General features: G+C 63.5%; 105 protein-coding genes, 2 tRNA genes and 1 pseudogene (1 of these 108 running past the window's edge). 30 read left to right on the top strand and 78 right to left on the bottom strand.

What is annotated here, in order from left to right; all coding sequences use genetic code 11:
• Positions 1-106 (bottom strand): YraN family protein (locus ATN38_RS23805; protein ID WP_256931518.1); only part of this gene is annotated, 106 nt, incomplete at its 3' end.
• A gap of 266 nt (positions 107-372) precedes the next feature.
• On the opposite strand from ATN38_RS23805, the gene ATN38_RS23810 reads away from it, so the two are divergent.
• Positions 373-1,107 (top strand): hypothetical protein, encoded by a 735-nt coding sequence (locus ATN38_RS23810; protein ID WP_007734864.1) that lies wholly within the window; start codon positions 373-375, stop codon positions 1,105-1,107.
• 114 nt (positions 1,108-1,221) lie between these two features.
• Here the strand turns inward: ATN38_RS23810 and ATN38_RS23815 are convergent, their stop codons facing one another.
• Positions 1,222-2,028 carry an AraC family transcriptional regulator gene (locus ATN38_RS23815; protein ID WP_007734863.1) on the bottom strand — a complete coding sequence of 269 codons (807 nt, stop codon included), beginning with the start codon at positions 2,026-2,028 and terminating at the stop codon, positions 1,222-1,224.
• A 144-nt stretch (positions 2,029-2,172) separates the two neighbouring features.
• Between ATN38_RS23815 and ATN38_RS23820 the strand changes: the two genes are divergently transcribed.
• The 3 genes from ATN38_RS23820 (at position 2,173) to ATN38_RS23830 (ending at position 4,759) form a co-directional block, all read left to right on the top strand.
• Positions 2,173-3,180, top strand: a complete 1,008-nt coding sequence (locus ATN38_RS23820) for an iron-siderophore ABC transporter substrate-binding protein (RefSeq protein WP_256932129.1) — start codon at positions 2,173-2,175, stop codon at positions 3,178-3,180.
• Positions 3,181-3,261: 81 nt separating this feature from the next.
• On the top strand, positions 3,262-3,480 hold the full coding sequence (locus ATN38_RS23825) for a hypothetical protein (RefSeq protein WP_003942716.1): 219 nt from the start codon (positions 3,262-3,264) through the stop codon (positions 3,478-3,480).
• A 97-nt stretch (positions 3,481-3,577) separates the two neighbouring features.
• A complete protein-coding gene (locus ATN38_RS23830) occupies positions 3,578-4,759 on the top strand; it encodes an RtcB family protein (RefSeq protein ID WP_007734861.1) in 1,182 nt (393 codons plus the stop codon).
• An 84-nt stretch (positions 4,760-4,843) separates the two neighbouring features.
• Here the strand turns inward: ATN38_RS23830 and ATN38_RS23835 are convergent, their stop codons facing one another.
• From ATN38_RS23835 to ATN38_RS23860, 6 genes are all read right to left on the bottom strand, one after another.
• Positions 4,844-5,149 (bottom strand): DUF2469 domain-containing protein, encoded by a 306-nt coding sequence (locus tag ATN38_RS23835; RefSeq protein ID WP_003942715.1) that lies wholly within the window; start codon positions 5,147-5,149, stop codon positions 4,844-4,846.
• A 37-nt stretch (positions 5,150-5,186) separates the two neighbouring features.
• Positions 5,187-5,867, bottom strand: a complete 681-nt coding sequence (locus ATN38_RS23840) for a ribonuclease HII (RefSeq protein WP_218748784.1) — start codon at positions 5,865-5,867, stop codon at positions 5,187-5,189.
• 50 nt (positions 5,868-5,917) lie between these two features.
• Positions 5,918-6,721, bottom strand: coding sequence for a signal peptidase I (gene lepB, locus ATN38_RS23845; protein WP_172403453.1), 804 nt, complete (start codon positions 6,719-6,721; stop codon positions 5,918-5,920).
• 55 nt (positions 6,722-6,776) lie between these two features.
• Positions 6,777-7,118 carry a 50S ribosomal protein L19 gene (rplS, locus tag ATN38_RS23850; protein WP_003942791.1) on the bottom strand — a complete coding sequence of 114 codons (342 nt, stop codon included), beginning with the start codon at positions 7,116-7,118 and terminating at the stop codon, positions 6,777-6,779.
• Positions 7,119-7,207: 89 nt separating this feature from the next.
• Entirely contained in the window at positions 7,208-8,095 is an 888-nt protein-coding gene (locus ATN38_RS23855; protein ID WP_003942742.1) for a hypothetical protein, read from the bottom strand.
• A 104-nt stretch (positions 8,096-8,199) separates the two neighbouring features.
• Positions 8,200-10,539 (bottom strand): Tex family protein, encoded by a 2,340-nt coding sequence (locus ATN38_RS23860; protein WP_003942690.1) that lies wholly within the window; start codon positions 10,537-10,539, stop codon positions 8,200-8,202.
• A gap of 75 nt (positions 10,540-10,614) precedes the next feature.
• Between ATN38_RS23860 and ATN38_RS23865 the strand changes: the two genes are divergently transcribed.
• On the top strand, positions 10,615-11,601 hold the full coding sequence (locus tag ATN38_RS23865; protein WP_007729299.1) for a serine hydrolase: 987 nt from the start codon (positions 10,615-10,617) through the stop codon (positions 11,599-11,601).
• A gap of 27 nt (positions 11,602-11,628) precedes the next feature.
• Here ATN38_RS23865 and rffA read toward each other — a convergent pair whose 3' ends face one another.
• The gene (rffA, locus tag ATN38_RS23870; protein ID WP_003942806.1) at positions 11,629-12,771 is read right to left on the bottom strand and encodes a dTDP-4-amino-4,6-dideoxygalactose transaminase; all 1,143 of its coding nucleotides are present in this window, start codon (positions 12,769-12,771) and stop codon (positions 11,629-11,631) included.
• Positions 12,761-13,747: a glycosyltransferase gene (locus ATN38_RS23875; protein ID WP_003942691.1), complete on the bottom strand. Its 987-nt coding sequence runs from the start codon at positions 13,745-13,747 to the stop codon at positions 12,761-12,763. The genes rffA and ATN38_RS23875 overlap by 11 nt, the downstream gene beginning before the upstream one ends.
• Positions 13,748-13,919: 172 nt before the next feature.
• On the opposite strand from ATN38_RS23875, the gene ATN38_RS23880 reads away from it, so the two are divergent.
• Positions 13,920-16,118 carry a hypothetical protein gene (locus tag ATN38_RS23880; RefSeq protein ID WP_218748789.1) on the top strand — a complete coding sequence of 733 codons (2,199 nt, stop codon included), beginning with the start codon at positions 13,920-13,922 and terminating at the stop codon, positions 16,116-16,118.
• Positions 16,115-16,561: a GtrA family protein gene (locus ATN38_RS23885; RefSeq protein WP_003942705.1), complete on the top strand. Its 447-nt coding sequence runs from the start codon at positions 16,115-16,117 to the stop codon at positions 16,559-16,561. Before ATN38_RS23880 ends, ATN38_RS23885 begins: the two co-directional genes overlap by 4 nt.
• 4 nt (positions 16,562-16,565) lie before the next feature.
• Here ATN38_RS23885 and ATN38_RS23890 read toward each other — a convergent pair whose 3' ends face one another.
• Positions 16,566-17,144: a TetR/AcrR family transcriptional regulator gene (locus tag ATN38_RS23890; RefSeq protein ID WP_218748791.1), complete on the bottom strand. Its 579-nt coding sequence runs from the start codon at positions 17,142-17,144 to the stop codon at positions 16,566-16,568.
• 68 nt (positions 17,145-17,212) lie between these two features.
• Between ATN38_RS23890 and ATN38_RS23895 the strand changes: the two genes are divergently transcribed.
• Complete coding sequence (locus ATN38_RS23895) at positions 17,213-17,788, top strand: dihydrofolate reductase family protein (protein WP_065455565.1); 576 nt, start codon at positions 17,213-17,215, stop codon at positions 17,786-17,788.
• On the opposite strand, the gene trmD is transcribed toward ATN38_RS23895, so the two are convergent.
• The 24 genes from trmD to ATN38_RS24015 form a co-directional block, all read right to left on the bottom strand.
• Positions 17,785-18,489, bottom strand: a complete 705-nt coding sequence (trmD, locus tag ATN38_RS23900) for a tRNA (guanosine(37)-N1)-methyltransferase TrmD (protein ID WP_003942745.1) — start codon at positions 18,487-18,489, stop codon at positions 17,785-17,787. The genes ATN38_RS23895 and trmD overlap by 4 nt on opposite strands.
• A 9-nt stretch (positions 18,490-18,498) precedes the next feature.
• Entirely contained in the window at positions 18,499-19,071 is a 573-nt protein-coding gene (gene rimM / locus ATN38_RS23905) for a ribosome maturation factor RimM (RefSeq protein ID WP_218748799.1), read from the bottom strand.
• Positions 19,072-19,085: 14 nt separating this feature from the next.
• Positions 19,086-19,328 carry an RNA-binding protein gene (locus ATN38_RS23910; protein WP_003939023.1) on the bottom strand — a complete coding sequence of 81 codons (243 nt, stop codon included), beginning with the start codon at positions 19,326-19,328 and terminating at the stop codon, positions 19,086-19,088.
• Positions 19,325-19,795, bottom strand: a complete 471-nt coding sequence (gene rpsP / locus ATN38_RS23915; protein ID WP_003942818.1) for a 30S ribosomal protein S16 — start codon at positions 19,793-19,795, stop codon at positions 19,325-19,327. The genes ATN38_RS23910 and rpsP overlap by 4 nt, the downstream gene beginning before the upstream one ends.
• Positions 19,796-20,004: 209 nt before the next feature.
• Positions 20,005-21,087, bottom strand: a complete 1,083-nt coding sequence (locus ATN38_RS23920; protein WP_218748801.1) for an amidohydrolase family protein — start codon at positions 21,085-21,087, stop codon at positions 20,005-20,007.
• A 3-nt stretch (positions 21,088-21,090) separates the two neighbouring features.
• Positions 21,091-22,668, bottom strand: coding sequence for a signal recognition particle protein (ffh, locus tag ATN38_RS23925; RefSeq protein ID WP_003942713.1), 1,578 nt, complete (start codon positions 22,666-22,668; stop codon positions 21,091-21,093).
• A 115-nt stretch (positions 22,669-22,783) separates the two neighbouring features.
• Positions 22,784-25,291 carry a [protein-PII] uridylyltransferase gene (locus tag ATN38_RS23930; RefSeq protein ID WP_054187792.1) on the bottom strand — a complete coding sequence of 836 codons (2,508 nt, stop codon included), beginning with the start codon at positions 25,289-25,291 and terminating at the stop codon, positions 22,784-22,786.
• Entirely contained in the window at positions 25,281-25,619 is a 339-nt protein-coding gene (locus ATN38_RS23935) for a P-II family nitrogen regulator (protein WP_003942772.1), read from the bottom strand. Before ATN38_RS23935 ends, ATN38_RS23930 begins: the two co-directional genes overlap by 11 nt.
• Before the next feature lie 56 nt (positions 25,620-25,675).
• On the bottom strand, positions 25,676-26,935 hold the full coding sequence (locus ATN38_RS23940) for an ammonium transporter (protein ID WP_042450902.1): 1,260 nt from the start codon (positions 26,933-26,935) through the stop codon (positions 25,676-25,678).
• Positions 26,936-27,182: 247 nt separating this feature from the next.
• Entirely contained in the window at positions 27,183-28,610 is a 1,428-nt protein-coding gene (ftsY, locus tag ATN38_RS23945; protein ID WP_058226331.1) for a signal recognition particle-docking protein FtsY, read from the bottom strand.
• Positions 28,611-28,652: 42 nt separating this feature from the next.
• Positions 28,653-32,240 carry a chromosome segregation protein SMC gene (gene smc / locus ATN38_RS23950; protein ID WP_218748803.1) on the bottom strand — a complete coding sequence of 1,196 codons (3,588 nt, stop codon included), beginning with the start codon at positions 32,238-32,240 and terminating at the stop codon, positions 28,653-28,655.
• 26 nt (positions 32,241-32,266) lie between these two features.
• Entirely contained in the window at positions 32,267-32,551 is a 285-nt protein-coding gene (locus ATN38_RS23955) for an acylphosphatase (protein WP_007729313.1), read from the bottom strand.
• A 5-nt stretch (positions 32,552-32,556) separates the two neighbouring features.
• Entirely contained in the window at positions 32,557-33,480 is a 924-nt protein-coding gene (locus ATN38_RS23960; RefSeq protein ID WP_218748805.1) for an SMP-30/gluconolactonase/LRE family protein, read from the bottom strand.
• Positions 33,480-33,932, bottom strand: a complete 453-nt coding sequence (locus tag ATN38_RS23965; protein ID WP_003942740.1) for an OsmC family protein — start codon at positions 33,930-33,932, stop codon at positions 33,480-33,482. The genes ATN38_RS23960 and ATN38_RS23965 overlap by 1 nt, the downstream gene beginning before the upstream one ends.
• 42 nt (positions 33,933-33,974) lie before the next feature.
• Positions 33,975-34,844 carry a bifunctional DNA-formamidopyrimidine glycosylase/DNA-(apurinic or apyrimidinic site) lyase gene (gene mutM / locus ATN38_RS23970; protein WP_003942752.1) on the bottom strand — a complete coding sequence of 290 codons (870 nt, stop codon included), beginning with the start codon at positions 34,842-34,844 and terminating at the stop codon, positions 33,975-33,977.
• An 8-nt stretch (positions 34,845-34,852) separates the two neighbouring features.
• Entirely contained in the window at positions 34,853-35,626 is a 774-nt protein-coding gene (gene rnc / locus ATN38_RS23975) for a ribonuclease III (RefSeq protein ID WP_003942759.1), read from the bottom strand.
• Between the two features lie 19 nt (positions 35,627-35,645).
• Positions 35,646-35,828, bottom strand: a complete 183-nt coding sequence (gene rpmF, locus ATN38_RS23980) for a 50S ribosomal protein L32 (RefSeq protein WP_007729318.1) — start codon at positions 35,826-35,828, stop codon at positions 35,646-35,648.
• 2 nt (positions 35,829-35,830) lie between these two features.
• Positions 35,831-36,391, bottom strand: a complete 561-nt coding sequence (locus tag ATN38_RS23985; RefSeq protein WP_007729319.1) for a DUF177 domain-containing protein — start codon at positions 36,389-36,391, stop codon at positions 35,831-35,833.
• Positions 36,392-36,580: 189 nt separating this feature from the next.
• Positions 36,581-37,342: a DivIVA domain-containing protein gene (locus ATN38_RS23990; RefSeq protein WP_003942696.1), complete on the bottom strand. Its 762-nt coding sequence runs from the start codon at positions 37,340-37,342 to the stop codon at positions 36,581-36,583.
• A 131-nt stretch (positions 37,343-37,473) separates the two neighbouring features.
• Entirely contained in the window at positions 37,474-37,968 is a 495-nt protein-coding gene (gene coaD / locus ATN38_RS23995; protein ID WP_003942776.1) for a pantetheine-phosphate adenylyltransferase, read from the bottom strand.
• Positions 37,965-38,531, bottom strand: coding sequence for a 16S rRNA (guanine(966)-N(2))-methyltransferase RsmD (rsmD, locus tag ATN38_RS24000; protein WP_003942746.1), 567 nt, complete (start codon positions 38,529-38,531; stop codon positions 37,965-37,967). Before rsmD ends, coaD begins: the two co-directional genes overlap by 4 nt.
• Positions 38,528-41,932 carry a pyruvate carboxylase gene (locus ATN38_RS24005; protein ID WP_003942675.1) on the bottom strand — a complete coding sequence of 1,135 codons (3,405 nt, stop codon included), beginning with the start codon at positions 41,930-41,932 and terminating at the stop codon, positions 38,528-38,530. The genes rsmD and ATN38_RS24005 overlap by 4 nt, the downstream gene beginning before the upstream one ends.
• Before the next feature lie 120 nt (positions 41,933-42,052).
• Positions 42,053-44,314: an ATP-dependent DNA helicase RecG gene (gene recG / locus ATN38_RS24010; RefSeq protein WP_065352920.1), complete on the bottom strand. Its 2,262-nt coding sequence runs from the start codon at positions 44,312-44,314 to the stop codon at positions 42,053-42,055.
• A gap of 73 nt (positions 44,315-44,387) precedes the next feature.
• Entirely contained in the window at positions 44,388-46,097 is a 1,710-nt protein-coding gene (locus tag ATN38_RS24015; RefSeq protein WP_054187765.1) for a DAK2 domain-containing protein, read from the bottom strand.
• 333 nt (positions 46,098-46,430) lie between these two features.
• Here ATN38_RS24015 and rpmB point away from each other — a divergent pair, with 333 nt between their 5' ends.
• Together rpmB and ATN38_RS24025 are read left to right on the top strand one after the other, a co-directional pair.
• A complete protein-coding gene (gene rpmB, locus ATN38_RS24020) occupies positions 46,431-46,622 on the top strand; it encodes a 50S ribosomal protein L28 (RefSeq protein ID WP_003942669.1) in 192 nt (63 codons plus the stop codon).
• A gap of 131 nt (positions 46,623-46,753) precedes the next feature.
• Entirely contained in the window at positions 46,754-47,548 is a 795-nt protein-coding gene (locus ATN38_RS24025; RefSeq protein WP_218748807.1) for an enoyl-CoA hydratase-related protein, read from the top strand.
• Between the two features lie 66 nt (positions 47,549-47,614).
• On the opposite strand, the gene ATN38_RS24030 is transcribed toward ATN38_RS24025, so the two are convergent.
• The 3 genes from ATN38_RS24030 to ATN38_RS24040 are packed head-to-tail and all read right to left on the bottom strand — an operon-like array spanning position 47,615 to position 49,866.
• Positions 47,615-48,286: a uracil-DNA glycosylase gene (locus ATN38_RS24030; RefSeq protein ID WP_020907272.1), complete on the bottom strand. Its 672-nt coding sequence runs from the start codon at positions 48,284-48,286 to the stop codon at positions 47,615-47,617.
• Positions 48,286-48,807: a gamma carbonic anhydrase family protein gene (locus tag ATN38_RS24035; protein WP_003942761.1), complete on the bottom strand. Its 522-nt coding sequence runs from the start codon at positions 48,805-48,807 to the stop codon at positions 48,286-48,288. Before ATN38_RS24035 ends, ATN38_RS24030 begins: the two co-directional genes overlap by 1 nt.
• A 9-nt stretch (positions 48,808-48,816) precedes the next feature.
• Entirely contained in the window at positions 48,817-49,866 is a 1,050-nt protein-coding gene (locus tag ATN38_RS24040; protein WP_218748809.1) for a thiamine-phosphate kinase, read from the bottom strand.
• Positions 49,867-49,943: 77 nt separating this feature from the next.
• Between ATN38_RS24040 and ATN38_RS24045 the strand changes: the two genes are divergently transcribed.
• Positions 49,944-50,636 carry a DUF3515 domain-containing protein gene (locus ATN38_RS24045; RefSeq protein WP_003942765.1) on the top strand — a complete coding sequence of 231 codons (693 nt, stop codon included), beginning with the start codon at positions 49,944-49,946 and terminating at the stop codon, positions 50,634-50,636.
• Here the strand turns inward: ATN38_RS24045 and ATN38_RS24050 are convergent, their stop codons facing one another.
• From ATN38_RS24050 to ATN38_RS24060, 3 genes are all read right to left on the bottom strand, one after another.
• Positions 50,637-51,743 carry a D-alanine--D-alanine ligase family protein gene (locus ATN38_RS24050; protein WP_218748811.1) on the bottom strand — a complete coding sequence of 369 codons (1,107 nt, stop codon included), beginning with the start codon at positions 51,741-51,743 and terminating at the stop codon, positions 50,637-50,639.
• Between the two features lie 71 nt (positions 51,744-51,814).
• On the bottom strand, positions 51,815-52,966 hold the full coding sequence (locus ATN38_RS24055; RefSeq protein WP_218748813.1) for a cystathionine gamma-lyase: 1,152 nt from the start codon (positions 52,964-52,966) through the stop codon (positions 51,815-51,817).
• Entirely contained in the window at positions 52,963-53,961 is a 999-nt protein-coding gene (locus tag ATN38_RS24060) for an NAD(P)H-dependent glycerol-3-phosphate dehydrogenase (RefSeq protein ID WP_030535420.1), read from the bottom strand. Before ATN38_RS24060 ends, ATN38_RS24055 begins: the two co-directional genes overlap by 4 nt.
• Before the next feature lie 126 nt (positions 53,962-54,087).
• On the opposite strand from ATN38_RS24060, the gene cofC reads away from it, so the two are divergent.
• Genes cofC through ATN38_RS24075 form a run of 3 tightly spaced genes read left to right on the top strand, consistent with a single transcriptional unit; the run spans position 54,088 to position 58,076 of the window.
• Positions 54,088-54,837 (top strand): 2-phospho-L-lactate guanylyltransferase, encoded by a 750-nt coding sequence (cofC, locus tag ATN38_RS24065; protein ID WP_080552786.1) that lies wholly within the window; start codon positions 54,088-54,090, stop codon positions 54,835-54,837.
• 51 nt (positions 54,838-54,888) lie between these two features.
• Positions 54,889-57,132, top strand: a complete 2,244-nt coding sequence (locus tag ATN38_RS24070) for an RNA degradosome polyphosphate kinase (RefSeq protein ID WP_003942685.1) — start codon at positions 54,889-54,891, stop codon at positions 57,130-57,132.
• 17 nt (positions 57,133-57,149) lie between these two features.
• A complete protein-coding gene (locus ATN38_RS24075; protein ID WP_007729338.1) occupies positions 57,150-58,076 on the top strand; it encodes a bifunctional NUDIX hydrolase/histidine phosphatase family protein in 927 nt (308 codons plus the stop codon).
• 167 nt (positions 58,077-58,243) lie between these two features.
• On the opposite strand, the gene ATN38_RS24080 is transcribed toward ATN38_RS24075, so the two are convergent.
• The 3 genes from ATN38_RS24080 to leuC all read right to left on the bottom strand — a co-directional run bounded on the left by ATN38_RS24080 (position 58,244) and on the right by leuC (position 61,146).
• The gene (locus tag ATN38_RS24080; RefSeq protein ID WP_047271271.1) at positions 58,244-58,930 is read right to left on the bottom strand and encodes an HU family DNA-binding protein; all 687 of its coding nucleotides are present in this window, start codon (positions 58,928-58,930) and stop codon (positions 58,244-58,246) included.
• Between the two features lie 157 nt (positions 58,931-59,087).
• The gene (leuD, locus tag ATN38_RS24085; RefSeq protein ID WP_003944724.1) at positions 59,088-59,696 is read right to left on the bottom strand and encodes a 3-isopropylmalate dehydratase small subunit; all 609 of its coding nucleotides are present in this window, start codon (positions 59,694-59,696) and stop codon (positions 59,088-59,090) included.
• Positions 59,697-59,724: 28 nt separating this feature from the next.
• Positions 59,725-61,146 (bottom strand): 3-isopropylmalate dehydratase large subunit, encoded by a 1,422-nt coding sequence (leuC, locus tag ATN38_RS24090; RefSeq protein WP_003944727.1) that lies wholly within the window; start codon positions 61,144-61,146, stop codon positions 59,725-59,727.
• A 158-nt stretch (positions 61,147-61,304) separates the two neighbouring features.
• Here leuC and ATN38_RS24095 point away from each other — a divergent pair, with 158 nt between their 5' ends.
• The 3 genes from ATN38_RS24095 (at position 61,305) to ATN38_RS24105 (ending at position 62,846) form a co-directional block, all read left to right on the top strand.
• Positions 61,305-62,006 carry an IclR family transcriptional regulator gene (locus ATN38_RS24095; protein ID WP_007729342.1) on the top strand — a complete coding sequence of 234 codons (702 nt, stop codon included), beginning with the start codon at positions 61,305-61,307 and terminating at the stop codon, positions 62,004-62,006.
• A gap of 55 nt (positions 62,007-62,061) precedes the next feature.
• Positions 62,062-62,565 (top strand): pyridoxamine 5'-phosphate oxidase family protein, encoded by a 504-nt coding sequence (locus tag ATN38_RS24100; protein WP_003944740.1) that lies wholly within the window; start codon positions 62,062-62,064, stop codon positions 62,563-62,565.
• An 83-nt stretch (positions 62,566-62,648) separates the two neighbouring features.
• Entirely contained in the window at positions 62,649-62,846 is a 198-nt protein-coding gene (locus tag ATN38_RS24105; RefSeq protein ID WP_007729345.1) for a DUF5302 domain-containing protein, read from the top strand.
• 140 nt (positions 62,847-62,986) lie between these two features.
• Here the strand turns inward: ATN38_RS24105 and ATN38_RS24110 are convergent.
• The 10 genes from ATN38_RS24110 to ATN38_RS24155 form a co-directional block, all read right to left on the bottom strand.
• Positions 62,987-63,059, bottom strand: a tRNA-Glu gene (locus ATN38_RS24110).
• Positions 63,060-63,155: 96 nt separating this feature from the next.
• Positions 63,156-63,227, bottom strand: a tRNA-Gln gene (locus ATN38_RS24115).
• A 156-nt stretch (positions 63,228-63,383) separates the two neighbouring features.
• Entirely contained in the window at positions 63,384-64,859 is a 1,476-nt protein-coding gene (gene gltX, locus ATN38_RS24120) for a glutamate--tRNA ligase (protein ID WP_030535414.1), read from the bottom strand.
• A 73-nt stretch (positions 64,860-64,932) separates the two neighbouring features.
• Complete coding sequence (locus ATN38_RS24125) at positions 64,933-66,093, bottom strand: alkane 1-monooxygenase (RefSeq protein ID WP_030535413.1); 1,161 nt, start codon at positions 66,091-66,093, stop codon at positions 64,933-64,935.
• Positions 66,094-66,484: 391 nt separating this feature from the next.
• The gene (locus tag ATN38_RS24130; RefSeq protein WP_003944722.1) at positions 66,485-67,258 is read right to left on the bottom strand and encodes a fumarylacetoacetate hydrolase family protein; all 774 of its coding nucleotides are present in this window, start codon (positions 67,256-67,258) and stop codon (positions 66,485-66,487) included.
• An 84-nt stretch (positions 67,259-67,342) separates the two neighbouring features.
• On the bottom strand, positions 67,343-68,356 hold the full coding sequence (locus ATN38_RS24135; protein WP_218748815.1) for a 3-isopropylmalate dehydrogenase: 1,014 nt from the start codon (positions 68,354-68,356) through the stop codon (positions 67,343-67,345).
• Positions 68,357-68,430: 74 nt separating this feature from the next.
• The gene (gene serA, locus ATN38_RS24140) at positions 68,431-70,023 is read right to left on the bottom strand and encodes a phosphoglycerate dehydrogenase (RefSeq protein ID WP_003944758.1); all 1,593 of its coding nucleotides are present in this window, start codon (positions 70,021-70,023) and stop codon (positions 68,431-68,433) included.
• Positions 70,024-70,273: 250 nt separating this feature from the next.
• Positions 70,274-71,275 (bottom strand): ketol-acid reductoisomerase, encoded by a 1,002-nt coding sequence (gene ilvC / locus ATN38_RS24145; RefSeq protein WP_030535412.1) that lies wholly within the window; start codon positions 71,273-71,275, stop codon positions 70,274-70,276.
• Between the two features lie 53 nt (positions 71,276-71,328).
• Entirely contained in the window at positions 71,329-71,832 is a 504-nt protein-coding gene (gene ilvN, locus ATN38_RS24150; protein WP_003944718.1) for an acetolactate synthase small subunit, read from the bottom strand.
• Positions 71,829-73,769, bottom strand: coding sequence for an acetolactate synthase large subunit (locus ATN38_RS24155; RefSeq protein ID WP_030535411.1), 1,941 nt, complete (start codon positions 73,767-73,769; stop codon positions 71,829-71,831). Before ATN38_RS24155 ends, ilvN begins: the two co-directional genes overlap by 4 nt.
• Positions 73,770-74,035: 266 nt before the next feature.
• Between ATN38_RS24155 and ATN38_RS24160 the strand changes: the two genes are divergently transcribed.
• The 3 genes from ATN38_RS24160 to ATN38_RS24170 all read left to right on the top strand — a co-directional run bounded on the left by ATN38_RS24160 (position 74,036) and on the right by ATN38_RS24170 (position 78,774).
• Entirely contained in the window at positions 74,036-74,557 is a 522-nt protein-coding gene (locus tag ATN38_RS24160) for a PH domain-containing protein (RefSeq protein WP_039973093.1), read from the top strand.
• Between the two features lie 72 nt (positions 74,558-74,629).
• The gene (gene ilvD / locus ATN38_RS24165) at positions 74,630-76,471 is read left to right on the top strand and encodes a dihydroxy-acid dehydratase (RefSeq protein ID WP_007729361.1); all 1,842 of its coding nucleotides are present in this window, start codon (positions 74,630-74,632) and stop codon (positions 76,469-76,471) included.
• 767 nt (positions 76,472-77,238) lie between these two features.
• On the top strand, positions 77,239-78,774 hold the full coding sequence (locus ATN38_RS24170; protein ID WP_003944693.1) for an amino acid permease: 1,536 nt from the start codon (positions 77,239-77,241) through the stop codon (positions 78,772-78,774).
• 68 nt (positions 78,775-78,842) lie between these two features.
• Here ATN38_RS24170 and ATN38_RS24175 read toward each other — a convergent pair whose 3' ends face one another.
• On the bottom strand, positions 78,843-79,670 hold the full coding sequence (locus ATN38_RS24175) for a DoxX family protein (RefSeq protein ID WP_003944742.1): 828 nt from the start codon (positions 79,668-79,670) through the stop codon (positions 78,843-78,845).
• Between the two features lie 90 nt (positions 79,671-79,760).
• Between ATN38_RS24175 and ATN38_RS24180 the strand changes: the two genes are divergently transcribed.
• Together ATN38_RS24180 and ATN38_RS24185 are read left to right on the top strand one after the other, a co-directional pair.
• Positions 79,761-80,891 carry a sorbosone dehydrogenase family protein gene (locus ATN38_RS24180; protein WP_003944688.1) on the top strand — a complete coding sequence of 377 codons (1,131 nt, stop codon included), beginning with the start codon at positions 79,761-79,763 and terminating at the stop codon, positions 80,889-80,891.
• Positions 80,892-81,018: 127 nt separating this feature from the next.
• On the top strand, positions 81,019-82,068 hold the full coding sequence (locus ATN38_RS24185; protein ID WP_218748817.1) for an NAD(P)-dependent alcohol dehydrogenase: 1,050 nt from the start codon (positions 81,019-81,021) through the stop codon (positions 82,066-82,068).
• Positions 82,069-82,156: 88 nt separating this feature from the next.
• Here the strand turns inward: ATN38_RS24185 and gatB are convergent, their stop codons facing one another.
• The 4 genes from gatB to ATN38_RS24205 all read right to left on the bottom strand — a co-directional run bounded on the left by gatB (position 82,157) and on the right by ATN38_RS24205 (position 86,787).
• Positions 82,157-83,668, bottom strand: a complete 1,512-nt coding sequence (gene gatB, locus ATN38_RS24190) for an Asp-tRNA(Asn)/Glu-tRNA(Gln) amidotransferase subunit GatB (protein ID WP_007729370.1) — start codon at positions 83,666-83,668, stop codon at positions 82,157-82,159.
• A 25-nt stretch (positions 83,669-83,693) separates the two neighbouring features.
• On the bottom strand, positions 83,694-84,725 hold the full coding sequence (locus ATN38_RS24195; RefSeq protein ID WP_019747919.1) for an ATP-dependent 6-phosphofructokinase: 1,032 nt from the start codon (positions 84,723-84,725) through the stop codon (positions 83,694-83,696).
• A gap of 115 nt (positions 84,726-84,840) precedes the next feature.
• The gene (locus ATN38_RS24200; RefSeq protein WP_007729374.1) at positions 84,841-85,503 is read right to left on the bottom strand and encodes a response regulator transcription factor; all 663 of its coding nucleotides are present in this window, start codon (positions 85,501-85,503) and stop codon (positions 84,841-84,843) included.
• A gap of 9 nt (positions 85,504-85,512) precedes the next feature.
• Complete coding sequence (locus ATN38_RS24205) at positions 85,513-86,787, bottom strand: sensor histidine kinase (protein ID WP_166502152.1); 1,275 nt, start codon at positions 86,785-86,787, stop codon at positions 85,513-85,515.
• 164 nt (positions 86,788-86,951) lie between these two features.
• Between ATN38_RS24205 and ATN38_RS24210 the strand changes: the two genes are divergently transcribed.
• Positions 86,952-87,626, top strand: a complete 675-nt coding sequence (locus tag ATN38_RS24210) for a hypothetical protein (protein WP_083057481.1) — start codon at positions 86,952-86,954, stop codon at positions 87,624-87,626.
• Positions 87,623-89,023: an alpha/beta-hydrolase family protein gene (locus ATN38_RS24215; protein ID WP_211920402.1), complete on the top strand. Its 1,401-nt coding sequence runs from the start codon at positions 87,623-87,625 to the stop codon at positions 89,021-89,023. The genes ATN38_RS24210 and ATN38_RS24215 overlap by 4 nt, the downstream gene beginning before the upstream one ends.
• Before the next feature lie 57 nt (positions 89,024-89,080).
• On the opposite strand, the gene gatA is transcribed toward ATN38_RS24215, so the two are convergent.
• Positions 89,081-90,559: an Asp-tRNA(Asn)/Glu-tRNA(Gln) amidotransferase subunit GatA gene (gene gatA / locus ATN38_RS24220; protein WP_218748819.1), complete on the bottom strand. Its 1,479-nt coding sequence runs from the start codon at positions 90,557-90,559 to the stop codon at positions 89,081-89,083.
• Complete coding sequence (gatC, locus tag ATN38_RS24225) at positions 90,556-90,855, bottom strand: Asp-tRNA(Asn)/Glu-tRNA(Gln) amidotransferase subunit GatC (protein WP_003944747.1); 300 nt, start codon at positions 90,853-90,855, stop codon at positions 90,556-90,558. The genes gatA and gatC overlap by 4 nt, the downstream gene beginning before the upstream one ends.
• Before the next feature lie 280 nt (positions 90,856-91,135).
• On the opposite strand from gatC, the gene ATN38_RS24230 reads away from it, so the two are divergent.
• A complete protein-coding gene (locus ATN38_RS24230; RefSeq protein WP_003944719.1) occupies positions 91,136-91,786 on the top strand; it encodes an amino acid-binding protein in 651 nt (216 codons plus the stop codon).
• A gap of 13 nt (positions 91,787-91,799) precedes the next feature.
• Here ATN38_RS24230 and ATN38_RS24235 read toward each other — a convergent pair whose 3' ends face one another.
• The 9 genes from ATN38_RS24235 to ATN38_RS24275 all read right to left on the bottom strand — a co-directional run bounded on the left by ATN38_RS24235 (position 91,800) and on the right by ATN38_RS24275 (position 101,588).
• A complete protein-coding gene (locus ATN38_RS24235) occupies positions 91,800-92,288 on the bottom strand; it encodes a GNAT family N-acetyltransferase (protein ID WP_003944764.1) in 489 nt (162 codons plus the stop codon).
• Between the two features lie 47 nt (positions 92,289-92,335).
• Positions 92,336-94,417 (bottom strand): NAD-dependent DNA ligase LigA, encoded by a 2,082-nt coding sequence (ligA, locus tag ATN38_RS24240; protein ID WP_007729389.1) that lies wholly within the window; start codon positions 94,415-94,417, stop codon positions 92,336-92,338.
• An 81-nt stretch (positions 94,418-94,498) separates the two neighbouring features.
• On the bottom strand, positions 94,499-95,521 hold the full coding sequence (locus ATN38_RS24245; RefSeq protein WP_073512979.1) for a methionine synthase: 1,023 nt from the start codon (positions 95,519-95,521) through the stop codon (positions 94,499-94,501).
• Positions 95,518-96,630, bottom strand: a complete 1,113-nt coding sequence (gene mnmA, locus ATN38_RS24250; protein WP_042447455.1) for a tRNA 2-thiouridine(34) synthase MnmA — start codon at positions 96,628-96,630, stop codon at positions 95,518-95,520. The genes ATN38_RS24245 and mnmA overlap by 4 nt, the downstream gene beginning before the upstream one ends.
• The gene (locus ATN38_RS24255; RefSeq protein ID WP_019747909.1) at positions 96,630-97,859 is read right to left on the bottom strand and encodes a cysteine desulfurase family protein; all 1,230 of its coding nucleotides are present in this window, start codon (positions 97,857-97,859) and stop codon (positions 96,630-96,632) included. Before ATN38_RS24255 ends, mnmA begins: the two co-directional genes overlap by 1 nt.
• 52 nt (positions 97,860-97,911) lie before the next feature.
• Entirely contained in the window at positions 97,912-98,811 is a 900-nt protein-coding gene (locus ATN38_RS24260) for a 1-acyl-sn-glycerol-3-phosphate acyltransferase (protein WP_054827837.1), read from the bottom strand.
• Positions 98,811-99,647, bottom strand: a complete 837-nt coding sequence (locus tag ATN38_RS24265) for a GNAT family N-acetyltransferase (RefSeq protein WP_003944707.1) — start codon at positions 99,645-99,647, stop codon at positions 98,811-98,813. The genes ATN38_RS24260 and ATN38_RS24265 overlap by 1 nt, the downstream gene beginning before the upstream one ends.
• A 135-nt stretch (positions 99,648-99,782) precedes the next feature.
• On the bottom strand, positions 99,783-100,739 hold the full coding sequence (locus ATN38_RS24270) for an electron transfer flavoprotein subunit alpha/FixB family protein (protein WP_003944698.1): 957 nt from the start codon (positions 100,737-100,739) through the stop codon (positions 99,783-99,785).
• Positions 100,740-100,787: 48 nt separating this feature from the next.
• A complete protein-coding gene (locus ATN38_RS24275; RefSeq protein ID WP_003944754.1) occupies positions 100,788-101,588 on the bottom strand; it encodes an electron transfer flavoprotein subunit beta/FixA family protein in 801 nt (266 codons plus the stop codon).
• A gap of 271 nt (positions 101,589-101,859) precedes the next feature.
• Here ATN38_RS24275 and ATN38_RS24280 point away from each other — a divergent pair, with 271 nt between their 5' ends.
• Genes ATN38_RS24280 through ATN38_RS24290 form a run of 3 tightly spaced genes read left to right on the top strand, consistent with a single transcriptional unit; the run spans position 101,860 to position 105,436 of the window.
• Positions 101,860-102,639, top strand: coding sequence for a bifunctional 2-polyprenyl-6-hydroxyphenol methylase/3-demethylubiquinol 3-O-methyltransferase UbiG (locus ATN38_RS24280; protein WP_042451468.1), 780 nt, complete (start codon positions 101,860-101,862; stop codon positions 102,637-102,639).
• A 29-nt stretch (positions 102,640-102,668) separates the two neighbouring features.
• Positions 102,669-104,195, top strand: a complete 1,527-nt coding sequence (locus ATN38_RS24285; protein ID WP_209911574.1) for a glycoside hydrolase family 57 protein — start codon at positions 102,669-102,671, stop codon at positions 104,193-104,195.
• Positions 104,192-105,436 (top strand): glycosyltransferase family 4 protein, encoded by a 1,245-nt coding sequence (locus ATN38_RS24290; RefSeq protein WP_003944732.1) that lies wholly within the window; start codon positions 104,192-104,194, stop codon positions 105,434-105,436. Before ATN38_RS24285 ends, ATN38_RS24290 begins: the two co-directional genes overlap by 4 nt.
• Before the next feature lie 10 nt (positions 105,437-105,446).
• Here ATN38_RS24290 and ATN38_RS24295 read toward each other — a convergent pair whose 3' ends face one another.
• Together ATN38_RS24295 and ATN38_RS24300 are read right to left on the bottom strand one after the other, a co-directional pair.
• The gene (locus ATN38_RS24295) at positions 105,447-106,082 is read right to left on the bottom strand and encodes a maleylpyruvate isomerase family mycothiol-dependent enzyme (RefSeq protein WP_042451128.1); all 636 of its coding nucleotides are present in this window, start codon (positions 106,080-106,082) and stop codon (positions 105,447-105,449) included.
• A 97-nt stretch (positions 106,083-106,179) separates the two neighbouring features.
• On the bottom strand, positions 106,180-106,944 hold the full coding sequence (locus ATN38_RS24300) for an acyltransferase (RefSeq protein WP_218748823.1): 765 nt from the start codon (positions 106,942-106,944) through the stop codon (positions 106,180-106,182).
• Positions 106,945-107,081: 137 nt separating this feature from the next.
• Here ATN38_RS24300 and ATN38_RS24305 point away from each other — a divergent pair, with 137 nt between their 5' ends.
• The gene (locus tag ATN38_RS24305) at positions 107,082-108,389 is read left to right on the top strand and encodes a PQQ-binding-like beta-propeller repeat protein (RefSeq protein WP_054827839.1); all 1,308 of its coding nucleotides are present in this window, start codon (positions 107,082-107,084) and stop codon (positions 108,387-108,389) included.
• Position 108,390: 1 nt separating this feature from the next.
• Here the strand turns inward: ATN38_RS24305 and ATN38_RS24310 are convergent, their stop codons facing one another.
• From ATN38_RS24310 to ATN38_RS24330, 5 genes are read right to left on the bottom strand one after another with little or no spacing between them, the layout of a single operon-like run.
• Positions 108,391-109,548 carry a class I SAM-dependent methyltransferase gene (locus ATN38_RS24310; RefSeq protein WP_125050662.1) on the bottom strand — a complete coding sequence of 386 codons (1,158 nt, stop codon included), beginning with the start codon at positions 109,546-109,548 and terminating at the stop codon, positions 108,391-108,393.
• A gap of 1 nt (position 109,549) precedes the next feature.
• The gene (locus ATN38_RS24315; RefSeq protein ID WP_003944733.1) at positions 109,550-110,566 is read right to left on the bottom strand and encodes a class I SAM-dependent methyltransferase; all 1,017 of its coding nucleotides are present in this window, start codon (positions 110,564-110,566) and stop codon (positions 109,550-109,552) included.
• Between the two features lie 53 nt (positions 110,567-110,619).
• Positions 110,620-111,399 (bottom strand): enoyl-CoA hydratase/isomerase family protein, encoded by a 780-nt coding sequence (locus tag ATN38_RS24320; protein ID WP_003944701.1) that lies wholly within the window; start codon positions 111,397-111,399, stop codon positions 110,620-110,622.
• Positions 111,400-111,409: 10 nt separating this feature from the next.
• The gene (locus tag ATN38_RS24325) at positions 111,410-112,228 is read right to left on the bottom strand and encodes an NUDIX domain-containing protein (RefSeq protein WP_029255094.1); all 819 of its coding nucleotides are present in this window, start codon (positions 112,226-112,228) and stop codon (positions 111,410-111,412) included.
• A gap of 56 nt (positions 112,229-112,284) precedes the next feature.
• Positions 112,285-113,106, bottom strand: coding sequence for an ABC transporter ATP-binding protein (locus ATN38_RS24330; protein WP_003944728.1), 822 nt, complete (start codon positions 113,104-113,106; stop codon positions 112,285-112,287).
• 51 nt (positions 113,107-113,157) lie between these two features.
• Between ATN38_RS24330 and glgX the strand changes: the two are divergent.
• Positions 113,158-115,200 (top strand): annotated as a pseudogene (gene glgX, locus ATN38_RS24335) (glycogen debranching protein GlgX); the annotation flags it as partial.
• Here the strand turns inward: glgX and ATN38_RS32945 are convergent.
• Positions 115,113-115,343: the final stretch of a YitT family protein gene (locus ATN38_RS32945; RefSeq protein ID WP_256932131.1), read on the bottom strand. 564 nt of this gene lie beyond the right edge of the window; the window shows 231 of its 795 coding nt (coding positions 565-795); its start codon lies off the right edge, out of view; the stop codon is at positions 115,113-115,115. The pseudogene glgX and the gene ATN38_RS32945 overlap by 88 nt on opposite strands.

The raw sequence follows: 115,343 nt of genomic DNA on the forward strand, positions 1-115,343 counted from the left end.
CGTACCGACAACGCCAATTCCGCTCGACAATCTCCAAACCCGCATCGACCAGGAACTCGACAGCCACATCCTCGCCCCGAGCCCCCAACGCCATATTCCTCGCCATCACAGCCCCCACCACTCACACGACCGCGCGCCCGCCCCATACGAAACGCGTCCCAACCACCACCCTCGACCCACCACCACAAAACCAAGCCATCCGAAAACAACCTGTTCACAACTCGGAACCTGTGGAATTCGGCAGCGCGACACACCAACGGCGACCCGAAACCTGACAATTTTCTGAAATCAGCCACATCTTGGACGAAAGTCCAGTAGAACTAGTTACAGTTTTGCTCAAACCGTCACGCACCCCGCTGAATGGAGTTCTACATGGCCCGCCGCTCACTTCGCCACGCAGTAGCAACCACTACATCCCTCGTTCTCATCGCCGCCGGCGTCACTGTTGGACTTGGAGCCTCGGTGGCGCAAGCAGCACCGGCATGCGCGCTCAACCAGTCGGTCACCGACAGTTGGGCCGGTTCCCTCGGGACGCCGTACACCGTCAGCAAGGAGGTTGTCGGCGACGGCAAGGTCGCCCCGGGACAGACGGTCACCTACCTGACAAAGGTTTCCGGTTCGGGAGCACTCGTCAATCAGATCCGCGATTTCCACCCGGCAGGATTCCAGCTGGTCAAGGCTCGCCTGAACGTCAAATGGCTTATCGGCGACCAGAAGTGGGACGACGTCACCAAGACCGTCGTCGTCGGCAACAACTCCGTGGTGGCAAAGGGCGGCGGATGGACCACTGCTGGTGGCGGCATCATCGCATTGGAGACCACCTACAAGGTTCCCGATAACGCAGTTGTCGGCTCTCAGCTCGACAGCGGCGCCGGCACCAACATTGTGCTGGCGGCGGGCGACTGGAACATCAATCCGATGGGCGTGTGCGTCACCATCCGGCAGCCGAACCCCGTCGAGGCGGGCGCCGGAAGCCTCGAGGACATGGGCTTCGGCTCACTCAACTCCGGATCGGGCCAGGTATTCGGTTCCCTCACCGATCCGCAGGGGTCGATGACCAATGTCATCAGCGGTGTCCTGGGCAATGTGCTCGGCAACATGAGCTGACTCAGTTCGAATTAGAAATGGGCCGAGCCACCAGCACATGCTGGTAGCTCGGCCCATTTCTACGTTGCCGAACAAAGCTTTGCCGTCAACCGAGTTCAAGAAATCATCAGCAAATCACCGCGTCAGCTTTCCGCCGTACCGGGCCGGCGTCGTACCGAAGGTTTCCCGAAATGCGGCGATGAACCCGCTACTGGTTCGGTAACCCACCTGCGGGGCAACGTCGTTGACACCCTCACCCCGCGCGAGCATCTCGAGCGACGCATACATTCGGGCGCGAGTCCTCCACTGTCCGAAGGTAATCCCGGTATCGGCGACAAAGGCACGCATCAAAGTCTTGGAACTGACCCCGAGTTCACCCGCCCACTCCCCTAATGTTCGCGAGTCTGCCGGATCGGCAAGGATGCGGGCAGAAACCGAACTCGCCGCAGCATTGCGAGGAACCGCGAGGACGTCGTGCCGTTCGGGCGCGGCAGCAAGAATGTCGTAGAGCAACTCCTGACTCATCAACCGCCGAGCATCGTCGATGGTCCGATCTGCGAGATGGCGCAGCAATTGAGCGGACAGAGCATCGACTTCGAGAACCAGTGGCTGAGTCCACCTGGGCCCGCCAGGGCGTAGATCCGGACGCGCATAGGCCGCGATCATGCATCCCGCCGACAGAAGCGTCATGTCGTGGAGAACGGTGCCCGGCAACCAGACCAAGTGCTCGCTGTGCAGGTGCCACACGTTGCCCCCGGCAGCAATCTGCATCGTCCCTTCACTCATCCAGGCGATCTGATGCTCCGGGTGGCGGTGAGCCCCGTACGCGGTCACGCCCTCGACGACGTTGGTGTAGACCTGAAAATCTTTGAATGTCCGTCCGCGACTATCGGGCAGCGCTAGCAAGGACTTTGGGCGAGTCGAGTACTCGATAGTGGACATTTTGCGTCTTTCTGGGCGTATCCGAGTCCATCCTGAAGGATGGACCGACGATCCTGCAAAGGTTAGCCTCACTTTATTGCTGACGCGACCAGCTCAGCACTTCACGCGGACCTCAGATCACTTCGCCCACCACTTCGAAGGAGCATGCACGTGCCCTCACATAGCACCCGAATCCTCGCCGCCTTATTCACGACGGCCGCGATCATCGGGTTCTCGACCGCCTGTGGAACCTCGCAAGGCGTCGACACCGCATCAGCGACCCAGAGCAACGACGCATTCCCCGTGACGATCGAGCACGCACAGGGTTCGACGACAATCGATGCCGAACCGCAGCGGGTAGTGACACTCGGATACACCGATCACGAACCACTGCTCGCCTTGGGAGTCGAACCCGTAGGCATGGCCGAATGGTGGGGGTCCGGCATGGATGAAAGCTGGCCGTGGACGAAGAATTACTGGAAGGGGAAAACTCCGACCTACATCAACAGCGGCGGAGACTTCAACTTCGAGCAAATCGCCTCCCTCGCACCAGATCTGATCCTCGCGCTGTACGCCGACATCGACACGGAAACCTACAAGAAGCTGACCTCGATTGCGCCGACTGTCGCGCAGAGCAAGGACTACGACGCGTACACAACGCCGTGGACCGACATGACGCTCACCGCCGGGCGCGCCCTCGGCAAAGGACCACAAGCTCAGCAACTGATCACGGATACCGAAAACGCGTTTGCCGCCGCCCGCGCTGCACACCCGGAGTTTGCCGGGCAAACCGCAACGATCGTCAACCTCGACACTCCCGAGGGCTACGTGTTCTCGTCGCACGACCCACGCGGCATTTTCCTCTCGTCACTCGGGTTCACCCTCCCCGCGACCGTCGACGCATTCGTCGGCGACCAGTTCGGCGACTGGATGCCGAACGAGCGATACGACATCCTCGAACCCGTTGATCGTTTGATCGTGATGGCCGATCCGGGGGGAGAGAAGGCCCTCGCCGGCAACACGCTCTACCAGCGACTACCCGCCGTGAAGAGCGGAAATGCGATGGTCGTGCGGTACACCGCAGATCCACCCGTCGGCGCGGCGATGTCCGGCAATACCGTCCTGAGCATTCCGTATGCCATCGACCAACTGACAGCCACGTTGTCGAAGTAAACTACAGGGCGGGTATCGAAAATATGTTCGAAGAGTGTTAGCCTCGGGGTCAGGAAGCACTCACGGACATCGAGGATCACCATGGACGAGGTACCGGACACCGCGTTAGATCTGGCTCGACTGGTCGACGAGCTGACGGTTCTCGACCAGCGACGCGTCGACATCGGCGAGAGTTTGGTTCATCTCGAGTACCTCTACTCCCAGATGGGCGCACGGCAACAAGCAGATGCTGCCCGAAAAGCCTTCCAGGAGAAGTACGTCGGACGAATCTACGAACTCGCAGACGGCCTGCGAACCTGAAAAGGGGTTGCACACAACCACTGACCGAGCGCATGGTCATTCCTGCACGACACACCGGACCGATCGGTTCGGCTGTGAACTATGTGGGAGAATTCTGATGGAGAAGATCACCAAGAGGCTGTGGAACTGGGCATCGATACTCGACGAGAACACTCGCGAGCAAGCGCTGCGTACGTCCCAGATGCCTTTTGTCCGTCCACATCTGGCGCTTATGCCGGATGCGCACCTCGGTGCGGGAGCGACGGTGGGTTCGGTCATTCCGACGGAAGGCGCAATCATGCCCGCCGCCGTCGGAGTCGATATCGGCTGCGGAATGATCGCGGTCAAAACCCAGTTCAGCGCACGCGACCTTCAAGGCCGCGACCTGACCGTACTTCGCCACAGCATCGAACGCTCCGTCCCGCTCTCGGCAGGTGTCTACAACAAGACGCTGAGCGACACGGCGAAAATCCGCATCGCAGAACTCGAGGCGATGGCGGGCGATCGCCTGTCCTTCTACGACAAGTTCAAGAACGACTGGAGGTTTCAGCTCGGAACGCTGGGCTCTGGTAACCACTTCATCGAGGTGACGCTCGACGAGAGCGACGGCGTCTGGCTGTTCCTGCACTCGGGAAGCCGCGGTATCGGAAACAAGCTCGCGCAGCATCACATCAAGATCGCCAAGGACTTGTGCGAGCGGTGGTACATCAACCTTCCCGATCCGGATCTTGCCTACCTGGTCGAGAAGACGCCCGAATTCGACTCGTACATCACCGATCTCAACTGGGCTCAGCACTTCGCTCTGCTCAACCGCGAAGAGATGATGGACCGCGTCGTGAAGGACTTCGCGCACTTCATGGGAGACGGCAAACCCGCGATCATCGACGAAGTCGAGCGGATCAACTGCCACCACAACTTCACCCAGAAGGAGTTCCACATGGGCAGGGGTGTGTGGCTGAGCCGTAAGGGTGCGATCAAGGCAGACGAGGGCACGCCCGGGCTCATCCCCGGTTCGATGGGGACGGCGAGTTACGTCGTCGTCGGGAAGGGAAACGTACCGTCGTTCAAGTCCAGCCCCCACGGCGCGGGTCGGGTGTACGGACGTAACCAGGCACGCAAGACCTTCACCATCGAAGATCTCGACAAGGCAATGGTCGGCATCGAATACAAGCGTTCCGCGGCGTTCCTCGACGAGATCCCGGGTGCGTACAAGGACATCGACGTCGTGATGGACGACGCGAAGGACTTGGTCGAGATTCGACACACGCTGCGTCAGATTGTGAACGTCAAGGGCAACTGACCCCGCACAACTCCGCGAAATACGAAGTGCCCCGCCGATATCGGCGGGGCACTTCGTTGTCGAGATCAGTCCGGCAAGCGCAGATCAGTCAGGAAGGCGCAGATCCGGCTTGTCCAGCTCTTCGATGTTGACGTCCTTGAAGGTCACGACGCGTACGTATTTCACGAATCGCGCCGGGCGGTACATGTCCCACACCCAGGCGTCGGACATCCGCAGCTCGAAGTAGATCTCCCCGTCTGAATTGTGGGGCAGCAACTCGACCGTGTTGGCCAGGTAGAAACGTCGTTCGGTCTCCACGACGTAGGAGAACTGTCCGACGATGTCCCGGTATTCACGGTAGAGCGACAGCTCCATCTCGGTTTCGTACTTCTCGAGATCCTCGGCACTCATCGGTTTAGCCAGTCCTCCCAGTTCGTCTGAACGTCCATCATCCCGTACGGCCCGCGCGTTGTTCCAACCGGACTCCCGCAGCCACCACGTTGGCATAGGTCACGCGGTGCTCAGGGCACGGCCCCAGCTCGTCGAGTGCGTCCATGTGCAGTGGCGTGCTGTATCCCTTGTGAATCGCGAAGCCGTATCCCGGATGAGTGTCGTCCATCTCGGTCATCACACGATCTCGGGTCACCTTCGCGAGAACGCTCGCCGCGGCGATGCATGCAGCGGCGCCGTCACCGCCGATGACCGGTAGCGACGGAGCCGTCAGACCCGGAACCCGGAATCCGTCGGTGAGAACGTAGCCCGGTTCGAGGTCGAGGCCCGCAACTGCTCGTCGCATCCCCTCGATGTTGGCGACGTGGATGCCGATCTGATCGACTTCCGCAGCGGGAACAGAGATGACACTCCACGCCAACGCCAAGCGCTTGATCGCCGGGAAAAGCTCCTCGCGCGCACGTTCGGTCAGCTTCTTCGAATCGTCGAGCCGCGCGAGGGCTGCTTGCGGTTTCGGCGCCAGGACACACGCTGCAATGACAAGTGGACCAGCGCACGCTCCGCGCCCGGCCTCGTCGACGCCGGCCACCGGACCGAGTCCGGTTCGCGCCAACGCAGACTCCATCGTCCGCAGACCTGCCGATCTGCGAATGACAACGCGAGGGGGCCAACTACTCACTGTCTCTGCCTACTCGGAACTACGCGAATCCATGTGTGCGGTCCGACAACTCAGTTGCCCTGAATATCAGGCGCATCGATGCCGCCCATTCGCGACGGGGGAAGAACGATGAAACGAGCTTGACCGATGATGTTGTCGATCGGGACGGTTCCCTGGAACTCGTCGTCGACGTGGTAGCGCGAGTCAGCGGAATTGCTGCGGTTGTCACCCATGACCCACACGTGGCCCTCGGGAACGGTGATCGGTCCGAAGCAGCGGCCCGACTTCAATTCGGTGTCACACGTTTGCGTTCCCGGAGTGAACGGGAAATCCATCTTGATGTACGGCTCGTCGAGCGGCTTGCCGTCGACCAGGACTCGGCCCTGCTCGTCGCAGCATTCGACGGTCTGGCCGCCGGTAGCGATCACTCGCTTGACCAAGTCGTTCTCGTCCGGCGGAACGAGGCCGACCCACGAACCGACCTCTTGAATGCCGCGGACGACAACGTTGTCGGACCGATTGGACACATATTTCGTGTTCCACGAATCGGGTCCCTTGAAGACGACGACGTCGCCGGGTTCCGGATCGCCGAAGCGGTATCCGATCTTCTCCACCACGATGCGGTCACCGGTACATCCCGCACAGCCGTGCAGTGTCGGTTCCATCGACTCGGATGGGATGAGAAAAACTCTGAAGACAAATGCCTGAAGGACGATGCTGAGTACCAGCGCTACGCCGATCAGAACAGGGAGTTCTCGCAGAAACGATCGCTGTTTCTTCTGCGGCCGATGTGAGGTCGGTTCCGCGGAACCGCTTGATCCCTCGTGATTCTCGGGTCCGGACGACAATGCCTGCTCCTTCGAAGAATCTGCCACAGAAACCAGATTAGCCCGACACCGCGCGTACGCGGTGCCGGGCTCATCGGAAAGATCAGCGCTTTTCCTTGATCTTCGCCTTCTTGCCACGAAGCTCACGGAGGTAGTACAGCTTGGCGCGACGGACGTCACCGCGGGTCAGAACCTCGATGGAGGCCAGCGTGGGGCTGTGAACCGGGAAGGTGCGCTCGACGCCGACGCCGAAGGAGACCTTACGGACGGTGAAGGTCTCGCGAACGCCGCCGCCCTGGCGACGAATAACGACGCCCTTGAAGACCTGCACGCGCTCCTTGGAGCCTTCGATAACCTTGACGTTCACGTTGAGCGTGTCGCCGGGACGGAACTCGGGGATGTCGTCGCGGAGCGACTTTTTGTCCAGGAAGTCCAGGGTGTTCATATGTCATCCTTGTATTTCGCAGGAGCAGAGGAACCGAGCGGCACGCGTTTCGGTCTCCCGAAACGGCGCTCGTCTGGTTCGTGCCCAGATCAAGTGCTGCTGCCTGGTCCAGGCAACCCGTCCATTGTGCCAGACGCGGATACCAGCGGGGAAATCGGTGGCGGCGGAGCTGCGTGGATGGTGTGGTCCAGTTCCTGCTCGGCCGCGGTCATCGCATGTTCGACGCTCGGCGATCCGGCTATCAGATCCTGGACGTAGATCTTGGCCCGGATGACGGGCCGACGCCATTTCCGTTCGCGTTCGAGCGCGCGGTTCATCCGTTTCGGCTTGCGCGTGTACCGCCAGCGAGCCCACGGTGCACCCGGCCGGCTCAGGCGGACCGCTCCGATTACCAGCAACGGGAAAACGAACAGACCGACGAGCCCCGTCCAGATCTTCCCCTTGAGAATCACGATGGCTGCCAAGGCGAAGTTGATCAACGCGACGAAAACGAAGACCAACTTGATCCACGGATCGCGTTCTTCACGGAATCCGGCGACGTCGAGAAGTTCGAGCGGGCGGAAACCCAGCAGCACCAGGCCGGTCACGGCGATCGCGACGAAGACCGCATCCACCGAGGTCCGACCTTGTTCGGACCAGTACACATCCTTCAGATAGAAGATCAGTGCGAACTCGTCGAGCACCAACGCAGCACCCATACCGAAGATCGCCGCCAGGACGGCACCGGTGGTCTGCGAACCATCGACGTAGACCGCGATCAACGCACCACCGGAGATCATCATGGCGATCACACCGAACACGACGTGATGCACATGCTGGCCTCCGGGCGCGATGTTGCCCGGCCACCATTTCACTTGCGCGCGAATCATCCGGACGCTGAGGCGGATGAAAAGGAAGGCGGACAGGAACCCGAGCAGGAAGAACAGCAACGGCAATCGGCCATGGGCGATGATCTCGCGCTCGAGCCACTCCCGCATCACTGTCCTCCCTTCACCGAATTCATGATCCGACCCTGATCGGATTCATACCGCCAACCGACTCGATTGTGACGATACGGACTTCGAAAACCCGGCGGACGGATTTACTTGCCGAAGCCCGCCTTGCGCAGAGCGTCGGCCATCGACCCGGCAGCAGGCGCGCGGTTGTCCGGTCGCTGCTCGCGTCCGCCCTGGCGTCCGCCATTTCCTCGTTGCTGACCCTGCCCCTGACGCTGGCCCTGCGGCTGGCCCTGCCGCTGAGGTTGCCCACCTCGCTGGCCTTCGGACTTGCGGGGCGCTCCCACCTCGTCGTCGAGACGAAGCGTCAGCCCGATGCGTTGGCGTGCCTCGTCCACTTCGAGGACCTTCACCTTGACGACGTCACCTGACTTGACGACCTCGCGTGGGTCCTTGACGAAGTTGTGCGACATCGCCGAGACGTGAACCAGACCGTCCTGATGAACTCCGATGTCGACGAAGGCACCGAAGGCTGCGACGTTGGTGACCACGCCTTCGAGGGTCATGCCGGGCTTGAGATGCGCGACCTTCTCGATACCTGCGGCAAAAGTCGCGGTCTTGAATTCGGGTCGTGGATCTCGTCCCGGCTTCTCCAACTCGGAGATGATGTCGGTGACGGTCGGTAGACCAAATCGCTCGTCGACGTAGTCGGACGCCTTGACCGATCGAAGTGCCTGCGAGTTTCCGATCACGGTGCGCACGTCCCCGCCTGCACTCGCGACGATCTTGCGAACCACCGGATATGCCTCCGGGTGGACGCTCGACGCGTCGAGAGGGTCGTCGCCGTCGGTGATCCGCAGGAAGCCTGCGCACTGCTCGAATGCCTTGGGTCCCAGTCGGGAGACATCCTTGAGACCCTTGCGGGATTTGAACGGACCGTTCTGGTCCCGATGCGCGACGATGCTCTCTGCAAGGGATCCTGCAATTCCGGACACCCGAGCAAGCAGCGGCACGGACGCGGTGTTGACGTCGACGCCGACCGAGTTGACGGCATCCTCGACGACGGCGTCGAGGGAACGCGAGAGCAGCGATTCGGTGATGTCGTGCTGGTACTGACCGACGCCGATGGACTTGGGATCGATCTTGACCAACTCCGCCAACGGATCCTGCAAGCGACGCGCAATGGACACCGCACCGCGAATCGAGACGTCGAGGTCGGGAAGTTCCTGCGACGCGTAGGCCGAAGCCGAGTACACCGATGCGCCTGCCTCGGAGACGACGATCTTGGTCAGGTTGGGCGCGCCGGTCTTCTTGATCAGTTCGGTAGCGAGCGTGTCGGTCTCGCGTGAGGCCGTGCCGTTGCCGATGGCGATCAGTTCGACGCCGTGTTCGGCGACCAGTCCGGCAAGCGTCGCGAGAGCCGCGTCCCACTTGTTCTGCGGCTGGTGCGGGTAAATCGTCTCGTAGGCAACAACTTTGCCGGTTCCGTCGACGACGGCAACCTTCGTTCCGGTGCGGAATCCGGGGTCGAGTCCCATGGTGGGTCGGGCGCCGGCGGGAGCTGCGAGGAGTAGATCCTTGAGGTTGGTGGCGAAGACGTCGACGGCGTCCTTTTCGGCCGACTGCCGCAGACGCATCCGAGTGTCGATACCGAGCGTGACGGCGAACTTCGTCTTCCACGCCCACTTGACGGTGTCGAGAAGCCACCCGTCGGCGGCCCGACCACGGTCGGCGATCTCGAACCGCGACGCGATGCGGCCTTCGTAGACCGTGCGCTCCCCCGGCGCGAGTTCTTCGGTGTCTGCCGCCATGTTGAGCGACAGCACTTCTTCCTTCTCGCCGCGCAGGACGGCGAGGATGCGGTGCGAGGGCAATTTGGAGAACGGTTCCGAGAACTCGAAGTAGTCAGCAAACTTCGAGCCATCGGTTTCCTTGCCCTTGCGGACCGAGGAGACGACCTGGCCGCGATTCCACATCAGCTCACGCAATTCACCGACCAGATCGGCGTCCTCGGCGAAGCGCTCGACGAGGATCGACCGGGCACCGTCGAGTTGCTCGTCCGAATACTGCGCGGGATCGGTGGTGGGATCTCCGATGAGAGCATCGGCGACGGGCTCGTGGCCGGCCTCGCGGGCGATCTGCGCCTTGGTGCGCCGCTTCGGCTTGAAGGGGAGGTAGATGTCCTCCAGCCGCGCTTTCGTCTCGGCCAGCATGATCTGACCGCGCAGTTGATCGTCGAGTTTGCCCTGAGAGTCGATCTCCGTGAGCACGGCGTCACGACGGTCGTCGAGCTCGCGGAGATACCGCAGCCGCTCGTCCAGGAGTCGCAGCTGGGCGTCGTCGAGCGTGCCGGTGACTTCCTTGCGGTACCGGGCGATGAAGGGCACCGTGGCTCCGCCGTCGAGAAGGTCGACTGCTGCTGCAACCTGGCCTTCGCGGACGTCGAGTTCCTCGGCAATGCGCTGGTTCACGGTCTTGAGAATCACGAGATCCGACCCTACCGCTATCCTGAGACAAGAAGATCGGCAACAGTGCCGTGTCAGGGCTACCGGGGGAAACAAATGAGTACGCGGTACGTCCGGATTGCCGCAATGGTGGCCGCAGTTACTTTTGCGGCTTCGTGCAGCGGTGGGCAGAACCCGGATGATCCGATGCAGACCCCCGCCTTTCCCGACACCAATGTTCCGGTAGCCGAGACCCTCGACGGCCGTCTGGGACAGGCTCAGGTGGCTGCGCTCGGGCGTGGTGCGGACGTCTCCATCGCCATCCTCGACCGCTCCTCGGACAAGTACCTCGACGTCGCCGGTGACCAGCAGATCGAAACAGCCTCGGTGGCAAAACTTTTCATCGCCGAGGATCTACTTCATCAGGATGCGCGCGGTGAGCGACCCATCACGGACGACGATCGCACCCTCATGGCGGCGATGCTCGAATCCTCCGACGACACCGCAGCCAACCTCCTGTGGGACGAGGTCGGCGGCCAAGAGGTGATCACCCGCGTCGCCGAGCGTTACGCACTGACCGCGACGACGCCGCCCTGGGACGGAATGTGGTGGAACACCGAGACCACGACACGTGACCTGGTCACCTTCTACAGCGGTGTCCTCGACGACTCCGATCAACTCGGACCTGAACGGGTCGAGCAGTTCGTCGAGTACCTGCGGCAATCCACTCCCGAAGGAACCGACGGTTACGACCAGAGATTCGGCCTGCCCGAGGCCTTGTTCGGCGAGCCCGTCATAGGAGTCAAACAGGGCTGGATGTGCTGTGTCGAGGACAAGTGGATCCATCTGTCCACCGGCATCGTCGGTGACGACAACCGATACATCATCGCGATCGGTTCGCGAGAAGACGTCCAGTACACGGACGAGGACAGCTTCTATCCCGACACCTCGTTCACCGATGCCGTCGACGACGAAAGTGCATTGCACGCTCGCGACACGGTCACCGGCGTCACGCAGATTCTCTTCCCGAGCGGAAGCATCGACGACTGGGCAGCGGCATCCACGACCGCGGATTCGGCGATGCCCGAAGCTTCCGGGCCCTGATTCGATCCAACGCGGTCGTGTTCGTCCTCAAGCCTGCTTGTACTCGAGCACCGAACCGATGACACGGTCCTGTTGTTCGAACGTGAGCATGGGCCACAGCGGCAGTCGAAGGATCGACGCGGAGAACTCGGCACTACGCACGCACGGCTGCGGTGTTCGTCCGTAGCGCACACCGGCCGCACTCGTATCGAGCGGAACGTAGTGGAACGGCGCCACGATTCCGTCACCGGCAAGGTGCCGAATCAAGCCGTCACGGCTCTCTTCGGTCGGCATCTTGAGATAGAACAGGTGCGCAGTGTGCTCGCGATCATCGGGCACCGCCATGGGCACGACACCGTTCGCGGCCGCCCACTCGCCCAGACTCACGCTGTAGGCATCCCAGACGCGATGCCTGGCCGCCTGAATCGCGTCGAACTCGGAGAGTTGTGCGTCGAGGACGGCGGCATTGAGTTCACTGGGCAGATAACTCGACCCGATGTCCTGCCACGAATACTTGTCGACCTGCCCGCGCAGGAAACGCGCACGGTCGGTCCCCTTCTCACGGATGATTTCGGCGCGAGTCATCAACTGATCGTCGGAGAGCAACAGCGCGCCGCCCTCACCGCAGTGAACGTTCTTGGTGTCGTGAAAACTCTGCGTTCCGATAGTTCCGATGGTGCCGAGCGAGCGCCCGCGCCACTTTCCGCCGAGTCCGTGAGCGTTGTCTTCGATCAACGCAACGCCGTGGAGTTCCGCGAGGTCGAGGAGAGGTTCCATGTCCGCGGCGACTCCGCCGTAATGCATGACCAGTACAGCTTTGGTGCGTTCGGTGATCGCCGCCGCGACGCACGCCGGGTCGATGTTGCCGGTACTCGGATCGATGTCGACGAAAACAACAGTGGCCCCGCGCAACGCGACGGCGGTCGCCGCCGAACTGAACGCGAAGCTCGGAACTATTACCTCGTCGCCCGGGCCCAATTCGAGCAGCAGCGCACCCAATTCGAGTGCATGCGTGCACGAGGTGGTCAGCAGAGCATGCGTGGATCCGGTGATCGCCTTGAGCGCTGCAGTCGCGGACTTGGTGAAACGTCCGTCACCGTGAATGTGGTCGGACTCCAGAACCGTTGCCAGATTCGACAATTCGTTCGATGCCCGATAGGGGCGGGAGAAGATGATGCGATCAGTGCTCACGACTACGCCGATCGATCGAGGTTCCGGGCCGCGGGGAGTCGACAGTCAGATACAGCGGCTTTCCGACAAGGACGTGCAGTGCCACACCGAGATATTCGGCAATGAGCCCGAGCGAGAACAGAATCGCACCCGAACAGACCAGCAGCGCCATGATGATCGACGCCCATCCTTCGGGATCATTGTTGTCGCCGGTCATGGCCCCGATGAAGATCACCGCGGCCATGATCACGCCGGCCGACGCCAGGGTGACTCCGAGCAGGCTGACCAGCCGCAGACCGCGTGTTCCGCTACACAACACCATCTTCCAGAACAACGAGAACAAACGGCGGTAGTTGTACCCGGATTCTTCGCGGCCTTCGGCTCGAAGTGTCACCGGCGCCGTGGCCGTGTTACCGACAACCCACGTCAGCGCAACGTCCAGATACACGCCGTTGGCCGCGACGCCGGCCAACTGTCGGCCGATGTCACCGCGGATCAGGCGATAACTTTCGAATCTCGTCGAATCAGGGAACGCGAATACCGTCGCCAAGACGATCTTTGCGCCGCGCGAGGTCAGGTTCCGCAAGAATCCGTGCGGGCGTGTGTTCGTGGGTTTGGAATACACGAGATCGGATCGCTCCGTCAGCGCGGTGTCGAGGAAAGCCCCGATGTGCACCGGGTCGTGCTGGCCGTCCTCGTCCATCGTCACGATCCACTGTCCAGTTGCAGCGGCCATGCCGGCGATGGTCGCCGCGTCCTGGCCGTAGTTGCGGCTGAGCCACACGACACGCACCTGCTCGAAACGGCGCTCCAATTCGAGTAACACGACGTCGGAGCGGTCCGGGCCGTTGTCGTGAACCAGCACGATCTCGTCGACGGAGAACTGCGCACCACCGGGCGTCGCACTCGGTGTGCCCAGGCCGTCCAACTCCTCGACGAGCGCCGTGATCGTCTTTTCGCCCTGATAAACGGGCACTACGACGGAAATCGAGTGCACTCGCTTCCACTCCCTTCAGGGGGCTCGACTGGCGCCGAGAGACAGGCACGATCGGGCCCACACCGTCGCGAACTTTAACACGCAGAGATGTCTTGACTTCGGATGCCGGCGGCGCGTGACGCGCTCGCGTCTCCGTACGCCCCACCTGCCCTGTTAAGGTCTGGAACTCGTGGTGGAAACTCGCACTCTCGCCCGGGCAGACGTGTACAAGTGGGCTGCCGTCACGGCGATCGGTGTCATCGCCGGTTATCTGGCCGTGGTGCTCGCGAATGCTCGTCACTTCTACACCGACGACACCGAGTCCCAATACGCGCCGCTGTGGGTCATGCTCGGCCGCAGTCTGCGAGAAGGACACCTCCCGGTGCTCGTCCCCGAGAACTGGATGGCGGGCAACTACGCGATCGAGGAAGCAGGCCTTCTCAATCCACCGCAACTCCTGATCGACCTGATCGCACCGTCCTTCGACAACCTGGCGTTGTACGCGACGATCGTGAAGTTGATCTTCGCGATCATCCTTGCACTCGGCGTCTATCGGATCTGCCTCGAGTACGGCTCGAAGCCCACGTGGGCTGCCGTCGCCGGCGTCTCGATTCCGTTCACCGGTTTCCTGCTGTTCTTCGACTCGGCCAGTTGGATGACTGCCTTCACCGGCACTGCCTGGATGGTTCAGGCGTGGGCGTCGGCAATCCGCTACGCCCGAGGTAAGAGCGGTCCGATCCCGACCTTCGTGTTCTTGTATCTCGCGATGTCGGTCCAATATGTTTTCCCCGCAGTCGAATCCGGCTTGATGATCGGCGCGGTCGCAATCGGCGAAGTTGTCTATCAGCGGCGTTGGCTGCCGTCACTGCGGCTTCTGGCGGTGTCCGCGTGTGCCGCTCTGGCCGGTCTCGCGACGTATCTGCCGAGCCTGCTCACCGCGGACGTCACCTGGCGCGGTGCATCCGAAGTCAAGAACGATGCATTCCTCGCCGTCCCGTGGTCGGAATCGCTGAACGCGAGCCTGCCGAGCACGATGCCCGCGTTCACCTCGTGGTGGGGATACATCCAGACCATGCCCATGGTCTACATCGCCTGGTTCCTCATACCCGCCCTGGCATTCATCGACTGGGGCAAGGCACGCGCCGCGGCACGCGAATTGACCGCCGTCGGGATCTTCACGGTCGCTGTCCTCATGTGGACTGCCGGGCCGAGCACGATCGGCCCACTGCGGTGGCCCGCTCGCGTGCTTCCGATGGTGGCCATCGGACTCCTGCTTCTGGTGTGCATCCTGCTCGGGCGTTACGCCACGACCGACAAGTTGCGCGGGCGCTGCGTTGCAGCGGGAATCCTCGTGGGCCTGCTTCTGATTCGGTCAGCCTCGGCAGCTCCCGGGCTCGCGAAATGGCATGTGATCTCAGCCCTGCTCGTTGCCGCACTCGGCGCCGCGATGATCTGGCTCGGCCGTACCAAAGGCACCGCTTTCGCATGCCTCGTAGCGATCGTCGCGGTCTCCCCCATCGCCTACGCCCAGGTTCGGGCCGCGCAACCAACCCCGATGAGCTGGAACCTGCCCGAATCCCGCTCGGAGATGAAAGAGGCCTTCCCCGACTTCGAAGGCACGACACTGCAACTGGGCGACCGTGCACTCATCGCCCCCGGGGACAAAACCCTCGACGGAGCGTACGGTTCCCTGGCTTTCGGCAACTACCCCAAAGACCTCGAACTGACCTACACCAGCGGCTACACTCCCAACGGGCACTTCTACTTCGGTGATCTGCTCTGCATGCGCTGGGACATGAGCGTCTGCCCCGACGCCTTTCGGCGCGCATTCACCGTCGAACCCACCACCGGCCGCACCATCGTCGACCTGATGAACGTGGACCGCGTCGTACTTCAGAACGCTCTCTACCCCGATGCACGCAAGAACCCGGCTCCCGACGGATGGAAATGGGTCGACTACCCCGGACACGAGAACTACATCTCGGTACTCGAACGCGTCGACGGCCCCGTCTCGACACGCAACGGACGCATCGCCGACGCCCACGGCGTCGAGGCTACGTCGATCGCGGAATCGAACATGTCGAGCACCCTTCGTGTCAGTTCGGAGACCGGCGGCAAGGTTGTGTTCGCACGGCTCGGCTGGCCCGGATATCGGGCGAGCATCGACGGTCAGCCTGTCCCGATCGACGTCGTCGCGAAGTCCTTTGTCACCGTGGACGTTCCAGCCGGTACGAAAGACGCGGAACTTGTCCTGACGTGGCGTCCCCCGGGATGGAAGGTCGGCGGCGCTTCGATGGTCGCCGGAGTCCTCGGACTCGGCGTGCTCGAGTGGATGTATCTGCGGACCCGACGCAAGGACGGGATCAACACCGTGAAAACCGAGTCTTCATGACCGAAGACATCGCATCACCCGAGAACCCCGGCCCACTGCTTCGGGTGGTCAAGCATCAACCCATCGCATTTGCCATTGTCGGAGTGGCCAATACGGCGATCGGATACGTGCTCTTCGTGGTCTGGTCACTGATCCTCGACAACAAGGATCTGTATCAAGTGGCTGTGATCGGCGCGTACTCCATCAGCGTCCTCATCGCTTTCGTTCTGCATCGGACTCTCGTTTTCCGCGTCCGCGGACATGTGGCACGCGACCTGGGAGCGTTCATCGTCGTCAATTCCGGTGGCCTGGTGCTGAATCTGATACTCGGAACAATCGCGGTGTCGATTCTGCATGCCCCGCCGCTTCCCGCCCAGGCGGTTGTCATGTTGATCGTTGCCGGTGTGAGCTTCTTCGGTCATCGATACTTCTCGTTCCGCCGCAAACCTGCCGAACGGCACTGACCTTCTACGATTCGCGGGGTAGCGCTCGATCCACCGCCGCCTCGACGATCGTCCGAATATCTTCCTCTCCGAACAGGTTCGGCAATGTGAGTCGATCCAGTGCGAGCCAGTTCAGCGACAAATAGAGCAGGCGAACGGTCATCGCATCACCCAGCACGCCCGACGCCAGATGATTGGCTACGTTCAGATCGAAGTCTTCTCGGATGCGGACGGTCAGTACCGCACGCAGGTCCGGTCGACGCGTCGCCTCCAGTCGCAACTCCATGAGCGCGAGGAAACCCGTTCCGAACGAGGTGACGCGCTCGACCACGTCGAGCATGAGCGTCACCAGGCGCTCACGATCGGTGCCGTTGACGGGATCGATCATCCCTTCGAGGTCCTCCGGAATCAGTCGCTCGTAGATCCGGCCACCCGCTTGAGTGAGCAGGTCGTCGCGATTGGAGAAGTAGTTCGACGCTGTCCCGTTCGGCACTGCTGCCTGGGCGTCGACGGCTCGAAACGTCAAGCCTCGAGCACCCTCTCGGGCCAACACCTCGATTGCCGCGTCGATCAGGGCAAGCCGGCGTTCCGGGTTCTTTCGCACTTGACATCACTCCTGACACGACCCTAAGTTAAACCACTACAAACATAGTACTACGAACGGAGCGTTATATGCGAAAGCTTGTGTACTACGTGGGAGCTTCCCTCGACGGATACATCGCGGGGCCTGGTGGCGAATTCGATTTCCTCCCGGTCTCCGAACAGATCACGGCCTGGATATGCGATCGATATCCTGAAACCGTGCCAACGCATGTGCGGCCCGCTCTCGGAATCGAGGACGCTCCCAACAAGACCTTCGACACGGTCGTCATGGGCCGCGGCTCCTACGAGCCTGGGCTGGCCGCCGGAGTGAAAAGCCCCTTCGCGCACCTGCGTCAGTTCGTCGTCTCCACAACCATCCCTGACGCCGAGGATCCCCCCGTCACCATCGTTCGCGCCGATCCGCTTGGGGTAGTCAGATCTCTCAAAGAGGAAGAAGGACAAGATATCTGGCTGTGTGGCGGCGGAACTCTCGCCGGCGAACTACTACCGGAGATCGACGAGTTGATCATCAAGAGGTATCCGGTAGTCGCCGGCGCAGGCATACCGATGATCAGAGGTAACTTCGAGCCGACACCGTTCACACCGACTACAACCGAATCGCTCGACGACGGCGCAAGCATCACCTGGTTGAAGCGAAATACCTAAGGAAGAAGATCCGGTCGACGCTCGGCCGTGCGCTGCAGCGACTGCTCATGGCGCCACGCTTTGATCTTCGCGTGATCACCGGAGAGAAGCACCGGCGGAACTTCGAGGTCGCGCCACACAGCCGGGCGAGTGTAGCTAGGCCCTTCGAGAAGGCCGTCGGAAAACGAATCCTCTTGGTGTGAAAGCTGATTGCCGAGAACGCCGGGCATCAGTCGCACGACAGCCTCGACCATCACCAGCACCGCTGCTTCGCCGCCGATCAGGACGTAATCGCCGATGCTGACTTCTTCGACTCTGACCCGCTTGGCGGCGTCGTCGAAAACCCGTTGATCGATACCTTCGTATCGGCCGCAGGCAAACACAAGGTGCTTGGCGTTGGACCAGCGGTGCGCGGTCTCCTGGGTGAACGGAACGCCGGCGGGAGTGGGCACCACCAGAATGGTCTCGGCATCATCGGGGCCGGAAGAATCGGAGCGCCCGATCACGTCGTCCAGTGCCGGGCCCCAGACGGTGGGTTTCATGACCATGCCGGGTCCGCCGCCATACGGGGAATCGTCGACGGCTTTGTGCACGTCATGGGTCCACGACCGAAGATCGTGGACGTCGACCGAGATCAAGCCACGTTCGATTGCCTTGCCCAGCAAGGCAGCACGAAGCGGTTCGAGATACTCGGGAAAGATGGTGACTACATCGAGACGCATGACAAGCGATCAGTCGCTGTCGGAGTTCGAATTGTCGCTGTTCGACTTGTCACCGAAGTCCGGGTCGAGCAGTCCCTCGGGGGGCTCGATCACCACGACGCCGTCGGCGATCGACACCGAGGTGACGATGGCTGCGACAAACGGGATCAGCAATTCACCGGACGTCTCACCGGCGCGGCGAATAGAGAGCAATTCGCCTGCGGCGGAATGCAATACCTCGATGACCGAACCGATCTCGGTGCCGTCCGTGAGGACGACCTTCAGTCCTTCGAGTTCGTGATCGTAGAACTCGTCCGGATCATCCGAAGGCTCGAGTTCGGAACTGTCGATGACAAACAGTGTGCCGCGCAACGCATCTGCGTCGCCACGGTCACTGACGCCTTCCAGGCGCAGCAGAAGCCGCCCGGAATGATCCCGGGCGGCTTCCACTGTGTACGACTTCAGTGTGGACTCGCGCGGCTTGCGCCCACGCAGCACGGAACCTACGGCAAAACGATCCTCGGGCTCGTCTGTACGAACCTCGACTACCAATTCACCTTTGATGCCATGCGACTTCGCGACACGACCGACTACGAGTTCCACCTGTTTACTGCCGTCTACTGATCGGTGTCGACGACATCAACACGGATACCGCGGCCACCGATGCCGGAGACCAAGGTCCGCAGAGCGGTCGCAGTGCGACCACCCCGACCGATGACCTTGCCGAGATCGTCTGGGTGCACGTGCACCTCGACGGTCCGTCCCCGACGTCCGGTGATCAGCTCGACGCGCACATCGTCGGGATTGGCGACGATGCCACGCACGAGATGCTCTACCGCATCAGCGACGACGGCACTCACTTGTCAGCAGCCTCGGCGTCTGCAGCGGGAGCCTCGGCGTCAGCCGCGGTGTCTTCTGCCTTGGCCTCGTCAGCCTTTGCAGCCTTCTTCTTCTTGGGGGTGATTGCTTCTGCAACCGGCTCGTTCTCGGCCTGCGCGAGCGCAGCCTGGAAGAGCTCGAGCTTGGTGGGCTTGGCTTCCTTGACGCGCAGGGTGCCTTCGGTGCCCGGCAGGCCCTTGAACTTCTGCCAGTCACCGGTGATCTTGAGGAGTGCCTCGACGGGCTCGGTGGGCTGTGCGCCCACGGACAGCCAGTACTGAGCGCGCTCGGAATCGATGTCGATCAGCGAGGGCTCTTCCTTGGGGTGGTACTTGCCGATGGTCTCGATCGCACGGCCGTCACGACGGGTGCGCGAGTCGGCGATGACAACGCGGTACTGAGCGTTGCGGATCTTGCCGAGGCGGGTGAGCTTGATTTTGACAGCCACAGCTGCAGTTCTCCTTCAGCGCGCACAACAGTGCTGCGCATGTCACGTGCAATTCAGCGACCCACACGATTTGTGAGCCCGGTTTTGCCTCTATCCTGTGACCGTCGCAGCGGTACGTAACCGGTTGCGACGAACAATGGTCCATTGTGCCAGATGGGTGGGCTCGTTCGGAAACCACCCTGTGCGCGCTTCGAGAGAGCGGGGACTCCCTAACCGCTCACGGGGGTTCCGCGGAGGATCACACGCATCGGCTTCGCGAGCACATCGGGGTTTACGCGCGGATCTTCGGAATAAACCACCAGGTCGGCGGGCGCTCCTTCTTCGATCCCCTGCGCACCCAACCAACTCCGCGCGTCCCAGCAGCCTGCGCCCAGCGCCTGATGCGCCGTCAAACCGGCAACTTCGAGTTCGGCGATCTCGTCGGCGATCCGCCCGTGCCTGATCGATCCGCCGGCATCCGTTCCGGCATAGATCGGAATCCCGGCCTCGTGAGCGGCACCGATCGTCCGATGTCGACGAGCGTGCAGATCCCGCATGTGCGCCGCGTAGATCGGATACCGCGTGGCGGAGTCCGCGATCTCGGGGAAAGTTGCGATGTTGATCAGCGTCGGAACCAAGGCCGTGCCGTGAGCGACCATCAACTCGATGGTTGCGTCCGTCAATCCGGTGCCGTGCTCGATGCAGTCGATGCCGGCGTTGATCAGGCCGGGCAGAGCATCCTCGGCAAAGACGTGAGCGGTGACCCTTGCGCCTTCGGCATGGGCGGCAGCGATGGCCTCGACCAGAATCTCGTCGCTCCACAACGGGGCGAGGTCACCGATGGAACGATCGATCCAGTCCCCGACGAGCTTGACCCAACCGTCACCGGCGCGTGCCTGACGCACCACCTCGGCCGGCAACTGAGATTCGTCGTCCAGGTCGACCGGCAGGCCCGGGATGTACCGCTTCGGTGCTGCGATGTGCTGACCTGCGCGAATGATCCGCGGCAGATCGAGGCGCTCGTCGATGAACCTGGTGTCGACCGGCGATCCGGCGTCACGAAGCAACAGCACGCCCGCGTCACGTTCGGTCTTCGCCTGCCCCAGCAAGCCATCGACGGTTTCGCCGCCGCCACCGCCGTAGCGGATACCGACGTGACAGTGCGCATCCACGAGACCCGGTGTGATCCAACCCGATTCGACGATCGTCTCCGCACCGGACACCGGCTCGAAGGAAATCAGCCCGTCGACGATCCACAATTCGATCGGCTCGGCATCGGGCAGACCGATACCCCGCAGATGAAGCGCAGCCACCGACTACTTCTTGGGCAGCTTGAGCTGGGAGAGATCGATGCCTTCCAGTCCGGGCGGCAACTGATCGAGACCCTTGGGCATGTTCGACAGGTCGGGCATGCCGGCCGGCATTCCGCCGGGCATACCCGGGAATCCGCCCATGCCGGGGAATCCTCCGCGCATCTTGGGCTGCGTCGGGCCCTTGCCGCCCTTCTTGCCCTTCTTGCCCTTCTTGCTGCGAACCTGCTTACGCGCGCCGGGCATGCCCATACGGCCGGCCATGGCAGCCATCATCTTGCGGGCTTCGAAGAAACGATCCACCAACTGGTTGACGTCGGAAACCTTGACGCCCGAACCGTTCGCGATGCGCAGTCGGCGTGAGGCGTTGATGATCTTCGGATCGTCGCGCTCGGCCGGCGTCATACCGCGGATGATGGCCTGAATGCGATCGAGTTGCTTCTCGTCGACGTTGGCAAGCGCGTCCTTCATGCCGCCGGCACCCGGCAGCATACCGAGGAGGTTGCCGATCGGGCCCATCTTGCGGACGGCCATCATCTGATCGAGGAAGTCTTCGAGGGTGAGCTGACCGGAACCGATCTTCGCTGCGGTGGCTTCGGCCTGATCGGCGTCGAAAACCTGCTCGGCCTGCTCGATGAGGCTCAGGACGTCGCCCATGCCGAGGATCCGGCTGGCCATGCGATCGGGATGGAAGACGTCGAAGTCTTCGAGCTTCTCGCCGGTGGAGGCGAAGAGGATCGGCTGGCCGGTGACCTCGCGGACGCTCAGCGCGGCACCACCGCGGGCGTCGCCGTCGAGCTTGGTGAGGACGACACCGGTGATGCCGACTCCCTCACGGAAAGCGTCGGCCGTGCTGACCGCGTCCTGACCGATCATGGCGTCGAGGACGAAGATGGTCTCGTCCGGGTTGACGGCGTCACGGATACCGGCGGCCTGCGCCATCAGCTCCGAGTCGATACCGAGGCGACCGGCGGTGTCGACGATCACGACGTCGTAATGCTTGTTGCGTGCTTCTTCGACGCCGGCGCGGGCGACCTCGACGGGGTCGGCTGCGGACACGCCCAGTGCGTTCTCGCCGCCGCCGATGGAGGTACCGGGATGCGGCGCGAAGACTGCCGCGCCTGCACGCTCACCGACGATCTGAAGCTGAGTGACGGCGCCGGGACGCTGAAGGTCACAGGCGACGAGGAGGGGCGTGTGCCCCTGATCCTTGAGCCACTTGGCCAACTTTCCGGCCAGCGTGGTCTTACCGGAACCCTGCAGACCGGCCAACATGATGACCGTCGGCGGAGTCTTGGCGAACTGCAGTCGACGAGTTTCGCCGCCGAGAACCTCGACCAGTTCTTCGTTGACGATCTTGACGACCTGCTGAGCCGGGTTCAGTGCACCCGAGACCTCGGCGCCCTTGGCGCGTTCCTTGATCTTGGCGATGAAGCTGCGCACTACGGGAAGCGCGACGTCGGCCTCGAGCAGGGCAAGGCGGATCTCGCGGGCCGTAGCGTCGATGTCGGCGCCGGACAGACGACCCTTGCCACGCAGATCCTTGAGAGATCCGGTCAATCTGTCGGAAAGGGATTCGAACACCGAGTGCGCTCCTGAAGGTCGTGCGAGTTAGCCGTGGATATTCTCGGGCACCAGCCTAGCCGCTACGCCCGCACCGATCCCAGCCGATGCGGGCGTAACTGCCGAAACCGGTCCGTCAATCCTCTTTCTTCTTGGGTTGTGGCACCGGAACCACCGCCAGCACCGCCTCCTCGACGCGCTCTCGCGCCGCGCGGGTATCGGCCTCACCGAAGTCGAGGCAGAACGCGTCGACCACCGAGGAACCCAAGGTGGCGACCTTCGCCCACCGGATGTCGGCTCCACTGTGTTCGAGTGCTGCGGCCAGTCGGCAGAGCAGGCCGACGCGGTCCTCGGTACGCAATTCGAGGATCGCCTGACCGTCACCGGGCGCGTCGAACCAGATGACCCGCGGCGGCGCCTGCGCATAGAGCACCGGAACCGCGGAATCCTTGTTGGTCTGGATCGGGTCGTCCCACTGCTCTGCCCGTGCCTCCTCGTCCTTCGCGTCGAGAAGTTCGAGCAAATTCAGTTCACCGGCCGAAGCCCGGATCAATTCCTGCCGGAGCAGCACCGCCTGCGGGGGTGTGCCGAACCTCGGCGTCACGACAAACGAGTTGACCGCCGAACCTGCATGCGACCCCACCGATGCGGAATGCACCCGCAAGGACTGCAGCGCCAGAACTCCGGCAGCCCGAGACAGCAGCCCGGGAGCGTCGGGCGCGATGACGGTCACGACGTAGGTGTGCGCATTCTCGGCCGGAACGAGCGAGACGTGAACCCCGCCCTCCTCGGCGATGGCCAATTGCTCGGGAGCGAGTGGATCGGGTTGCGGGAGCTCCTCCCCTGCCATCAGCAAACGACAACGACGCACCAGCTCGCCGATCAACGACGACTTCCAGTCGCCCCAGACACCAGGCCCGGTGGCCAGCGAATCCGCTTCCGCCAACGAATGCAGGAGATCGAGAAGGGTCCCGTCTCCCTCGAGTGCGTCGACCACTCGCTGCACCGTTGCCGGATCGTCGAGGTCGCGACGGGTGGCGGTTTCCGGCAACAGCAAGTGGTAGCGCACCATCGCCGTCAACGTCGCGACGTCGGAAGGCCAGAGTCCCAAGCGATTTCCGATCGCGGTGGCCAATTCGGCACCGACTACGCTGTGGTCTCCCCCTCGCCCCTTCCCGATGTCGTGGATCAACGCACCGAGCATGAGCAGATCCGGCCGAGCGACGCGAGTGGTGAATCCGCTTGCATACGCGGCGGTTTCGACCAGGTGCCGATCCACCGTCCACGTGTGGACGGCGTCGCGCGGCGGAAGATCGCGAATGGTCCCCCACTCCGGCAGGAGTCGACCCCAGAGCCCGGTCCGGTCCATCGCCTCGATCACCGGAACCGCACGCGATCCCGAACCCAGCACGACCAAGAGATCGTTGACTGCATTTTTCGGCCACGGTTCACGCAATTCGGGGGCATTGTCCGCCAGGCGATTGAGCGTCGACGCGGAGATCGGCATGCCGTTGGTGGCCGCCGCTGCCGCGACCCGCATCACCAGACCGGGATCCTTCTTCGGTCTCGCATCGCGCGCCAGAACTACTTCGCCGGCATGCTCGACGACACCCTCGTCCAGTGGTCGTCGCACCGGCGCGCGACGCAGCCGCGACAAACCACGCCGGGGCAAGGAGTTTCCGGCGGTACGGATACCGACGTCGACCGAATAGCTGATGGTGCGCGCCGATTCGCTGAGAAGGCGGGCCAGATCGAATCGATCACCGATCCGTAGCGCCGCACCGATCTCGTCGGCGTCCTGTGCTCGCAGTTGGTCGCGGGCGCGACCGGCAACGCGGTGAAGTTCGGTGCGCACGTCGAGCAACCGCCTGTGCGCAAGTGCCAGACCGCCGCCGGGCGAGTTGGGTCCCAGCCCCGGCATCCCGTCGGTCAATTGCGCGATGGACAGGGCGTTGAGCAGTTGGACGTCTCGCAGCCCGCCACGACCGCTCTTGAGATCCGGTTCGGCGCGATGGGCGATCTCGCCGCTGCGCTCCCACCTCGTACGGGTCTGGGTGATCAATTCGTCGAACCGGCTGCGGATGTCCATGCGCCACTGTCGACGGACACCACTGATCAGCAGGTTGCTCAGCTCCACATCGCCGGCAATGTGGCGTGCTTCGAGCATTCCGAGTGCCGCCGTCATGTCGGTGGCCGCAACCTGAAGCGCCTGCGGAAGCGTCCGCACGCTGTGGTCGAGTTTGATGTGCGCGTCCCACAGCGGGTACCACAGGCTGTCCGCGACCTGGGCCACGACCGCCGGGTCCATGTCGTCATGCAGCAGAATCAGATCGAGATCGGAATACGGCAGCAGTTCGCGTCGGCCGAGACCACCCACGGCGACGATGGCAAACCCACAATCCGGTTTGATGCCCAGTTCGGTCCCCTTGGTGGTCAACCAGAATTCGTGCAGATCGACCAGTGCATGTCGCAGCGCGGGGGCGTCGAGCCTCCTGTTCTTGACGCCTCCGGTGAGTAGGGCCTTGCGTGCGCGGGCCAGGTCCGCAGCTTCGTCGGATCCCCCTGACGAGACCGGCCCTGGCCCCGTCGCTTTCGCGACGGAACCAGGGCCGAAGTTCTCGGACCCTTTCGGGTCAGAGTGCATCGCCACCGCGTTCCCCGGTGCGAACCCGGATGACCGACTCGACTGGCGAGACCCACACCTTGCCGTCACCGATCTTGCCGGTTCGAGCGGCCTCGACGATCACCTCGACCACCTTGTCAACGGCCGCGTCGTCGACGACGACCTCGACCCGGACCTTGGGTACGAAGTCCACGGAGTACTCCGCGCCTCGGTACACCTCGGTGTGGCCCTTCTGTCGGCCGTAGCCCTGAACTTCGCTGACTGTCATACCCAGCACTCCGGCCTGCTCGAGTCCGGTCTTGACGTCCTCGAGCGTGAACGGCTTGACGATTGCTGTGATCAGCTTCATGTGCTCATCCCTTTCCAAACTCTGAAGTGCCTGAATTCACTTTAATCACGTGCTGATCACGCGAGGTCGTATGCGGTCTCTGCGTGTTCGGTCTCATCGATGCCGCGTGCCTCGTCCTCGGCCGAGATTCGCCAGCCCAGGGGCTTGAGTGCGAAGCCGATGATCGTCGTCAGAACGCCGGTGAAGACGAGTGCTGCGAGTGCGATCACGATCTGAACCACCAGTTGCTTGTAGTCGCCGCCGTAGAAGAGGCCGGTTGCGGTGCCGAAGAATCCGATACCGATCGTGCCCCACAGGCCGGAGACAAGGTGAACACCGACGACGTCGAGCGAGTCGTCGAAGCCGAAGCGGAACTTCAGGCCGACTGCGAGAGCGGACAGGATGCCGGCTACTGCGCCGAGGAAGATGGAACCGACCGGGTTGAGCGCACCGGCAGCAGGGGTGATGGCGACCAGACCGGCGACCGCACCGGAAGCTGCGCCGAGGCTGGTGGCGTGGCCGTCACGAATACGCTCGGTAGCGAGCCAGGCCAGGACTGCGGCACACGTCGCGGTGGTCGTGTTGACCCAGGCGAGACCGGCGTTACCGTCGGCGGCGAATGCCGAGCCGGCGTTGAAGCCGAACCAACCGAACCAGAGGAGTGCGGCGCCGAGCATCACGAAGGGCAGGTTGTGCGGACGGAAGGCGGTCTTGCCGAAGCCGAGACGCTTGCCGACGATGAGTGCGAGGACCAGACCGGCCATACCCGCGTTGATGTGAACGACTGTGCCACCGGCGAAGTCGATCGGAGCGACGTTGGCGACGGTGACTCCGTCGTCGTTGACCGTGGTGCCGAAGAGCTTTGCCGCGATGCCGTCCTCGGAACCCGAGAGGAGTCCGCCACCCCACACCATGTGTGCGAGCGGGAAGTAGACGACGGTGACCCAGATACCCGAGAACAGGAGCCAGGTGCCGAACTTGACCCGCTCGGCCAGGGCACCACTGATGAGGGCGGTGGTGATGATCGCGAATGTCACCTGGAACGCGATGTCGATGACGTTGGGGTAGCCCCAGGCGCCGGCGATGAAGTTGCCGTCAGCATCGGTGATGCTGTTCTTGAGGCCGAAGAACTCGAACGGGTTGGCAAAAATGCCCCCGATGTTCTCGGTGCCGTAGGACATCGACCATCCCCACAGAACGTAGATGACGCCGATGACGGCCATGGCCCCGAAGGACATCATCATCATGTTCAGGACGGACTTGGACCGAGACATCCCGCCGTAGAAGAAAGCGAGGCCGGGTGTCATCAGCAAGACCAGAGATGCAGCCATCAGCATCCATGCGGCGTTACCGGAGTTCGCCAACAAATCGTCGGTACTCACTTACTACCTCCTAGTCGCACGTGCCGGGCAGCACGTCGTTAAGGAGAAGAGTGCTGGGCTGGTGTTTCGTCCATGGCGCTGTCGCGTTTCGCAGACGTGAACCAATTGCCCAAATTTGTTGCAAACAGGTTTCGCCAGGGGGTTCTACCGACCCTGTGCGCCTTTTTGGTAGTTCGCGCTACCGAAAAGGCGCACGGGGGCGTCAGCCCAGGAGGGCGTCGACGAACGCACCCGGCTCGAACGGCGCCAGGTCGTCGGCACCTTCACCGAGGCCGACCAACTTCACCGGCACACCCAGTTCATGCTGAACCTGGAAGACGATTCCGCCCTTGGCGGTTCCGTCCAGCTTGGTCAGTACGACGCCGGTGATGTCCACGACCTCCGCGAACACTCGAGCCTGCGCCAATCCGTTCTGGCCGACCGTCGCATCGAGAACCAGCAGAACGTCGTCGACCGAGGCCTTCTTCTCGATAACCCGCTTGACCTTGCCGAGCTCGTCCATCAGACCGGTCTTGGTGTGCAGACGGCCGGCGGTGTCGATCAGGACCACGTCGACGCCGTCCGCGATGCCCCGTGAGACCGCGTCGAAGGCAATCGCAGCGGGATCGCCACCCTCCTTGCCACGAACAACTTCAGCGCCGACACGCTCGGCCCACGTCTGGAGCTGATCGGCGGCGGCGGCGCGGAACGTGTCCGCGGCACCGAGCACGACGCGACGACCGTCGGCGACGAGCACGCGAGCCAGCTTGCCGGTGGTGGTTGTCTTGCCGGTCCCGTTGACGCCGACGACGAGCAGAACAGCCGGGTGATCATCGTGCGGCAATGCGCGGATGGAGCGGTCCAGTTCGGGACGCAGTTCGGCGATCAACACCTCGCGCAGAAGGGCGCGGGCGGCAGCCTCGGTCCGGACGCTGCGGGCCGCCATCTGCTCACGAAGCTTCGTGACGACTTTTTCCGTGGTCGCGGAGCCGAGGTCCGCGATGAGGAGGGTGTCCTCGACTTCTTCCCAGGAGTCCTCGTCCAGATCGCCGCCACCGAGCAGACCCAGCAAGCTCTTGCCGACTGCTGACTGCGAGCGGGAAAGGCGCCCGCGCAGTCGGTCCAACCGACCCTCGGTCGGGTCGATCTCGTCCAGCACGCGCGGTGCAGGCTCGACGGGTTCGGGAACGACAACAGGTTCGGGAACGACAGGTTCTTCGACAACAGGTTCTGCTACCGCTGGTTCTTCTACGACCGGCTTTTCGATTACCGGCTCTTCGACAACCGGTTCCTCGACAACAGCGGGTTCTTCGACAACCGGCTCCTCGACAACGGCCGGCTTCTCCGCAACAGGTTCTTCGACGATCGGCTTTTCGACGACAGGTTCTTCGACGACGGGCGGCTTCTCGGCGACCGGAGGTGTCGGAACCACCGGAGGTGGCGCCGTTGCCGTCGACCCCTGACTGAAGTTGAACCCGCCACCGGCCTTGTAGCCGCCTGACTTGTCCTTCTCGGGGGCGCCGAGCTCCGGCTTCGTCTCGGGCGCCTTCAGCGATACCTGCCCCTTGCGGTAGCGCAGGAATCCGGCAACGAGAACGACGAGTAGTACGGCCGCTACAGCCGCGATGATGATCCAAGCCTGGGTAGTCACCGGCCCATTGTTTCAGGCTCCGACCCGGAAAGTGAGCAGGGCTTACGTCGAGGCCATGTCTTGACCGCGAAGTCGCTGCGAAATCACGGTGGTGATGCCGTCGCCGCGCATGCTGACGCCGTACAACGCATCGGCGATTTCCATCGTCGGTTTCTGGTGAGTGATCACGATCAACTGCGACTTCTCCCGCAATTGTTCGAAGAGTCCGATCAGCCGCCGCAGGTTGGTGTCGTCCAACGCCGCCTCGACTTCGTCCATCACGTAGAACGGGGACGGGCGTGCCCGGAAGATCGCGACCAGCATGGCCACCGCGGTCAACGACTTCTCGCCGCCCGACAGCAACGACAACCGTTTGACCTTCTTACCGGGCGGACGCGCCTCGACTTCGATGCCGGTGGTGAGCATGTCCGAGGGATCGGTGAGGACCAGCCGCCCTTCTCCCCCGGGAAACAATTTCTCGAACACTCCCACGAACTCACGCTCGACGTCGGCATAGGCCTCGGTGAACACCTGCAGAATTCGTGCGTCGACGTCTGCGACCACAGCAAGAAGGTCCTTGCGTGCGGTCTTGACGTCCTCGAGCTGAGTGGAGAGGAAGGTGTACCGCTCCTCGAGAGCTGCGAATTCCTCGAGCGCCAGCGGATTAACCTTGCCGAGGGTGGCGAGGTCCTTCTCGGCCCGCTTGGCGCGCCGTTCCTGAGTCGCGCGGTCGTACGGAAGCGGAGCGGGGGCGGTGACCTGCTCCCCACGCTCCTTGGCCTGCTCGTACTCCTCGATTTCGAGAGCGGTCGGCGGCAGTTCGACCTCGGGCCCGTACTCGGCGATCAGATCGTCGAGGCCGATACCGTACTGATCGAGGATCGACTCCTCGAGTTGTTCGATGCGCAGCGCTGCCTGTGCCTTCGCTACCTCGTCGCGGTGGACGGCGTCGGTGAGCGAAGCGAGTTGTCCAGTCAGTGCTCGGACTATCTCGCGGACCTGATCCAGCTTGGCCGTGCACTCGGTGCGGGCCCGAGCCAACTCGTCACGGTGAGCAAGAGCCGCGGCGACGACGGTCTCGAGTTCGGCCGCCACACGCTGTCCCGATTCGGCCACGGCAGCTGCGACCTCCGCAGCGTGCGCCCTGGCGCGCAGAGCCCGTTCGGCGCGGATCCGCGCTTCTCGTTCGGCGGCCGCGGCGCGGCGAAGCGAATCAGCCTTTCCGCGTACGGATTCCGCACGCTCTTCGGCGGTGCGCACGGCAAGGCGAGCATCCATTTCGACGATGCGCACTTCGGCGAGCGCTGCTGCGGCCATTTCGCGATCAGCAGCGGTCGATTCCGCACCGTGTCCCGGTGCACTGCCGTCGGTTTCGGCGACGCGCAGACGTTCCTCCAGATCCGCGAGCTTTGTCAGCGACTCACCGCGTCCCTCCTCGGCACGCACTCGCTGGGCGGTCAACCGCTCGGATTCCGCGTGGGCGACTCGTGCTGCCTGCCCCAATCTGCCCAACTGCTCGTAGATGGCGGACATGGCGGCGTCCGACTCGTTGAGCGCTGCCAAAGTTTGCTCCGCGGTCTCGCGTCGAGCGGCTTGTTCGGCCAGAGCGCCGGACAGCGCAGCGTCGAGTTCCTCGGATCGGCTCTCCGTTGCCGCCAGTTCCGCTGCTGACGCGTCGATCGCCGCCTGCACCTCGAGCGTGCTCGGTTGCCGATCCGAGCCACCGATCATCCACCCCGAACCGTGCAGATCGCCGGAACGCGTCACTGCACGAATTCCCTTGTGGTCAGCAACAACTCGAATCGCGTCATCGAGAGTCTCGACCAGGACGACGCCATCGAGGATGGCGGTCAATCCGGCACGCAACTCGTCAGGGCAGTCGATGACGTCGACGGCCGGACGACTACCCGGCGCGATCTCGGCCTCGCGCTTGATCGCCGGTTCACCGCTCACGATCAGTGATGCACGTCCACCGTCCTGATCGGCCAGTGCTGTGACAGCGGAGCGAGCAGAGTCCAGCGACTGCGCCACGACGGCGTCTGCTGCCGGCCCCATCGCGGCAGCGATCGCGGCCTCGTAGCCGGGTTCGACGTGAATCAATCCGACCAGCGAGGTGATGCCGTCGTCGCCGCGGTGTTCGAGCAGCCAGCCGCCACCGTCCTTGCGCTGCAGACCCATCGACAGTGCCTCGATGCGCGCCCGGAGCGAAGCGATGCGTTGCCCGCTCGTTTTTTCTTCCTCACGAAGCTCTTCGACGCGCGCGTCGATCATCTCGAGAGCCTCGATGGCGCGTTCGTGATTGGTATCGAGGCCGACTTCACCGGCGTCGAGGTCCCCGATGCTTTCTTGCACCGTGTCGAACTCGGCCTGTGCGGCATCGCCACGCAGACGAGCCTCGTCGATCGCGTCGGTCAGCCGAGACACTTCCGCGTCGACGGATTCGACGCGGGTACGCAGAGTGTCGACCTGACCGGAGAGTCGAGCAAGACCTTCACGGCGGTCGGCGACGGCACGAACTTCCGCCATGTGCGCCCGTTCCGCTTCTGCTGCAGCATCTTCGGTGGCTGCGAGCTGGTCCCGAGCAGCTTCCGACGCCGCTCGCGCGATTTCGACGCCTTCGAGAAGTTCGGCCTCCTCGGCAGCAAGACGTTCGGCGCGCGCCTCCATCTCGTCCGGGTCCTGGCCGCGGTTGCCGACAGGTTCGGAGTCGAGATGACGCGCACGCTCGCGGGCGATGCGCACGGTAGCGTTGACGCGTTCGGCAAGCGCGGAAAGCTGGAACCAACTCTGCGCAGCGGCTTCCGATCCCGGAGTCAGACGAGCGAGAGCTTGCTCCTGGCGCCCGAGTTCGAGGTTGGCCTCGTCGAGCGCAGCCGCCACCTGGTTGTGCTGTTCACGGGCCGCTTTCTCGTCCTGCGCCTGGTCGTTCAACTGGTTTCGACGGGTCACCAGATCGTCAGCAGCCAGACGCATCTTTGCATCACGCAGGTCAGCCTGGACCGTCTGTGCTCGCCGAGCAACCTCGGCTTGGCGTCCCAGCGGTTTGAGTTGCCGACGCAGTTCCGCGGTGAGGTCACTGAGGCGAGCGAGATTGGCCTGCATGGAATCGAGTTTGCGCACCGCTTTTTCCTTGCGGCGGCGATGTTTGAGGACTCCCGCGGCTTCTTCGATGAAGGCGCGTCGATCTTCGGGACGGGATTCGAGGATCGCGGCGAGCCGTCCCTGCCCGACGATGACATGCATTTCGCGGCCGATGCCGGAGTCGCTGAGCAGTTCCTGGACGTCCATCAGACGGCAGGACGAGCCGTTGATCTCGTACTCCCCCGCGCCGTCGCGGAACATGCGGCGCGTGATCGACACCTCGGAGTACTCGATCGGGAGCGCCCCGTCGGCGTTGTCGATGGTCAAGGTCACCTCGGCGCGGCCCAGCGGCGCGCGGCCGGAGGTGCCGGCAAAGATGACATCTTCCATCTTGCCGCCGCGCAGGGCCTTGGCGCCCTGCTCGCCCATCACCCAGGTCAACGCATCGACGACGTTGGATTTACCCGAGCCGTTCGGGCCGACCACACAGGTAATTCCCGGCTCGAACCGAAGAGTCGTTGCCGACGCAAAGGATTTGAATCCCTTGAGTGTCAGACTCTTGAGGTGCATGGGGGGAAACTTTACCGCCAAACCGGTCAGCGTTCGACGAACCCTGTCAGGTCGCCCCTGGCGGTGTCCCAGCTGTCGACCACGAGATCCACCGTGCCCGGGGTAGTGCCGGAGCGCAGCAGCTCCACCAATCGCTCGAGCTGCGTGCGTTGGCCTTCCGCCACGACGAGCACTCGACCGTCACGCTGATTGGACGCATATCCGATCAATCCGAGTTCGAGAGCGCGGGCCCTGGTCCACCACCGGAACCCGACGCCTTGAACGTATCCGTGAACCCACGCCGTCAACCGCACAGGCGCTGCTTCAGCCATGACGCTCAGCCCGCCACACGTTCGAGACGGTGAACGTCACCCAGGAATCCGGTGGTGTAGAGCGCGTTGGGATCCCAGCCCGGTCCGGCGCCGAACTTGACCGCAGATGTGAACGGCAGACCCGAGGCGATCTCACACGAAGATCCCGAATCCGGATCGACGCGAACAACTTTGCCGCCTGCATTGAATGCGACGTACAACGCGCCGTCCGGTCCGACGGTCAGATCGTCCGCCATGTTTGCCGGACCGAACCCGGGGAGCGTGATCGTTCGCACCGGCCCGCCCAGATCGTCTGCGTCGAGGATGTGGACGGCGGTGACCATGTCGAAGGTCGTCGTCACGTAGATCGTCGAACCGGAGCGTGCGAGGCCGTCGACGGTGCCGAGGTCTTCACGAACGATCGAACTGCTTCCGTCACTGTTGACGACCGTGAGCCCCGGCCTGGTGAGTGTGCGGGCAGTGAGGAAACGGTTATCGTCCAGCTGCACAAGCCCGTTCGGCATCACCAGACCGTCGGCGATCGTTGTCACCGACCCGTCTGCGACGTCGACCTTGCGGAGGCTGCCGTCGGCGATTCCGAGCAGTCCCGAGACAGTCGAGTTGCCCGTGGTGAAGTACACGGATCCCTCACGCGCGACCAGACCGCCAGGTCCGGTGACGTCACCGACCAAAGTTGTCCGGATACCGTCCGACGCCACTTTCAGCAGTGCACCCGGCCCGATCAGAGCCGACTGCGACAACACCATCGATCCGTTGCCGTCGAATTCGAGGTTCTCGAGCATTCCGGCACCAGTCGCCACGACGCTCGACGTCCATGTGCCGCAACTACCGGCCGAGCCGTCGGCCGGGACCGAGGCCTGCGCCGGAGCACTCAGCGCCACAACGGAACCCAGTGCGATCGCAGCGACAACGCTGCCGGCGCGGAACATCAGGCTTCCGTGTCGAACGACAGAGTGACCTTGGTTCCGGCCTTGAGCGTGCGCCCGACCGTGCATACCTTGTCCACGGAACGCTCGACGAGAGTGATGAGGCGCTGCTGTGCCTCGGCATCCAACTCGCTGAGATCGAGCTCGAGGACCTCGTCGAGCTGCGGGTAGACCTCGTTTTCACGATCGGCGGCTCCGGACACTCGGACCGTCGCGTCGTAGTTGTCACCGAGCCGGCGAGAGATCGGGAAGTCGGAGCTCATCCCGGTGCATGCGGCCAGTGCAATTTTGAGGAGTTCGCCGGGCGTGAAGACTCCTGGCACCGATTCGGAGCCGATGAGAACCTCTGCGCCGCGCGAACTCTTGCCGGTGTAGAGGCGGGTTCCGGTTCGTTCGACCCAAAGCTCCGTGTGAGCCGGGGCGGTTGCAGTGGTGTCGGGAGTCTGTTCAGCCATGACGCAATCTTGCCACTCCGCCGAACCGAAGGGGTGGGAGACCTAGGCGATTCGCCGTGCCCTCGGGGTCGGCTGGCACCGCGGGCAACTGAACGACGATCGATTCATGAACTTCTCACGCTTGATCGGCGCGCCGCATCGCGGGCACGGGAGGTTTTCCTGCCCGTACGCCGACAGCGACCGGTCGAAGTAGCCCGATTCCCCGTTGACGTTCACGTACAGCGCGTCGAAGGACGTACCGCCCTGATCGAGCGCTTCACCCATCACCGAGTGTGCCGCGGTCAACAGTTCTCGAAGTTTGGGCCTGGTAAGCGTTTCGGCGATTCGGTTGCCGTGAATCTTGGCGCGCCACAATGATTCGTCGGCGTAGATGTTTCCGATTCCGGAGACCACCGTCTGGTCGAGAATCGCGCGCTTGATCTCGGTGTGCTTGCCCCGCAGGACTTTCACGACGGATTCGAGATCGAACGCCGCATCCATGGGATCGCGAGCGATGTGCGCCACCGACTCGGGCAGCATCGTTCCGTCGACCTCGACGAGGGGTGAAATCGACCAGCCACCGAAGGTCCGCTGATCGACGAATCGAAGATCGGCCCCGGAATCGAGGGCCAACCGAATGCGTAGGTGCTTTTCCCAGTCGACTGTCGGGGGTTGGACCAGCATCTGTCCGCTCATCCCGAGATGAACCACCAGTCCGACACCGGCAGGCTCGAGAACCAGCCACAGGTACTTGCCGCGACGCTCTGCCGAAGCGATGGTCTGCCCGGTGAGTTGGCCGATCAAGTCCTCGGAACCGAGAATGTGGCGCCTGATCGCGCGGGGATGGAGTACCTCGACGGCCTCGATCGCCGCACCTACAGCATGGGACTGTAGGCCGCGGCGAACGACTTCGACTTCGGGAAGCTCAGGCAAGAGTGAACTCAGCCGGCAAGATCAGGCGTGTCGTCAGCAGCGACTGCGGTAGCAGCGGCATTCTCCGACATCGTCTTCCATGCCGAACTTGCTGCCTTCTGCTCGGCTTCCTTCTTGGAACGACCGACACCGACACCCAAGGGTTTGCCACTGATGAGAACGGTGGCCGTGAATTCCTTGTCGTGATCGGGTCCGGTGGCGGTGATCTCGTAAACGGGAACTCCGGCACCGTGTTCTGCGGTCAGTTCCTGCAGACTCGTTTTCCAATCCAGACCCGCGCCCAGAAGCGGTGCGCGAGTGAGTAGATCGTCGAACAGATCGAGGACGACGCGTCGCGCAGTCTCGATGCCGTGCTGCAGGTGGATGGCGCCGAGAATCGACTCCATACCGTCGGCGAGAATGGACGGCTTGTCACGGCCGCCCGTCATTTCCTCGCCCTTACCCAGCAGCAGGTGTGCTCCGAGTCCACCTTCACCCAGAGTCCTGGCAACCTCGGCGAGTGCATGCATGTTGACCACGCTGGCACGGATCTTCGCCAGATCACCTTCGGATTTGTCCGGGTGGGACAGGTAGAGATTTTCGGTCACCGTGACGCCGAGAACGGAATCCCCGAGGAACTCGAGGCGCTCGTTCGTGGGCAGTCCGCCGTTCTCGTACGCGTACGAGCGGTGCGTGAGAGCCAGGGTCAGAAGACCGGGCTCTATATCTACGCCGACAGCGGCGAGGAGCTTGTCGTGATTGCCCTCGCCGCCGGCGGCTGAAACTGTATTTTCGCTCGTCATAGTCTTTCTCCGGGGAGAACTAGACAGCAGCGGTTACCTGGCGGCCCTTGTAAGTACCGCATGACGGGCATGCGATGTGGGGAAGGGTCTGCTCGCCACAGCCACGGTTGGGGCAGGTAACGAGGGTGGGCACAGTGGTCTTCCACTGGCTACGACGCGACCGCGTGTTGGATCGCGACATTTTGCGCTTGGGGACAGCCACTTCTACTTCTCCTCGGCTTCGGTGATCACAAGATTTTCGCTGGTGTTTGATTCCACGCCAAATTTGGCCGCGAGACCAGCCCAGCGAGGATCAAGTATGTCATGCCCATGCCCAGATTCCGCAATCGCCAGGCGAATGCCACATTCTGAGCACAATCCCAGGCAATCGTCACTGCACAGAGGCTGGAGCGGAAGCGCCAGCCCGACTGCATCGACGATGACCGGTTCGAGGTCGATTTCGTCGTCTTCGACCGCGTAGACCTCTCCCTCTTCCGTCGTCTCCTCGGTGGTGCTGTCCGGGTAAGCGAACAACTCCGTGAGATAGATGTCCACGGTGTCGGTGAAAGGTTCAAGGCACCGCGAGCATTCACCCTTGGTGGGTGCGTGCACGTTTCCGGTGACGAGAACGCCTTCGGACACTGCTTCGAGACGAAGATCGAGATCTATGTCCGCGCCCGCTTCGATCGCGATCAGATCGAGACCGATACGGTTCGGGGACTGAATTGTTCTCTCGACGGTACGCATCGACCCTGGACGACGACCGAGCTTGACCGTGTCCAGCAAAAATCCCGCATCACTTGACTGATGCGACGAACTACGACGATGCGTTGACAAAGAGAACTCACCTAACTGTTGAAACTGGTATGGGCAACCACTCCACAATACGGCAGCTACAAGGCAAATCCCAATTCGATCCACGAAAAAGTGGGCCGCCCCATATCGGACGACCCACCCTCGACTGACTTGTCTGCTCTATCGGCGCCGCTCGGAACGACGATCGTCGTCCTGGTAGTCGGGAACCCCCGAACCCGTTCGAAGCTGTTGACGACCACGCCCGACCGATCGAACCGTTCCGGTGAGGAACTCTTCGAACTCGGCCAACTTGGTGTCCACGTACAGGTCACACTCCGAACGCATCCTGTCGGACTCGGCATGAGCGGCGTCGATCACTCGCGCGGATTCCGCGTGAGCTGACTGGACAACCTCGGTCTGCGACACCAGACGAGCCTGCTCCGCCGTTCCCTCCGCCACCGAATGTTCGTACGAGGCCTGGCCGGACTCGATCATCCGATCGGCCTCGGCACGCGCCCGTCCGGTGACGGCCTCGTACTCACGACGGCCGTCGGTGACGGTCCGTTCCGCTTCTGCTTCGGCGTCCTCGACCAACTGATCGGCGTGCGCACGCGCTTCGGCAACCATGCGATCGGCCTGAGCCTTGGCATCGGACAGAATCCGGTCGGCGTCGTCGCGTGCGTTCTCCACAGTCGAGGTTGCCTCGGCATTGGCGCTGCTGACCGTCTTCTCGGCGTTTGCTCGCGCGTCACCGACCAATTTGTCGCGATGATCGAGGACGTCCTGAGCGTCGTCCAGCTCGCTCGGAATTGCGTCCCGGACGTCGTCGAGTAGCTCGAGTACGTCACCGCGAGGCACAACACACCCTGCGGTCATGGGAACACCGCGCGCCTCTTCGACAATTGCGACCAGTTCGTCCAGTGCCTCGAATACGCGGTACACAAGCAACCCCAATCTCTACCGGCCGAAATCGGCCCACATCGTCACCGGTCCACTCGGACCTGTGCCCGTTCCTGTCCAAGTTTGCCGGAAGAACGGCCAACGGGGTGTCGTCGTGGTCGGTGTGTCGGGGATCAGCTGTTTTCGGCTGCTCGCTCGGCGATACGTGCGAGTAGCCGAGAATGCACTTTGGCCGGCAACATGTCGGAGACGTCGCCGCCGAAAGTCGCGACTTCCTTCACCAGAGAACTCGACAGGTAGCTGTACGTCGGATTCGTGGCGACGAACAGTGTGTCGACGCCCGTGAGCTTCTGATTCATCTGGGCCATCTGCAGCTCGTAATCGAAGTCGTTCGCGCCGCGCAGACCCTTGACGATCGCGCTGAGGCCTTCTTGTTTCGCGTAGTCGACCAACAATCCGTGCCACGACGTGACGCGAACGTTGGGCAGGTGACTCGTCGCGTCTTCGAGCATCTCGATCCGCTCGTCGATCGTGAACATGCCACGCTTGCTCTTGTTGATCAGCACGGTGACCACGACCTCGTCGAATTGCGCAGCAACTCTTCCGATTACGTCGAGGTGACCGTTGGTCACAGGGTCGAAGGATCCGGGGCAGACGGCGCCAGTCATGAGTCCAGACCGTAGCAGGTGGCCAGCTCGATGCGGGCTTCACCGTAGTTCTTGGCCTTGATCGGCTCGTAGCCCTGAGGCCACACGGTCTCCGGCGAGCGCGACGATCGTTCGAGTACCACGATCGTGCCCTCCCCCACCCATTTGTTGGCCTGCAGATCAGCGAGCATGGACACGACGGCCTCGTCGGTTACCGCATACGGTGGGTCCGCGATCACGATGTCGTATTCACGCGCGCTCGGACCCGAGACCACGGCCGCAACCGGAGCGGCGCGAACCGTCGCCCCAGGCAACGCGACTGTGCCGATGTTCGCCTTGATGACGGCAGCAGCCTTGGCATCCGATTCCACGAGAACAACGTGCTCGGCTCCCCGCGAGAGCGCCTCGAGGCCGAGAGCACCCGAACCCGCAAAGAGGTCGAGAACCGCGCACCCTTCGAGATCGATGCGCGCTTCGAGAGCACTGAACAGCGCCTCACGAACCCGATCCGACGTCGGACGGGTGCCGCTCGGCGGGACTCGCAGGCGTCGACCGCCCGCGAGTCCCGAGATGATGCGTGTCACTCTGCGGCGCTCTCCCCCGTCGAGACGACTACCAGCAGGTCTCCGCCCTCGACCTGTTGGACGGCGCTGATCGCGATCCGAGAGACGACGCCGGCGCGCGGCGAGGTGATCGCCGCTTCCATCTTCATTGCTTCGATCGTGGCCACGGTGTCGCCGGCCTCGATCTTCTGGCCTTCCTTCACCGCGAGCGTCACGACGCCCGCGAACGGTGCAGCCACGTGGCCCGGGTTGTTCTTGTCGGCCTTCTCCGCCACCGGTACGTCACTGGCAATGGAGCGATCGCGGATCGAGACCGGGCGCAATTGGCCGTTCAGGATGCACATGACAGTGCGGTAGCCGCGCTCGTCGGGCTCGGAGATCGCTTCGAGACCGATGATCAGCTCAACGCCGGGAGCCAACTCGACGCGGTGTTCGTCGCCGCGCCGCAAACCGTAGAAGAACTGGTTCGCCGAAAGCCGCGACGTGTCACCGTACTTCTCGCGGTGTTCGAGGAATTCCTTTGTCGGGCCGGGGAACAGCAGACGATTCAGCGTCGCCTGACGGTCCTTCGACGAGCCCTCGAGCAGCACCTCGTCCTCAGCGGACAACGTCGCTTCGGGCTTGGCCTGGCCACGTCCTTCGAGTGCCTTGCTGCGGAACGGTTCCGGCCAACCACCGGGAGGCGTACCGAGTTCACCGCGCAGGAAGCCCACCACGGAGTCGGGAATGTCGAACTTCGCCGGATCTGCGGCAAACTCCTCCGAAGGCACGCCGGCGCCGACAAGGTGGAGGGCGAGGTCGCCGACGACCTTCGACGACGGCGTCACCTTCACGAGATGCCCGAGCATGCGGTCCGCGTCGGCGTACTTGGCTTCGACCTCTTCGAACCGGTCGCCGAGACCGAGAGCAACGGCCTGGGTCCGGAGATTGGAGAGCTGGCCGCCCGGAATCTCGTGCGTGTACACACGTCCCGTCGGCGCCGGCAGTCCGGATTCGAACGGCGCGTACACCTTTCGCAGCGCCTCCCAGTACGGTTCGAGGTCGCACACGTTCTGCAGGTTCAGTCCGGTGTCGAACTCGGAGTGCGCAGCGGCGGCAACGATGGCCGAGAGCGCAGGCTGACTGGTGGTTCCGGCCAGTGCCGCCGAAGCACCGTCGACTGCGTCGGCGCCCGCCTGCCACGCGGCGAAATACGTGGCCAACTGTCCACCGGGGGTGTCATGCGTGTGGACGTGAACCGGAAGATCGAAGTTGCTGCGTAGCGCCGTCACGAGCTTGGTGGCCGCCGGAGCGCGCAGCAGGCCCGCCATGTCCTTGATCGCGAGCACGTGAGCGCCCGCATCGACGATCTCTTCGGCCAACTTCAGGTAGTAGTCGAGCGTGTACAGCGTTTCGTTCGGATCCGACAGATCGCCGGTGTAGCTCAACGCCACCTCGGCGAGGGCCGTTCCGGTCTCACGCACCGCGTCGATGGCAGGGCGCATCTGGTCGACGTTGTTGAGCGCGTCGAAGATTCGGAAGATGTCGATGCCGGTGTCGGTGGCTTCCTGAACGAATGCGCGCGTGACCTTTTCGGGATACGGCGTGTAGCCCACCGTGTTTCGACCGCGAAGAAGCATCTGGAGGCAGATGTTGGGAATCGCCTCACGCAGTGCGGCAAGCCGGTACCACGGATCCTCGTGCAGGAAGCGAAGTCCCACATCGTAGGTCGCGCCGCCCCAGGCTTCGATCGAGAGCAGTTCCGGCGTCAACCGCGCAACGTGCCCGGCAACTCCGAGCAGTCCGCTGGTTCGAACTCGCGTGGCCAACAACGACTGGTGCGCGTCACGGAAGGTGGTGTCGGTGACGCCGACGGCCTTCTGCTCACGCAGTGCCTTCGCGAAACCTTCGGGTCCGAGTTCGAGCAGGCGCTGACGGCTACCGGCAGGAGGAGGCGTCGAAAGATCGATCTTGGGCAGCTTGTCCTGCGGGTACACCGCCGAGGGCCGCTCACCGTGAGGCTTGTTGACCGTCACATCCGCGAGGTAGGTCAGGATCTTCGTGCCGCGGTCTGCCGAAGAACGCAGAGTCAGCAACTGAGGACGTTCCTCGATGAAGGAGGTCGTCACACGTCCGGCACGGAAGTCCGGGTCGTCGAGAACCGCCTGCAGGAACGGAATGTTGGTCGAGACGCCACGAATGCGGAACTCGGTGACCGCGCGGCGAGCTCGCGCCACAGCGGCTTCGAGGTCGCGACCGCGACAAGTGAGTTTGACCAGCATGGAATCGAAGTACGCTCCGACCTCGGCGCCGAGTGTGGCGCCACCGTCCAAGCGGATACCGGCTCCGCCCGGGGTGCGGTACGCGGTGATACGGCCGGTGTCCGGGCGGAATCCGTTTGCCGGATCCTCGGTCGTGATGCGGCACTGCAGCGCCGCGCCGCGAAGCTTGATCGTCTCCTGTGACAGACCAAGTTCTGCAAGCGTCGAACCGGACGCGATCTTGAGCTGCGACTGGACCAGGTCCACGTCCGTCACTTCTTCGGTGACGGTGTGCTCGACCTGAATTCGCGGGTTCATCTCGATGAAGACGTGGTTGCCGCGCTTGTCGAGAAGGAACTCGACGGTGCCCGCGCACGTGTATCCGATCTCCTTCGCGAAGGCGACGGCGTCGGCACAGATCTTGGCGCGCAACTCTTCCGAGAGATTGGGCGCCGGAGCTAGCTCGATCACCTTCTGGTGGCGACGTTGCAGCGAGCAGTCACGCTCGAAGAGGTGGATGACGTTGCCCTGCTCGTCGGCGAGGATCTGCACTTCGATGTGCCGGGGGTCGATGACGGCCTGCTCGAGGAAGACCGTCGAATCGCCGAAGGCCGATTCCGCTTCGCGTGCTGCGGCTTCGATCGATTCCTTGAGTTGTGAGCGCTCCGCAACACGGCGCATTCCGCGCCCACCGCCGCCTGCGACAGCCTTGACGAAGAGCGGGAAGGTCATGTCCTCGGCGGCTGCGAGCAACTCGTCGATGTCCGCTGACGGCTCCGAAGACGCGAGCACCGGGAGACCGGCGGCCTTTGCCGCTGCGATGGCCCGAGCCTTGTTTCCGGTCAACTCGAGGATCTCGGCGGACGGGCCGACGAACTTGATGCCTGCCTCGGCACACGCCGCCGACAAGTCCGGGTTCTCGGAGAGGAAACCGTAACCGGGGTAGATGGCGTCGGCTCCGGCGCTCTTGGCTGCGGCGACGATTTCCTCGACCGAGAGATACGCGCGAACGGGGTGACCCTTCTCCCCGATCTGGTAGCTCTCGTCTGCCTTGAGACGGTGGATCGAATTCCGATCCTCGTACGGGAACACCGCGACGGTTCCGGCACCTAGTTCGTAGGCGGCGCGGAAGGCACGGATCGCAATTTCGCCGCGGTTCGCGACGAGCACTTTGGAGAACATTCGAGAAAACTACCCCGATTTCATCTTGCGTCTACATGCGGAGTCTCATATTTCGGACTGAATCGAGAAACCAACCCGGCGGTCCTCGTGCTATTCGATTTCAGCTTGTCGTCATACCCTTCACGACTTCTCGAGGTACTCGATCCGGTCGGAGTCCAGGGCAGCGGTCACCATGGACGCGAGGGCGGGATGACCGTCGAGCGCCGGATCGGAGTCGACGATTCCCTGAGCGAACTCCCTGGCAGACTCGAGGATGTCTCCATGGGCCATGAGGGAAAGCAGCCGCAGATTCGAGGTTGTGCCCGACTGCGCCGCACCGAGGATGTCTCCTTCACGTCTGGTCGCGAGGTCGAGTTGAGCCAGTTCGAACCCGTCGTTGGTCGCTGCCACCGCCGAGAGCCGCTCGTACGCCGGCCCCCCGGGATTGCTTCCGGTGACGAGGATGCACAGGCCCTGGTGTTTCCCTCGACCGACGCGGCCACGCAACTGATGGAGCTGACTGACGCCGAACCGCTCGGCGTCGACGATCACCATCACCGTCGCGTTCGGAACGTCGACACCGACTTCGACAACGGTCGTACAGACGAGGACGTCGATGTCACCGACGTTGAACGCGCTCATCACCACGTCCTTTTCGTCGGAAGGCAGTCGACCGTGCAGCAACCCGACTCGCAGATCGGCCAGCGGACCACTCGACAGCTCTTCGAAGACGTCGACCGCCGACTTGGTCTCGGGCTGCTTCTCCTCGGTGAACTGATCTTCGCCTGCACCCTGCTCGCCGTCACCGATCCGCGAGCACACGACATACGCCTGACGGCCGTCGGCGACGTCCTCACGGATTCGTTCCCATGCGCGATCGACCCATTGCGGCTTCTGCTTCGCGGGCACGACACTGCTCTTGATCGGGGTTCGCCCACGTGGAAGCTCTCGCAGGGTCGAGACCTCGAGGTCGCCGAGCACGGTCATGGCGATGGTTCGCGGAATCGGCGTTGCCGTCATCACCAGCAGATGCGGACTCAGTCCTTCACGGGCACGTGATCGCAACTGATCACGTTGCTCGACGCCGAAGCGGTGTTGCTCGTCGACGACAACCATGCCGAGGTTGAAGAACTCGACGTTGTCCTGAATGAGCGCATGGGTACCGATGACGATCCCGGCGTCGCCGGTCACGGCTTCGAGCAGAGCTGCGCGCTTCGCAGCGACTGGCAGCGAGCCGGTAAGAAGGGCAATACGGGTGGAATGTTCGGCAGAACCGAGTTCACCACCTGCAGCCAGCGAGCCCATCATCTTGCGCAGTGATCGCGCGTGCTGATTTGCCAGGACCTCGGTGGGTGCGAGCAACGCGCACTGATAACCCGCATCGACGACCTGCAGCATCGCGCGCAGAGCCACGATCGTCTTGCCTGACCCGACCTCGCCCTGAAGAAGGCGGCTCATCGGGTGTGGGCGGGCAAGGTCGGTGGAGATCTCCTCCGCAACTGCTTGCTGTCCCTCCGTCAGAGTGAACGGGAGCATCTCCTCGAACTGGTCCGCGATCCCGCCGGCGACCGGAGCGCAGGCCGGAGCCACACGCTCGGAATTGTCGTGACGACGCATCGCGAGGACCAACTGCAGAGACAGCGCCTCGTCGAAACGCAGACGATCCTGTGCTCGTTCGATGTCTTCCTTGGTATCTGGCAGGTGAACGGTGCGCAGCGCCTCGTCCAAACCGATGAATCCGTGCTCGGCCCGAGTCTCGGCGGGCAACGGCTCCTCGATCGGATCGAGTTGGTCGAGCACTTGCCGCACGCACCGCATGATGGTCCAGCTCTCGACCTCGCGGGTCGCCGGGTACAGCGGGATCAATGCGCGGTCGAAGACGGACAGATCGAGTTCGGCGCCGGGATCCTGATTTGCGCGAGCCAGGCCCGCAAGGTCACCGGCTCCCTTGATGGACGCAAGCGGAACTACCGAATCCTCTTCGCCGACACGAGGTTCCGGGAGAATCAGGTAGCTCGGATGAGTGAGAGACCACTTGCCGCGGAAGTACTTCACCGTCCCGGAGAACATCGCCCGAACGCCGGGCTTGATGACGTGCCGCACCTTCTGCGGGTTGAAGAACGTGACGTCCACGGTCTGCGAATCAGTCGCCAGCGATACTCGCAACATCTGCCCCGGACGGTTCTTCATCTTCACGACGGCGGCCGACGCCACACGCGCGATGATGGTGATGTGCTCACCCTCGGGCGGCTCCTTCTCGGCAAGTTCCTTGCCTGCCGACGCGTACCGGTGTGGGTAGTGACGCAGCAGGTCCTCGACGGTGCGGATCTCGAATGCCTCGTCGAGCGCGTCCGCGGTCTTCTTTCCCAGCAGCCGATCGAGTGGGTCGGCGAGCGTCGCCATCAGTTCCTCCAGCACAGTGTCGCGGTAAGCACATGTGTTCGTATATCAGCAGTCACCGACAGACCCGGTTCGATCACTCCACACCCAACTGGAACAGGTCACCCGGCTGATCACCCTGATAGACGAGCACGTCGACGCCCGGGTGGTGCGCGATGACGTGCGCCTCGAGCTGCCCGGCCAGGTCGTCCGGCGCGTCTGCGCCCATGAGTAGGGTCACGAGTTCGCCACCGGATCCGAGCGCAAGGTCGACCAGTCGCGCACTCGACTCCGCGACGTCGGGACCGATGAGCACCACCTCGTGCCCCATCAGACCGATCGCGTCACCCGGATCACATGTCCCGACGTAGGTCAGCGAACGCTCGACCGCGATCCGCAACGATCCCCAGCGCGTGGCGGCCGCCGCCTCGGACATCGTGAAGCCGTCGTCGGCGACGTTGCGCTGAGGGTCGTGAACGGCAAGTGCTGCCAGGCCCTGGACCATCGACGACGTCGACAGCAGCAGAACCTGGTGAAGCGGATCGCGTGCAGCGGCACTGACTGCGACGAGTTCCTGAGCGGTCAAAGCTCCGTTCGGAAGCACCAGAACTTCGCTGCGTTCCATCTGACGAATGCGGCCGAGCAGTTGTGCGCGTGTCACCGGCGCATCGTCGCACCGAAGAACCGTCGCACCCTCACTCTCGAACAACGCCGCCGCGCTGTCACCGGCAACGACGGCCAGTACGCCGCGCGCGCCGGCCCCGGGGAATCGCCTCTCCGCCCGTGCCACCAACTGGTCGCGTTCGTCGACGAGAAAACTGCTGATGCGAATACCGTGAACCTTCCCGGCCTCGAGGCCGGCTTCCACGGCTGCACCGGCATCGCAGCAATGCACGTGCACCGACCAGCCGCCGAAACCGTCGCTGACGATGACCGTCGAATCTCCGAGGACGGACAGCCGCGTGCGCAGCGCCGTCATGCGATCGTCGTCGGAGTCGTCGACGAGGTACATGACCTCGAAATCCTGTTCCGAGTGATCACCACATTCGATCGGGCTCTTGTGAGCCCAATCGTGATCGAATGCGCTGACGTCGACAACTGCGCTCGACCTCGGGTCCGGCGTCCCCAGATCTTCGCGAACCTGCGGCTTCCCGGTCAGCACCTCGACAAAAGCGTCGAGGATCAGAACCAGACCGAATCCCCCGGCATCGACCACCCCGGCGGACGCGAGAACGTCCAGTTGCTCCGGCGTCTTGTTCAGTGCGACCGCAGCGGCGTCGGCAGCGGCGGCAACCACGGATGCAAGATCCTCGCCGCTCGGTGTCCTGGTGTCGACGCACTCCTGCGCTGCTTCTCCCGATGCGCGCAATACCGTGACGATGGTGCCTTCCACCAGATCGGAGACAGCCCGAGAGGCCAGCGTCGTCGCCGTGGTCAGCGAGTTCGCGAAGCTACGGCCGTCGATGTGCTCACCTTGAACGCTCTCGGCGATGCCCCGGATCACCTGGGAGAGGATCACTCCGGAATTACCGCGAGCACCGGACACGGCGCCCCGAGCCAGAGCGTTGGCGACGCGGCCCGCACTGCGGACGTCGTCCTCGATCGTCTCGGCGGAATCGAGTGCAGCCCGCATCGTGAACAGCAGATTGGTGCCGGTATCCGAATCAGGGATGGGAAAGACGTTGAGGCTGTTGATCTCACCGCGACGTTTCTGGAGGCTGTCGACCGCCCGGCGGGCCCAGCGCCGCAGCAGATGTCCGTCCGCGACGGATTCCGCTTCCTCGGCGACGCGTTGCACTTCCCCCACTGACGGTTCCCCTCGACGATGGAAAGACTGACGATGAAAAAGAGATCGGTGATCGGTGCAGTCGAGGGTAGTCCGACGCTTCTGCGCAACCGTCATTACCGGGCGGTTTGGCCATTCGGGCCGGAAGCGGTTACTCTTACACGGTTGCCTCGAACGGGCTACACGAAATAATGCTGCACTTTGTTTGTTGCTGATTGACTGTTTTCACGTTCGACTGCACAGTGAGCGGTCAAGGATCGGTTCGAAGTCGAGTATATTCGGATTGTAATTCTGGCTGCCCTACCGTGTAGGGTAACCACTTCAATATTCATTTCTAACAAGGAGTTCGCGACTATGGCTGCCGTCTGCGACGTATGCGCCAAGGGGCCCGGCTTCGGTAAGTCGGTCTCGCACTCGCACCGGCGTACCAATCGTCGCTGGAACCCGAACATTCAGTCTGTTCGTACCGAGGTTGCCCCGGGTAACACCCGTAAGGTCAACGTGTGCACCTCCTGCCTGAAGGCAGGCAAGGTCGCTCGGGGCTGATTGCCCGAGCACAAACTATTGCAGGCTCTGCCCCCGTCACTTCGGTGACGGGGGCAGAGCTGTATCTATGTGGCTGTATCTATGTGTCCCCGTGTTTCGTATGGCTGTCGGACACCCGTAATGTGCGTTGAGTGACTTCCATCGATGACCTGAGCAAAGTGACCCTCGACGAGGGCGTACTCCGCATCACCATTTCCACCGCCGCCAACGGCACCTCCCTCGACGACGAAGGACTGGTTCAGGGCGCGCAGGCGCTCGAGACAGTCGGAAACGACATCGGGAGCATCCTTCTGGTCGGCGAAGGCGCAAACTTCTGTGCCGGCGGCAACGTCCGTGCGTTCGCCGCAGCCCCTGACCGCAGCGAGTACGTGGCCGAGGTTGCCCGCGTCTTCCACGTGTTCGTTCGCGCGCTCGACGCTGCGAGCGCTCCAGTGGTGGCCGGGGTCCACGGATGGGCTGCCGGCGCCGGAATGAGCCTGGTCTGCCTCGCCGACGTCGCAATCGGCGGCACCGGCACCAAGCTTCGCCCCGCGTACCCCTCCATCGGTTTCACCCCGGACGGCGGAATGTCGTGGACGCTTCCACGCATCGTCGGCGTGGCACGCGCTCGCGAGATTCTTCTCAACGATTCGGTGATCGGTGGCGACGAAGCCGTCCGCCTGGGGATCCTCACCCGACTCGTCGGTGACGACGAGGTCCAAGAAGAGGCAGCTCGCCTCGCCCGCGCTCTGGCCAACGGACCGAGTACGTCGTACTCGGGAATCAAAGCACTGCTGCGTTCGTCGCGGACGAACTCGCTCGCCGAGCAACTCGACGCCGAAGCCGCGTCCATCGCCATCGCAGCGAACAGCCCGATCGGACGCGAGGGCGTCGACGCGTTCGTCGACAAGCGTCGGCCCGATTTCACTTCCGCAAAGCAGGCCTAGTCAGCTGGCATGCCGAATGTCGTGTCACGACGTTCGGCATGCCGGGTGAGTGCAGACGCTGATCGATCAGCCCAGATTCCAGTCCACCGGGTCAGCTCCGAGTCCGGTCAAGAGTTCGTTCGCACGACTGAACGGGCGCGAACCGAAGAACCCGCGCGAAGCCGAAAGCGGTGACGGGTGCGCTGATTCGATGATCGGTGTGTCGCCCAGCATCGGCGCGAGAGTGGCCGCGTCACGACCCCACAAGATCGCCACCATCGGTGACGACCGCGCCACCAAAGCGCGGATAGCCTGCTCGGTCACCGGCTCCCAGCCCTTCTTACGATGAGAAGCGGCTTGACCCGGCTGCACGGTGAGTACGCGATTGAGAAGCAGCACACCTTGTTTCGACCACGGCGTCAGATCGCCGTTCGGCGGTATCGGCAACCCGAGATCCTGGTGATACTCCTTGTAGATATTACCGAGACTTCGCGGAACCGGCCGCACGTCCGGGGCAACCGAGAAGCTCAACCCGACAGCATGACCGGGCGTCGGATAGGGGTCTTGACCGACGATGAGCACCCGAACGTCGTCGAACGGATTCGTGAATGCACGCAAGACGTTCTCTCCCGCAGGCAGATACTCCCGTCCCGCAGCGATCTCTTCGCGCAAGAACTTACCCATCGCGGAGATCTGCTCCGAGACCGGTTCGAGTGCCCGCGCCCACCCTGGATCGACGATCTCTGCAAGCGGCGCCATCAGTCGAGCCTGCGCAACGCGTCGCGGTAGTACGCCGCATTGGCTGCGTACATCTTGACGTTTCCGTCGAGGTGGCCGAGCGGAACCTCGTATCCCGCACGGACCTTGGCGGGCACACCGAGTGCCATGCTGCGCGGGGGAACCTGCATCTTGTTGGCCACCACCGCACCCGCGGCGACGATCGACCCCGTCCCGATCACCGTTCCGTTGAGAACAACTGACCCCGACGCGATCAGACAATGGTCCTCGATGGTCGATCCCTCGATGTGCGCGTTGTGGCCCACGACGCAACCGGAACCGATGACAGTCGCATCGACGGCGGTGCAATGGATGACGGTTCCGTCCTGGATGTTCGATCCGATTCCCACCGATATGGTTCCGTAGTCACCACGCAATACCGCTTGCGGCCAGATCGAGGTACCCGCTGCGAGAGTCACGGCGCCGATCACCACCGCGTCCGGGTGGACGTATGCGTCCGGATGAATGTCCGGAACTCTGTCTCCAAGTGCGTATACAGCCATGAAAGCAACCTATACCGCGGTGGTACCGGTGGTCGAAAAGCTGTGCCAGCCCCCGCCGCTCTCGCGAAGCGAACCGTCGACGCTCACGCCCGAACCGGCGGCAACCTCACCGATCACGATCCAACCCGACGGAATCTCGACCTCAGGCCCGAAAGTTGCTGCGAATCCGTGATCTTCACCACCGGAGAGGATCCAGTCCAGCGGATCGACGTCGAGCGCCTCGGCCGCCGATGCGACATCGGGTGAGGTCGGAACCGCAGCCGAGAAGATGTCGAACCGCGCGTGCGAGGCCTCTGCGAGATGTCGAAGATCCGCGATCAATCCGTCGGACACGTCCGTCATGGAATGTGCTGATTCTGCGGCGTCCCATGCCGATTGATACGGAGGATTCGGAACGCGATGGGAGGCAAGCAAATCTGGAAAGTTTGCGGGCTTGTCGAGCAGTACGGCTTCGTCGAGCAGTAGTGCCAACCCTGCTGCCGAGCAACCGAACAACCCGGCGACCGCGATCTTGTCACCGATCTTTGCTCCCGAACGCAGAACTGCCGCACGGCCACCGAGATCGCCGAGCACGGTCACCGACACCACGATCACCGGTGACTGGACCAGGTCACCGCCGACCACACCGGCGCCCAGATCGGTTGCCGCGTCCCAGATTCCCGCGGAGATTGCGTCGACCACGTCGACGGGTGTCGAAGACGGGCACCCCAGAGACACCGTGAAGGCCGTCGGCCGCGCTCCCATCGAGACCACATCAGCAGCATTCTGTGCCACTGCCTTCCGGCCGATGTCGCGTGGTGAAGACCAATCCATTCGGAAATGTCGACCTTCGACCAACATGTCGGACGAGACAACCACACGGCCGTCTCCGGAAGTCACGATGGCGGCATCGTCACCCGGCCCCAATTCAGTGGTGACCGGTTGGATTCGGCCGAGAAGAGATCGCGCGATCACGTCGAACTCCCCCACCTGCTCGACAGTGGGCTCCGACCCGAACTCCGATGATGCAGTGAACTCCGATGATGCAGTGAACTCCGATGATGCGATGAGTCTCTCCAATGCCGACGCAATTCGCTCGTAAGCGGCCTGCGGTACCTTCTAGCTGTGGTCGTGAATGCTTCTGCAAGCTCACGCGTGTGTCGGCAATCCTACCGATTCACCGACATGCTCTCAGAAGTGACAAGACCGCTGATCGACTGGACCAGGACCCGAGCGAAGAACTGAGCATGGCAGAAAACACCTCCACCGCAGACAACGCCGACATCGACCCCGACGGCGACGACGATCCGTCAGAGCGCCGCAGTCCGGCGCTGATCGCCACCGCCATCGCACTCCCGGTAGCCCTGATCGTCGGAGTAGTGATCGCGGCCGTCGTCGCGGGAAACAACCCTGAACTCTCGCCGGTTGCATTGGGACCCGTGCCGGCACCGGCAGCGGAGTCGCCGGCCTGCGTTTCCCTTCTCGGCGCGCTCCCCGACAAGATCGACGACTTCACGAAAGCCGAATTGGTAGAACCTGCTCCGGCCGGTGCGGCAGCGTGGCAGCGCAGCGAAGGAGAGCCGATCGTCTTGCGCTGCGGACTCGACCGTCCGTCCGAGTTCGACCAGGCTGCAGCACTACAGGTCGTGAACGGTGTCCAGTGGTTCCAGGTCTCGGGAACCGACATCGGTTTGGCGGCGAGCACTTGGTTTGCCGTAGACCGCGGTGAATACATCGGTATCACGATCCCCGACGGGACCGGTCCGACGCCGATTCAGGAAATCTCCGACACCATCACGGCGACTCTCGAACAGAAGCCTCTCGACCCGGCGCCGGTCGCGGTTCCCTGATCAGCGAAGGCCGGTGCCGCGAGCGACGGCGGTGTCGACCAGAGTCGAAATCAAAGTGCGGTAATCGATTCCGGTGGCGTTCCACATCTTCGGGTACATCGAGATGGAAGTGAACCCGGGCATCGTGTTGATCTCGTTGATCACCGGGCCGTCAGCCGTGACGAAGAAATCGACCCGCGAGAGTCCCTGGCAATCGAGTGCCTTGAACGCGCGGACAGCAAGCTCCCTGATCTGGTCGCTCACCGACTCGTCGAGTTTCGCGGGGATGTCGAATTCACACACGTCGTCGAGGTACTTGGTGTCGAAGTCGTAGAACGCGTCCGAATCGGCGTCGGAATCCGGCATCCGGATCTCGGCGACCACACTCGCCTTGACGTCGCCGTTCGGGAATTCGAGGACGCCGCATTCAACCTCGCGGCCGATGATCGCGCCTTCGACGATCACCTTGGGATCATGCAGGCGTGCATGAGCGATCGCCCCGTCCAGACCGTCCCAATTGCTCACCCGAGTGATGCCGATGGACGAGCCTCCACGAGCGGGCTTGACGAAAACCGGAAGGCCCAATTCCGCCTTCTGCTCTTCGGTCAGCGTTGCGGTTCCCGGTCGAAGCACGACCTGCACTCCAACGGGAAGTCCTTCAGCAGCAAGAAGCTTCTTCGTGAACTCTTTGTCCATGCCGGCGGCGCTGGCCAGAACTCCGGGTCCGACGTACGGAACCCCGGCAAGTTCGAGCAGACCCTGAATCGTGCCGTCTTCACCGTAAGCCCCATGAAGAACGGGGAACACGACGTCGACCGACGCGAGCACAGCACCGGCGTCGGGGCCGTCGAAGGAGATGACCTCGCCCTCGCGGGTGGGGTCCGCGCTGAGGACCACCGACGTTCCGTCTTTGTCGACCGACGGCAGCGCGCGCCCGCTGATCGCGAGGGAACTGGGGTCGCTCGAACCGAGCACCCAGGAACCGTCGACGGTGATGCCGATCGGTACGACGTCGTACCGATCGGGGTCGAGGTTGCTCAGGACGCTTCCGGCGGAAACACAGGACACTGAATGCTCATTGCTCCGGCCACCGAAGATCACGGCCACGCGGGTACGACTGCTGTTCACGCGTCAAACCGTACCGCCGAATCGACTGCGGCACGCGATCGGGCCGGACCGATTTCGTCGACCCGGCCCGTTTACGCGTCGAGTGCGCGCTCGATGTCGGCCAGGAGATCGGCGGTGTCCTCGATGCCACAAGCGATTCGGACAAAACCTGCACTGACCGGATCGCCCCAGCGCGCACGGCGATCCGCCGTCGTGTGGATCCCGCCGAAGCTGGTAGCAGCCGTGACGAGAGCGCTCGCTTCGACGAACGAGTGGAATGCCTGAGCCGAATCCAACTCGACGCTCACCAATCCGCCGAATCGATTCATCTGACCGGATGCCGTTGCATAGGACGGGTCACCGCGAAGGCCGGGGTAACGAACGGACCGGACTGCTTTGTGATCTACCAACATCTCGGCAAGCGCCAGCGCGTTGTCGCACTGACGCCCGAATCGCAGGCCTGCCGTGCCGAGGCTCCGGTGCGCAAGCCACGTCTCGAAGGGGCCGAGCACCGTTCCCGAGAGAAGTCGCTCACGCTCGATTCGCCGACTCACTGCCGCATCGGAGGTGGCGACGTAACCCATCAGGAGGTCACTGTGCCCGCTGAGAGCCTTGGTACCGCTGGCCACCACGACGTCGGCACCCAATTCGAGCGGGCGCTGACCCAGCGAAGTCGCGGTCGTGTTGTCGACGATCAGCAGCGCACCCGAACGGTGGCACACGTCGGCGAGCACGCGAAGGTCGACCACGTCCAGCACCGGGTTGGACGGCGTCTCGGCGACGACGACCACGCGGCCCGGTGACGCGTCGAGCAGATCTACGAAGCTCGCGTCGCCCATCTGCAGAGTCGAAACCTCGCGAACGGTGATTCCCAACGGCGCGAGGCGCTCGTTCGCGTACAACCGCACTTGGTAATACCCGTCCGAGGGCACGACGACGGTATCCCCCGCGACGAGGACGCTGCGCAAGGTAGCGGTGATCGCGGACATCCCCGATCCCATGACGAGGGCGTGGTCCGCTCTCTCGAGCGCCGCGAGCGCGGATTCGAGTCCGCGCCAACCCGGGTTCGATGCACGTGCATAGGTATCGGACTCGGAACCTTCGTCCGCCGAAAGTTGGTACGGCGCAGCGAATATCGGGCCCAGTTGCATGGGCTGACCCGCGGCGTGTTCGCGCGCGACGGCGCTCACGCTGCGCGTCGAATCCCCGTAATCCTCGAAGCGACCCACACCGATTTCACTCATTCCGGCTTCGTCCGGCGTCCGAGCAACTGACCGATCGCATCGCTGACGGCCATGCCTTCGTGGCACACCCGGTGGACCGCGTCGGTCAACGGCATCTCCACGTCGTATCCGGCAGCGAGTGCGCGTACCGACGTGCACGACTTCACGCCCTCGGCGACCTGACCGTTGGTTGCCTTCTGTGCCGACTCCATCGACCCGCCTCGTCCGAGCCGCTCTCCGAACGTCCGGTTTCGCGACAACTCGGACGTGCAGGTCGCTACCAGGTCACCGACACCCGCCAAGCCTGCAAGAGTCGACGCCTTGGCGCCGAGCGCAACGCCGAGACGAATCGTCTCGGCGAGCCCACGGGTGATGATGCTGGCAACCGTGTTGTCGCCGAATCCACTGCCGGCGGCCATGCCGCAGGCCAGCGCGATCACGTTCTTACACGCACCACCGATCTCGCATCCAATGACGTCGGAGTTGGTGTACGGCCTGAAATAGCCGGTAGCACAAGCATCCTGGAGAGCGAGGGCACGCGAGGAATCCGAACAGGCGATCACCGTCGCCGCGGGCTGCCCGCCGGCGATCTCGTGTGCAAGGTTCGGGCCCGAGAGCACCGCGACGCGCCCCGGTTCCACGCCGGTCACCGACACGATGACCTGGCTCATGCGCATGAGCGTCCCGGTCTCGATTCCCTTGGCCAGACTCAGCAGAGTCGCATCGGGTCCGATCGAGCCTTTCCACTGCTCCAGGTTTGCTCGTAGCGACTGCGAGGGAACCGCCAGCACGATGAAGTCAGCACCTGCCATCGCCTCCTCGTGGTGGTGGGTCGCGCGAATCGACGAAGGCAAAGCAATGCCTGGCAGATAGTCGCTGTTCTCGTGCGTGGTGTCGATGCGCTTCGCGACCTCTTCACGCCTGGCCCACATCGTCACGTCGGTTCCGGCCTCGGCCATCACCTTCGCCAACGCCGTTCCCCACGAACCTGCGCCCAATACAGCTGCCTTACTCACACGCTCACCCCGTCTACCCGGCGAAGCGGGTCGCCGCCAGAAAAATCGTCTGCACAGAGTATCGCCTGTGGTGCACTGCGGTGGGCAGCCGCGGACACCGAGCGTGATGACTGGCAAGATCGAGGGATGGACAGCGCGGAACCCCCGTACCCACACGCCGTGGAGACACCGCATGCGCGCACGGAGATCGAACGCCCCATGCATGCGATAGTGGCCGTCAAGTCCTTGAGATCGGCCAAGTCCCGCCTCGCGGGCGAACTCGACTCGGACGCGCGTGCAGACCTCGTGTTGGCCATGCTTCACGACACCCTCGCCACAGTTGCAGCCGTCTCGGCCATCGACAGCGTCACAGTGGTCACCCCAGACCCCACCGTTGCCGCCCTTGCATATTCCGTCGGCGTGACGGTCTACGCCGATCCAGCTCCCGACGGCGCCCGAACCAACGGCGCAACACCGCGCACGGAGGAAACCCTCAACGCGGCGTTGAGTGCAGCGGCCGCCGATATCCGAGCCAAGCGCGGAGTGGTCGACCTCGTTGTGCTGCAAGCCGACTTGCCCGCCATGCAACCGAGCGAACTGACGGAGGCCGTGGCCGCGGCCCGAAGCGGCGGACGTTCAGTCGTCGTCGATCACCACGGCACCGGCACTTCCGCATTGTTTGCGTGCGGCGAAAGCGCGCTCGACCCTCGGTTCGGGCCGGAATCCGCACTTGGACATGCCAATTCAGGTGCTCGTCCACTCAACGGCCAATGGCCGGGACTGCGCACCGACGTCGACACCCATGCCGATCTCGGCACTGTGCGAGCACTGGGAGTAGGCCCCGCGACATCGGCTTCGTTGACCAGACTCAAGGCCACGCCGTCGAACAGTCGATGAATTTTCTTTCATCGATTGTCGGACCGCGCGATTGTGGGGGATGATCGACGAGTGAGCAATGGCGAAGCACTCGAAAACCGTATTTCCGAAGACCAGTCGGACGGAGACCACAGCTCCGGCCGGCACGAGAACGGCGCGGCCACCTCGCCGCGATCTCAGGCCGTCGCGGTCGCCACCAACATCCCGGGCGCTCCCCCTGCAGCTACCAAGGCAGAGCTACCCGAATTGCTCGTCGGACTTCCCGAGGATCGTTACCTCAACCGCGAACTCAGCTGGCTCGATTTCAATGCCCGTGTTCTCGCATTGGCTGCCGACGAGTCACTGCCGTTGCTCGAACGCGCAAAGTTCCTCGCCATCTTCGCTTCCAATCTCGACGAATTTTTCATGGTCCGGGTCGCCGGACTCAAGCGCCGCGACGAGACGGGACTGTCGGTCAGGTCCGCCGACGGCCTCTCCCCACGCGAACAATTGGCGCTCATCGCGCGTCGCACCCAGGAACTCGCCGACAAGCACGCACACGTGTTTCTCGACTCGGTCCGCCCTGCCCTGGCGGCAGAAGGCATTTCAATCGTTCGATGGGCCGACCTCAGCGCCGACGATCACGGCCGACTCTCGGCGCATTTCCACGAGCAGGTCTTCCCGGTACTGACGCCGTTGGCAGTCGATCACGCCCACCCGTTCCCCTACATCAGCGGACTGAGCCTCAACCTCGCCGTGACAGTGAAGGACTCCGTCACCCGCGGCGAACACTTCGCTCGCGTCAAGGTTCCCGACAACGTCGGCCGGTTCGTGCGAGTCAAGAGCACGACATCTTCGTCCACCATCGATTCTTTCCTCCCGATGGAAGAACTGATTTCGGCTCATCTGGACGTGCTGTTCCCCGGAATGGAAATCGTCGAACATCACGCTTTCCGAATCACACGCAACGCCGATTTCGAGGTCGAAGAAGATCGGGACGAGGATCTGCTGCAGGCACTCGAACGTGAATTGGCGCGTCGTCGTTTCGGTTCACCCGTTCGCCTCGAAGTTGCCGACGACATGACCGAGCACATGCTCGAACTGCTTCTGCGTGAACTCGACGTCGATCCGGCCGACGTGATCGAGGTTTCCGGTCTCCTCGACTTGTCCTGCCTCTGGCAGGTTTACGCCGTCGACCGCCCCGCTCTCAAAGACGCTCCGTTCGTCCCGGCGACGCATCCGGCGTTCGGTGAACGCGAGACTCCGAAGAGCGTGTTCTCGACCCTGCGCGAAGGCGACGTGCTCGTCCACCACCCATACGACTCGTTTTCCACAAGCGTTCAACGCTTCATCGAACAGGCCGCCGCCGACCCGCAGGTGCTCGCGATCAAGCAGACCCTGTACCGCACTTCCGGCGACTCCCCCATCGTCAATGCACTGATCGACGCCGCCGAAGCGGGCAAGCAGGTTGTCGCGCTGGTGGAGATCAAGGCCCGCTTCGACGAGCAGGCCAACATCAAGTGGGCACGCAAACTCGAGCAGGCCGGCGTTCACGTCGTCTACGGTCTCGTCGGTCTCAAGACTCACTGCAAGACGTGCCTCGTCGTCAGACGAGAGGGCTCGACCATTCGTCGTTACTGCCACATCGGCACGGGCAACTACAACCCGAAGACCGCGCGCATGTACGAGGACGTCGGATTGCTCACCGCAGCACCGGAGATCGGTGCAGACCTCACCGACCTCTTCAACTCGCTGACCGGATACTCCCGAAAGACGAGCTACCGCAACCTTCTCGTAGCGCCGTACGGGGTTCGCCGCGGGATCATCGAGCGGATCGACAACGAGATCGCTCACAAGCTCGCAGGCCGCGATGCCGGTATCCGCTTGAAGGCCAACGCATTGGTCGACGAGCAGGTCATCGACGCGTTGTACCGCGCGTCCAAGGCCGGTATCCCCGTCGAGATCGTGGTCCGCGGAATCTGCGCGCTCAAGCCGGGCGTTCCCGGCCTCAGCGAAAACATCGAAGTACGTTCCATTCTCGGACGCTTCCTCGAACACTCGCGAATGTTCCATTTCCGCTCGGCCGACGAATTCTGGATCGGCAGCGCAGACATGATGCACCGCAACCTCGATCGCCGCGTCGAGGTCATGGTGCAGGTCAAGGACCCGAAACTGTCGAAGCAACTCGGTGACATCTTCGACTCCGCGCTCGATCCCCGAACTCGCTGCTGGGTACTGCATCCGGACGGGAGTTGGGTCGCTGCCCCCGAACGCGGTGAGGACGTACGTGAGCATCAACAGTCGTTGATGCGCAGCCGCACCGCCAGCGGGTCTTGACGGGCTCGGATCACACAATGAGCGACAAGCCGGTCAAAGCCAACATCTTTGCCGCAGGCGCGGTTCTGTGGCGGAAGGCTCCTCAGGATCCTTCCGCCATCGAGATCGCCGTCGTACATCGACCGAAGTACGACGACTGGTCATTCCCCAAAGGAAAGCTCGATCCCGGCGAGACCTTCTTGACCGCAGCAGTTCGGGAGGTCCGCGAAGAGACCTCGATCACCGGACGTTTCGGAAGGCACCTCGGTGGCGTGACGTACCCGATCCCGGGACATCGCAAACTCAAACGGGTCGAATACTGGTCGGCCGAAGCAGTGGACGGAGATTTCGGGCCGAATAGCGAAGTGGATGTTCTCTATTGGCTTCCGGTCACCGAGGTCGCCGATCATCTTTCCTACCCGATGGATCGAATGATTCTTCGCCGCTTCGTTTCCCTTCGGCCTGACACGAAAACGGTATTACTCGTCCGCCACGCAAAAGCTGGAAGCCGTAAGCGATACAAGGGCGACGACAATGTGCGTCCACTCGACGCCAAAGGCAAAGAGCAATCCGCCGCCTTGGTCGAACAGCTGAAAATCTTCGGAGCCGATTCGGTTTTCGCGGCTGACCGTACGCGCTGCATCGACACTGTGATGCCATTGGCGGAGGCATTGGGTGTAGAGATTTCGACGGAACCTCTTCTGACCGAAGAAGGTTACGAGGCCGATCCCGACGCCGCCAGGGCGCGTGCGCTGCAGATCGCCGCGCTGGAGGGCACTCCCGTAATCTGCAGCCAAGGAGGCGTCATCCCCGATTTGATGCGCTGGTGGGCTGATACGGCCGGTGTAACACTGCCCTCGGCGCGCAACCGTAAGGCGAGCACTTGGGTGCTCTCGTTCCTCGACGGCCGTCTGGTAGCCGCGGATCACCTCGACAGCCCGCTCCCCAAAGTCGCCAACTCCTGAGGGATTTGGACCAACCGACACCCAGCTCGATTCGGTAGTTTTGCAAAGCACTGAAACACAGGAGAATTCACACTTCTCCCAGACAGCAAAAAAGAGGTGCAGCCGCGGATCTGATCCGCGGCTGCACCTCTTTGTCTTACGGCATCGGGTTTTTCACCCGAACGCGACTACTTTGCGCGCTTGGCCGGAGCCTTCTTGGCCGGAGCCTTCTTGGCTGCGGTCTTGGCGGGGGCCTTCTTGGCCGGAGCCTTCTTGGCCGGAGCCTTGGCTGCGGTCTTGGCCGGAGCCTTCTTGGCGGGAGCCTTGGTGGCAACCGTCTTCTTGGCTGCGGTCTTGGCCGGAGCCTTCTTGGCGGGAGCCTTGGTGGCAACCGTCTTCTTGGCTGCGGTCTTGGCCGGAGCCTTCTTGGCGGGAGCCTTCGCGGCAACCGTCTTCTTGGCTGCGGTCTTGGCCGGAGCCTTCTTGGCCGGAGCCTTCTTGGCTGCGGTCTTCTTAGCAGCAGCCTTCTTGGCTGCAGCCTTGGTGGCCGGTGCTGCTACGCCACGCTTGACTGCCGGGCCGGTGGCCGGAAGCTTCTGTCCACCAGCGATAACAGCCTTGAACTGCGCACCCGGACGGAAAGCCGGAACCGACGTCGGCTTGACCTTGACGGTCTCGCCCGTACGCGGGTTGCGTGCAACACGTGCTGCACGACGACGCTGCTCGAAGACTCCGAAGCCGGTGATGGTCACGCTCTCGCCACGGTGGACGGCGCGGACGATGGTGTCCACGACGTGCTCCACTGCGTCGGTCGCTGTGCGCCTGTCCGAACCCAGCTTTTCAGTCAGAACATCGATGAGCTCTGCCTTGTTCATTGAAATTCCTCCGCTAATTGTGGTCCACCGTCGGACCGACTGAGAACCACGGTAAACCTGATAACGGCAAGAGTCTATGTGCCACGCCAATTCTCATTCAACGTGACTGCGAAATGGTGACCTATTTCTCTTCCCGCGCGGAGTTGCGGATTTCGGTTCAGCCCTGCGAAATTCGGGCTGGAAGGGTAGTCGGTTTCCATGAAGGCCTTGACTTTTCGAACTCGGAAATCGCGTCTACCTGCCGCAATGTCAGTCCGATGTCGTCGAGACCCTCCAGCAGACGCCACCGTGTGTAGTCGTCAATATTGAACGGCACCACCGTAGTTCCGGCGCTGACGGTCCGATTCTCGAGATCTACTGTCAATTCCAATCCGGGCTGCTCTTCGAGCAACTTCCAGAGCAATTCGACGTCGCTCTGCTCGACCTGTGCCGCTACGAGACCGGCTTTTCCGGCGTTTCCGCGGAAGATGTCGGCGAACCGGGAAGCAATGACGACCCGAAATCCGAAGTCGGAGAGAGCCCACACGGCATGCTCACGCGAAGAGCCCGTGCCGAAATCGGGACCGGCCACGAGGACACTTCCCTTGTCGTACGGAGCCAGATTGAGAATGAAGTTGGGGTCGGTACGCCAGCCTGCAAACAGCCCGTCCTCGAATCCGGTGCGCGTCACCCGTTTCAGGTACACGGCAGGGATGATCTGGTCGGTATCGACATTCGAGCGTCGCAGCGGGACGCCGATACCCTTGTGCGTGGTAAAGGATTCCATCGAAATTCTCCTCGAGATGGTAAGTGGGTCAGACCAGATCGGCCGGTGCCGAGAGCGTTCCGCGGACCGCCGTGGCAGCCGCGACGAGCGGGGAAACCAGATGGGTCCGGCCGCCTTTACCCTGTCGGCCTTCGAAATTCCGGTTGGACGTCGATGCCGAACGCTCGCCGGGAGCAAGCTGGTCAGGGTTCATTCCCAAGCACATCGAGCAACCGGCCTGGCGCCATTCAGCCCCTGCCGCTGTGAAGATTTCACCGAGACCTTCGCTCTCGGCTTGAGCCCGCACCCGCATCGAGCCGGGAACGATGAGCATCCGAACGCCCTCTGCCACATGGCGACCCTCGAGCACCTCCGCCACTGCGCGCAGGTCTTCGATGCGTCCGTTGGTGCACGAACCGACGAACACGGTGTCGACAGAAACATCCCGAAGCGGCATACCGGCGTCGAGACCCATGTAGGTGAGCGCCTTCTCGGCTGCCTGACGCTCGCTCTCGTCGACGATCAGTTCGGGATCAGGCACACGGTCGCCGAGCGGCGCACCCTGTCCCGGATTGGTTCCCCACGTGACGAAAGGCGTCAATGCGCTTGCGTCGATGTGAACCTCGTTGTCGAATTCCGCGCCCTCGTCGGTCTTGAGCAACTCCCACGCGGCGACGGCTTCGTCCCACTCTGCGCCGGACGGTGCATGCGGACGGCCCTTGATGAACTCGTAAGTGGTCTCGTCCGGTGCGATCATGCCCGCGCGGGCTCCGGCCTCGATCGACATGTTGCAGATGGTCATACGAGCTTCCATCGACAGTTTGCGAATGGCCTCGCCGCGGTACTCCAGTACGTAGCCCTGGCCGCCGCCGGTGCCGATCTTGGCGATGACTGCGAGGATCAAGTCCTTGCTCGTGACGCCGGGAGGCAGCTCGCCGTCGACCGTGATCGCCATGGTCTTGAAGGGGCGCAACGACAATGTCTGCGTTGCCATCACATGCTCGACCTCGCTGGTGCCGATTCCCATTGCGAGCGCACCGAATGCGCCGTGCGTCGACGTATGACTGTCGCCGCACACCACGGTGGTTCCGGGCTGCGTCAGGCCGAGCTGCGGTCCGACCACATGCACGATGCCTTGGTCGAGATCGCCCATGCGGTGCAAGCGAACTCCGAACTCCTCGCAATTTCGGCGCAAGGTGTCGACCTGAGTCTTGGACACAGGATCTGCGATCGGCTTGTCGATGTCGATCGTCGGAACGTTGTGGTCCTCGGTGGCGATCGTCAGGTCGGGACGGCGCAACTGGCGTCCCGCCAGGCGAAGTCCGTCGAATGCCTGGGGGCTCGTCACTTCGTGAACGAGGTGGAGATCGATGTAGATGAGGTCTGGATCCTGCCCCTCCCCTTTCACGACAACGTGGTCGTCCCACACCTTCTCGGCGAGAGTGCGTGCTTTCTGTGCCATGTCTTCCACCTCTGTACGTAGCCTCGCGTCGGCGGACTACGGGCTGGCCCGCCGCGCGTGAAGTAGGTCCCCAGCCTTCACAGCAGATGCAGACTGTCCCGAGGAAATGCGCTATCCCTCCAGGAAATGCGGTAGCATCCCACTATGCGAGAAACTGGTATCGACCTATGAGACAGCATAGCGGCATCGGCGTCCTGGACAAAGCAATGGGCGTGCTTCATGCAGTAGCTGAGGAACCGTGCAGCCTCACCGAACTCTGTGCACGAACCGGTTTGCCGCGCGCGACCGCCCATAGACTCGCCGTCGGTCTCGAAGTCCATCGACTCCTCACTCGCGACTCGGACGGTCAGTGGTGCCCAGGGCCCGGACTCGCCGAACTCGCTGCCACCGCTAATGATCCACTCATTGCTGCGGCCGGACTCATCCTCCCCCGCCTTCGCGAAATCACCGGCGAAAGCGTCCAGCTGTACCGTCGCGAAGGCACACAACGCATCTGCGTCGCGTCGATGGAACCACCGACCGGCCTGCGTGACACGGTGCTCGTCGGAGCCCGACTGCCGATGAACGCCGGATCCGGCGCCAAGGTCCTTCTCGCATGGGCAGATCCACAAACCCAACGGACCGTCCTCGCCGATGCATCCTTCGGCGAACGAGTGCTGCTCGAGGTTCGCCGGCGCGGCTGGGCACAGAGCGCGGCCGAACGTGAGCCCGGTGTCGCCAGCGTCGCGGCTCCCGTCCGCGACTCGGCAGGCGCTGTCATTGCCGCGATTTCGGTCTCCGGCCCCATCGATCGGATGGGTAGACGACCGGGAGCTCGCTGGGCGGCGGACCTTCTCGCAGCTGCCGAAGCGCTCCACAAGCGTCTGTAATTCGTGACACAGTAAGGCCTTCAGATCCTCGAGCACGTAGGAGTGCGACGCGACCATGGCAGGAAAGCAGCGTAGTCAGATCACGATGACCGAGGCCGAAATCTCGAGCTTCGTCGAAAAGAGCCGTACGGCAACGATGGCGACGTTGAGCGCCGACGGAATGCCTCACCTGATCGCGATGTGGTTCGCGATAGTCGACGGCGAAATCTGGTTCGAGACCAAAGCCAAGTCGCAGAAGGCCGTCAATCTTCGCCGGGACGCCCGAATGTCCGTCCTGATCGAAGACGGTCAGACGTACGACACGCTCCGAGGAGTCTCGATGGAGGGTACCGGGGTCATCGTCGAAGATCCGGAAGCCCTCTTCGCTGTGGGAATCAGCGTCTGGGAGCGATACACGGGCCCGTACACCGACGATCTCCGCCCGGCCGTCGACGCGATGCTCCACAAGCGCGTCGCGGTACGGTTCGTTCCCGATCGAACTCGTTCGTGGGATCACCGCAAGCTCGGGATGCCTGCGATGCCTCTTTCCGGCTCTACCGCACCGCCGCCGCAGCCCTGAGATTCGTGAGCGGAAAAATCACGAGCAATCGAATTCGGGCCGGCGTAGTTTCACCAACAGGCCCAACAACAAGGAGTGAGCATATGAGCGATCTCGACAGCAACACCCCGTCCGAACCCGAATCCCAATCGGAGGAAACCAAACGAAAGTTCCGTGAGGCCCTCGAACGGAAGAATCATCAGAACGCCAAATCGACCGACCATCGCGACGGACAGTCCAAGGTCCACAACACGCATGGCCCGGCCGATCACAAGCGAGAGTTCCGCCGTAAGAGCGGATAACCGATCGCGGACAACAGAGTGAGATGACGATCACCCCCCAGTCGAATTCGACTGGGGGTGATCGTTTTTCGCATCGCCGGAAACATTTCCCGCACATACGAAAAGACCCCCCGATCAATGATCGGAAGGTCTTTCCTTTGTAGCCCCGACGGGATTCGAACCCGCGCTACCGCCTTGAGAGGGCGGCGTCCTAGGCCGCTAGACGACGGGGCCAGGACACGCTTTTAAACGTGGTATTTCAGCCTTGCTCTTGGATGCTCAGCAAGCTTAGCTTGTCTGAGTCCGGCCACAAAATCGACCGGATTTCCGCTGGGGTACCAGGACTCGAACCTAGAATGGCGGTACCAGAAACCGCTGTGTTGCCAATTACACCATACCCCAAGGTCTTGCTCACCAGCCTTGTCCGATCCGCTTCGCTGTTGTGCTCGGCGGCTCGTCTCCGGCCGAAAAGAAGATTACCAGTACCCCTGCCCCAAATACCAAATCGTATGGTCACAGGAGGTTTTTGCTTCATTTTCGGCCGGAAGACCGTCCGATCTAGGCGGTTACCGCTGCCCTACCGGCCCGCAACCGAGCGAGCGAGACCTCACGACCGAGCAATTCCATCGACTCGTACAGCGGAGGGCTGATGTGAGAGCCCGTGATCGCGACCCGAACCGGAGCGTAGGCCTTACGCGGTTTGAGCTCCAGATCCTCGATGAGGGCCTTCTTGAGTGCTTCCTCGATACTGGCCGCCGACCACTCTGAGATGGCATCGAGCGCCGCAAGAGACGCGTCCAGAACCGGACCGGCATCTTCCTTCAGGTTCTTTGCCGCCGCGGCCGGATCGAGAGCAAACGACGCCTCGTCGACGAACAGGAATTTCAGCAGATCCCACGCGTCGGACAGGACGACGATGCGCGTCTGCACGAGGTCCGCCGCAACAGTGAACGTCGCTTCGTCGACATCGGCGCCGATATGTCCGTGCTCCACCAGGAACGACTTCAGACGACCGGCGAAGTCGGCCGGCTCGAGCAGGCGAATGTGCTCGGCATTGATCGCGTCGGCCTTCTTCTGGTCGAAGCGGGCAGGATTGGAGTTGACCTTGGAGACGTCGAAGGCCGCAACCATCTCGTCGAGCGAGAAGACATCATGATCGTCGGCGATGCTCCACCCGAGCAGAGCCAGGTAGTTCAGCAATCCCTCGGGGATGAAGCCCCGATCGCGGTGGATGAAGAGGTTGGACTCGGGATCGCGCTTGGAAAGCTTCTTGTTGCCCTGACCCATCACGAAAGGCAAGTGCCCGAACGACGGTGTGAAATCGGCGACACCGATACGAATCAATGCCTCGTACAACGCGAGCTGACGCGGAGTCGAGGACAGCAGATCTTCGCCGCGCAGTACATGGGTGATCTTCATCAACGCGTCGTCAACCGGGTTGACCAACGTGTACAGCGGAATGCCGTTGCCGCGAGTCAGCGCGAAGTCCGGAACGGTGCCTGCCTTGAACGTGGTCTCGCCCCGCACCAGGTCGTTCCAGGTCAGATCGTGATCGGGCATCCGGAGGCGGACGACGGGCTTGCGCCCCTCGGCGATGTAGGCAGCGCGCTGCTCGTCGCTGAGCTCGCGATCGAAGTTGTCGTATCCGAGCTTCGGATCGCGTCCGGCCGCCTTGTGTCGCGCTTCGACCTCCTCGTTGGTCGAGTAGGACTCGTAGGCCTCGCCCGCGGCCAGCAACTTGGCAACAACGTCGAGATGCAGGTCGCGACGCTCGGACTGGCGATACGGTGCGTGCGGCCCACCGACCTCCGGGCCTTCGTCCCAATTGAGCCCCAACCAGCGGAGGGCGTCGAGGATGGCCTGGTAGGACTCTTCACTGTCGCGCTGCGCATCGGTGTCTTCGATACGGAACACGAATGTGCCGCCGTGGTGTCGTGCGAATGCCCAGTTGAACAAGGCGGTGCGCACCAAACCCACGTGCGGGGTTCCGGTGGGTGACGGACAGAAACGGACGCGTACTTCGCTGTTGGTCATGGCTCACTTGGCTCGGCGATGATGGATGGTCGTACTACAGGTTAGTCCGGCAGCCCTTCCTCCATCCGGCCGATCACTTACCCGGCAGGACGTTGATGCGTGTCATGTCGCCGTCGTAGTAGGCCAGCAGTCGCTTGTCCATGACCTTTCGCCACAGCGGCGGCACCCACGCGCAGACGATCATGACTGCGTAACCCGCTGGAAGTTGCGGCGCTTCGGCCGCACTTCGCAGGCTCTGGTACCGCAGACGCGGATTCGCGTGATGGTCGCTGTGACGCTGAAGTTGATAGAGGAACAGATTGCTGACGACGTGGTCGCTGTTCCAGCTGTCCTCGGGCGAGCACCGGACGTACGAGCCGTCAGGCCGCTTCGCACGTAGCAAGCCGTAGTGCTCGAGATAGTTGGCGGTCTCGAGGAACGTGAAGCCTGCAATTGCCTGAACGGCGAGCCACGGCGCAATTTCCCAGCCGAACGCGGCGATCAGACTGCCGAACAGAACCACACTCATCGCCCACGCGTTCAGGATGTTGTTGCGGTAACTCCACGTCCGTCTCCCCTGACGCCTCAGACGAGCGCTTTCGATCCGCCATCCCGAGCGCAGGCCGCCGATGACGCTGCGAGGCAAGAAGAACCAGAAGTTTTCCTTGTACCGCGAGCTGGCCGGATCCTCCGGCGTCGCGACGCGGACGTGATGACCATGGTTGTGTTCGACGTAGAAATGGCCGTAGAAGGACTGCGCGAGCGCTACTTTCGCGAGCCACTTCTCGAGCTTCTCACTCTTGTGCCCCAATTCATGCGCCGCGTTGATCCCCACACCGGCAACCACGCCGGCAGTCATCGCGAGCGCGAACTTCTCCCCCGCCGCCATCGGCGCGTTCACCCAACACCACGCGACGAACACCAGCCCGACGTATTGGAGGGGCAGGAACAAGTACGTGCACCAGCGGTAGAAACGATCCTCTTGCAATTCAGGGATCGCTTCGTCCGGTGGGCTGTTACCGTCCTCGCCCGCCAGGAGATCGATCAGGGGAATGACGATGACGATCAGCCACGCCCCGATGGCCCAGAAGAGCCCGAGACTGAATTTGTCGACCAGGAACCACGCAGCGAACGGGCTGAGAGGAACCAGCAAACCCAGTGGCCACAGGTAGCGCTTCTTGTCTCGCCACACCGGCCGCTGCCCGTTCCGCGCTTGCCCTGCCGCTGTCCGGGAGGCTTCCGCGAAGGTCGTCATGTATCACCACGTTTCTGCGCAATCCACTCGATTGCCCCATCGGCTTCTATCCAGTTATCGGTCACCCTACTGCTCAGCGTTACATTTCAGGGAATTTGGTCTGTTACGGGCCGCGACAGCAAACCGTGGGGCGAACTCTCCCAACCTGGCCAAATCCGACATAACGCCAGGAGGATCAGAAGCGAAGCTTCGCCTGGGTCATGAAACCCGCAGGTCAGTCCCGGAGCCTGATTTCTTCGAGTCGGTAGGCAATCCCGATCACCCCACTGGCGATAGTTACCATCTTGCAACTTTTCTGCGACAGACACCTCTCGACCTCACACCACGACGGAGGCCCCATCCGGTTGGATGGGGCCTCCGTAGTCGCGTGACTGAACGAACCGGGTCAGGATCAGCTCTTGGCGGTCACCGGGTTCGTGAGCGTGCCGATCCCCGAGACCGTGACCGACACGGAATCGCCGTCGACGATCGGGCCTACTCCGGCGGGGGTGCCGGTGAGGATGACGTCGCCAGGCAAGAGAGTCATCACCGCCGAGATCCACTCGATGATCTTCGGAATGTCGTGGAGGAGAAAAGCCGTGCTGCTGTCCTGCTTGACCTGACCGTTCACCTCGGTCTTGATGTCGACGTCGGACGCATCCAGACTGGTTTCGATCCAGGGGCCGAGTGGGCAGAAAGTGTCGTGGCCCTTCGCGCGCGTCCACTGCCCGTCGTGACGCTGATGATCTCGCGCCGACACGTCGTTGGCGATCGTGTAACCGAGGACCACGCTCAACGCCTTCGCCGCCGGAACGTCCTTGCACGGTTGACCGATGACGACCGCGAGTTCACCCTCGAAGTGCACCTCGTTCGAGGTGGGAGGCAAGACGATCGGGGCACCCGGGCCAACTATGGACGTGTTGGGCTTGAGGAAGATCACGGGGTCCGCGGGAGCCTCTCCGCCCATCTCCGCGATGTGATCTGCATAATTCTTGCCGATGCAGATCACCTTGCTGGCGAGAATCGGAGCCAGCAGACGGACATCGGCGAGCGGCCAACTTCGGCCGGTAAATGTGGGGTTCCCGAACGGGTGCTCCGCAATTTCCTTGGCGACGAGGGCATCCTCTTCACCTTCGATACTGACGAACGCAACACCATCGGGACTGGCAATTCGACCAAGACGCATGCCGGCCAGTCTATCGGGGTGCCGGAAACGACTGACGCGCGCAAGCCGAAAGGCTCACGCGCGTCAGTCTCGTGAAAGAATTCCTTACAGCGCTGCAGTGATCCGGTCGCCGATCTCCGTGGTGGAGATGGGACCTTCGCCGCGGGTAGCCAGGTCGGCAGCGACCACAGCCTCTACCCGAGCGGCGTCGTCCTCGCGTCCGAGATGGCGAAGAAGCAGTGCGGCCGAGAGGATCGCGGCGGTGGGATCAGCGATTCCCTTGCCGGCGATGTCCGGAGCACTGCCGTGAACGGGCTCGAACATCGACGGGTTGGTACCCGAGGCATCGATGTTTCCGCTTGCGGCCAAACCGATGCCACCGGTTACGGCGCCGGCGAGGTCGGTGATGATGTCACCGAAGAGGTTGTCCGTGACGATCACGTCGAAGCGCGACGGGTCGGTGACCATGTAGATCGTGGCCGCGTCGATGTGGCAGTACGCGGTTTCGACGTCCGGGAACTCGGCACCGACGGTCTCGATTGCACGCGTCCAGATTGCGCCCGCGTTGGAGAGCACGTTGGTCTTGTGAATCAAGGTGAGGTGCTTGGACCGGGTCTGCGCCAAGGCAAATGCGTAACGCACCACGCGCTCGGCCCCGAACCAGGTGTTGATCGACACCTCGGTTGCGATCTCGTGATCGGTGCCGACGCGGATCGCTCCACCGTTTCCGGTGTACGGACCCTCGGTGCCTTCACGAACCACGACGAAGTCGATCTCCGGCTGGGCCGTCAACGGCGACAGCGCACCCGGATACAGCTGTGCGGGGCGAAGATTTACGTGATGATCGAGCTGGAAGCGCATGTTCAGCAGCAGACCACGCTCGAGGATGCCGGGTGCGACGATCCGCGGATCACCGATGGCGCCCAACAGGATTGCGTCGTGCTGACGAATCTGGTCCAGCTCGTCCGCCGGGAGCAACTCGCCGGTGGCGTTGTAGCGACGGGCACCGAGATCGTATTCGGTGGTTTCCAGATCCGGAACCAACTTGCCGAGCACCTTGAGCGCTTCGGCAGTGACCTCGACGCCGATTCCGTCACCCGGAATGACCGCAAGCTTCATGGAGTCCTCATCTCAGTAGAACTGTGCGCCTTTATCAACCGCGGGCGGTTGATAAAGGCGCACAGCAAAAACAATCAGGAAAGGTCGACCTGGGCGACGCGAGCGTCGAGCTGCGAGACGATTGCCTCGACCTCGGCGTCACCGACGACGCGATCGACGCGCAAGATGACAGTTGCGCCTTCGCCTTCGGCATCCTGGCTCAGTGCTGCTGCGAGGATGTCGACGCCCGCGTTTCCGAGGACGGTACCGAGGACACCGAGAACGCCCGGGCGATCGCTGTAGTGAACGACGATGTTGTGGCCCTCGGCGCGCAGGTCGAAGCTGCGTCCGTTGATGTTGACGATCTTCTCGACCTGCTGCAGACCGGTGAGTGCGCCCGTGACCGACGTGACCGTGCCGTCGGCGGCAACTGCACGCACCTCGACCGCGCTGCGGTGGGCAAGAGCCTCCGAGTGCTTCTCGACCGACACGGTCACGCCGCGCTGCTCGGCCAGTGCCGGAGCGTTGACGAACGTGACGGCCTCATCGCTGCTGGCGGAGAACACGCCGCGCAGTGCAGCCAGGCCGAGGATGTCGACGGTTTCGGCAGACAGCTCGCCGGTGGCGACAACCTGCACGGTCTGCACAGCTTCGGGCGACAACGTCGCAGCGAGGAGACCGAGCTTGCGGACGAGCTCGAGCCACGGAGCAACTTCTTCGCCCACGGGGCCGCCGGAGACGTTGACAGCCTCGGGAACGAATTCGCCTGCCAGAGCGAGGAGAACACTCTTGGCCACGTCGATACCTGCGCGGTCCTGAGCCTCGGACGTCGATGCTCCGAGGTGCGGGGTGACAACGACGTTGTCGAGCTCGAAAAGCTTGGAATCGGTGCACGGCTCGGTGCTGAACACGTCGAGACCGGCGCCTCGGACCTTGCCGGAGACGAGTGCGTCGTAGAGCGCATCTTCGTCGATCAGACCACCGCGAGCGGCGTTGACGATGATGACGCCGTCCTTGGCCTTGGCGAGGCGCTCGGCGTTGATCAGGCCGGCCGTTTCCTTGGTCTTGGGCAGGTGCACGGAGATGAAGTCGGCACGCTCGACGAGCTCGTCGATAGTGACCAGTTCGATGCCGAGCTGCGCTGCGCGCGCTGCGGGCAGGTAGGGGTCGTACGCGATGATCGTGGTCTCGAACGCAGCGAGACGCTGCGCGAAGAGCTGGCCGATGCGGCCGAGTCCGACGACACCGACGGTCTTGCCGAGGATCTCGACACCGTTGAACTTGCTTCGCTTCCAGGTGTTCTCACGCAGAGTCTTGTCTGCTGCGGGAATCTGGCGAGCGGTCGACATGAGGAGCGCGACAGCGTGCTCGGCAGCGGAGTGAATGTTGGAGGTCGGTGCGTTGACGACCATCACGCCGCGCTCGGTGGCTGCGGGGATCTCGACGTTGTCCAGGCCGACACCGGCGCGGCCGATGATCTTCAGCTTGGTGCCGGCAGCCAGAACCTCGGCGTCGACGGTAGTGGCGGAACGGACGAGAATCGCGTCGGCCTCGGGTACCGCGGCGAGCAGCGCCGGGCGGTCGGGTCCGTCGACCCAACGCACCTCCACACCGTCACCGAGCGCCTCGACTGTGGACGGCGCGAGCTTGTCGGCGATCAGAACAACGGGACGGCCAGGCTGGCTCACGTGCAAACTCCCTGATTAGGTGGGTGTGAAGGTGGTTTAACCACCGATAGTTTAGTGCGCGCTCACTTGGAATCCACAACGCGGTAGGCAATACCACATAGTGGACACATTCGCGGGCAAATTCTCGACGGAATATGAATCCGGACTCAGACGACCCGGAAAACGACTCCGGCCCAATGCCGCGCTGGTTCAACGTAATTGAACCGGCGCGGCATCAGGCCAGTGGAGACGTGGAGCGTGAAACTGCGAATTACGCGGTTTCGGTGATCGGACGATCGACCCAGCTCATCAGGTCGCGCAGCTTCTTGCCGGTGACCTCGATGGGGTGCTCGGCGTTGGCCTTGCGCAGGCCCTCGAGCTCGGTGTTGCCGTTCTCGACGTTGGCAACCAGACGACGGGTGAACTCGCCGGACTGGATGTCGGCCAGGATCGCCTTCATGCGCTCCTTGGTGTCGGCGTCGATGACGCGCGGGCCGGAGAGGTATCCACCGAACTCAGCGGTGTCGGACACCGAGTAGTTCATGCGGGCGATGCCACCCTCGTACATGAGGTCGACGATGAGCTTGAGCTCGTGCAGAACCTCGAAGTACGCCATCTCGGGTGCGTAGCCGGCCTCGACCATGACCTCGAAACCGGTCTTGACCAGTTCCTCGGTGCCGCCGCAGAGCACGGCCTGCTCGCCGAAGAGGTCCGTCTCGGTCTCTTCCTTGAACGTGGTCTTGATGACGCCTGCGCGGGTTCCGCCGATGCCCTTGGCGTAGGACAGAGCGAGAGCCTGTCCTTCACCCTTGGGATCCTGGTCGATGGCGATGAGCGCGGGAACGCCCTTGCCGTCGACGAACTGACGACGCACCAGGTGGCCGGGGCCCTTGGGGGCGACCATGCCGACGGTGACGAACTCCGGAGCCTTGATCAGGTCGAAGTGAATGTTCAGGCCGTGACCGAAGAACAGCGCGTCGCCGTCCTTGAGGTTCGGCTCGATGTCATTGGTGAAAATGCTCGCCTGCGCGGTGTCAGGTGCGAGCACCATGATGACGTCGGCCCACTCGGAAACCTCTGCCGGCGTACCGACCGTCAGCCCCTGCTCTTCAGCCTTCTCACGCGACTTCGAGCCTTCCTTGAGGCCGATGCGCACATCGACGCCCGAGTCACGCAGGCTCAGCGAATGGGCGTGGCCCTGGCTTCCGTAGCCGATCACAGCAACCTTGCGGCCCTGAATGATCGACAGATCGGCATCGTCGTCGTAGAACATCTCGACTGCCACAGTTCTCAACCTCTCCTTGGATTTTTACGTGTCTAAAAGTACTAGCGGGTGGCCGTGATCGACTTCGGCCCTCGACCGACTGCCACGACCCCGGACTGAACGATCTCCCGGATACCGTACGGATCAAGCATCCGCAGCAGTGCATCCAGCTTGGACCGAGTACCGGTCGCCTCGATGGTGACGGACTCCGGAGAGACGTCGATCACCTTGGCGCGGAACAGGTTCACCGTTTCGATGACCTGCGTGCGCACGCTTGCATCAGCGCGCACCTTGATGAGCACGAGCTCGCGAGCGACGGATGCTTCACCGTCCTGCTCGACGATCTTGATGACGTTGATCAGCTTGTTGAGCTGCTTCGTCACCTGCTCGAGAGGGAACTCGTCGACCGTGACGACGATGGTCATACGTGAGATCTCGGGGATCTCGGTTCCGCCCACCGCAAGGGATTCGATGTTGAATCCGCGGCGGGAGAAAAGTGCGGAGACGCGAGCCAGCACGCCTGGCTTGTCCTCGACGAGAACACTGAGGGTGTGACTGGTGCTCACTTCTGATCCTCCCCTGTGCCCGCGGCGGGTCCGGCTTGCTCGCGTGACATGGCTTCGTGGATGACGGCGGGCTCGGCAACTGCCTCGTCGTCGTCGAACAGCGGCCGGATGCCCCGGGCCGCCATGATTTCGTCGTTGCTCGTTCCGGCAGCGACCATCGGCCACACCTGTGCGTCGGCAGTGACGATGAAGTCGATCACGACAGGCTTGTCGTTGATGGACTGCGCCTCACGGATCGCAGCCTCGACATCTTCTTCACGCTCGACACGAATTCCGTGGCAGCCCAATGCTTCTGCGAGCTTCACAAAGTCCGGGATGCGGATGGCGCCGTGCGTTCCGAGGTTGGTGTTGGAGTAGCGCTCTTCGTAGAAGAGTGTCTGCCACTGACGCACCATGCCGAGGTTGCCGTTGTTGATGAGGGCAACCTTGATCGGGATACCTTCGAGGGCACAGGTTGCGAGTTCCTGATTGGTCATCTGGAAGCAGCCGTCGCCGTCGATCGCCCACACCTCGGTGTCGGGCATACCCATCTTGGCGCCCATGGCTGCGGGAACCGCGTACCCCATGGTGCCGAGCCCGCCCGAGTTGAGCCACGTGCGCGGCTTCTCGTAGCCGACGAACTGCGCGGCCCACATCTGGTGCTGACCGACGCCGGCGCAGTAGATGGCATCCGGTCCGGCGAGCTTGCCGACGGTCTGGATGACGTACTCCGGGCTCAGCTGACCGTCGGTGGGACGGTCGTAGCTCAGCGGGTACGTACGACGGATGTCATTCAGGTACGCCCACCACTCGGTGAGGTCGAACGTGGTGCCCGTGGCCATGTCGGCACGGATCGCCTCGATGAGTTCGGTGATGACCTCTTTGCAGTCGCCCACGATCGGGACGTCCGCGTAGCGGTTCTTGCCGATCTCGGCCGGGTCGATGTCGGCATGGATGACCTTGGCGTCGGGCGCGAAGGAATTCAGCTGACCGGTCACGCGGTCGTCGAAACGCGCACCGAGGGTGATCAGTAGATCGCTACGCTGCAGAGCGGCGACTGCGGCAACGGTGCCGTGCATTCCCGGCATACCGCAGTTGAGGTCGTGACTGTCCGGGAACGCGCCGCGGGCCATCAGCGTGGTGACGACGGGGATACCGGTCAGCTCGGCCAATTCGAGCAGCTCCGGCGAGGAGTCGGACTTGATGACGCCGCCACCGACGTACAGAACCGGCGACTTGGCGTCGGCGATCAGACGTGCAGCTTCACGAACCTGCTTGCCGTGCGGCTTGGTCACCGGGCGGTAGCCCGGCAGACGCATCTCCGGCGGCCACGAGAACGTGGTCTGCGACTGCAGGATGTCCTTGGGGATATCGACCAGGACGGCGCCGGGGCGACCGCTGGCCGCGAGGTAGAAGGCCTCGGCCATGATGCGCGGGATGTCGATCGCGTCGGTGATCAGGAAGTTGTGCTTGGTGACCGGCATCGTGATGCCTGAGATGTCGGCTTCCTGGAAGCCGTCGGTACCGATCAGCGAGCGCGCCACCTGTCCGGTGATCGCCACGATCGGAACGGAGTCCATCTGCGCGTCGGCCAGCGGCGTGACCAGGTTGGTCGCACCGGGACCCGAGGTAGCCATGCAGACGCCGACCTTGCCGGTCGCCTGGGCGTAACCGGTGGCAGCGTGGCCTGCACCCTGCTCGTGGCGCACGAGCACGTGGCGAACCTTGACCGAATCGAAGAGTGGGTCGTAAACCGGGAGCACGGCACCGCCGGGAATGCCGAATACCGTGTCGACCTCGAGCTCTTCGAGGGCTCGAACCACAGACTGCGCGCCGGTTACCCGCTCAGGCGGGAGCTGGCGACGGTTGGCCGTCTGGGTTGCGGCAGCCGCGGTTGTCGGGCTCGGTGTCCCTGACTTGCGCGGCGTGGGTTGAGGCCGTGCTGTTGGTGCGCTCACTGGGAAATCCTCTGATTCTGGCTCCGGGCAACAAAAAACCCCCGTCAGCATCTGCTGAGCGAGGGTGGCGCGTCGTTATCTGGTGAGTTGAAAAATCGACTCAGGCGACGACGCGCCGGCCGATTACGAGCAACTCATTCTGTTTCACGCACTCGACAGTAGAGGCGCTAGTCGCGAACGGCAAACTTGGTGAGTCGACCGTCCCAGAATCTGAGATACATCGGCTGCAATGCGAAGATGTAGAGGTGTCAACTTCGCAGCAGCCCGTGCCACCGGCTCAATCATCCCACACGCCGAAACCACTTCGGCACGTCATCCGCATTTCGCAGCTCGCTTACATGGCGTGCGCGTTCCTTCTGTTCGCGGTCAGCTTCCCGATCTTCGGGTGGCCCGTCGCCTTCAGCTGGTTGCTGATCCTTCCGATCATCGCCGTCTATCTCGTCGCGCGACTGCGCACCACCGTCAGCCCTGACGGCCTCGAGGTCCGCTCGACGTTCTCCAAGCGCACCCTCGCCTGGGACGACGTCAAGGGTTTCCGCTTCCCGAAGCGGAGTTGGGCGCGCGCGGAACTCACCGACGGAACCGAGGTGACCCTGCCTGCGGTCAGCTTCGTCAGGCTTCCCGAGATCGCGATCGCCAGCGGTGGCCGCATCACCGATCCCTACGCATCCGCCGCAGAAGCCTTCGCCGCCAAGGAAGCCGAAGAGGAAGAAGCAGCTGCAGAAGCAGAAGCAGAATCCGAGCTCGTCGAGAACACACAGGACCAGCCCGAAGAGAAGCGCCCGTAGCACGCGAGTAGCGTTGAAAGGCCCTCGCTTCTATTTGAGTGGACCAGCAACGATCACATAAGGAACACGCCCATGCCCCCGTTGAGGTCACGCACCACCACCATCGGACGTAATGCTGCCGGAGCCCGATCCCTGTGGCGCGCCACAGGAATGACGGATTCCGACTTCGGAAAGCCGATCGTCGCCGTAGCGAACTCGTACACCCAGTTCGTACCCGGCCACGTGCATCTCAAGAACGTGGGCGAGATCGTTGCCGAGGCCATCAGTGCGGCCGGCGGCGTCGCTCGTGAGTTCCACACCATCGCAGTCGACGACGGCATCGCAATGGGCCACGGCGGAATGCTCTACTCGCTCCCGAGCCGCGAGATCATCGCCGACTCGGTCGAGTACATGGCAAACGCCCACACAGCCGACGCACTGGTGTGTATCTCCAACTGCGACAAGATCACTCCCGGCATGCTCAACGCTGCAATGCGTCTCAACATCCCGACCGTCTTCGTCTCCGGCGGTCCGATGGAGGCCGGTAAGGCAGTGGTCGTCGGCGGCGTGGCCCAAGCCCCCACCGACCTCATCACCGCGATCTCCGCCTCTGCCAACGATGCCGTGTCCGACGAGGGCCTCGACGAGGTCGAGCGCAGCGCGTGCCCGACATGCGGGTCCTGCTCCGGAATGTTCACCGCCAATTCCATGAACTGCCTGACGGAGGCCCTCGGCCTCGCATTGCCGGGCAACGGCTCCACGCTGGCAACTCACAAGGCTCGTCACGCACTCTTCTCTCGTGCGGGCACCACCGTGGTCGAGGCTGCCCTCAAGTACTACCGCGACGGCGACGAGTCGGTGCTGCCACGCAACATCGCGACCCCGGCAGCGTTCCGCAACGCGATGGCTCTCGACGTCGCCATGGGCGGTTCCACCAACACCGTCTTGCACACGCTGGCTGCGGCGCAGGAAGGCGAGGTCGACTTCGACCTCGACACCATCGACGCGATCAGCCGAAAGGTTCCGTGCCTGTCCAAGGTCTCTCCCAACTCGGACTACCACATGGAAGACGTCCACCGCGCCGGCGGAATCCCCGCCCTGCTCGGTGAGCTTCGCCGCGGCGGACTCCTCGAAACCGACGTGTCCACCGTGCACACCAAGAGCTTCGACCAGTGGCTCGACGACTGGGACATCCGCTCCGGCAAGGCAACCGACGAGGCAATCGAACTCTTCCACGCGGCTCCCGGCGGCGTGCGCACCATCGAACCGTTCTCCACGGACAACCGTTGGTCTGCCCTCGACACCGATGCGGCCGGCGGCTGTATCCGCGACGTCGAGAACGCCTACACCGTCGAAGGCGGCTTGGTTGTCCTGCGTGGCAACATCGCACTCGACGGCGCAATACTCAAAACGGCCGGCATCGACGAGGAACTGTTCTCCTTCCAGGGCCCGGCGCTCGTCGTCGAATCCCAAGAAGAAGCCGTCTCGGTCATCTTGCAGAAGAAGATCAAGGCCGGCGACGTTCTCGTCGTGCGCTACGAAGGCCCCAAGGGTGGCCCCGGCATGCAGGAAATGCTGCACCCCACTGCCTTCCTCAAGGGCGCAGGCCTCGGTAAGGAATGCGCGCTGATCACCGACGGTCGTTTCTCGGGCGGAACCTCCGGGCTGTCCATCGGTCACATCTCCCCCGAGGCTGCCGCAGGCGGAATCATCGGTCTCGTCCAGAACGGCGATCAGGTTCGCATCGACGTCGCCTCGCGCACGCTCGAGATCCTGGTCGACGACGACGTCCTCGCCGAGCGACGCGCGAAGATGGAGGCCTCGGAGCGCCCGTGGCAGCCGGTCGATCGTCAGCGCACCGTGACGACAGCACTGCGCGCCTACGCCGCTCTGGCGACGTCCGCCGACAAGGGCGCGGTTCGCTACGTTCCGTAAGTTCTGCCACGAATCGAAAAAATCCCCGGCCGCTTTTCGGCCGGGGATTTTTTCTGTCAGCGCTCGTGCGGCTCGAGACGCCCGTAGCCGATGTGACAGTCACACAAGGTTTTCGGGCAGCCGCACGTGCGGCAACCAACTCAGCTCCACGAGAATGCTCGCCAACGGGCCACGACAGAGGGTCGACAGAGTCGGGTTCATTTCACCTCGGAGAAGAACGCGGGACCGACTGCGTCCGAACACGCCATACTTCCTCCGGTGTTGTATGAGCTTGAACCACAACCCAATCCGATCATCCCGTCGCCGACACACTCTGCCACGACGCGTGATGGACGCTCGACCGGATCCAGGTACGCGGTGGTCCTCTCGCCTGTCGCCCCGATACGGGTGAAATGGGACGTGCTGGTACAGCGACAGTGCAACTCATCGACAGCAAGACCGACCGACAGGTACCGAATAGTCGGGCGACACGCGGAGCACCAACGGAACGATATGAGCTATCAGACATTTCAGACCGAATCGCGCGTCCGGCTCGTGAGCGAATTCACTTGGACGTAGGGTTTCAGACACCAGCTGATCAATTCAGATACATGAGGGGGGATGACTTTCAGTCAGGTGATCATTTCGGTCAGTTCGAGCGAGCCGACTTGCACACGGCGCTCACCAGTGGTTCCCTCATCAGGTCGCTGAGACGCACATCACAACGACGACAGTCAGCCACCGCCCGTCACCCACAAGGTCGACGGGAAACAACCAAGGAGCAATACATGCCCGGAGTCGGCATATGGCGCACCAAATCCGTCGAGCAATCGATCGCGGACACCGACGAGCCTGAGACAAAGCTCAAGAAGGAACTGACCGCGAAGGACCTCACGGTATTCGGAGTCGCCGTCGTCATCGGCGCAGGCATCTTCACGCTGACTGCTCGAACCGCGGGCAATGTCGCAGGACCCTCCATTTCACTGGCATTCGTTCTCGCTGCCATCGCCTGTGGCCTCGCCGCGCTGTGTTACGCGGAGTTCGCCTCCACCGTCCCCGTCGCAGGCAGCGCATACACGTTCTCCTACGCCACGTTCGGGGAGTTCGCCGCCTGGATCATCGGCTGGGACCTCATTCTCGAGTTCGCTCTCGCCTCCGCCGTCGTCGGCAAGGGCTGGTCGCTGTACCTCGGCAACGTCATCGGGGCCAGCGGAAGCACCACCGCCCACATCGGTTCGATCAGCTTCGACTGGGGCGCTCTGCTCATCATCGGCGCGATCACGCTGATCCTCGCGATCGGCACCAAGGTTTCCTCGCGAGTCTCCGCGATCATCACCGCGATCAAGATCGCAGTAGTCCTGCTCGTCATCGTCGTGGGCGCGTTCTACATCAAGAAGGAGAACTACTCCCCCTTCATCCCGCCGTCCGAAGGAACCGAGAGTTCTGCAAGCGGAATCCATCAGACCCTGTTCTCCTGGCTGACCGGCGCAGGCGGAAGTAGCTACGGCGCTTACGGATTGCTCGCCGCAGCCAGCCTCGTGTTCTTTGCCTTCATCGGTTTCGACGTCGTCGCCACCACCGCCGAGGAAACCAAGAACCCGCAGAAGTCGTTGCCGCGAGGAATCTTCGGCTCGCTCGCCATCGTCACGGTTCTCTACGTTGCCGTCACGCTCGTACTGACCGGCATGGTCAAGTACACCGAACTCAAGGACGGCAGTCCGTTGGTCGGCGATTCCAGCGCCACCCTCGCAACCGCATTCGAGGCCAACGGCATTGGTTGGGCACAAACCGCCATCAACTTCGGTGGCCTGGCCGGCCTCACGACAGTTGTCATGGTCATGATGCTCGGCCAGACCCGCGTCCTCTTCGCCATGTCCCGTGACGGCCTCATGCCGCGCAGCCTGGCCAAGACCAACGCCAAGGGCATCCCGATGCGCATCACGTTGATCGTCGGTGGCATCGTTGCCGTCCTGGCAGCGTTCTTCCCCATGGGCACGCTCGAAGAGATGGTCAACATCGGAACGCTGTTCGCCTTCGTCCTGGTTTGTGTCGGTGTCATCGTCCTTCGCCGCACCCGCCCCGACCTGCCGCGCGGATTCCGCGTCCCGCTGGTGCCGTTCGTTCCGATCGTCGCCGTGCTCGCCTGCGGTTGGCTGATGCTCAACCTCTCGGTCGAGACCTGGATCCGGTTCCTCGTCTGGATGGCCATCGGTGTGCTCGTGTACTTCGCCTACGGTCACCGCAAGTCGGTCCTCGGTCGCAAGCTCAAGGACGGAACGGCCATCCCGTCCGCGAACGCCGACCCGGTACTCGTCAAGGACTGATCCTTCACAAACGAACCGCCGCTCTCCGATTCGGAGAGCGGCGGTTCGTTGGTTCGACGGCGCGAGTTTCAGATGAGCGGATTGGCACCGTTCAGGAAGATCCAGGTGCAGACGCCGGCAGCGATACCGAGGATCAAAACCACGAGCGATCCGATAAACGGACGAGTTGCCCAGCCACGACGACCGTCGAGCGCAATACGACCTGGTCCCGTCAAAATGATGACGCCCGCACAGATTCCGAGCAGCATCTCGTACTCGGTCCCGGCCGGGGCGAAGTACTCCAGGCCGGGTGCGCTCGCCTGACGCAGCGCCCACGCATTGATCATCACCGCCAGAACCGACGCTGCCGCAACGGGAGTCAGCAACCCGAGGATCAGGAGGGCGCCACCTGCGACTTCACCGACGGCGCCGAGTATCGCCATCCACTTCGCCTGCTGGAACCCGGCGTCCGCCAGCATCGACTCGAACCCGTTCAGCCCCGGCCCGTTCCAGATACCGGTCAACTTCTGCAGACCGTGCACCAACGCAGTTCCACCGACGGCCAATCGCAGTGCAAGCAACCCGAGGTCGAGAGTGCCTCGGCCCCGCGGAGACTCAGTTGTACCTGCCACGGCTTCGGCGGTGGGGACGGCGGCGATCGGAGCGTCGTACGCCGTCTCACGCTCGAGTGCCACGGTCGGCTGATCCGCGCCAGGTGCTCGGTATGTCGGTATCTGTTCGGTCAGGGAGTTGGCGTTCGTGGAACCGAAATCGAGATCGTCGTCGGTCCGCGGCAACGGATTCTTGGCGCTCACCGTCGGAAATTGTTCGGTGGGCGAATCATACGGACTGGACACATTGCCCGTCGGCTTGTCCGCATCCGACAACTCGCTGGGATCTTTTCGCTCGTCAGTCACGTAGGTGAGCCTATGACCGATTCACGAACTCGACGGGGAACCTTGGTCCGGCGTGGCGGCATCTGCCGTGCATTACGTAACGTCTTGGGCATGACTACGGGTAGGCATGCAGCGCTGGGCGCACTGGCGCTGGTGCTCGGGACATCGTTGCTCGCAGGTTGCGCCGACTTCGACGAATCGACTGCCTCGCCGTTCACACCCGAACCGACCAACCAGGCCAGCGCGGAAGTGCAGCCGGAGAACCCGCCGCCGTCGACCACGCCGCCGGCGCCGCGGACCGGCCCCCTCGGACCGTGTCAGGATGCCGACACCGCCGTGATCGCAACCTGTCTCGACACCACGGGTGGGCTCGTCACACTCCCGGACGGGAACTCCGGACTGGTTGCCGAACGGCGGACCGGCCGGATCATGCAGGTAGCTCCCAACACGACACCGGTCGAGGTAGCCAAGATCGACGTCGACGGCAGCGGTGACGGCGGCCTGCTCGACATCGCACTCTCCCCCACGTTTGTCGAAGACAACCTGATCTATGCCTACGTCACCACCGGAACGGACAACCGGGTGGTCCGCATCGCTCCGGGTGACACCGCCAAGGAAGTACTCGGTGGAATCCCGCGCGGCGCGAGCGGCAACGGCGGGTCACTGGAGTTCGCGGCCCCGGACCAGCTCATGGTTCTGACAGGCGATACCGGAAACCCCGCGGTTGCTCAGGATCCCGCCTCGTTGGCGGGGAAACTCTTGCGGGTCCGATCGCTGACACCCAACGCTGCGCCGCCTCGCCCGGAAGTTGTTCTGTCCGGAATCGGAAACGGCGGCGGCGTGTGCGTCGATCCGGGAATCGCGACGTGGGTCACGGACCGAACCACTCTCGAGGATCGCCTCCAACGCGTCGGCGCCGACGGCACGGTGACATCCCCCGCGTGGACGTGGCCCGACCGACCCGGAGTCGGCGGGTGCATCGCGGCGCAGGGAGTGGTAGCTGTCGCGCTGGGGGCCGGCAAAGCGATCTCGGCGCTGGCCGCAGATCCAGGAACAGGTGCCGTCACGACCGCGCCGTCGGCAGTGGCGAAAGACACGTACGGCCAGCTGGGCGGTTTGGCACTCGGATCCGACGGTTTGATGTGGGCGAGCACGATAAACAAAACCGCGGGCGAGCCGGGTCCGAACGACGACAAGGTGGTCAAGATCCCGATGCCGAGTGGCAGCGGCGGGATCGACTGAGCCGCCATGTCTGTTCGGTCACGGATCCCGTGACCGAACATGCACAGATGCGTACTCTTTTGTTAGCGGGGCTAAACACCACGCATTTGCCAGGACCGGTTGGCCCAACCACGACAAAGGAGTCGGTATGAAGGCAATCCAGTACACGAGAATCGGCGCAGAACCCGAACTCACGGAGATTCCCAAACCCGAGCCCGGTCCAGGTGAAGTGCTCCTGGAAGTCACCGCTGCCGGCGTCTGCCACTCGGACGACTTCATCATGAGCCTGCCCGAGGAGCAGTACACCTACGGCCTTCCTCTCACGCTCGGCCACGAGGGCGCCGGCCGGGTCGCCGCCGTCGGCGAGGGCGTCGAAGGGCTCGACATCGGAACCAATGTCGTCGTCTACGGACCCTGGGGCTGCTGTGGCAGCTGTTGGCACTGCTCGCAAGGACTCGAAAACTACTGTTCTCGAGCAAAAGAACTCGGCATCAATCCTCCTGGTCTCGGTGCACCCGGCGCGTTGGCCGAATTCATGATCGTCGATTCACCTCGCCACCTCGTCCCGATCGGCGACCTCGATCCGGTCAAGACGGTGCCGCTGACCGACGCCGGTCTGACTCCGTATCACGCGATCAAGCGTTCACTGCCGAAACTTCGCGGTGGCTCGTACGCCGTCGTCATCGGTACCGGCGGTCTCGGCCATGTCGCCATCCAACTCCTCCGCCACCTCTCGGCAGCAACCGTCATCGCACTCGACGTGAGCGCGGACAAGCTCGAACTGGCAACCAAGGTAGGCGCTCACGAAGTGGTTCTGTCCGACAAGGACGCGGCCGAGAACGTCCGCAGGATCACCGGAAGTCAGGGCGCCGCACTGGTTCTCGACTTCGTCGGCTATCAGCCCACCATCGACACCGCGATGGCTGTCGCCGGCGTCGGATCGGACGTCACGATCGTCGGGATCGGCGACGGGCAGGCCCATGCCAAAGTCGGGTTCTTCCAAAGTCCTTACGAGGCTTCGGTGACAGTTCCGTACTGGGGTGCCCGCAACGAGCTGATCGAATTGATCGACCTGGCGCACGCCGGCATCTTCGACATCGCGGTGGAGACCTTCAGTCTCGACAACGGCGCCGAAGCGTATCGACGACTGGCCGCCGGAACGCTCAGCGGCCGCGCGGTTGTGGTCCCTGGTCTGTAGACCGACAGCGGCAAAACGACAGCGAAAAACACTGATGCCCGGCCGAATTCGATTCGGCCGGGCATCAGTGTCAGAAATTCAGTGTGCGCTAGCTGCACGCCTCGATGACAAGTTCCTTCACACGAGCCGCGTCTGCCTGTCCACGAGTGGCCTTCATGACGTCGCCGACGATCTTTCCGGCGGCCTGCACCTTGCCACTGCGAATCTTGTCCGCGATGTCGGGGTTCGCTGCGAGCGCTTCGTCGACGGCTGCCTTGAGCTTGGTTTCGTCACGTTCGACGACCAACTCCGGGTGCGCCGCGACAACCTGCTCCGGATCACCCTCACCGTCGAGGACGTGATCGACGACCTGGCGAGCCACTTTGTTGTTGAGCTTGCCGCTGTCGATGAGAGCTACGACCTGGGCAACCTGCGCCGGGGTGATCGGCAGAGCGCCGAGTTCGACGCCACGGGTGTTCGCCTGCTGTGACAGGTAGGACAGCCACCAGGAGCGCGCTGCCTCGGGCGAAGCACCGGCCTCGGTGGTCGCGATCACCAGATCGATGGCACCGGCGTTGACGAGGTCGCGCATGACCTCGTCGGAGATTCCCCAGTCCTTCTGGATCCGCGCACGGCGAATCCAGGGAAGCTCCGGCAAGGTACCGCGCAGTTCTTCGACCCACTCGGCGCTCGGAGCGACGGGCTCGAGATCCGGTTCCGGGAAGTAGCGGTAGTCCTCGGCCGTTTCCTTCCGGCGTCCCGCGGCGGTGGTACCGTCGCCTTCCTGGAAATGGCGGGTCTCCTGGATGACCTCACCGCCGGCGTCGAGAACTGCTGCCTGACGGCGCATTTCGTAGCGAACTGCGACCTCGACGCTCTTGAGGGAGTTGACGTTCTTGGTCTCGGTGCGGGTCCCGAGTTCGGTGGAACCGATCGGCATGAGGGAAATGTTGGCGTCGCAGCGCATCGATCCCTGGTCCATGCGGACGTCGGAGACGTCGAGGGACTTCAGCAGATCACGAAGCGCCGTGACGTACGCGCGAGCAACCTCGGGGGCGCGCTCACCGGCACCGTGGATGGTCTTGGTGACGATCTCCACCAAGGGAACGCCCGCACGGTTGTAGTCGAGCAGCGAATGGCTGGCACCGTGGATACGACCGGTAGCGCCACCCACGTGGAGGGACTTACCGGTGTCCTCCTCCATGTGGGCGCGCTCGATCTCGACGCGCCACGTCGTGCCGTCGTCGAGGATCACGTCGAGGTAACCCTCGGTTGCGATCGGCTCGTCGTACTGGGAGATCTGGTAGTTCTTCGGCTGATCCGGGTAGAAGTAGTTCTTGCGTGCGAATCGGCCCCACGGCGTGATGGAGCAGTTGAGCGCAAGGCCGATCCGGATCGCGGACTCGACAGCGGCTGCGTTCACCACCGGCAACGAACCGGGCATGCCCAGACAGACCGGGCACACCTGGGTATTGGGTTCGGCACCGAACTCGGTGGGGCACGGGCAGAACATCTTGGTCGCGGTGCCGAGTTCTACGTGCACCTCCATACCCATCACAGGCTCGTACTTGGTCAGTACTTCGTCGTAATCGAGGATGTCGGGCGCATCGACAGCAGTCATGGTGATCAGTTTATGCGTCTGCGGCTCAGCCGAAGAATGCGGCTGCCTCCTCGTAGCGCTCCTTGGGCACCGTCTTGAGTTTGCGGGTCGCCTCGGCGAGCGGAACGAGGTCGATGGACGTTCCGTGCAACGCGACCATCTGACCGAAATCTCCGCGGTGAGCTGCGTCGGTGGCATGAACGCCGAAGCGAGTGGCGAGGATGCGGTCGTGCGGCGTCGGGGTGCCACCGCGCTGAATGTGCCCGAGGACGGTGGTGCGAACTTCCTTGCCGATCCGGCGCTCGATCTCGTTTCCGAGCTGCTGCGCGACACCGGTGAAGATCTTGTGGCCGAACTCGTCTATGCCACCTTCGCGCAGGGTCATCGACGCGGGATCGGGCATCGCACCTTCAGCCACGACGCAGATGAAGTGGGAGTCGCCACGCTGGAAGCGCTTCTTGACCATCGCGCACACCTCGTCGACGTCGAACGGCTGTTCCGGAACCAGAGTCAGGTGTGCCCCCGACGCCAGTCCGGCCTGCAGCGCGATCCAGCCCGCATGCCGGCCCATGACCTCGACGAGCATGACGCGCTGGTGCGATTCGGCGGTTGTGTGGAGCCTGTCGATGGCGTCGGTGGCGACAGCCAAGGCGGTGTCGAAACCGAAAGTCACGTCAGTGCAATCGATGTCGTTGTCGATCGTCTTGGGCACACCGATCACGGGTACGCCGCTCTCGGAAAGCCAACTGGCCGCGGTGAGAGTGCCTTCGCCGCCGATCGGGATCAGGACGTCGATCCCGTTGTCGTCGAGGGTCTGCTTGATCTGATCGAGGCCCGCACGGAGTTTGTCGGGGTTCACGCGAGCGGTGCCGAGGATCGTGCCGCCGCGGGTGAGGATGCGGTTGATGCGGTCATCGGAGTCGAGCGGGACCTTGCGGTCCTCGAGCAATCCTCGCCAGCCGTCCCGGAATCCGACCACGGTACTGCCGTAACGACCGGCCGACGTACGTACGACGGCGCGGATGACCGCGTTCAAGCCCGGGCAGTCGCCGCCGCCCGTGAGGATTCCGATTCGCATAGTGCAGCACCTCTCGTGACCGGATTGTGGATCTTGGTGTCCATCTTCCCCCAGTCACCGTATTGCCGCAGGATAGCGGCGTTGCCGAGCCGCAACGCCGCGCCGCACGGGACCCCTAACCCGGCGTGACGAGCCCGCTTTCGTACGCCAACACGACTGCCTGGGCGCGATCGCGCAGATCGAGCTTCGACAGCACCTTCCCGACATGGGTCTTGACGGTCTGCTCGGCGACGAACAGCCGCTCGGCGATCTCGACGTTGGACAATCCGCGGGCGATCAGTTCGAGGACCTCGCGCTCACGCGGGGTCAGGGCGTCCAGCGCTGCGGGCCGTGCGCGCGGGGCCGCCCGCCGGCTGGTCACATCGGCAATCAGACGCCGAGTCACCGTCGGCGCCAGCAAAGCCTGCCCTTCGGCAACGACGCGTACCGCCCGAATCAGTTCCTCAGCCGGTGCGTCCTTGAGCATGAACCCGCTCGCTCCGACGCTCAGGGCCTCGTAGACGTAGTCGTCGATGTCGAAAGTGGTGAGCATGAGGACTCGCACCGGCGGTTCCCATCCGGCGGACAGAATCTGGCGGGCAGCGTCGAGTCCGTTCATCTCGGGCATGCGAACATCCATCAAGACCACATCCGGACGCAATCGCGCGACCTCGGCGACGGCGATCTTGCCGTCCGGCGCATCGCCGATCACGCTGATGTCGGGCTGGGCGGAGAGTAGGGCTCCGAACCCTTGTCGAACCATCGCCTGGTCGTCTGCGATGAATACTGTGATGGGCACTCGGACAGCCTAGGCGGGCATCGACGGCAACTCGGCCCGGACCTCGAACCCTCCGTCCTCGCGCCGGTTTGCCAACAGCATGCCGCCCACCGCCGAAGCCCGCTCACGCATTCCGCGGATTCCGTTGCCACCAGTGGTTTCCGACGCCGAGTGCTGATTGCCACCCAATGGCGAAGGTCCGTTGTTCACGAGCGCGCTCACCGATTGCGGACCGAAGGCCACGGCGACCTCGATGGGTCCGCCTGGCGAATGCCTGGCCGCGTTGGTGATCGACTCCTGAATGATCCGGTAGAGCGCAAGGCCCGTGGATTCCGAGACCGACGCTCGATCGCCGTCGACTCGCCACGATACCGGCAAACCGGCACGGGTACTGCCGAGCAACAGTTCGTCCAACTGGTCGACGCCCGGTTGTGGAGCCGTCACCACGGTGTCCCCGTCGCTGCGCAGGACTCCGAGGAGGCCGCGGATCTCGTTGAGCGCTGCTCGCCCTGTCTCACTTATCGATTCGAATTCGGTTCGGATCTCCGGAGTGACTGCATCGAGTCTGTACGGCGCACTCTGAGCTTGCACGACCACCATCGACATGTGGTGGGCCACGATGTCGTGCAAGTCGCGGGCGATCCGCGCCTTCTCCTCGAGGATCGTGCGTCGAGTGCGTTCGAGTTCACTGACTTCCTCCTGCTTGGCCAACTGGCGGCGCGAGAGGACCAACCAGCGGATCAACAGGCAGAAGACGACCAGTGCACTCAGCCCGACAGCCCAACCGGCGCCGTCGCTTCCCGGGGCGTTGCCGAGGAAGAGCAGCACCGTGGCGATCCAGGCGACACCGACAACCTGAATGGGCGCCCGCAGACTCACTGCGGCCAGCAACGACATCAGCACGATGATGTGGACGACCTGCCACGGGTAGTCGTAACCGGGAGTGTTGTCGAACACCAACGGGATGATCAACGCCGAGACCGCCGACACCGCCCACCCCAACGGAGCGTTGATCCGGATCAGGACGAACGGAAATGCAGCCAACGCGGCGACGAAGGGCATGATCGGCGGCGAAACATGATGCGTCAGTTGCAGTGTCGGCCAGGCAATCGAATAGAGGATCAGAGTGATCGCTACGATGACGATGTTCCAGAACTGACCGCGGGCCACGAAACTGGTTGCCCGGCGCACTTTCTCCGAATGAACGACCGCCCCGTCGAGGCCGGACAGCATCGACCCGGCGGTGGCGTATGTCGGCGTGGGCACATCCGGTGCACCCTTGTTCTTCCTACGGACCTTGATCACTCGTCAAGCCTATGAAGGCGAACCCCGAAAGTCCTCATACTGCAGAGTGAGATCCCCCTACCTCCGAGGTATCACAGGGGAGGGAATTCTCACCCGAATGCGCGTCGGAGAACCCCTCCACAGAGCGATGACCGTCAGGATTGTCCGTTCATAGCGTGAACGGCATGCGGATCACACGGGTGAAAGACATCTCTCGAAGCGCCGGCACCTGGGCTGCCCTGGCGCTGGCTGCAACGGCAGCGATCACGGTCACTGCCGGAGCGAGCGGAGCCCAGTCGCCGCGCACCGAGAATTCGAACGCATCCAGGGCGATCGCCACCGTGACTACTGCGGATGCCTCTGACGCTGCGACCACCATCCCGGCGGACTTTGCGGCATTCGCCGGTTACACCCCCGCCGTCGTCGACGGATACCTCGCCAATCCCCACGGCGACTGCTCGTCGCCGGTCCCACTTCCCGACGAATTCGACTCGGCCTGCAAAGCGCACGATCTCGGCTACGACCTACTCCGCTACGCGCATTCGCACGGAACGGAACTGGGGCCGTGGGCACGTCAGGTCCTCGACGGTCAGCTCGACCAGCGAATGCATGCCGCGTGTGAAGACCGCACGTCCTTTCTCTCACGAGGGTATTGCTTCGCGATGGCCGATGTAGCCGTCACGGCTGTGAACGGAAACTCCTGGCGCCAAAGCTATCTGACGCCGGTCGCGGAATCGGGATTCGGTTACGGCACGGCCGGTGTTCTGGCAGTCTCCGCCTTCGGCTTCACCCTGATGCGATCGCGGCGCCTCGACCCGTCGAACGAGTTCTCCTACTCCCCGAAAGCGATTGCAGCATGAGCGTTCTGAATGCGTCACGGACCCCCGTCCTCGCCCGAGTCGGGGCGCTCGCACTCCCCCGCGTGTCCACGAGCGTCGCCGTGGCAGCGATGTCCGCCATCTCGCTGGCTCCCGGACTCCTGCCGCGATCAGCCGTACTACAAGGGGTGTTCAGCGGTCTGCTCGTCGCGGCCGGACTACTGGCGATGTGGGCGTTCTCCGCGGTAGCCCGTCGGCTCGTCCCCGACCGGGTCAAGGCCCGATTCGACGAACGTCATTGGCGCATCACCGCGTTCGGGTTGTCGACTGCCGGCACCGCAGTTGCGATGTTCGCCGCCGCCGGTTGGCAGAACTCGTTGCGAGCGGCGATGGGCGCACCGTCTGCCGGACTTCTCCACTGGGCGGAGGCGGGTTGCATTTCAGCACTGACCGCACTTGGTCTCTGGGGCATCGGGATCGGAATTTCGAAGGCGCTGCGGTGGATGGGTTTCGCGCGGAGCGTCGGCGCACTGGTCATGGGTATTCTCGGGGTGCAGTTGGTAGTCGGTCCCGTCGTGTGGAACGGCCTCGCCGATTCGTTCGACAAGTCCAACGCGTACATCGACACTGCTCTGACACAGCCACTTTCGGCCTCTGTGTCAGGCAGCCCCGAATCTCTCATCTCGTGGACGTCGATGGGGGCGGAGGGACGCAAATTCGTCGCAGCAGGCGAAGACTCGGTGCGTGTCTACGCCGGTTTGGATTCGGCACCCGACACTGCATCACGTGCCGCTCTCGCGGTGAGCGAACTCGATCGCGTCGGCGGCTTTGCCCGCAACAGCGTCGTAGTGGCCGTTCCGACCGGATCGGGGTGGATCGACACGCATGCAGTCGACGGTATCGAGCAACGGTTCGGCGGCGACGTCGCAATAGTCGGGCAGCAATACTCCGACGCACCCAGTTGGGCGACATTCCTGTTCAGCCGCGACGACGCCGAAGAATCGGCAACCGCTCTGTTCACCGCCGTCGGCAGCCACATTGCCGCTATGCCCGCCGAGGATCGACCGGACCTGTTCCTCTACGGACAGAGCCTCGGCGCCGTCGGCGGCAGCGCCGCACTGACCGAGGCTTTGTCCGAGGGCAGTCCCACCACCGCGTGCGACGTGTTGTGGGCCGGTCCCCCGGCGGGCGCGACACGAACGGACGGCGCAACCGTCCTCGCGAACACTTCCGACCCGGTGGTGTGGTGGTCGCCTGCCCTCGCGACACAGAAACCGGATCTGAGCCGTGCCGTGCAAGATGCACCGATCCCGCAGTGGATCCCGGGTGTCACGTTCTTGCAGACCACCGTCGACATGCTCGGTTCGCTCGGTGTCCCCGCCGGTCACGGCCATCGCTACGGAACCGATCAGGGGACGGCCCTGAGAACTTGCTCCTGAAACTGCTGTGCGCCTTTATTAACCGCGGGGGGTTGATAAAGGCGCACAGCAAACAGGTCAGACTGCAGTCGCGATCGGGCCGCGAGCTGCTTCGTAGGCCGCACCGACACGGTAGAGGCGCTCGTCAGCCATGGCGGGCGCCATGACCTGCAAGCCCACCGGCAGGTTGTCGTCCGCGGACAGGCCCGAGGGCACCGACATCGCGCAGTGTCCGGCCAGGTTGGTCGGCAACGTGCACAGGTCCGAGAGGTACATGGCCAACGGATCGCCGACCTTCTCCCCCAACTTCCACGGCGTGAACGGGCTGGTCGGCGAGACCAGTACGTCCACCTTCTCGTAGGCCTTGTCGAAATCGCGCGCGATGAGCGTACGGACCTTGAGCGCCGAACCGTAGTAGGCGTCGTAGTAGCCCGAGGACAGTGCGTAGGTACCGATCATGATGCGGCGCTTGACCTCCGGACCGAAACCGGCGGCGCGGGTTGCCGCCATGACCTGGTCGGCACTCATGTTGCCGTCGTCGACACGCAGTCCGTAGCGCATCGCGTCGAAGCGGGCCAGGTTGGACGAGACCTCACTGGGCAGCACCAGATAGTACGACGCGAGCGCGTGCTCGAAGCTCGGGCACGAGACCTCGACAACCTCGGCACCGAGTGCCTTGAGCTGCTCGACGGCAGCATCGAAGGAAGCGATGACGCCTGGCTGGTAGCTGTCGGAGTGAAGTTCCTTGACCACACCGACTTTGACGCCGCGCAGGTCGCCGGCTGCACCTTCACGTGCCGCAGCGACCACCGGACGCACGGGGGCGTCGATGGACGTGGAGTCACGCGGATCGTGCCCGGCGATGACCTCGTGCAGCAGAGCGGTGTCGAGCACGGTGCGACCACAGGGACCGCCCTGATCGAGCGAGGACGCGCACGCGACGAGTCCGAAGCGTGAGACAGTTCCGTACGTCGGCTTGGTTCCGACCGTCGCGGTGACCGCAGCGGGCTGACGGATCGAACCGCCGGTGTCAGTGCCGATGGCCAGCGGGGCCTGACGGGACGCGAGCGCCGCTGCGCTACCGCCGCCCGAGCCACCGGGGATGCGGGTGACGTCCCACGGGTTACGCGTCGGGCCGAAGGCCGAGTTCTCGGTCGAAGAGCCCATCGCGAACTCGTCGAGGTTCGTCTTGCCGAGGATCGGGATGCCGGCAGCGCGCAGCTTGGAGGTCAGAGTCGCGTCGTACGGCGCGACCCAGCCTACGAGAATTTTCGACGCACAGGTGGTCGGCATGTCCGTCGTGGTGAAGATGTCCTTCAGCGCGATCGGAACGCCGGCGAGTGCCGAAGCGGGTTCGTTTCCGCCCGCGAGCGAGTTGTCCACTGCTGCGGCGGCTTCGAGAGCCTGTTCACCTGCAACGTGCAGGAAGGCGTGGTAATCGGTGTCGACGGCCGCGATGCGGTCGAGATGCGCCTGCGTGACCTCTACCGAGGACACCTCACGCGAGTGGATCTTGCCGGCCAGCTCAGCGGCGTCCAGCGTGGTCAGATCGGTCATTCGCCCTCTCCAAGGATCTGCGGAACCGCAAAGCGATCCTGTTCGACTGCGGGTGCTCCGGACAATGCCTGCTCGGGGGTCAACCCGGGCACGATCACGTCGGGGCGCGTCACGTTGGTGACGGCATTGGGATTCGCCATGGGCGGGACGTCGTCGGCCGCAACCTCGGTGACCACCTTGACGTGGTTGAGAATCGAATCCAACTGACCGGCGAACTCGTCGAGTTCGGCATCGGACAGGGCGAGTCTGGACAGCCGCGCGAGGTGCGCGACCTCGTCACGGGAGATGGCAGGCACCGCGGGGCCCCTTTCGGAAGAGGACGTGAACATTGCCGGTCCAGCCTAGTTGCTCGCCGCGACAGACCTGTAAGCACGCCTGCTGTATCGAACGACGAGCACGCTCACTGTGTCGATCGCCACGCCGGATGCCCGCGGTGTGTTTCGCTCGTGTGACAAGCATGTGCATCGGGCGTGACGCCGCCGCGGCGCCCACCATCGCAGGTTAGCCAGGTGCAAAGATGAGTCAGGCCCGGGTCGACGTGATCCGGGCGAGAACCGATCAGCGAAAGGCACGCACGTGTCGTACCTGCTTCGCGTCCAACTGCCCGATCGACCAGGCAGCCTCGGCGCGCTCGCCGTAGCTCTCGGATCCGTGGGCGCAGACATCCTCTCCCTCGACGTCGTGGAACGAGGTGACGGTTTTGCCATCGACGACCTCGTGGTCGACGTCGAACCGGGCGCGCTGCCCGACACCTTGATCACCGCTGCCGAGCATCTACCGGACGTGCTGGTCGATTCGATCCGCCCCTACGCCGGGATTCTCGACACTCACCGTGAGCTCGAACTCATAGATTCCGTTGCGACGGCCCGAAACGATCGACTGCAGGTCCTCGTCGACGGCGCGCCGCGTGTACTGCGAGTCGGCTGGTGCGTCGTCGCGGACATCGGCAAGCACGGTGCGTACCGCGTCGTCGGTAGCGCCGGCGCGCCGGAAACCCACGCCACCGACATTCCGTGGATGCCACTGGACAAGCCCACCGCCCTCGACGGCGAGGCCGACTGGGTTCCGGACGTATGGCGCGACATGAACACCAGCCTCGCTGCCGCACCTCTCGGCTCCGGCAATCGAGTCCTCATGCTCGGTCGTCCCGGTGGGCCCGAATTCCGCCCTTCGGAGATAGCCCGCCTCGGCTACCTCGCAGGAATCGTGGCGACGGTACTGGGTTGACCAGGCTGGCTGATCAGGCCAGGCCGCGCACCATGACGGTCAGTTCCATACCGCGAATCGGCTCCCACGCCCGCTCGGGATCGGGGACGAAACCGTTGCGGTCGTAGATACGACGGGCATCGACCATCTCGGGCTGCGTCGAGATGACCACCGAGTGATCGCCGCGGTCGTAGGCTTCGGCGATCACTGCGCGAACCAATGCGGTTCCGGCGCCCGATCCCCGAGCTTGCGGCGAGACTGCGAGCATGCGGAACTCGAGTTCGCCCTTCTGCGCAACATCCGCGAAGGGCGTGCCGGGTTCTGCGATCGTCAACGAGCCCACGACTTCGTCACCGAGAACCGCAACCAGCACCCGGCCCTGCTCCACCCGAGTTGCGGTGTCTCGCAGGCGCTCCGCGTACGGCGATCCGCCGGCGACAAATCCGCCACCCACGTACGACTGCACAGTCAGCTCCCCGACGGTCTCGAACTCAGCCGGTAGAACTTCACGAATCTCGATCATGGCGTCACTATCGCACCCAGCACACCAATCTCAGAAATCGGACAAAGTCACTCTGGTTCGTCCAAATCGGTGGGAGCGACTGCATCCGGGCCATCTTCGAGCAACCGCCGGAAGCCGTCTTCGTCGAGCACCGGCACACCCAATTCGACCGCCTTGTCGTGCTTGGAACCGGGCGCTTCACCGACGACGACAAACGCAGTCTTCTTCGAGACCGACCCTGCCGCCTTGCCGCCGCGCACCAGAATCGCTTCCTTCGCCTGATCACGCGAGTAGGTCTCGAGCGAACCGGTGACGACGATCGAGAGGCCCTCGAGATTGCGCGGAATCGAATCGTCGCGTTCGTCCTCCATGCGTACTCCGGCCGACGCCCACTTGTCGACGATCTGCTGGTGCCAGTCGACGGAGAACCACTCCACGACGGCGGCGGCGATAGTCGATCCGACGCCGTCGACTGCAGCCAACTCGTCGACCGAGGCTTCCCGAATGCGTTGCAGCGAGCCGAATTCGCCGGCCAACGCCCTCGCGGCAGTGGGGCCGACGTGCCGAATCGACAGTGCCACAAGCACTCTCCACAGCGGCTTGTCCTTGGCCGAATCCAGGTTGGCCAGCAAGCGTTTTCCGTTGGCGGACAGGGATCCCGCATTGGTGCGGAAGATCGGAACTTCGATCAGTTTCTCGGCGTCGAGTGAGAAGAGATCGCCCTCGTCGCCGATGACCTTCGCCTCCAACAGCCCGGTCGCGGCCTCGTAACCGAGCACCTCGATGTCGAATGCACCGCGCCCCGAGACGTGGAACACGCGCTCGCGCAACTGCGCCGGGCAGTACTGCTGATTGGGGCATCGCACGTCGACGTCGCCCTCTTTCGCGGGTGCCAACAACGTGCCGCACTCGGGACAATGTGTCGGCATGACGAACTCGCGCTCGGTACCGTCGCGAACGTCTGCCACGGGACCGAGAACCTCGGGGATGACGTCTCCGGCCTTGCGCAACACCACGGTGTCGCCGATCAGCACACCCTTGCGCTTGACCTCCGAGCCGTTGTGCAGCGTGGCCAAGGACACAGTGGAACCCGCCACCGTGACGGGTTCCATGTACGCGAACGGCGTCACACGACCCGTACGTCCGACACTGACCCGGATGTCGAGGAGCTTGGTCGTGACCTCTTCCGGCGGGTACTTGTACGCGATAGCCCACCGTGGTGCGCGCGACGTGGTGCCCAGACGTCGATGTAACGACATCTCGTCGACCTTGACCACCAACCCGTCGATCTCGTGCTCGACGTCGTGGCGGTGTTCTCCCCAGTACTTCATCTTCTCGACCACGGCGTCGGCGCCGACCACCCGTGAGGTGTGCGTGGACACCGGCAGACCCCAGGCGGCGAGGGCCACGTAGGCGTCGTACTGCGAGGCCGGCTCGAAACCTTCCATGCGCCCGAACCCGTGGCAGATCATTCCGAGGCGGCGACGCGCGGTGACGGCAGGATTCTTCTGACGCAGGGAGCCCGCCGCGGAGTTGCGCGGATTGGCGAACGGCGCCTTCCCCTCCTCCACCAGGGAGGCATTGAGTGCTGCGAAGTCCTCGAGGCGGAAGAACACCTCGCCACGCACCTCGAGCAGGCTCGGAATCGGGTACTCGTCCGTGGCGGTAAGGCGCTCCGGGATGTCGTTGATCGTCAGAGCGTTGAGCGTGACCAGCTCGCCCGTACGACCGTCACCGCGGGTTGCGGCACGAACGAGTTTGCCGTTCTCGTAGACGAGATTGAGGGCGACACCATCGATTTTCACTTCACAGAGATAGTGCAGTTCCGGCCCGGTTTCCTGCTCTACCTTGGCGATCCATGCTCGGAGCTCCGACTCGTCGAAGACGTTGTCGAGGCTGAGCATCCGCTCGAGGTGGTCGACGGACGTGAAGTCAGTCGCGAATCCGCCACCGACGAGTTGCGTCGGAGAGTCGGGAGTTCGCAGATCCGGGTACTGCTCTTCGAGAGCATTGAGCTGCCCGAGCAATGTGTCGAATGCACCGTCCGAAATGACGGGCGCATCACGAACGTAGTAGCGGAACTGATGCTGGCGTACCTCTTCGGCCAGCTCCGTCCACTGCTCGCGCGCCTCGTTGGGCGCTGGCTGCATTGCATCCGCGGTTTCAGTCACAGCTAGAAGATTATCGGTTCACACCGACACACCACACGACTCCACATCGGAACGCACACACTAGAACGCCGACGGATCGTCCACCAATGCCTTGCCGACGTCTGTACACAGCCGAAGGGCGGCACGAGCCCAGTCGAGGTTCGCACCCGCAAGACCGCAACGCGGAGTGACCGCGACCTGGGTCTGCAGGAGTTCACGCGAGAAGCCGAGACGATCTACCAGGGTGACGGCAGGCATCGCACACTCTTTCCATGTCACCGGCTTTTCCGGCTCCACGGACGGAACCAGACCGAGCGCCAATTCCTTGCCGGCGTCGAACAACTGGCCGATACCGTCGAGATCGCGTGAGCCGATGAGCGACATGTCGAAGCTCACGCCGAACGCCTGGCTTCGCCTCAGTAGATCCCACGGCATGTCTGTGCCGCAACTGTGGACGATTGTGGGCAGTCCGCAACCGCTGATCGTCGAGTCGAGTACGGCGAGTGCCTCGGGTTCCGGGAGAGCCGGAACGCTCTCCATCTTGGTGCGCCCAGGCAGCGAACCGGCCAGAACTGCCGCGATCTGCGGCTCGTCCAACTGGATCACCACTGCGGCGCCGGTGCGGCGAGTGACCTCGGCCGCATGACGCGCGAGACCCTCACCGAGTGATTCTGCGATGTCGCGGAGCGCACCGCGGTCGACGAGAACTCGCGAACCGTTTGCGACTTCGATCTCGGCGCCGAGTGTCAGCGGGCCGGCGGCTTGGAGCTTGACGACGTGGTCTCCGCCGACCAAGCGCGCCGACTCCCAGGCTTCCTCGAGCGCGTCGAGATCCTGATTCAGAAAGTCCTCGGCTCGCTTCGCGACATTGCCCCTCCGAGGCACGACTCGATAGGCGCGGGTCGAGGCGTCGAGGTTGATATCGACCAGAATTGCCCCCGCCCGGCCGACCATGTCAGCGCCGAGACCGCGGCTCGGCAACTCCACCAGATGCGGGAAACCACCCAGCTCACCGAGGATGGTTGCGGCACTTTCGCGGGCATCCGTGCCCGGCCAGGATCCGATTCCGGTGACGAGACCACCGATGGAAACCTGCTGCGTCACAGTGTGTTCGGCTCGGATTCGGTGCCCGAGATGGTGCCACTGCCGAGAACCTGGTCGCCCAGTTCGCGGTCGGGGCGATACAACACGACGGCCTGTCCCTTTGCGACGCCGGTCAGTGGTTCGCGCAACGAGATCGAGATACCGCCGCTTGAAGTACCGTCGTCGACGGCCTCCGCAACAGCCTGCGCCAGTCCACCGTGCGCACGAACCTGCACCATGCATTCGACGGGGCCCTCCGGCGCCTGGCCCGAGGTCCAGATCGCACGCTGCGCCGAGATGGCCCAGACGTCGAGATTCTTGGCCGAACCCACTCGGACCGTTCCGGTTTCGGGCTCGATCGCGGTCACGTACCGCGGACGGCCGTCACCCGCCGGACCTTCGACGCCGAGACCCTTGCGCTGTCCGATCGTGAAGCCGTGTACGCCGTCGTGTGCAGCGAGGACTTCACCCGAATCGGCGTCGACGACGCTTCCCGGACGAACGCCGATGCGCGCACCCAGGAATGCTCGTGTGTCGCCGGTCGGGATGAAGCAGATGTCGTGACTGTCAGGCTTGTTCGCCACAGCCAGACCGCGCTCGGCGGCTTCCTCGCGGATCTGTTCTTTCGGTGTGTCACCGATCGGGAACATCGCTCGCGAAAGCTGCTCAGCCGTCAGCACACCGAGGACATACGACTGGTCCTTGTCAGCGTCGACCGCCCGGCGCAGGACGCCGTCTTCGAGGCGCGCGTAGTGACCGGTCGCCACGGCGTCGAAGCCGAGAGCGACTGCACGGTCGGCGAGTGCGGTGAACTTGATCTTCTCGTTGCAGCGCAGGCACGGATTGGGGGTCTCACCCGCTGCGTACGACGCCACGAAGTCGTCGATCACGTCTTCCTTGAAGCGATCGGCGAAATCCCAGACGTAGAAGGGTATTCCGAGAACGTCGGCGGCGCGCCTGGCGTCGCCGGCATCTTCCTTCGAGCAGCATCCACGCGAACCCGTCCGCAATGCGCCCGGCGCCGTGGACAAAGCAAGATGAACGCCGACGACGTCGTGTCCGGCGGCGACAGCGCGGGCGGCGGCGACAGCGGAGTCGACACCTCCGCTCATGGCTGCGAGTACTCGCATCAGCGATCCCCTCCACGCGAACCGGCACCGGCAAGACCGGCGGCCCGAGCGCGCTCTACTACTTGTGGAAGCGCAGCGATGAGCGCGTCCACATCGGTGACACTCGACGTATGTCCGAGCGAAAATCTCAGTGAGCCACGCGCGACGGGCGATTCGACGCCCATCGCGATCAAGACGTGGCTGGCCCTGGCCACACCGGCGGTGCAGGCCGAACCGGTGGAACATTCGATACCGGCAGCGTCGAGCAGCATCAGCAACGAATCGCCCTCGCAACCGGGGAAGGTGAAGTGCGCGTTACCGGGAAGCCGATCGGAACCGGTCGGGCCGTTGAGCACCGACTCGGGAAGGATCTCCAGGACTCCGTCGATCAAACGGTCACGCAACTGCGCCAATTCCCTTGTGCTGGAATCGAAGTTCTCGACGTTTGCGCGCAGCGCCGCAGCCATCCCGACAACGCCCGCAGTATCCGGAGTGCCCGAACGCAGATCACGTTCGTGTCCGCCGCCGTGGAGGAGCGGCACACACGGAACCTGGCGTCCGAGCAGCAGTGCGCCGACGCCGTGCGGACCACCGAACTTGTGTGCCGCGATGCTCAGCGCGGACAACTTGCTCGCCGCGAAATCGACCGGCAATTGTGCAACTGCCTGAACCGCGTCGCTGTGCATCGGAATCTCGAACTCAGCCGAAATCTCCGCCAACTCCACGATCGGCATGATCGAGCCGACCTCGTTGTTGGCCCACATCACCGTCACGAGTGCTACCTCGTCGGCGTGGACGGAAAGCTCGTCACGCAAGGTCTGCGGGTCGACGACACCGTTCTCGTCGACCGGCAACCACGTCACGCGCGCGCCCTCGTGCTGCTCGAGCCACTCGACGGCGTCGAGCACAGCATGATGCTCGACGGAGCTGGCCAGGATGCGAGTGCGTCGCGGGTCTGCGTCACGGCGAGCCCAGTAGATGCCCTTGACCGCGAGATTATCGCTCTCGGTGCCTCCGGAGGTGAAGATGACCTCCGACGGCCGCGCACCCAGGCTGGCGGCGATCGATTCGCGCGATTCCTCGACGCGGCGCCGGGCCGCACGGCCGGAGCCGTGCAGCGAGGACGCGTTGCCCACGGTTTTGAAGGTATCGGTCATCGCCTCGATAGCGGCTGCCGACATCGGAGTCGTGGCGGCATGATCGAGGTACACCGGAAATCCGGCGTGGGCACTGTGTGCAGGCAGAGTCATGGCTTGACAAGGATAGCCCAGCACGAGAGTTCGACCAGCCTCGCTCAGCAGGCTAAGCGCTCATCGCCGGGGAAGGATCGATTTGTCCCATGGCTTGTGTCACGAGTTCCGGTGCGGGGTCGAAGATGTCGTGAGCTGCCAGATCGATGATGTCGACGCCGCGTACGGCGCTCTCGCATCGCTGCGCGAGATCGGCTCGACACTCCCCTGCCTCCTCGAGCGGAGCCAGCCTGACCTTCACCTCGACGTTCTTCTGACGCAGGATCCGACGGATGGACTGACCGATCGTTTCGGTGCCGACAAAGCAGGGTCCGGTGCACAGGGAACCGTCGGCGTTCTCGTAGCGGATCGCCATCGGCTGAACCGGGCATTCGGCGTCGACGGCTGCTTGGAACATCGCCGGACGAAAACCGCCGTACGCCCGCCCGCACCAGGTCGTTCCCTCGGGGAACACCATCACCCGGACACCTCGCTGCAGGCGTTCGCGAACGACGTCGACGGTTCCGGGGAGTTCACGCAGGCGAGCGCGGTCGATGGGGACGACGCGCATCCGGCGCGCGAGACCGCCGAGCACTGCCCAGTCGAGCAGGTCGGCGCGGGCGACGAAGTTGGCCGGAGCAACGGCGCTCGCGACGAGGACGTCGGTCCAGGACACGTGACCGGCGACAACCATGACCCCGTCAGGTTCCGCGCGCCCCAACCGCTGGTCGTCGACCGTCAGCTTCATCCCCAGACAACGAAGCAACGCGCGCGAGTATCCGCGTTGCATCTCAGTACGCCAGGTGCGCGGGAGGAGCCAGCCGGCCGAAAGCACAGGCGCAGTCAACAGTGCGGCACCGACCATGACCCCGCGGGCCATCACGGTGATACTCGACACACCGGGTGCGTCCGCGGGTAGGCACCCGTCGCCGCAGGGGCTCGTCGGCACCCAGTACGGCACCGCCGCGGTCATCAGCCGATCCCCGACTCGTGTGCGGCGGCCGCCGATCGCAGCCGTTCGAGGTACCGCTTGTTGGCGGAGTGAAGGCCTTGCAGCGCAACAAAATCGGCCACACCGAACTCGGGATCGTGAGCAGGTTCCCCGCAGATCATCGCGCCCATCCGCAAGTAACCACGGAGCAACGGTGGCATCGTCACGCGTTCCGGTGCGGCGATCTCGTCGAGCGTCAGACCCCCGAGGACCACCGGGTTTCGTGGGATCACCCGCCGCGACCCCGGACTGGCGTGCTTGTTCATCACGAAGTCACGGACGCCGCGGACATCGGCGCCGGCAATTGAATCGGGGCTCGGCAAGACGGGCACGGAGACGCAGCCCATCACCCACTCGTATCCGGTCAATTCGAGATAGTGCAGGATGCCCGACCACATCAGGCTCAGGACGGATCCGGTGCGGTGAGCGGGATCGACGCACGCGCGACCCATTTCGACGATCCTGTTCGCCACCGGATCGAGCGCGGAGATGTCGAATTCCGTTGCGGTGTAATACCCACCGGCCGCCGCAGCGGAATCCGGCGGCAGCATTCGGTAGCAGCCGACGTACTCCTCGGTGATGTTGTCGCGAACGAGAAGATGATCACAGAATTCGTCGAAGGCGTCGGCGTCGAGTTCGAACACCCCGGCCGAAGCGGGGAGGGAGAAGCCTGGCTCGGAGGCGAACACTCGGTATCGAAGGCGCTGCGCAGCGACACGATGCTCGCGGTCGGAGGAGACGATCAGGGAATATCTCGGCTGGGCGACCTCACGGCCGAGATTGTCACTCGCGGAGCGAAGGACTGACGTAATTGTCATGCGCAAGGTTTATCGAGCGCGAACGGCGTCTCGGTATCGACGAAGTGACATGCCGATGCAGGCCGGGTGAATAAAGCACTGTGCGCCTTTATCAACCGCGGGGGGTTGATAAAGGCGCACAGCAGTTTGTGCTTTTCAGCCCTTGTGGGACTTCACAGCTTCGGTGAGCTGCGGTGCGACGTTGAACAGGTCGCCCACGATGCCGAAGTCGGCGATCTCGAAGATGGGTGCCTCTTCGTCCTTGTTGACCGCGACGATGGTCTTGGACGTCTGCATGCCGGCACGGTGCTGGATGGCACCGGAAATGCCGAGCGCGATGTACAGCTGCGGCGAGACCGTCTTACCGGTCTGACCGACCTGGAACTGTCCGGGGTAGTAACCCGAGTCCACAGCGGCACGCGAAGCACCGACTGCAGCGCCGAGGGAGTCGGCCAGCTCTTCGACGACGGAGAACTTGTCCGCGCTGCCGACACCACGTCCACCGGAGACGACAACCGACGCCTCGGTGAGCTCCGGGCGGTCGCCGCCGACGATGGGCTCACGCGAGGTGACCTTGACGGCACTCTCGTCCTGGGCCGGAACCTCGACGGTGATCTGCTCGCCTGCGCCGGCCTGCGGAGCAGCCTCGACTGCGCCCGGACGAACCGAGTAGACCGGAACGTCGCCGTTGGCCTTGGCCTCGACAGTGAACGCGCCACCGAAGATGGAGTGGACGCCGGTGCCGTCAGCCTTGATCTCGATGACGTCGGTCAGCAATCCGGAGCCCAGACGTGCGGCCAGACGACCGGCAACCTCTTTGCCCTCGGTGCCGGCTGCGGTGATGACTGCTGCCGGGCTGGTGGACTCGACCAGAGCGGCGAGAACGTCGACCTTGGGGGTGACGAGGTAGCCGTCGATGTCGTCGGACTCGGCGACGTAGATCTTCTCGGCGCCGGCTGCTGCCAGAGCGTCGGCGAGCTTTGCTGCGGTGCCCGCGGGGCCGGCGACAACTGCCGACGGCTCACCGAGTGCGCGTGCAGCGGTGATGAGTTCGGTGCTGACCTTCTTCAGCGCACCCTCTGCGTGCTCTACGAGCACAAGTACTTCTGCCATGACTTAACTCTCCCTGAGTTCTTCTGCTGGATGTCTAGAAGGGCGCGATCAGATGACCTTGTTGCTGACGAGGTACGCGGCAATCTTGGTGCCACCGTCTCCCTCGTCGACGATGCGCTCACCAGCGGTACGGGGGGGCTTGGGGGTGGAGGACGTCACGGTGGTGCCGGCGTTGGCAACTCCGACGGTCTCCGGGTCGACTCCGAGGTCGGCCAGCGTGTAGACGAGAACTTCCTTCTTCTTCGCGGCCATGATGCCCTTGAAGGACGGGAAGCGCGGCTCGTTGATCTTCTCGGTGACCGAGACGATCGCGGGCAGCGAAGCCTCGAGGCCGAAGACGCCCTCGTCGGTCTCGCGCTCACCGGTGATCTTGCCGTCGGCGACGACGACCTTGCGCAGCTGCGTGAGCTGCGGGATGCCCAGGTACTCGGCGATGATGGCCGGAACAGCGCCGACGCGGCCGTCGGTGGCCTCGTTGCCGGCGATGATCAGGTCGGCAGGCTCGTCGTTCTCGAAGGTGATCTGGCCGAGAGCAGCAGCGAGCGTCCATGCGGTCTGGATCGCGTCGGAGCCGTGCAGTGCCGGGTCGTTGATGTGGACGGCCTTGTCGGCGCCCATCGAGAGAGCCTTGCGGATCGCGTCGGTGGCGCGGTCGGGACCTGCGGACAGCACCGTTACCTCACCGCCCTGAGCTTCCTTGATGAGGAGTGCTTCTTCGACGGAGCGCTCGTTGATCTCGTCGAGGACTGCGTCGGCGGCTTCACGGTCAAGCGTGTAGTCGCCGTCGGTCAGCTTGCGCTCGGACCATGTGTCGGGGACCTGCTTGATCAAAACAACGATATTCGTCATGGGTCTTCGTCGACCTCCTGTGTGTAATTCACCTGATAAATCGTCTGTGGTGCTCGCGCAGTCCGAGCGTCCGAAAAGAGAGTCCGACAGGTCTCCCTACGGGCGAATTTCTCGGTTCACGTCGGCTGTGCGTTAGATTACCCCACGTTAAGTTACCGGTGGGTAACTTAACGTGGAACCTCGTCCACCATAACGGCACGAACAGGAATTGACAGCAGTGATCTGGACCACGGCGAACACGTTCTACTCGGATGGCACTAATCTCGCACGGGTGAGTGAAACGAGTGTCAGCAACCACGAGGACGCACCCCTGCCCTTGACGGGCGAACGAACCGTGCCAGGAATCCCCGAGGAGAACTACTGGTTCCGACGCCACGAAGTGGTGTACCGCGCACTTCTGGAGCGCTGCACGGACCGCCGAGTCCTCGAGGCCGGTTCCGGAGAAGGCTACGGCGCCAACATGATTGCGGACGTCGCAACAAAGGTTACCGGCCTCGACTACGACATCTCCGCGGTCGAGCACGTCCGTGCCCGCTACCCCCGCGTCGAGATGCTCCACGGCAACCTCGCCGAGCTTCCACTGGCGGACAACTCGGTTGACGTCGTCGTCAATTTCCAGGTGATCGAGCACCTGTGGGATCAGGGTCAGTTCCTACGCGAATGCTTCCGAGTTCTCGCTCCCGGCGGTGAACTTCTGATCAGCACCCCCAACCGGATCACCTTCTCCCCCGGCCGCGACACGCCGCTCAACCCTTTCCACACTCGTGAGCTCAACGCCTCCGAAATGACCGAATTGCTCGAAGACGCCGGATTCCGCGTTCAGTTGATGACCGGCGTCCATCACGGTTCGCGCCTGAAGGAACTCGACGCCAAGCACGGCGGATCGTTCATCAATGCGCAGATCGACCGCGCGTTGGCCGGCGAGCCCTGGCCGGAAGATCTCACCCGCGACGTCGAGGGCATCACCGTCGACGACTTCAGCATCAGCGAACCCGACATCGACGACAGCCTCGACCTCGTCGCTATTGCCGTGAAGGAAACCGGCGAGTGAGTAACGCAACACCCGTCACCGAACCGGGGATGTTCGCCCTGGTTCTGCACTCCCATCTGCCGTGGCTCGCCAACCACGGCAGATGGCCAGTCGGCGAGGAATGGATCTACCAGTCCTGGGCTGCGTCGTACATTCCGCTCGCCGCCGCGCTACGACGCCTGGCCGACGAGGGCCGATCGCACCTGCTGACGCTGGGAATCACGCCCGTACTCGCGGCCCAGTTGGACGATCCCCACTGCCTCGCCGGGATGCATCACTGGCTCGGCAACTGGCAGATCCGCGCCCACGAGGCTGCCGGCATGCCGGACGCGGCGCACCGCGAACTCGGCGCGCGCGAACACCGGGCGTCAGCTGCCGCTCTCGCAGATTTCGAGACTCACTGGCAGCACGGCGCCTCACCGGTGTTCCGCGACCTCATCGATCGCGAGGCCTTCGAGCTTCTCGGCGGGCCGCTGGCCCACCCGTTCCAACCGCTGCTCGATCCTCGATTGCGGGCGTTCTCCCTCCGCGAAGGTCTCGCCGACGCGCATGCCCGGTGGAGTCACACTCCGACCGGGATCTGGGGACCCGAGTGCGGGTACACCCCGGGCATGGAGCGCGGGTACGCCGAAGCGGGCGTCACCCACTTCATGGTCGACGGCCCCGCCTTGCGCGGCGACACGTCCCTCGGCCGCCCGGTTCGAGAATCCGACGTGGTTGCATTCGGCCGCGACCTGCAGGTCAGCTACCGCGTCTGGTCCCCCAAGTCCGGATATCCGGGTCACGCCGCCTACCGCGACTTCCACACCTACGACCACGAGACGGGTCTCAAGCCGTCGCGGGTCACCGGACGGACCGTCGACTCCGCCGACAAGTTGCCGTACGACCCCGAACTCGCTGCGGCCGCCGTCGACAAGCATGTTGCCGACTTCGTCGAAACCGTTCGGGCGCGTCTGCGCAGTGAATCCACCCGCATCGGCCGCGACGCCCTGGTGGTCGCAGCTTTCGACACCGAACTGTTCGGGCACTGGTGGCACGAAGGCCCGCAGTGGCTCGAGAAGCTCCTGCGCGCGCTTCCGGAAGCCGGAATTCGCGTCGGCACCCTCGCCGACGCCAAGGAATCGGGATACGTCGGCGAACCCGTTCAACTCGAGGATTCGTCCTGGGGATCGGGTAAGGACTGGCGTGTCTGGGCCGGCGATCAGGTGTCCGACCTGGTGCAACTGAACTCCGAAGTGGTGGAGACCGCGCTCGGCACCGTGGACAAGTCTCGCGGACGCGACAACGCACCCGGACGACCGGAACTGCGAAACCGCGTCAACGATCAGATACTTCGCGAGACACTGATGACAGTTTCGAGCGATTGGGCATTCATGGTGAGCAAGGATTCGGCCGCGGGGTACGCCCGCGAACGTGCGCACAAGCACGCCCATGCGACCAGGGAAATCTCCGAAGCGCTCGTTTCCGGCCGCGATGCCGTCGCCGTGCGACTCGCCGAAGGCTGGAATCGCGCCGACGGGTTGTTCCCGGGACTGGATGCTCGCCGTCTACCTGACACAGAACTGAGTCCGTCGTGAAAATTCTCATCGTCTCGTGGGAGTACCCACCGGTCGTCGTCGGCGGGCTCGGTCGACACGTCCACCATCTCGCCACCGAGTTGGCTGCTGCAGGCCACGAGGTCGTGGTTCTCTCGCGTCGCCCCTCCGGAACGGATGCGTCGACGCACCCGACGATCACGCACATTTCCGAGGGCGTCCTTGTCGTCGCAGTGGCCGAGGACCCCGCGCACTTCGTCTTCGGCGAGGACATGCTCGCGTGGACCCTCGCGATGGGTCACGCGATGGTCCGTGCCGGGATGGCGCTGCACAAGCCAGGAGTGGGCGAGGGCTGGCAGCCCGACGTCGTGCACGCGCACGACTGGCTGGTCGCACATCCGGCGATCGCCCTGGCCGAATTCTATGATGTCCCACTGGTTTCCACACTTCACGCCACCGAGGCGGGTCGCCACAGCGGCTGGATCTCCGGACGCATCAACCGCCAGGTCCACTCCGTCGAGTGGTGGCTGGCAAACGAATCCGACTCTCTCATAACTTGTTCGGCGTCCATGCAGGAAGAAGTGACCGAGCTCTACGGCCCGACGCTGCCGCCGATCACCGTCATCCGCAACGGAATCGACGTGACCACGTGGAACTTTCGCGAACGTGGACCGCGATCCGGACCACCGAAACTCCTCTTCGTCGGCCGCCTGGAATACGAGAAGGGCGTGCAGGACGCCATCGCAGCACTCCCCCGAATCCGTCGTAGCCACCCCGGCACGACCCTCGCGATCGCGGGCGAAGGCACCCAGTTCACCTGGCTCTACCAACAGGCACGCACGCATCGCGTCGCGCGGGCGGTGGACTTTCTCGGCAACCTCGATCACACGGAACTGCTCAGCTGGCTGCACGGAGCGGACGCCATCGTCCTGCCGTCGCGCTACGAGCCGTTCGGAATCATCGCCCTCGAAGCGGCGGCGGCCGGCACTCCGCTGATCACGTCCACCGCAGGCGGACTGGGCGAAGCCGTCGTCGACGGGGTGACGGGGATGTCCTTCCAACCGGGCGACATCGCCGGGCTCACCTCGGCTGTCCGCGAGGTACTCGACGATCCCGCCGGGGCGCAGGAACGGGCAGTGGCCGCCCGCGCACGCCTGACATCGGACTTCGACTGGCATCAGGTCGCCGAGGAGACTGCTCACGTCTACGCGGGCGCGAAGCGTCGGGTGCGGCAGCCGTTGGCACGGCCACAGATTCCCGAGCGGCCGCTCCCTGGTCGCTGACGCGCTGACCTCAGCGGGTCGGGAGGGGCGCGGTGAAACGAGAACTCGCATCCCCGAGCAGATGGCCTGGTGGCAGCATCCGGCCGCACAGCACGAGCAGGAGATCCTGCGCCGCCCCGTGAACCTCGGCGCCGGCACCGTACGTCCAGTCTCGGTCGTCGGCGCGCAGCCGAGCGCCGTCGAGGTCAGTTCCGAAATACTTCACGGTTTTGGGCGAGAGTCCGCTGAGCACACGAGTGAGCCGGTCTTCGGGCACCACGTAATCGTCGCCGAGTGCCACGCGAATGTCCTGACCGTGGATCACGTCGTGCGAGAGCGCACCCTCGAAGCCGCCGCCTGGTGGCTTCCACGGGTGTGCAACGTTGTCGCGAAGCGAGGCAAGCAGTTGTCGCTCACCGACTTCGGACGCATCGGCGAGCGCTCGCCGGTTCGACATCTTGTTGAAGTTTCCGCGTGACTTGACCATTTCCACGACGAATCGCGGCGCCGAGTATCGGTAGGGCATGGTGATGTGCGCGATCACTTCGCGGACCCGCCACCCCTCGCACAGGGTCGGCGCGTTCCACTGCTCCGTGCTCAGGCCTTCGAGAAATCCCACCAGTTCGCGGCGCTGCGCCACGACCCATTCGGGTGTCTGTTCGCTCATGTCGGCACTCCTTTCACCGGCGCAGACTTTCGGCGCCGATACCGATACAGACCGGTGGCGGCGCCGAAAGTAATCGCTGGTTCTGCCAAAAAGTGAGCTACGACGTCGACGACGCGTCGGCAGCGTCCGCAGCAGCCTTCTTGCGTGCGATGTCCTCGAGCGCCGCGATGTACTTCGCGCGATCGGCAGCGCCGGCTTCCCAATCGGACTTGCGGTTCTTGACCGCCTTCGCGGGCGAGCCGACCGCGATGCTGTAGTCCGCGATGTCTCCCTTGACGACGGCGTGCGCACCGAGGACACAACCGCGTCCGACGCGGGTATTTCGCAGCACGGTGACCTTCGCTGCCACCCACGTGTCCGGGCCGATACGGACGGGGCCCTTGACGATGCCCTGGTCCTTGATCGGTGTGTTGATGTCGTCCATGCGGTGGTCGAAGTCGCAGATGTAGCACCAGTCGGCTACGAGCGTCGACGCACCGATTTCGATGTCGAGGTACGTGTTGACGACGTTGTCCTTGCCGAAGACGACCTTGTCGCCGATGCGCAGCGAGCCTTCGTGGCAGCGGATCGCGTTGCCGTCACCGATGTGCACCCAGCGCCCGATCTCGAGGCGGGACAGGTCGGGGGTGGAATGGATTTCGACGTTCTTGCCGAGGAACACCATGCCGCGCAGGATCACGTGCGGGTTGGCCATCTTGAACTTGGCGAGACGGTAGTACCGCACCAGATACCAGGGTGTGTACGCCTTGTTCGCCAGAACCCATTTGAGGGAATCGACCGTCAAGAACTTGGCCTGATCGCTGTCGCCTCGGCGTGATCCCCGCCATCGAGTGCGCAACGGTGCGCCCCACATGCTCGTCATGAGTGTTCAGCCTACGTGGGGCCGACTCACCGACCCTCGGGGTGTGCCCCGTCACGTTGCCCCGGTCGGGATAGTCTCTGGTCCGGGCTTGTGCAGTTACCGAGGGCTCTTGATCAAGTGAAGGCAGGGAGATTGTGATGCGGCGGGTCCTACGGTCGTCCGTGATGGTGTCGACGGCGATCGCTGCGGCCCTGATCGCCGGTTGCGGCAGCGACGACGGACGGGTGGACCGGTACGCGTCGGCGGGTTGGCCGGCCATGCATGCCGACGCCCGCAACAGCGACACGAGCCCGGTCACCGGATCACGCGATGTCGAGTTCGCATGGTCACGCCCTCTCGGCGGTCCGGTTGCCGCGTACGCCTCGGTGGCCGCGAACGGCCAGAGCTTCGTCACCGCCCGCACCGAGAACGGCTGCAATCTCTTCTCGTTCCAGATGGATACGGGTCGCAAGAAGTGGTGCGCTCGACTCAACGACGGAGTAGTCGCGTCCACACCCATCGTCGACACGGCCACCAATGTCTACGTCGGCGAGAGCGGCGCGATGATGTCCTTCACCGAGACTGGTCAATTGCGTTGGCGCACGCTCGTTGTGGGCACTCCTCTCTCGTCACAGTTCACCGGCGACGGAAACCTGTTGTTCATCACCCAATTGGGTCAGATCAACGTGCTCAACCCGCAGACCGGCGCAAAAGTGGTTCCGTCGTTCGACCTGATCCCGCCGCCGTCGATCGACCAGGGCGCGAATGCAGAACTCATTCCCGACAACAAGGGTTTGAACGAGTGCTTCCTCGGCACGTCCGGCTGCCCGGTGGCCAATACCCCGGCAGTGGACCTGGGCACCGGCAAGTTCTACTTCACCTTCTACGGACCCAGTTCTCAGGCAGCCGATCTGGTCGCCATGAAGTACACGGGCGGCGACAATCCGTCCATCACCCGCGAGTGGTCCACCGACGCGCTTCCCGGTGGAACGGCGTCGAGCCCGGACCTGTCGAAGGACGGCAAGACCGTCTACGCCACCGACAACAACGGATCTCTCTGGGCAGTGAACGCCGAAACCGGTGACACCAGGTGGAGTTACGACATCGGCTTCAACTCGGCCGGTAGTGCCTCGACGTCCGACGACGGTTTGATCATTCCCGCCGGCGGCGACAAGGGCCACCTCCTTGCCGTGCGCGACGAGGGAGATCACGCCGAACTGGCCTGGGAACGTAAAGACCTTCTGCAACTGGGCGTTCCGGCGCAGACCGCCGGCGACACCGGATACACCGTCGTCCGCGAGGGTGAGAACGGACTGAGCCTGATCACCTTCGACACCGAAACCGGTGAGACGGTGGATCAGGACACGTTGCCGGGAGCAGTCGGCTTCACCGTCGGCACCTCGATCGGCCCCAAGGGCGAAGTGTTGACGCCCAGCGCAATCGGTGAGCTGTTCGTCTTCAAGTGAGCTAGCGGGACGCCTCACAGATGAAGGCCGACGCCGATCGTCCGATCCGTACGATCACGACGCTCAGTGCACGCGAGCCCTTGAGCTTGAGCCGTGGACGCAGCACTGCCGGGTCCACGTCGACTCCTCGCACCAGGATTTCAGCCACACCGCAGTTCCGCTTGGACAGTGTCTGTTTGAGCAGTTTCTCGGAGTACTTGATCTGCTCGAGGATCCGGAATCCGCGAACTCCCTCAGGGACGCTGTCACCGGTCAGATAAGCGATGCGTGGATCGAGCTGCCAGAGGCCGTGTCTGGCCGCGTAGTGGCGCACGAGGCCCGCGCGCACTACCGCTCCGTCCGGGTCGATGATCCACTCCCCCGGCGCTTGCTCCGGAATCACGTCGTCCTCGGCGTCGGTGATCGCCCACCCGCTCCCGTCGGAGCGAAGCACCGAAGCTCGACGCGTGACGCCGGACTCGGCCAGCCCCGTCGACCACAGGCAGGCTTCCTTGACGCCGCCGTCGAGCGAGACGACCTCGACTTCCCCGTCCCAGCCCAGATTGTCGAAATCGAGTCCGGGAGCACACTTCACCGCGAGATCACGGCCGGAGTACGCCTCTATGAGGTCCGGTAGAGGTGGCATCAACGCTGCCGGATCGTGAGTGCGGCGACCGCCCGATCGCCGTGCGGGGTCTGCCAGTACGACGGTGTCGCGTGTCGTCGGGCGGAGCGCGTCGGCCCGCAGCAACGCTGCGCTCGGCACATTGCGCTGTGCCATCGCCAGGCGAACGGAATCGATGTCGCTGCCGATCACGCGATGCGCAACTCCGGTCAAGGCATGCAGTTCGGCGCCGATGGAGCACGTCACGTCGTGGACGTCGCGCCCGATCAGACGCTGCGCGCGGTGGGCCGCGACAACGCCGGGAGTGGCTTGTTGCATCGCGTCGTCCGTGAACAACCACTGATCACTGCCGGGCAGTTTCGTAGCGGCCTTTCGTCGAAGCAGGACGGTGTCCACGAGCGCAGGCATGTGATCACCGAAACGCGTACGCGCCCGGCCGATGTCGGCCAGACGCGTACGCGTGGACAGTTCGAGCTGATCCACCTCGGCCAAGGCAGCTACGCCGGAATCACTTCCGAGATAGTCGACGTCGCCGAGGGTGAAGTCATAACCCAATTCAGTTGCCGGGCTTCACGCCGGTGATCATGACGTTGTAGAAGAATCCGCGAGGAACGACGTGGCGGAGCACCTTCTCGTCGACCCAGCTGAGCGTCTTCCAACCACCGAAAGCGAAACGCCCCCAGCCCCAACCGAGCTTCTCCGGCGGAACAGCCGCCTCGAAGGTACGGACCGGCCAGCCGAGCAGCGCCGCGGCGAATTCCTCGGTGGCAGCGTGGACCTGATCGGCGCCGGCGGACTTCGCCATGTTCTCGAGGTCCGTGGGGTCGAACGTGTGGATGTCGACGACAGCTTCGAGAGCTGCTGCACGAGAAGACTCGTCGAGTTCCTCTTGCGGACGACGCCAGTCTGCGAGGAACGGCAGCTTGGTCACGCGTGTGGTTGCTTCCCACGTCGCGCGGCCGAGCCAGCGGGCGTAGAAGTTGCCGACAGTGGTGGGCTCACCGGCGAAGACGAAACGTCCGCCGGGCTTGAGGACACGAAGGACCTCACGCAGCGACTTCTCGACGTCCGGAATGTGGTGCAGCACGGCGTGGCCGACCACCAGGTCGAAGGTGTTGTCCTCGTACGGAATGGTCTCGGCATCGGCAACACGGCCGTCGACCGGAAGGCCGAGGCTTTCGGCATTGCGCAGTGCGACCTTGACCATGCCGGGCGAGAGGTCGGTGACCGAACCGGTCTTGGCGACTCCACCCTGCATCAGGTTCAGGAGGAAGAATCCGGTGCCGCAACCGAGTTCGAGCGCGCGCTCGTACGGGAGCGGCTGATCGCCCGCGACGGCGTCGAAACGACCACGTGCGTAGTCGATGCAGCGCTCGTCGTACGAGATGGACCACTTGTCGTCGTAGGTTTCGGCTTCCCAGTCGTGGTAGAGCACCTGGGCGAGCTTGGTGTCCTTACGAGCGGCCTCGACCTCTTCGGCCGTGGCGTGCGGCCGCGGCGCGGGGTCGACTACCGAGGTGTCGGTAGCGGCGGGCGGCGTGACGGTTGCGTCGTCATTCGGGCTGGCTGTCATGGCGGCTATCCTACTCGCTGGTAAGAGATGAACAAGTTCTAGTTTAGGGGAGCCTACTCGCCCGTGAACTCGGCCTTGCCCGGACCGTTGGCGATGAACGACTCCATGCCGATCGCCTGATCCTTGGTCGCGAACAATCCGGCGAACAGATGCTGCTCGATCTTGAGCCCGGATTCCAGGTCGGTGTTCAGACCCTCGTCGATGGCTGCCTTGGCAGCAGCCAACGCACGTGACGCTCCCCCGACGAACTGCGAGGCCCATGTCCGGGCCGCGGTGTACACGTCGTCGGGAGCGACGACCTCGTCGACCAAACCGATGGCCAACGCCTCGTCAGCCCCGACGAAACGGCCGGTGAAGACCAGATCCTTGGCCTTGGCCGGACCGATCAGACGAGCCAGGCGCTGCGTTCCGCCGCCACCGGGAATGATTCCGAGCAGAATCTCCGGAACTCCGAGCTTGGCGTTGTCTCCGACGATCCGGCGATCGGCCGAGAGTGCAACTTCGAGTCCACCACCGAGTGCGTATCCGGTGATCGCGGCGACGGTCGGCTTCGGGATGGACGCCACGGCGCCGAGTCCGGCCTGCATGCCGCCGATCGCGTCACGGATCTGGCCGTAGTCCATCTCGGCCATTTCCTTGACGTCGGCACCGGCTGCGAAGACTTTCTCGCCGCCGTAGACGATGACGGCCTTGACTGCCTTGTCGACGGTCGCAGCGTGTGCGGCAGCAGCCAACTCGTCCTGAACCTGACGGTTCAGAGCGTTCATGGGCGGACGCGCCAGACGGATGGTGCCGATGCCTTCGGAAACCTCGAGAGTCACAAATTCAGCCATGGTCGAGAGGTTACTTTGCCGCCTTGACCGACCACGGATGCGGCCCGGCGACGTAGTAACCGTCCTGGTTCGGGAACTCGACGCGCAGCGTTTCCTCGTCGGTGATCAACGTAGGCAGGATGACGGGAATCTCCGGCTCGGCTGCGAGTATCTCCGCCACCGAACTGAACTTGGCCAATTCGGTCAGCTGACTCCACGTCGGCGGCAACAGGATGCTGCCACCCTCCCGCCAGTGCGCCAGCGCGTCCTGCGGGCTCTGCCAACGAACCTCGGCGGCCTCGGAGGTGACGCCGTCCGCGATCTGTCCGGTCGGTGACGCTGCGACGAAGAAGCGCGTGTCGTAGCGGCGGGTCTCGCCCACCGGCGTGATCCAGTTCGCCCACGGCCGCAGCAGATCCGTGCGCAGGACCAGGTTCTCCTTCTTCAGGAAATCGCTGAACGACAGCTCGTGCTTTTCGAGAGCTACTCGGTCCTGTGCATAGCCGGCCGTGTCCGCGACGACCGTGTCAGCCGTGGGGCCGGCCAGCAGGACACCGCACTCCTCGAAAGTTTCCCGCACCGCAGCCAAGACGAGAGCCTTCGCCCGAGCAACATCCGTGCTGAACCGCTCGGCCCACCACTCGACCGACGGTCCGGCCCACTCGACCTCGGCCGTCGCATCGGACTTGTCGACGCCGCCGCCGGGGAAGACCGTCATGCCCCCGGCAAACGCCATCCCCTGTACTCGTTGAAGCAGGAAGATCTCGATCCCGGATTCGGCATCGCGCACCAAGATGACGGTCGACGCATCCTTGGGCTCGGGGACAGCGTTTGTATTCTCGTTAGCCATGCTTCGCGAACCTACGCGATCTGTGATCTGGGACGCATTTCAGGTCCCACTGAAGCTCACGCGCGATGAGCTCCGGACGGTCTCGCGCGGCGCGCGAAGTATCGGCCGTCCGCCTTGTCGAGGCTGATGGACTGGCTGAATGCCGCGCTCAGATTTTCGGCGGTGATGACGTCGTCCAGAAGCCCCTGGGAGACGACCTCCCCTTCCTTGAGAAGGAGTGCGTGGGTGAATCCCGGCGGGATTTCCTCGACGTGATGGGTGATCAGGACGGTTGCCGGGGCGTCCGGATCGGCAGCCAGTTCGGCGAGTCTGGCCACAAGTTCCTCACGGCCACCGAGGTCGAGCCCGGCGGCGGGCTCGTCCAGGAGAAGAAGTTCGGGATCGGTCATCAAGGCTCGCGCGATGAGGACGCGCTTGCGCTCGCCTTCGGAAAGCGTCCCGTACGTCCGATCCGCCAGGTGCTCGGCGCCGAGGCTTTCGAGCATCTCCACAGCGCGCGAGGTGTCCATGGATTCGTACTCCTCGCGCCACCGACCGAGAACGGCGTAGCCCGCCGACACGACGAGGTCGCTGACCTTCTCGTCGCCGGGCACGCGGTTCGCCAACGACGACGAGGACAAACCGATTCGCGGGCGCAACTCGTTGACGTCGACCTTGCCGAGAACTTCGCCAAGGAGGTGGGCAGAACCACTGGTCGGGAAAGTCTCACCGGCCGCGATGCGCAGCAGCGAGGTCTTGCCGGCACCATTGGGTCCGAGCACCACCCATCGCTCGTCCAGCTCCACTTTCCAGGTGACGGGCCCCACGAGAGTGGACCCTCCCCGACGGATGAGTACGTTGTCGAAATCGATGAGCAGATCTGGATCAGGTAGCGGCACCCGAACATCTTCCCGCACATTCTCCGGCCGTTCACGGCAGGATCATCTTGCGTGTCGCCTCTCATCGAAACTCACACCCCGACGCCCGGGTCTCCGTTCCCACTCGGCGCCCACATCGTGGACTCCGGAACCCAGTTCGCGGTCCACGCCCCAGCTGCGTCGAGCGTCCAGATCTGCCTGATCGACCAGGACGGAAACGAAGATCGCGTCGAACTTCGGCAACACACGTACGGAATCTGGCACGGAATCATCTCCGGGATCGGTGCGGGGCAGCGTTACGGAATTCGGGCGTCCGGCCCGTGGAATCCGCGCGCCGGGCTGAGACTTAATCCACACAAGCTGCTCGTCGATCCGTGGGCGCGCCGCATCGAGGGGGGTCTCGGTGATCACCGTGCCCTCCTGTCGTACGCCGGCGATCCCTTCGGCGACCCGTCGACGGTCGACTCGCTCGGCCACGTGCCGCTGTCCGTGGTGACTCCCGGCCTCGCGCCCGCCGGAGCCCGCCTCGAGACGCCGTGGGAGGAAAGCGTCATCTACGAACTGCATGTGGGCGCGTACACCGCCGGTCATCCAGGAGTACCCGCCGCCCACCGCGGAACGTACCTCGGCCTGACGGCACCGGCCGTGATCGATCACTTCGTCTCACTCGGCGTCACTGCCGTGGAACTGCTTCCCGTACAGGCATTTCTGACCGAACACAGCGTCCGCGAGCGAGGGATGCGCAACCACTGGGGATACTCGACGGCGTCGTACTTCGCCCCGCATCCCGGATACGCGGCAACTCCGGGCGGCGAAGTCACCGAGTTCCGGATCATGGTCGACGCACTACACGCGGCAGGCATCGAGGTCGTCCTCGACGTCGTCTACAACCACACCTGCGAGCAGAGTGTCGACGGAATCAGTGTCAGCTGGCGAGGTTTGGACGGCCCCGGCTATTACCTTCTCGACGGCGACGGCCGCGACATCGACCTGACCGGGTGCGGCAACACGGTCGACGCCTGCTCCCCCATCGCCGTCCGCATGATCACCGACAGCCTCCGCTACTGGGCCACCGAAATGGGTGTCGACGGCTTCCGATTCGATCTCGCGAGCGCGTTGGGTAGGCCGCGCGGCGGCGGCTTCGACCAGCGGGCGTCCATCTTGTCGGCCATCTCCTCCGATCCGGTACTGACCCGGTGCAAGCTCATCGCCGAACCGTGGGATGCCACTGCCGACGGTTACCAGGTCGGAAACTTCGGACTCCAATGGTCGGAATGGAACGACAAGTACCGCAGCACCATTCGCCAGTTCTGGAACGGCGGCTCCAGCGTCCGGAAGGTCGCGTCGCGCCTCGCCGGTTCTGAGGACATCTTTGCCGGCAGCGGCCGTCGCCCATGGGCGTCGATCAACTTCGTCACAGCGCACGACGGGTTCACCGCCGCCGATCTGGTCGCGTACAACCACAAGCACAACGAAGCCAACGGTGAAGACAATCGTGACGGCGCCGATCACAACGATTCGTTCAACCACGGAATCGAAGGCCCGAGCACCGATCCCGAGATTCAGGACGCCAGGGCACGTCATGTACGGGCGCTACTGGCCACGCTCGTGCTGTCGACAGGCACACCGATGCTCACCGCCGGAGACGAGTTCGGCCACAGTCTCGGCGGAAACAACAACGCGTATTGTGTTCCCACACTTGCCTCCCCAGCCGATTCGTGGGCCCTGGACTGGACGGCGGCCGATCAGTCGTTGGTGCAGTTCGTCTCCCGAGCGTTCGGATTACGCCGAACGGCACCGGCGTTGCGTCAGCCCGAATTCTTCGAAGGCAGAAGAAGACTGGAGCACCCGGACCTCGTCTGGTTCGACGCTGCCGGCGTCGAGTTCGACGACACCGCATGGTACGACGAGAGTCACCGAACGCTGCAGGCCTGGATCGACGGAGCCGACGTTCGGTCTCACACTCGAACCGGGCGCCCACTCGGTGACGACAGTTGGCTCCTGATCCTGCATTCCGGTGGACCGGTTCAGGTCACCGTCGGCACTCCGGAATGGTTCGACGGCACCTTGACTGCATCGTTCGATTCGGCGTCACCCACCGGAGAACCTGCCTCCACGGCCGAAGTTCCCGTCGGCACCGAGATTTCGCTGACCGGCCCCACGGTCTTGGCCTTACGTTCCGTGACACGTCCTCCGGTCACCGCTGCTGTCATGGAATCCGGCAGCACCTTGATGAGGAATTGAATGGTCGGTCCGAT

This window comes from Rhodococcus sp. FH8 (genome assembly GCF_019266085.1).
GTDB classification, from domain to species: domain Bacteria; phylum Actinomycetota; class Actinomycetes; order Mycobacteriales; family Mycobacteriaceae; genus Rhodococcus_F; species Rhodococcus_F qingshengii.

Coding starts and splice junctions, on each gene's coding strand:
- ATN38_RS23810 (WP_007734864.1), top strand. CDS start 373: ATGGCCCGCCGCTCACTTCGCCACGCAGTAGCAACCACTACATCCCTC.
- ATN38_RS23815 (WP_007734863.1), bottom strand. CDS start 2,028: ATGTCCACTATCGAGTACTCGACTCGCCCAAAGTCCTTGCTAGCGCTG.
- ATN38_RS23820 (WP_256932129.1), top strand. CDS start 2,173: ATGCACGTGCCCTCACATAGCACCCGAATCCTCGCCGCCTTATTCACG.
- ATN38_RS23825 (WP_003942716.1), top strand. CDS start 3,262: ATGGACGAGGTACCGGACACCGCGTTAGATCTGGCTCGACTGGTCGAC.
- ATN38_RS23830 (WP_007734861.1), top strand. CDS start 3,578: ATGGAGAAGATCACCAAGAGGCTGTGGAACTGGGCATCGATACTCGAC.
- ATN38_RS23835 (WP_003942715.1), bottom strand. CDS start 5,149: ATGAGTGCCGAGGATCTCGAGAAGTACGAAACCGAGATGGAGCTGTCG.
- rplS (WP_003942791.1), bottom strand. CDS start 7,118: ATGAACACCCTGGACTTCCTGGACAAAAAGTCGCTCCGCGACGACATC.
- ATN38_RS23855 (WP_003942742.1), bottom strand. CDS start 8,095: ATGCGGGAGTGGCTCGAGCGCGAGATCATCGCCCATGGCCGATTGCCG.
- ATN38_RS23865 (WP_007729299.1), top strand. CDS start 10,615: ATGAGTACGCGGTACGTCCGGATTGCCGCAATGGTGGCCGCAGTTACT.
- ATN38_RS23885 (WP_003942705.1), top strand. CDS start 16,115: ATGACCGAAGACATCGCATCACCCGAGAACCCCGGCCCACTGCTTCGG.
- ATN38_RS23895 (WP_065455565.1), top strand. CDS start 17,213: ATGCGAAAGCTTGTGTACTACGTGGGAGCTTCCCTCGACGGATACATC.
- trmD (WP_003942745.1), bottom strand. CDS start 18,489: ATGCGTCTCGATGTAGTCACCATCTTTCCCGAGTATCTCGAACCGCTT.
- ATN38_RS23930 (WP_054187792.1), bottom strand. CDS start 25,291: ATGCACTCTGACCCGAAAGGGTCCGAGAACTTCGGCCCTGGTTCCGTC.
- ATN38_RS23935 (WP_003942772.1), bottom strand. CDS start 25,619: ATGAAGCTGATCACAGCAATCGTCAAGCCGTTCACGCTCGAGGACGTC.
- ATN38_RS23940 (WP_042450902.1), bottom strand. CDS start 26,935: ATGCTGATGGCTGCATCTCTGGTCTTGCTGATGACACCCGGCCTCGCT.
- smc (WP_218748803.1), bottom strand. CDS start 32,240: ATGCACCTCAAGAGTCTGACACTCAAGGGATTCAAATCCTTTGCGTCG.
- ATN38_RS23955 (WP_007729313.1), bottom strand. CDS start 32,551: ATGGCTGAAGCAGCGCCTGTGCGGTTGACGGCGTGGGTTCACGGATAC.
- ATN38_RS23960 (WP_218748805.1), bottom strand. CDS start 33,480: ATGTTCCGCGCCGGCAGCGTTGTCGCTGCGATCGCACTGGGTTCCGTT.
- ATN38_RS23965 (WP_003942740.1), bottom strand. CDS start 33,932: ATGGCTGAACAGACTCCCGACACCACTGCAACCGCCCCGGCTCACACG.
- rnc (WP_003942759.1), bottom strand. CDS start 35,626: ATGACGAGCGAAAATACAGTTTCAGCCGCCGGCGGCGAGGGCAATCAC.
- coaD (WP_003942776.1), bottom strand. CDS start 37,968: ATGACTGGCGCCGTCTGCCCCGGATCCTTCGACCCTGTGACCAACGGT.
- ATN38_RS24005 (WP_003942675.1), bottom strand. CDS start 41,932: ATGTTCTCCAAAGTGCTCGTCGCGAACCGCGGCGAAATTGCGATCCGT.
- recG (WP_065352920.1), bottom strand. CDS start 44,314: ATGGCGACGCTCGCCGACCCACTCGATCGGCTGCTGGGAAAGAAGACC.
- rpmB (WP_003942669.1), top strand. CDS start 46,431: ATGGCTGCCGTCTGCGACGTATGCGCCAAGGGGCCCGGCTTCGGTAAG.
- ATN38_RS24030 (WP_020907272.1), bottom strand. CDS start 48,286: ATGGCGCCGCTTGCAGAGATCGTCGATCCAGGGTGGGCGCGGGCACTC.
- ATN38_RS24035 (WP_003942761.1), bottom strand. CDS start 48,807: ATGGCTGTATACGCACTTGGAGACAGAGTTCCGGACATTCATCCGGAC.
- ATN38_RS24055 (WP_218748813.1), bottom strand. CDS start 52,966: ATGAGTGAAATCGGTGTGGGTCGCTTCGAGGATTACGGGGATTCGACG.
- cofC (WP_080552786.1), top strand. CDS start 54,088: ATGGACAGCGCGGAACCCCCGTACCCACACGCCGTGGAGACACCGCAT.
- ATN38_RS24075 (WP_007729338.1), top strand. CDS start 57,150: ATGAGCGACAAGCCGGTCAAAGCCAACATCTTTGCCGCAGGCGCGGTT.
- ATN38_RS24080 (WP_047271271.1), bottom strand. CDS start 58,930: ATGAACAAGGCAGAGCTCATCGATGTTCTGACTGAAAAGCTGGGTTCG.
- leuD (WP_003944724.1), bottom strand. CDS start 59,696: ATGGAATCCTTTACCACGCACAAGGGTATCGGCGTCCCGCTGCGACGC.
- ATN38_RS24095 (WP_007729342.1), top strand. CDS start 61,305: ATGAGACAGCATAGCGGCATCGGCGTCCTGGACAAAGCAATGGGCGTG.
- ATN38_RS24100 (WP_003944740.1), top strand. CDS start 62,062: ATGGCAGGAAAGCAGCGTAGTCAGATCACGATGACCGAGGCCGAAATC.
- ATN38_RS24105 (WP_007729345.1), top strand. CDS start 62,649: ATGAGCGATCTCGACAGCAACACCCCGTCCGAACCCGAATCCCAATCG.
- gltX (WP_030535414.1), bottom strand. CDS start 64,859: ATGACCAACAGCGAAGTACGCGTCCGTTTCTGTCCGTCACCCACCGGA.
- ATN38_RS24125 (WP_030535413.1), bottom strand. CDS start 66,093: ATGACGACCTTCGCGGAAGCCTCCCGGACAGCGGCAGGGCAAGCGCGG.
- ATN38_RS24130 (WP_003944722.1), bottom strand. CDS start 67,258: ATGCGTCTTGGTCGAATTGCCAGTCCCGATGGTGTTGCGTTCGTCAGT.
- ATN38_RS24135 (WP_218748815.1), bottom strand. CDS start 68,356: ATGAAGCTTGCGGTCATTCCGGGTGACGGAATCGGCGTCGAGGTCACT.
- ilvC (WP_030535412.1), bottom strand. CDS start 71,275: ATGTTCTACGACGACGATGCCGATCTGTCGATCATTCAGGGCCGCAAG.
- ilvD (WP_007729361.1), top strand. CDS start 74,630: ATGCCCCCGTTGAGGTCACGCACCACCACCATCGGACGTAATGCTGCC.
- ATN38_RS24170 (WP_003944693.1), top strand. CDS start 77,239: ATGCCCGGAGTCGGCATATGGCGCACCAAATCCGTCGAGCAATCGATC.
- ATN38_RS24180 (WP_003944688.1), top strand. CDS start 79,761: ATGACTACGGGTAGGCATGCAGCGCTGGGCGCACTGGCGCTGGTGCTC.
- ATN38_RS24185 (WP_218748817.1), top strand. CDS start 81,019: ATGAAGGCAATCCAGTACACGAGAATCGGCGCAGAACCCGAACTCACG.
- gatB (WP_007729370.1), bottom strand. CDS start 83,668: ATGACTGCTGTCGATGCGCCCGACATCCTCGATTACGACGAAGTACTG.
- ATN38_RS24195 (WP_019747919.1), bottom strand. CDS start 84,725: ATGCGAATCGGAATCCTCACGGGCGGCGGCGACTGCCCGGGCTTGAAC.
- ATN38_RS24210 (WP_083057481.1), top strand. CDS start 86,952: ATGCGGATCACACGGGTGAAAGACATCTCTCGAAGCGCCGGCACCTGG.
- ATN38_RS24215 (WP_211920402.1), top strand. CDS start 87,623: ATGAGCGTTCTGAATGCGTCACGGACCCCCGTCCTCGCCCGAGTCGGG.
- gatA (WP_218748819.1), bottom strand. CDS start 90,559: ATGACCGATCTGACCACGCTGGACGCCGCTGAGCTGGCCGGCAAGATC.
- ATN38_RS24235 (WP_003944764.1), bottom strand. CDS start 92,288: ATGATCGAGATTCGTGAAGTTCTACCGGCTGAGTTCGAGACCGTCGGG.
- ligA (WP_007729389.1), bottom strand. CDS start 94,417: ATGCAGCCAGCGCCCAACGAGGCGCGCGAGCAGTGGACGGAGCTGGCC.
- mnmA (WP_042447455.1), bottom strand. CDS start 96,630: ATGCGAGTACTCGCAGCCATGAGCGGAGGTGTCGACTCCGCTGTCGCC.
- ATN38_RS24255 (WP_019747909.1), bottom strand. CDS start 97,859: ATGACTCTGCCTGCACACAGTGCCCACGCCGGATTTCCGGTGTACCTC.
- ATN38_RS24260 (WP_054827837.1), bottom strand. CDS start 98,811: ATGACCGCGGCGGTGCCGTACTGGGTGCCGACGAGCCCCTGCGGCGAC.
- ATN38_RS24265 (WP_003944707.1), bottom strand. CDS start 99,647: ATGACAATTACGTCAGTCCTTCGCTCCGCGAGTGACAATCTCGGCCGT.
- ATN38_RS24270 (WP_003944698.1), bottom strand. CDS start 100,739: ATGGCAGAAGTACTTGTGCTCGTAGAGCACGCAGAGGGTGCGCTGAAG.
- ATN38_RS24275 (WP_003944754.1), bottom strand. CDS start 101,588: ATGACGAATATCGTTGTTTTGATCAAGCAGGTCCCCGACACATGGTCC.
- ATN38_RS24285 (WP_209911574.1), top strand. CDS start 102,669: ATGTTCGCCCTGGTTCTGCACTCCCATCTGCCGTGGCTCGCCAACCAC.
- ATN38_RS24295 (WP_042451128.1), bottom strand. CDS start 106,082: ATGAGCGAACAGACACCCGAATGGGTCGTGGCGCAGCGCCGCGAACTG.
- ATN38_RS24300 (WP_218748823.1), bottom strand. CDS start 106,944: ATGACGAGCATGTGGGGCGCACCGTTGCGCACTCGATGGCGGGGATCA.
- ATN38_RS24305 (WP_054827839.1), top strand. CDS start 107,082: ATGCGGCGGGTCCTACGGTCGTCCGTGATGGTGTCGACGGCGATCGCT.
- ATN38_RS24315 (WP_003944733.1), bottom strand. CDS start 110,566: ATGACAGCCAGCCCGAATGACGACGCAACCGTCACGCCGCCCGCCGCT.
- ATN38_RS24320 (WP_003944701.1), bottom strand. CDS start 111,399: ATGGCTGAATTTGTGACTCTCGAGGTTTCCGAAGGCATCGGCACCATC.
- ATN38_RS24325 (WP_029255094.1), bottom strand. CDS start 112,228: ATGGCTAACGAGAATACAAACGCTGTCCCCGAGCCCAAGGATGCGTCG.